88 protein-coding genes, 1 pseudogene and 2 riboswitches (2 of these 91 running past the window's edge) are annotated in these 115081 nt (G+C 74.9%); of the genes and pseudogenes, 42 read left to right on the forward strand and 47 right to left on the reverse strand.

Annotated features, from left to right (window positions below):
- Together LUZ64_RS24370 and LUZ64_RS37575 are read left to right on the forward strand one after the other, a co-directional pair.
- Positions 1-1100 carry the 3' portion of a hypothetical protein gene (locus LUZ64_RS24370; RefSeq protein ID WP_095581834.1) on the forward strand. 37 nt of this gene lie to the left of the window's left edge, so the window shows 1100 of its 1137 coding nt (coding positions 38-1137); its start codon lies off the left edge, out of view; its stop codon occupies positions 1098-1100.
- Positions 1101-1354: 254 nt separating this feature from the next.
- Positions 1355-2578, forward strand: a complete 1224-nt coding sequence (locus tag LUZ64_RS37575; protein ID WP_095581835.1) for a cytochrome P450 — start codon at positions 1355-1357, stop codon at positions 2576-2578.
- Positions 2579-2758: 180 nt separating this feature from the next.
- On the opposite strand, the gene LUZ64_RS24380 is transcribed toward LUZ64_RS37575, so the two are convergent.
- Positions 2759-5692: a class III lanthionine synthetase LanKC N-terminal domain-containing protein gene (locus tag LUZ64_RS24380; protein ID WP_232398741.1), complete on the reverse strand. Its 2934-nt coding sequence runs from the start codon at positions 5690-5692 to the stop codon at positions 2759-2761.
- Between the two features lie 79 nt (positions 5693-5771).
- On the reverse strand, positions 5772-6410 hold the full coding sequence (locus LUZ64_RS24385; protein ID WP_095578953.1) for a hypothetical protein: 639 nt from the start codon (positions 6408-6410) through the stop codon (positions 5772-5774).
- A gap of 84 nt (positions 6411-6494) precedes the next feature.
- Here LUZ64_RS24385 and LUZ64_RS24390 point away from each other — a divergent pair, with 84 nt between their 5' ends.
- From LUZ64_RS24390 to LUZ64_RS24400, 3 genes are all read left to right on the forward strand, one after another.
- Positions 6495-7304 carry a 3-keto-5-aminohexanoate cleavage protein gene (locus tag LUZ64_RS24390; RefSeq protein ID WP_095578952.1) on the forward strand — a complete coding sequence of 270 codons (810 nt, stop codon included), beginning with the start codon at positions 6495-6497 and terminating at the stop codon, positions 7302-7304.
- 74 nt (positions 7305-7378) lie between these two features.
- Entirely contained in the window at positions 7379-7837 is a 459-nt protein-coding gene (locus tag LUZ64_RS24395; protein ID WP_372478736.1) for a winged helix-turn-helix transcriptional regulator, read from the forward strand.
- Positions 7838-8008: 171 nt separating this feature from the next.
- Entirely contained in the window at positions 8009-8215 is a 207-nt protein-coding gene (locus LUZ64_RS24400; RefSeq protein WP_095578951.1) for a hypothetical protein, read from the forward strand.
- Between the two features lie 14 nt (positions 8216-8229).
- Here the strand turns inward: LUZ64_RS24400 and LUZ64_RS24405 are convergent, their stop codons facing one another.
- The 6 genes from LUZ64_RS24405 to LUZ64_RS24430 form a co-directional block, all read right to left on the reverse strand.
- The gene (locus LUZ64_RS24405) at positions 8230-9729 is read right to left on the reverse strand and encodes a hydrogenase large subunit (protein ID WP_095578950.1); all 1500 of its coding nucleotides are present in this window, start codon (positions 9727-9729) and stop codon (positions 8230-8232) included.
- A 2-nt stretch (positions 9730-9731) separates the two neighbouring features.
- Positions 9732-11711, reverse strand: coding sequence for a proton-conducting transporter transmembrane domain-containing protein (locus LUZ64_RS24410; RefSeq protein ID WP_232398743.1), 1980 nt, complete (start codon positions 11709-11711; stop codon positions 9732-9734).
- Positions 11708-12406 carry a hypothetical protein gene (locus LUZ64_RS24415; RefSeq protein WP_095585173.1) on the reverse strand — a complete coding sequence of 233 codons (699 nt, stop codon included), beginning with the start codon at positions 12404-12406 and terminating at the stop codon, positions 11708-11710. Before LUZ64_RS24415 ends, LUZ64_RS24410 begins: the two co-directional genes overlap by 4 nt.
- Positions 12407-12410: 4 nt before the next feature.
- On the reverse strand, positions 12411-13364 hold the full coding sequence (locus LUZ64_RS24420) for a respiratory chain complex I subunit 1 family protein (RefSeq protein WP_095585174.1): 954 nt from the start codon (positions 13362-13364) through the stop codon (positions 12411-12413).
- 70 nt (positions 13365-13434) lie between these two features.
- Positions 13435-15468 (reverse strand): proton-conducting transporter transmembrane domain-containing protein, encoded by a 2034-nt coding sequence (locus tag LUZ64_RS24425; RefSeq protein ID WP_095585175.1) that lies wholly within the window; start codon positions 15466-15468, stop codon positions 13435-13437.
- A gap of 22 nt (positions 15469-15490) precedes the next feature.
- On the reverse strand, positions 15491-15973 hold the full coding sequence (locus LUZ64_RS24430) for an NADH-quinone oxidoreductase subunit B family protein (protein WP_095585176.1): 483 nt from the start codon (positions 15971-15973) through the stop codon (positions 15491-15493).
- A gap of 332 nt (positions 15974-16305) precedes the next feature.
- Between LUZ64_RS24430 and LUZ64_RS24435 the strand changes: the two genes are divergently transcribed.
- Entirely contained in the window at positions 16306-16752 is a 447-nt protein-coding gene (locus tag LUZ64_RS24435) for a nucleoside deaminase (RefSeq protein WP_095585177.1), read from the forward strand.
- A 5-nt stretch (positions 16753-16757) separates the two neighbouring features.
- Here the strand turns inward: LUZ64_RS24435 and LUZ64_RS24440 are convergent, their stop codons facing one another.
- Both LUZ64_RS24440 and LUZ64_RS24445 read right to left on the reverse strand, forming a co-directional pair.
- Positions 16758-17591, reverse strand: coding sequence for an ATP-grasp domain-containing protein (locus LUZ64_RS24440; protein ID WP_095585183.1), 834 nt, complete (start codon positions 17589-17591; stop codon positions 16758-16760).
- Between the two features lie 20 nt (positions 17592-17611).
- Positions 17612-18508, reverse strand: coding sequence for an ATP-grasp domain-containing protein (locus LUZ64_RS24445; protein WP_095585178.1), 897 nt, complete (start codon positions 18506-18508; stop codon positions 17612-17614).
- A 310-nt stretch (positions 18509-18818) separates the two neighbouring features.
- On the opposite strand from LUZ64_RS24445, the gene LUZ64_RS24450 reads away from it, so the two are divergent.
- Positions 18819-19307, forward strand: a complete 489-nt coding sequence (locus LUZ64_RS24450; RefSeq protein ID WP_095585179.1) for a glutathione peroxidase — start codon at positions 18819-18821, stop codon at positions 19305-19307.
- A gap of 199 nt (positions 19308-19506) precedes the next feature.
- Positions 19507-22005, forward strand: a complete 2499-nt coding sequence (locus LUZ64_RS24455; protein WP_095585180.1) for a SpoIIE family protein phosphatase — start codon at positions 19507-19509, stop codon at positions 22003-22005.
- Between the two features lie 74 nt (positions 22006-22079).
- Here the strand turns inward: LUZ64_RS24455 and LUZ64_RS24460 are convergent, their stop codons facing one another.
- From LUZ64_RS24460 to LUZ64_RS24480, 5 genes are all read right to left on the reverse strand, one after another.
- A complete protein-coding gene (locus tag LUZ64_RS24460) occupies positions 22080-23708 on the reverse strand; it encodes an alpha/beta hydrolase (protein WP_095585181.1) in 1629 nt (542 codons plus the stop codon).
- Between the two features lie 22 nt (positions 23709-23730).
- The gene (locus LUZ64_RS24465) at positions 23731-25179 is read right to left on the reverse strand and encodes an MFS transporter (protein ID WP_095585184.1); all 1449 of its coding nucleotides are present in this window, start codon (positions 25177-25179) and stop codon (positions 23731-23733) included.
- A 742-nt stretch (positions 25180-25921) separates the two neighbouring features.
- Positions 25922-27205 (reverse strand): ATP-binding protein, encoded by a 1284-nt coding sequence (locus tag LUZ64_RS24470; RefSeq protein ID WP_372478737.1) that lies wholly within the window; start codon positions 27203-27205, stop codon positions 25922-25924.
- Positions 27202-27942, reverse strand: coding sequence for a hypothetical protein (locus tag LUZ64_RS24475; protein WP_232398745.1), 741 nt, complete (start codon positions 27940-27942; stop codon positions 27202-27204). Before LUZ64_RS24475 ends, LUZ64_RS24470 begins: the two co-directional genes overlap by 4 nt.
- Positions 27943-28286: 344 nt before the next feature.
- Positions 28287-28649 carry a DUF937 domain-containing protein gene (locus tag LUZ64_RS24480; protein ID WP_095579483.1) on the reverse strand — a complete coding sequence of 121 codons (363 nt, stop codon included), beginning with the start codon at positions 28647-28649 and terminating at the stop codon, positions 28287-28289.
- Between the two features lie 205 nt (positions 28650-28854).
- Here LUZ64_RS24480 and LUZ64_RS24485 point away from each other — a divergent pair, with 205 nt between their 5' ends.
- Positions 28855-31137, forward strand: coding sequence for a terpene synthase family protein (locus LUZ64_RS24485; RefSeq protein ID WP_211304948.1), 2283 nt, complete (start codon positions 28855-28857; stop codon positions 31135-31137).
- 137 nt (positions 31138-31274) lie between these two features.
- Complete coding sequence (locus tag LUZ64_RS24490; protein ID WP_095579484.1) at positions 31275-32384, forward strand: DNA polymerase III subunit beta family protein; 1110 nt, start codon at positions 31275-31277, stop codon at positions 32382-32384.
- Positions 32385-32503: 119 nt separating this feature from the next.
- Here the strand turns inward: LUZ64_RS24490 and LUZ64_RS24495 are convergent, their stop codons facing one another.
- Together LUZ64_RS24495 and LUZ64_RS24500 are read right to left on the reverse strand one after the other, a co-directional pair.
- Positions 32504-32971 carry a MarR family winged helix-turn-helix transcriptional regulator gene (locus LUZ64_RS24495; RefSeq protein WP_095579485.1) on the reverse strand — a complete coding sequence of 156 codons (468 nt, stop codon included), beginning with the start codon at positions 32969-32971 and terminating at the stop codon, positions 32504-32506.
- A 136-nt stretch (positions 32972-33107) separates the two neighbouring features.
- Positions 33108-33674 (reverse strand): CGNR zinc finger domain-containing protein, encoded by a 567-nt coding sequence (locus tag LUZ64_RS24500; RefSeq protein WP_095581019.1) that lies wholly within the window; start codon positions 33672-33674, stop codon positions 33108-33110.
- A 96-nt stretch (positions 33675-33770) separates the two neighbouring features.
- Here LUZ64_RS24500 and LUZ64_RS24505 point away from each other — a divergent pair, with 96 nt between their 5' ends.
- On the forward strand, positions 33771-34706 hold the full coding sequence (locus tag LUZ64_RS24505; RefSeq protein WP_095581020.1) for a phosphotriesterase family protein: 936 nt from the start codon (positions 33771-33773) through the stop codon (positions 34704-34706).
- A gap of 120 nt (positions 34707-34826) precedes the next feature.
- On the opposite strand, the gene LUZ64_RS37240 is transcribed toward LUZ64_RS24505, so the two are convergent.
- From LUZ64_RS37240 to LUZ64_RS24535, 5 genes are read right to left on the reverse strand one after another with little or no spacing between them, the layout of a single operon-like run.
- A complete protein-coding gene (locus LUZ64_RS37240; protein ID WP_095581021.1) occupies positions 34827-37358 on the reverse strand; it encodes an aldehyde dehydrogenase family protein in 2532 nt (843 codons plus the stop codon).
- Complete coding sequence (locus LUZ64_RS24520; protein WP_095581022.1) at positions 37355-38512, reverse strand: LuxE/PaaK family acyltransferase; 1158 nt, start codon at positions 38510-38512, stop codon at positions 37355-37357. The genes LUZ64_RS37240 and LUZ64_RS24520 overlap by 4 nt, the downstream gene beginning before the upstream one ends.
- Positions 38509-39645, reverse strand: a complete 1137-nt coding sequence (locus LUZ64_RS24525; protein WP_095581023.1) for a GNAT family N-acetyltransferase — start codon at positions 39643-39645, stop codon at positions 38509-38511. Before LUZ64_RS24525 ends, LUZ64_RS24520 begins: the two co-directional genes overlap by 4 nt.
- Positions 39642-40934, reverse strand: coding sequence for an MFS transporter (locus LUZ64_RS24530; protein ID WP_095581024.1), 1293 nt, complete (start codon positions 40932-40934; stop codon positions 39642-39644). The genes LUZ64_RS24525 and LUZ64_RS24530 overlap by 4 nt, the downstream gene beginning before the upstream one ends.
- On the reverse strand, positions 40931-42202 hold the full coding sequence (locus tag LUZ64_RS24535) for a phenylacetate--CoA ligase family protein (RefSeq protein WP_095581025.1): 1272 nt from the start codon (positions 42200-42202) through the stop codon (positions 40931-40933). Before LUZ64_RS24535 ends, LUZ64_RS24530 begins: the two co-directional genes overlap by 4 nt.
- Positions 42203-42876: 674 nt before the next feature.
- Between LUZ64_RS24535 and LUZ64_RS24540 the strand changes: the two genes are divergently transcribed.
- The gene (locus LUZ64_RS24540) at positions 42877-46776 is read left to right on the forward strand and encodes a type I polyketide synthase (RefSeq protein ID WP_095581026.1); all 3900 of its coding nucleotides are present in this window, start codon (positions 42877-42879) and stop codon (positions 46774-46776) included.
- Between the two features lie 236 nt (positions 46777-47012).
- Here the strand turns inward: LUZ64_RS24540 and LUZ64_RS24545 are convergent, their stop codons facing one another.
- Positions 47013-47378: a DUF6233 domain-containing protein gene (locus LUZ64_RS24545; RefSeq protein ID WP_143593089.1), complete on the reverse strand. Its 366-nt coding sequence runs from the start codon at positions 47376-47378 to the stop codon at positions 47013-47015.
- Between the two features lie 313 nt (positions 47379-47691).
- Between LUZ64_RS24545 and LUZ64_RS24550 the strand changes: the two genes are divergently transcribed.
- Positions 47692-48393, forward strand: a complete 702-nt coding sequence (locus tag LUZ64_RS24550) for an SAM-dependent methyltransferase (protein WP_170116726.1) — start codon at positions 47692-47694, stop codon at positions 48391-48393.
- A gap of 5 nt (positions 48394-48398) precedes the next feature.
- A complete protein-coding gene (locus tag LUZ64_RS24555) occupies positions 48399-49139 on the forward strand; it encodes a class I SAM-dependent methyltransferase (RefSeq protein WP_232398748.1) in 741 nt (246 codons plus the stop codon).
- 97 nt (positions 49140-49236) lie between these two features.
- Here LUZ64_RS24555 and LUZ64_RS24560 read toward each other — a convergent pair whose 3' ends face one another.
- Positions 49237-49839 carry an NAD(P)H-dependent oxidoreductase gene (locus LUZ64_RS24560; RefSeq protein ID WP_095581029.1) on the reverse strand — a complete coding sequence of 201 codons (603 nt, stop codon included), beginning with the start codon at positions 49837-49839 and terminating at the stop codon, positions 49237-49239.
- 113 nt (positions 49840-49952) lie between these two features.
- Positions 49953-51428 (reverse strand): MFS transporter, encoded by a 1476-nt coding sequence (locus tag LUZ64_RS24565; RefSeq protein WP_232398750.1) that lies wholly within the window; start codon positions 51426-51428, stop codon positions 49953-49955.
- A gap of 109 nt (positions 51429-51537) precedes the next feature.
- Here LUZ64_RS24565 and LUZ64_RS24570 point away from each other — a divergent pair, with 109 nt between their 5' ends.
- Positions 51538-52194 carry a TetR/AcrR family transcriptional regulator gene (locus tag LUZ64_RS24570; RefSeq protein ID WP_095581030.1) on the forward strand — a complete coding sequence of 219 codons (657 nt, stop codon included), beginning with the start codon at positions 51538-51540 and terminating at the stop codon, positions 52192-52194.
- 267 nt (positions 52195-52461) lie between these two features.
- Complete coding sequence (locus LUZ64_RS24575) at positions 52462-53739, forward strand: wax ester/triacylglycerol synthase domain-containing protein (RefSeq protein WP_170116727.1); 1278 nt, start codon at positions 52462-52464, stop codon at positions 53737-53739.
- A gap of 33 nt (positions 53740-53772) precedes the next feature.
- On the opposite strand, the gene LUZ64_RS24580 is transcribed toward LUZ64_RS24575, so the two are convergent.
- Both LUZ64_RS24580 and LUZ64_RS24585 read right to left on the reverse strand, forming a co-directional pair.
- On the reverse strand, positions 53773-54738 hold the full coding sequence (locus tag LUZ64_RS24580) for an isopenicillin N synthase family dioxygenase (protein ID WP_095581032.1): 966 nt from the start codon (positions 54736-54738) through the stop codon (positions 53773-53775).
- Between the two features lie 7 nt (positions 54739-54745).
- The gene (locus tag LUZ64_RS24585; RefSeq protein WP_095581033.1) at positions 54746-55465 is read right to left on the reverse strand and encodes an oxygen-binding di-iron domain-containing protein; all 720 of its coding nucleotides are present in this window, start codon (positions 55463-55465) and stop codon (positions 54746-54748) included.
- Between the two features lie 429 nt (positions 55466-55894).
- Between LUZ64_RS24585 and LUZ64_RS24590 the strand changes: the two genes are divergently transcribed.
- From LUZ64_RS24590 to LUZ64_RS24605, 4 genes are all read left to right on the forward strand, one after another.
- The gene (locus LUZ64_RS24590; RefSeq protein WP_095581034.1) at positions 55895-56278 is read left to right on the forward strand and encodes a roadblock/LC7 domain-containing protein; all 384 of its coding nucleotides are present in this window, start codon (positions 55895-55897) and stop codon (positions 56276-56278) included.
- The gene (locus tag LUZ64_RS24595; protein WP_095581035.1) at positions 56275-57144 is read left to right on the forward strand and encodes a hypothetical protein; all 870 of its coding nucleotides are present in this window, start codon (positions 56275-56277) and stop codon (positions 57142-57144) included. Before LUZ64_RS24590 ends, LUZ64_RS24595 begins: the two co-directional genes overlap by 4 nt.
- Positions 57145-57193: 49 nt before the next feature.
- A complete protein-coding gene (locus tag LUZ64_RS24600; protein ID WP_095581040.1) occupies positions 57194-57628 on the forward strand; it encodes a roadblock/LC7 domain-containing protein in 435 nt (144 codons plus the stop codon).
- Positions 57629-57728: 100 nt separating this feature from the next.
- Positions 57729-58103 carry a hypothetical protein gene (locus LUZ64_RS24605; RefSeq protein WP_095581036.1) on the forward strand — a complete coding sequence of 125 codons (375 nt, stop codon included), beginning with the start codon at positions 57729-57731 and terminating at the stop codon, positions 58101-58103.
- A gap of 41 nt (positions 58104-58144) precedes the next feature.
- Here LUZ64_RS24605 and LUZ64_RS24610 read toward each other — a convergent pair whose 3' ends face one another.
- The 4 genes from LUZ64_RS24610 to LUZ64_RS24625 form a co-directional block, all read right to left on the reverse strand.
- Positions 58145-59992, reverse strand: coding sequence for an ABC transporter ATP-binding protein (locus LUZ64_RS24610; RefSeq protein WP_232398752.1), 1848 nt, complete (start codon positions 59990-59992; stop codon positions 58145-58147).
- A gap of 246 nt (positions 59993-60238) precedes the next feature.
- Positions 60239-61099, reverse strand: a complete 861-nt coding sequence (locus LUZ64_RS24615; RefSeq protein ID WP_095585317.1) for a hypothetical protein — start codon at positions 61097-61099, stop codon at positions 60239-60241.
- 32 nt (positions 61100-61131) lie between these two features.
- A complete protein-coding gene (locus LUZ64_RS24620; protein ID WP_095585318.1) occupies positions 61132-65730 on the reverse strand; it encodes a tetratricopeptide repeat protein in 4599 nt (1532 codons plus the stop codon).
- Positions 65731-65736: 6 nt separating this feature from the next.
- Positions 65737-66060, reverse strand: coding sequence for a CU044_2847 family protein (locus LUZ64_RS24625; protein ID WP_232398754.1), 324 nt, complete (start codon positions 66058-66060; stop codon positions 65737-65739).
- Between the two features lie 147 nt (positions 66061-66207).
- Here LUZ64_RS24625 and LUZ64_RS24630 point away from each other — a divergent pair, with 147 nt between their 5' ends.
- Together LUZ64_RS24630 and LUZ64_RS24635 are read left to right on the forward strand one after the other, a co-directional pair.
- On the forward strand, positions 66208-67437 hold the full coding sequence (locus tag LUZ64_RS24630) for a hypothetical protein (protein ID WP_143593482.1): 1230 nt from the start codon (positions 66208-66210) through the stop codon (positions 67435-67437).
- Positions 67438-67473: 36 nt separating this feature from the next.
- Positions 67474-68760, forward strand: coding sequence for a hypothetical protein (locus LUZ64_RS24635; protein ID WP_095585320.1), 1287 nt, complete (start codon positions 67474-67476; stop codon positions 68758-68760).
- Positions 68761-69037: 277 nt separating this feature from the next.
- Here the strand turns inward: LUZ64_RS24635 and LUZ64_RS24640 are convergent, their stop codons facing one another.
- The 6 genes from LUZ64_RS24640 to LUZ64_RS24665 are packed head-to-tail and all read right to left on the reverse strand — an operon-like array spanning position 69038 to position 78472.
- Positions 69038-70990, reverse strand: a complete 1953-nt coding sequence (locus LUZ64_RS24640) for an Hsp70 family protein (RefSeq protein ID WP_143593483.1) — start codon at positions 70988-70990, stop codon at positions 69038-69040.
- Positions 70983-71807, reverse strand: a complete 825-nt coding sequence (locus LUZ64_RS24645) for a hypothetical protein (protein WP_095585322.1) — start codon at positions 71805-71807, stop codon at positions 70983-70985. The genes LUZ64_RS24640 and LUZ64_RS24645 overlap by 8 nt, the downstream gene beginning before the upstream one ends.
- Positions 71808-71867: 60 nt before the next feature.
- On the reverse strand, positions 71868-73835 hold the full coding sequence (locus LUZ64_RS24650; protein WP_232398756.1) for a WD40 repeat domain-containing protein: 1968 nt from the start codon (positions 73833-73835) through the stop codon (positions 71868-71870).
- A complete protein-coding gene (locus tag LUZ64_RS24655) occupies positions 73822-76383 on the reverse strand; it encodes an AAA family ATPase (protein ID WP_095581686.1) in 2562 nt (853 codons plus the stop codon). Before LUZ64_RS24655 ends, LUZ64_RS24650 begins: the two co-directional genes overlap by 14 nt.
- A 17-nt stretch (positions 76384-76400) precedes the next feature.
- The gene (locus LUZ64_RS24660) at positions 76401-77780 is read right to left on the reverse strand and encodes a coiled-coil domain-containing protein (RefSeq protein ID WP_095581685.1); all 1380 of its coding nucleotides are present in this window, start codon (positions 77778-77780) and stop codon (positions 76401-76403) included.
- Positions 77777-78472, reverse strand: coding sequence for a 4Fe-4S single cluster domain-containing protein (locus tag LUZ64_RS24665; protein ID WP_372478738.1), 696 nt, complete (start codon positions 78470-78472; stop codon positions 77777-77779). Before LUZ64_RS24665 ends, LUZ64_RS24660 begins: the two co-directional genes overlap by 4 nt.
- 574 nt (positions 78473-79046) lie before the next feature.
- Between LUZ64_RS24665 and LUZ64_RS24670 the strand changes: the two genes are divergently transcribed.
- From LUZ64_RS24670 to LUZ64_RS38100, 4 genes are all read left to right on the forward strand, one after another.
- Positions 79047-80354, forward strand: coding sequence for a carboxyvinyltransferase (locus LUZ64_RS24670; protein ID WP_095582754.1), 1308 nt, complete (start codon positions 79047-79049; stop codon positions 80352-80354).
- A gap of 271 nt (positions 80355-80625) precedes the next feature.
- The gene (locus tag LUZ64_RS24675) at positions 80626-82905 is read left to right on the forward strand and encodes a HelD family protein (RefSeq protein WP_232398779.1); all 2280 of its coding nucleotides are present in this window, start codon (positions 80626-80628) and stop codon (positions 82903-82905) included.
- 208 nt (positions 82906-83113) lie between these two features.
- Positions 83114-84472, forward strand: a complete 1359-nt coding sequence (locus LUZ64_RS24680) for an OFA family MFS transporter (RefSeq protein WP_095581999.1) — start codon at positions 83114-83116, stop codon at positions 84470-84472.
- Positions 84469-84582, forward strand: coding sequence for an MFS transporter small subunit (locus LUZ64_RS38100; RefSeq protein ID WP_420877552.1), 114 nt, complete (start codon positions 84469-84471; stop codon positions 84580-84582). Before LUZ64_RS24680 ends, LUZ64_RS38100 begins: the two co-directional genes overlap by 4 nt.
- A 212-nt stretch (positions 84583-84794) precedes the next feature.
- Here the strand turns inward: LUZ64_RS38100 and LUZ64_RS24685 are convergent, their stop codons facing one another.
- The 5 genes and pseudogenes from LUZ64_RS24685 to LUZ64_RS24705 form a co-directional block, all read right to left on the reverse strand.
- On the reverse strand, positions 84795-85568 hold the full coding sequence (locus LUZ64_RS24685) for an enoyl-CoA hydratase (protein WP_095582000.1): 774 nt from the start codon (positions 85566-85568) through the stop codon (positions 84795-84797).
- The gene (gene mmsB / locus LUZ64_RS24690) at positions 85565-86506 is read right to left on the reverse strand and encodes a 3-hydroxyisobutyrate dehydrogenase (RefSeq protein ID WP_170116781.1); all 942 of its coding nucleotides are present in this window, start codon (positions 86504-86506) and stop codon (positions 85565-85567) included. Before mmsB ends, LUZ64_RS24685 begins: the two co-directional genes overlap by 4 nt.
- Complete coding sequence (locus LUZ64_RS24695) at positions 86503-87621, reverse strand: enoyl-CoA hydratase/isomerase family protein (RefSeq protein WP_095582001.1); 1119 nt, start codon at positions 87619-87621, stop codon at positions 86503-86505. Before LUZ64_RS24695 ends, mmsB begins: the two co-directional genes overlap by 4 nt.
- On the reverse strand, positions 87618-88766 hold the full coding sequence (locus tag LUZ64_RS24700; protein WP_095582002.1) for an acyl-CoA dehydrogenase family protein: 1149 nt from the start codon (positions 88764-88766) through the stop codon (positions 87618-87620). The genes LUZ64_RS24695 and LUZ64_RS24700 overlap by 4 nt, the downstream gene beginning before the upstream one ends.
- Positions 88767-88777: 11 nt before the next feature.
- Positions 88778-88981 (reverse strand): annotated as a pseudogene (locus LUZ64_RS24705) (CoA-acylating methylmalonate-semialdehyde dehydrogenase); the annotation flags it as partial.
- 224 nt (positions 88982-89205) lie between these two features.
- Positions 89206-89391, reverse strand: a riboswitch (cobalamin riboswitch).
- 252 nt (positions 89392-89643) lie between these two features.
- Here LUZ64_RS24705 and aceA point away from each other — a divergent pair.
- The 4 genes from aceA to metE all read left to right on the forward strand — a co-directional run bounded on the left by aceA (position 89644) and on the right by metE (position 95360).
- Positions 89644-90927 (forward strand): isocitrate lyase, encoded by a 1284-nt coding sequence (gene aceA, locus LUZ64_RS24710; protein WP_095582003.1) that lies wholly within the window; start codon positions 89644-89646, stop codon positions 90925-90927.
- Positions 90928-91186: 259 nt separating this feature from the next.
- Positions 91187-91633, forward strand: coding sequence for a hypothetical protein (locus LUZ64_RS24715; RefSeq protein WP_095582004.1), 447 nt, complete (start codon positions 91187-91189; stop codon positions 91631-91633).
- Positions 91630-92499, forward strand: coding sequence for a 3-hydroxybutyryl-CoA dehydrogenase (locus tag LUZ64_RS24720; RefSeq protein WP_095582005.1), 870 nt, complete (start codon positions 91630-91632; stop codon positions 92497-92499). Before LUZ64_RS24715 ends, LUZ64_RS24720 begins: the two co-directional genes overlap by 4 nt.
- 168 nt (positions 92500-92667) lie before the next feature.
- Positions 92668-92852: riboswitch (cobalamin riboswitch) on the forward strand.
- Between the two features lie 186 nt (positions 92853-93038).
- Positions 93039-95360 carry a 5-methyltetrahydropteroyltriglutamate--homocysteine S-methyltransferase gene (metE, locus tag LUZ64_RS24725; protein WP_095582006.1) on the forward strand — a complete coding sequence of 774 codons (2322 nt, stop codon included), beginning with the start codon at positions 93039-93041 and terminating at the stop codon, positions 95358-95360.
- 282 nt (positions 95361-95642) lie between these two features.
- Here the strand turns inward: metE and LUZ64_RS24730 are convergent, their stop codons facing one another.
- From LUZ64_RS24730 to LUZ64_RS24740, 3 genes are all read right to left on the reverse strand, one after another.
- A complete protein-coding gene (locus tag LUZ64_RS24730) occupies positions 95643-96500 on the reverse strand; it encodes a GNAT family N-acetyltransferase (RefSeq protein WP_232398758.1) in 858 nt (285 codons plus the stop codon).
- 86 nt (positions 96501-96586) lie between these two features.
- A complete protein-coding gene (locus LUZ64_RS24735) occupies positions 96587-98038 on the reverse strand; it encodes an amino acid permease (protein WP_095578911.1) in 1452 nt (483 codons plus the stop codon).
- Positions 98039-98276: 238 nt separating this feature from the next.
- Positions 98277-99233, reverse strand: coding sequence for a hypothetical protein (locus LUZ64_RS24740; protein ID WP_211304917.1), 957 nt, complete (start codon positions 99231-99233; stop codon positions 98277-98279).
- A 383-nt stretch (positions 99234-99616) separates the two neighbouring features.
- Between LUZ64_RS24740 and LUZ64_RS24745 the strand changes: the two genes are divergently transcribed.
- The 11 genes from LUZ64_RS24745 (at position 99617) to LUZ64_RS24795 (ending at position 109907) form a co-directional block, all read left to right on the forward strand.
- On the forward strand, positions 99617-99823 hold the full coding sequence (locus tag LUZ64_RS24745; RefSeq protein ID WP_095578907.1) for a type II toxin-antitoxin system VapB family antitoxin: 207 nt from the start codon (positions 99617-99619) through the stop codon (positions 99821-99823).
- Between the two features lie 49 nt (positions 99824-99872).
- Positions 99873-100856 (forward strand): endonuclease/exonuclease/phosphatase family protein, encoded by a 984-nt coding sequence (locus LUZ64_RS24750; RefSeq protein ID WP_095578906.1) that lies wholly within the window; start codon positions 99873-99875, stop codon positions 100854-100856.
- 873 nt (positions 100857-101729) lie between these two features.
- Positions 101730-101933, forward strand: a complete 204-nt coding sequence (locus tag LUZ64_RS24755) for a hypothetical protein (protein WP_143593015.1) — start codon at positions 101730-101732, stop codon at positions 101931-101933.
- Positions 101934-102147: 214 nt separating this feature from the next.
- Positions 102148-102714 carry a MauE/DoxX family redox-associated membrane protein gene (locus LUZ64_RS24760; protein WP_095578904.1) on the forward strand — a complete coding sequence of 189 codons (567 nt, stop codon included), beginning with the start codon at positions 102148-102150 and terminating at the stop codon, positions 102712-102714.
- 76 nt (positions 102715-102790) lie between these two features.
- Positions 102791-103342 (forward strand): TlpA family protein disulfide reductase, encoded by a 552-nt coding sequence (locus LUZ64_RS24765; RefSeq protein ID WP_095578903.1) that lies wholly within the window; start codon positions 102791-102793, stop codon positions 103340-103342.
- Complete coding sequence (locus LUZ64_RS24770; protein WP_095578902.1) at positions 103339-105327, forward strand: ABC transporter ATP-binding protein; 1989 nt, start codon at positions 103339-103341, stop codon at positions 105325-105327. The genes LUZ64_RS24765 and LUZ64_RS24770 overlap by 4 nt, the downstream gene beginning before the upstream one ends.
- A complete protein-coding gene (locus LUZ64_RS24775; RefSeq protein WP_232398760.1) occupies positions 105324-105821 on the forward strand; it encodes a S26 family signal peptidase in 498 nt (165 codons plus the stop codon). The genes LUZ64_RS24770 and LUZ64_RS24775 overlap by 4 nt, the downstream gene beginning before the upstream one ends.
- A 48-nt stretch (positions 105822-105869) precedes the next feature.
- Positions 105870-106631 (forward strand): class I SAM-dependent methyltransferase, encoded by a 762-nt coding sequence (locus LUZ64_RS24780; RefSeq protein WP_095578901.1) that lies wholly within the window; start codon positions 105870-105872, stop codon positions 106629-106631.
- A 131-nt stretch (positions 106632-106762) separates the two neighbouring features.
- A complete protein-coding gene (locus tag LUZ64_RS24785) occupies positions 106763-107602 on the forward strand; it encodes a hypothetical protein (RefSeq protein ID WP_095578900.1) in 840 nt (279 codons plus the stop codon).
- Positions 107603-107629: 27 nt separating this feature from the next.
- Positions 107630-109507 carry an AbeC-like domain-containing protein gene (locus LUZ64_RS24790; protein ID WP_232398762.1) on the forward strand — a complete coding sequence of 626 codons (1878 nt, stop codon included), beginning with the start codon at positions 107630-107632 and terminating at the stop codon, positions 109505-109507.
- 4 nt (positions 109508-109511) lie between these two features.
- Positions 109512-109907 (forward strand): DUF5955 family protein, encoded by a 396-nt coding sequence (locus tag LUZ64_RS24795; protein WP_095579408.1) that lies wholly within the window; start codon positions 109512-109514, stop codon positions 109905-109907.
- Between the two features lie 515 nt (positions 109908-110422).
- Here the strand turns inward: LUZ64_RS24795 and LUZ64_RS24800 are convergent.
- Together LUZ64_RS24800 and LUZ64_RS24805 are read right to left on the reverse strand one after the other, a co-directional pair.
- Positions 110423-112267: an ABC transporter ATP-binding protein gene (locus LUZ64_RS24800; protein ID WP_372478739.1), complete on the reverse strand. Its 1845-nt coding sequence runs from the start codon at positions 112265-112267 to the stop codon at positions 110423-110425.
- Positions 112264-113961, reverse strand: coding sequence for an ABC transporter ATP-binding protein (locus tag LUZ64_RS24805; protein ID WP_095579409.1), 1698 nt, complete (start codon positions 113959-113961; stop codon positions 112264-112266). The genes LUZ64_RS24800 and LUZ64_RS24805 overlap by 4 nt, the downstream gene beginning before the upstream one ends.
- A 215-nt stretch (positions 113962-114176) precedes the next feature.
- Here LUZ64_RS24805 and LUZ64_RS24810 point away from each other — a divergent pair, with 215 nt between their 5' ends.
- Positions 114177-115081, forward strand: the 5' portion of a protein-coding gene (locus tag LUZ64_RS24810; RefSeq protein ID WP_372478740.1) for a FecCD family ABC transporter permease. The gene runs 160 nt beyond the window's last position; only the first 905 of its 1065 coding nucleotides appear in the window; it begins with the start codon at positions 114177-114179; its stop codon lies beyond the right edge, outside the window.

Genomic DNA, 115081 nt, shown 5'->3' on the forward strand with positions numbered 1-115081 from the left:
CCGGCCCGGGCACCCTGGCCGAGGTGGAGCTGGACGCGGAGGTGACCGGGCCCGCCGAGCTGTGGTCGCCGGAGGTGACCGTGCGCGACGAGCGCGGCGGCACGTTCTTCGACGACTCCGGCGGTACGGACCTGGCCGCCGAACCGGCGGCGGGCGGGGGCCCGCTGGCGGAGGCAGGGGCCGAGCGGCGGGCGCGCGCCTTCGGCGTCGGCAACACCGCCTACCGGGCGCAGCGGCTGCTGCGGTCGGCCGCGCGGCTGCTGGGCCGGCCGCTGCCGCACCTGACCGTACGGATCGGCGCGCACGACACGCCCGTCCGCTGGGGCGGCGGGCACTACCGGCTGCCCGGTGAGACGGAACCGGCCGAGCCGTACCGGATCTCGTGGGCGGGCGAGGTCCACCTCGGCGGTGGCGACAGCTATCTTCCGGGGCCGTCGGGCGGTTCGTACTTCCACGCGCCGGCGCATGACGCCGCGGTCGTCTGCCATGAGGTGGGGCACCACATCTGCCGTCACACCGCCGACTTCAAGGTCAACAGGCTGCGGCCGCCGGACGGGCAGCACAGCGGGAAGAACGCGCTGGACGAGGGCACCGCGGACTTCCTGACAGCGACGCAGCTGGGCACCCCGGACATCCACGGCTGGCACCGCGGGCACGTACCGCCGTGGGACCAGCGCCGGCGCGGCCTCGACCGGTGCTGGACCATGGCCCATCTGCGGCCCGGGCGAGGCGGGCAGGCGCACGCCAACGGCACCGTCTGGGCGTCGGCCCTGTGGTCGGCGCACCGGGCCGTGCTGGAGGGCGGCGGCGAGAGCGACCGGTTCGTCGGCATGCTGCTGCGCGGGCTGGTGCGCCTCGGCTCGGGTATGGGAGCGGAGGCGGCCGGGCAGGTCACGGCCGCCGCGCTGGCCGCCGAGCGGAAGCGGCGCAACCAGTTCTCGTCGCTGCTGCGGGAGATGACCGAGGCGGACCCCGCGCTCGCCCCGGTGGTACTGGCGGCCATGGCGCGGCACGGTATCCATCCGGAAGGGAGCAACCGGGCGCTGCGGGAACGGGCCGTGGCCGCCGCCCTGCCCGAGGTCGCGCCGCTGCCCGGATGAGCGGAGGGCTCCGCGATCGGGGGCGCCCGTCTCGCGGATCCGCGAGACGGGCGCGGCCGTCGCCCTCTCGAAGTGCGACCCGAACAGGTGTGGTCGCCGGTGACGGGGTGAACGAGGCGGGTGTGACAAGGCCGTCGGCACCCTCCCGACAGACCTCCGGTAGCGATGTGTAACCACTCGGACACCCTGGGTAGGCTTGCGGGGCGCCGCGCCGCTGACGACCCGCCCTGCTCACTCGTTCGAGGAGGATCGCTGTGTCACCCGACCGGATCGTCGCACCACCGCCCGAGATCTTCACCCCGGCCTTCTTCCAGGACGCCCACCCCGTGCTCGACGCGCTGCGCGCCCAGGCGCCGGCCACTCTGGTCACGGGCGTGAGCGGCAGCCGCCTGTGGCTCGTCCCGCGCTACGAGGCGGCCCGTACGCTGCTGGCCTCACCCCATGTCCGCAAGGACGAGTGGAAGCGGCCCGACCGCCGCGAGCGACATACCGGGCGCTCGGAACGGCGGCGCGAGACGAGCGCCCGGATCCGGGCCAACATGATCGGCGCGGACGCGCCGGATCCCCAGCGCCTGCGCCACAGCACCCAGCAGGCGCTCAGCAGAGGCCCGGTGGAGGCGATGCGCCGGCGCGTCGAGGTCTTCGCGGACGACACGCTCGGCGCCCTCCGCGGCTCCGGGCCCGTGGAGTTCCGCGCGCGGATCGCCTATCCCTTCGCCATCGCCGTGATCGGCGAGCTGCTCGGCCTGCGCGACGACGAACAGGCGGCGTTCCCGGCCTGGTTCGAGCCCCTGATGTGCCGCCGGAGCTCGCCGGGCGACCAGAAGTCCTCCCAGTTCATCGCCGACTTCGGCGAACGGCTGGTGGAGCGGGGCCGCGCCCAGCCGGTCCGGGGCCTGCTGTCCACGCTGGGGTCGCGGCGCGCGGGCCGGCGGGCACTGAGCCGCCACGAGCTCGCCTCGGCCGCGTTCCTCCTGCTCATCGCGGGCGTGGAGACGGCCAACGCCCTCACCAACGGTGTGTACGCCCTCCTGCGCCACCCCGATCAGTACGACGCGCTGCTCGCGGACCGCGGCCTGCTGCGGGGCGCGGTCGAGGAATGCCTGCGCTACGAGGGCCCGTTCCGGGCGGTCGGCCCGCGCCACACCGCCGAACCGGTGGATCTGGGCGAGGGCGTCACCATCCCGGCCGGGGAGTTCCTGCTGATCTCCGTGGGCGCGGCCAACCGCGACCCGCGCCGCTTCCCCGACCCGCACCGCTTCGACATCACCCGCACCGACCACCAGCACCTGGCCATGGGCCACGGCACGCACCGCTGCATCGGATCGCTGCTCGCGTACGCGCAGATGGAGGTCCTCTTCGGGCGGATGCTGGACCGCTTCCCCAGGATGCGGCTGGCGGTGCCGGCGGAGAAGGTGCGGCGGCAGCAGAGCATGACGATGAACTGGCTGGAGGACCTGCCCGTTCTGCTGCGCTGAGGAAACGGTGCTCCCGGCCGGGAACGCACCGCCCGGGACAGCGGCGGCGCCCGGTCACGGTTCCGTACGGCCCGGTCGCCGCGGCCGTACGGAACCCTTCGGACGCCGTCAGGGCGACGGCGTCACGAGTCCTGGCACCGCGGTCCGACGTCCGTGCACTGACCGCTCGTCCAGTCGGTGTCACAGCACATCACCGGTTCGAGCGTCCGTTCGTCCGTCTCCGGCAGCTCTTGCAGCTCCAGAACCTCGCTCTCCATGGTCCTCACCTCCTTTCAGGGTGTCGGAAGTACGCCCGGCGGTGTCGAGCAGCCAGGGCCGGTCGCCGCCGTGGGCGAGACGCAGGAGGAAGTCCAGGGCGCCCGCGAGACCCACGTGGTAACTCGCGTGGACCTCGCGGAGGGTCTCGTCCGGGACCAGCAGCCGGCCGTCGCGCCGGGCCGCCCGCAGATACAGGCAGTCGGCGGCCTCGGCCGCCCACGCGCGATAGCGCTCCCGGCCCGTCGCGCCGGCCAGGTCGAGCAGCAGGTGGGCGTTGCCCGCGACGCCGTGGCAGGTGCCGGGGCCGAGCCGCCAGCGGTCCCGGTGGACGGCGACGGCGGCGCGTTCGGCGTACTCGCGGAAGGCCGGCTCACCGGTCGCCCGCCACAGCCGGACCAGGAGCGTGCCGATGCCGGACGCGCCGTGGCACCAGAAGTCGAGACCCATGCGCTCGGTCCGGCCCGGCCCCTTGGGCCAGCGCGCCGCGTCCCCCTCCCGCTCGGCCACGGCGCACAGGGCGTGACCGCCGGCCGCCGCGATGTCGACGAGCTCGGGCCGTCCGAGGTCGCGGCCCACGGCGAGCAGGAAAGCGGCGTGACCGGCGACGCCGTGCCCGAAGCCGTACGAGGCGGAGCCCGCGAGTTCGGCGCGGTGGCCGGGGCCCAGCGGCCAGTCCACGCCGCGGACGCCGGGCCGGGTGGTGAGGCGCAGCACCCGGTCGGCGCACTCCGACGCGCGGTCGGCGAAGCGCGGGTCGCCCGTGGTGCGCCACAGGCGGAGCTGGGCGAGACCGGCCCCGGCCAGGCCGTGGCAGATGTCGGGGTCGTGCCAGTCGAGGGGGATCCGCAGGGCGTACTCCCGGGCGCGCCCGGCCAGCGCGCGGTCGCCGAGCGTGCGGGCGGCGTCGTGGAGCGCCCAAACGGCCCCGGAGCGCCCGAAGTAGAGGCCGGGCAGGATCCGGCTGGGCAGGGTGAGCCGCTCGTCCAGCCAGTGGGCGGCGGTCCGCAGCACGGGCGCCGCCTCGGGGTACGCGCCGGAGCGTACCGCCCGGTCGAGCACGGCCAGCACGCCGGCCGCGCCCAGTTGGACGTTGCAGGGGTCGCCGTACGGGAGGGAGCGGGGCGGCGGCCACAGGTATTCGCCGGAGGGGGTGAGGGTCGCGGCGAGGTGGGCGAGGCCGTCGTGGAGCAGACGGTGGAGCCGGTGGGAGGGGAAGGCGGGACCGCGGAGGGTGTCGTGGGCGGGTGGCGCCTCCGCGCCTGCGTCGCCTGCGTCCGGTTCGGCCCTCAGGAAAGCCGCCGCCTTCTCCAGTGGCCAGCGGGCCGGGCCGTCCGCGGTGAGGCCGAGGACGAGGGGCGCGAGCGTGCGCAGGGCGGGACAGTCCCGCGCGGCGGCCTCGACGAGCGCGGCGAGCCGTTCGCCGGCCGGGCGGCCGGGGGGCGTGTCCGCGGCGAGGACCGGATTGATGCCGGAGGTGGCGTGGAGAAGGGTGGCTCCGAGGCTGAAGCAGTCGGCTTCGGGGCCGGGCGCGGGAGGTGGGGGACCGCTGTCGCGGCCGGGGGCGCGGAGGGGTGGTTCGGGCACGGGTGGGACGCCGGGGCGGCCGGCCGCCGTGATGCCGCCGAGGTCCTCGGACACGGCCGCACCGGCCGGATGCTCCGGCGCCGCACCGGCGTCGGGATCCCCGGGCACGACGACGTCCTGAAGGTGTTCCGGCGCCGTGAAGCCCGGGGTGCCCGCCGCGTGTGCCCGTCCGCCGAAGCGGACCGCGCATTCCAGGTCGACGAGTACGGGCGCGTCGTCGGGGGTCATCATCACGTTGCCCGGTTTGAGGTCGCGCACCACGAAGCCCGCCGCGTGCACCTCGCCGAGGAGGCGGGCGAGGTCGCGGGCCAGCCGCCGGGCCACGGGCACCGGCAGCCGGCCGCCGTGGCGGGCCGCCCGCCCGGCGGCCCAGGCGTGCAGGGGCGCGCCGTCGATCAGCTCCTCCACCAGGAAGACGTGCCCGGCCGACTCGAACACCCCGTGGACGGCCGGGGTGACGCCGAGCGGCGCGAGCCGGGCCATGACGTCCGCCTCGTGGCGCAGCGCGTCCCGGGCGTCGCCGCCCCGGCCCGCGGCGATGTGCGGGCGCGCCTCCTTGAGCAGGACGTCGGTGGCGGTCAGCCGGTCGTGCGCCCGGTAGACGCCGCCGCGGTTGGAGTGCCGTACCGCCTCGCGGACGAGGTAGCGGCCGGCGAGGAGCACGGGGTCGCCGCGGCGCCGGGAAGGGGACGGGCGTACGGGCGGGGGGAAGGGCGGGGGCGCCCAGGCGGGCGGCGAGAACCAGGGGTTGCGCTCGTCGGTGACGTACGTCCCGTCCGGGGCTCTCAGCCGGCCCGCGTAGAAGCCCTCGTCGTCGAGTTCGCGCGGCCGGGCGAAGCAGCCGTAGCGGTAGTGGACGAGGCTGTCCGGCCGGTAGCGCCGGTCGGAGAGGATGGCGGGGCCGGTGAGGCCCAGGGTGGCGCGGTGGAGGGTGGCGGCGAGCGCGCGCAGGGTGTCGTCGTCATCGGGGTAGGCGGTGAGGAACTTCCCCGACTGGGCGCGTGGGGCGCGTACGGAGGTGAGTTCGGCGAGGACCCGGGGTGAGACGGCGAACTTGAACGCGCAGGCGTGGGCCACGAGGACGGGGACGGCGCGCTCCAGCACGTGAGGGGCGGAGTCGGGCGTCGCGGAGAGGTGGAGCTTCCAGCCCTGCTGCCGGCGCTCGTGGTGCGGCGGGGTGACCGCGCACCAGGTGTCACCGACCCGGAGCGTCCATGGCGGCTCCTCACCCTCGATGCTCCGCTGAGCGATCGACCGATAACTCGTTGCCACCGTTGCAGCATGGCACCGCCGCGCACCGGGCGGGAGGGCTGGTGTCGGACAGCCGCCGCCGTGGGGGCGTCCTCACGAACTACGAGGGCTGACGCCGCGTCCGGTGTGTGCGGAGGCGAACGAGATCCAGCGCACGTCCGGGGGAGACGTGTTCCACCCGGAGGCGACGGCGCGTCGCCCGCGCCGGTGCCGCAGCCCTCCACCGCCGCCTTCTCCAGGTGGTACCCCTCCGCGCGGTGAACCCGCTCCGGCAGTTCAGGTGGAGGAACCGCTGCTGGTAGAGGCCGTGCCGGGAGGCCGCGTCATTGGTCTCGACGGCGATGCCGGTGCCGATGAGCACCTTGCTGCGGGTGGCCCTGATCCGGCCGTGTTCCTTGATCTCCGCCGGTTGGGCGGCCTTCTCCCGGTTCTGGAAGGCGGCCATGTCGTGGACGGTGTCGAGCCGGACCAGACCGTGGGCGCGGTGGGCGCCGCCGGGCTCGCCGCAGATGCCGCGCTCGCGGACGCCCCATGCCTTGTGGTCGCCCTCGACGGCGGGGAGGCAGTCGATGGAGCGGATGGCCACGGTCTCGGGGTCGGTGGTGAAGCGCGAGCAGTCGACGCTGTGCTCGACGAGCTTCCTGAGGCCGGCGAGGCTGCCGGCGGAGGGCAGGCGAGGCTCGCGCCCGGCGCGCGGTCGGCCTTGGGCCGCGCCGACTCGCCGCGCTCGCCCTCGCACGCCGTGAGGGTGGCGAGCGCCGTAAGTACCGGCGCCCGGGCCACCGGTCGGCGGTTGTCAGTCCCACCTGCCACCATGATCATCATGTTGCAGGTTTGCCTGAACGGCTCCCGAAACCGGGTCGACCACCCGGCCCTCCCCGTCACGGCCGCCGAGCTCGCCACCGCGGCGCGCGCCGCGGTGGCCGCCGGCGCGGAGGACATCCATCTGCACCCCCGGTCGCCCGACGGCGCCGTGACCCTCGACCCCGGCGCCGTCGCCGAAGCGCTGACGGCCGTACGCGCCGCGGTGCCCGGCGTGCCCGTAGGGGTCACCACCTCCGCCCGGTCCGCGCCCGACGCCCGGCGGCGGGCCGAGCTGGTGCGCGCCTGGACGGTCCTGCCCGACCACGCGTCGGTCGACTGGCACGCGGACGGCGCCGATCTGGTGGCCCGCGCCCTGTGGGAGCGGGGCGTCGGCACCGAGGCCGTCATCCGCTCCGGCACGGACGCCGTGGACCGCTTCCGGACCTCCCTCTTCGCCGGCCGGGTGCCGCGCGTCCGGGCCGTGGTCGCCGACACCGAGCCGCTGACGGCCCTCGCGTCGGCCACCGCCCTGCTGCGCGCGCTCCGGCCGGGCCTCAAGGCGCCCGTGCTGCTGCACGGCGAGGACGGCGGCGCCTGGCCGGTGCTGCGCAGGGCGACCGCTCTCGGGCTCGCGCGGCGGATCGGCATGGAGGACGTCACACGCACGCCGGACGGCCGCCCCGCCCCGGACAACGCCGCGCTCGTCCGGGCCGCGCTCGCCGTTCCCGGTGCGACCAGGACCTACCCGCGGGCCGCCCGGCCGCCGGCGTGGTCCGCGCCGCAGGCCACGCGCTTCGCCTGGGACGCCGGACGGAAGTGCGGCGTGTAGCCGGAAGCCATCGGTTGGAATCCTGGATTCACCTTGTCCCCAAGGGTTGGGGACGCGAAACGGGCTGCCTTACGATGGGGGCCATGACGACATCGCGCCCCTGTTCGATCGCCGACGCGCTCGGCGTGGTCGGCGAGAAGTACTCCCTGCTGGTGCTGCGCGAAGTCTTCTTCGGCGTCCGGCGCTTCGACGCCATCGCGCGGAACACCGGAGCCCCCCGCGACATCCTCGCCTCCCGGCTGCGCCGCCTGGTGGAGGCGGGCGTGCTGGAGAAGGTGCCGTACAACGAACGCCCGGCGCGCTTCGAGTACTGCCCGACGCCCTCCGGGTACGACCTGCGGCCGGTCCTCCTCATGCTGATGCGCTGGGGCGACCGTCATCTCGCGGAGCTGGCGCCGACCGTCTTCGAGCACTCCTGCGGCTCCGACCTCGACCCCGCCGTCGTCTGCCGGTGCTGCGGCGAGGAGATCGACAGCGCCTCCATCACGCCCCGCTTCCAGGTGCCGGGCTGGACGGTCGAGGGCGCGGCCTGAGCCCCTCCCCCTGCCACCGCCCGACACCCCGTCACCAGCCGCCGCCACGGCCACTCCGGCCCCGCCGCCCGGTGCGAACGGCGCGGAAGACGGGCCTCCCGGCCGGGGCCGACCGGCCGGATCTCCCCTAGACTTGAGGCATTCCGTGCGCCAGGTCATCCGGGGGCTGTCGTGAGCGTGTTCGCCGAGGCGATGCGGCAGCGGGTACGTGACGCGCGGGCCGCGCTGGCCCTGGCGCGCGCGGAGGGTGACGCCTACGGCACGGCCGTGGCGGCGGACGAGCTGGACGACGCCCTGCGGACGGCGCACCGGCACGGCGTGGACCCCGACGCCCCGGATCCTCCCGACGGCGAGGAGCCTCCGGCCGGGCGCGCGTAGCCCCGCGCGGCCGCTCAGAGGTCGTTGCCCGCGTAGGAGAGATTGAAGCTCTTGTTGGCCAGCGGGAAGTCGGGCACGATCGTGTCCGCCAGCGCCACCGGCAGGGCGGGCCAGTTGAAGAACGACGGATCGGCCACCTTCACCCGGGTCAGCCGCCCGTCGACGCCCAGCTCCACCCGGGTGGTGAGGGTGCCGCGCCACCCCTCCACGATGCCGGAGCCCGCCGTGGGGGCGTAGCAGGGCAGCGGGTCCACGGCGTTCCGGCCGGGCGCGAGGCCGTCCGCGAGCAGGTCGACGAGACCGAGCGAGACGTCGATCTCCTCCGCCCGTACGAGAAAGCGGGCCAGTACGTCCCCGGTGGTGTGGACGGGCACGGTGAGGGCGTCGCCGAGGTCGTGGAAGGGGTGGCCGGCCCGGGCGTCGGCGGGGATTCCGCTGGCCCGCGCCACATAGCCCAGGCAGCCCAGGTCGCGGGCGGCGGGCGTGCCGAGCCTGGCCGTCCCGGTGAAGCGGTCGCGGACGGTCGTGTGGCCGAGGGCGAGGGTGACGAGGTCGCGGATCTCCCCGCCGAGCGCGCGCATACGGGCCGGGCCGGGCACCTCGCGCAGCTCCGCGCCGCCGAGGAGGACGCCACCGCGCAGCAGCCGGTGCCCGGTGACCTCGTGGTTGAGGCGCAGCAGCTGTTCGCGGACGTGCTGGGCCCGCGCGTGGAGGACGCCGTGGCCGACGTCGTTGCAGAGGGCGCCGAGGTCGGCCACGTGGTTGTGGAGGCGCTCGAGTTCGAGGAGCAGCGCGCGGGCGCGGCGGGCGTCCTCGGGCACCGGTGTGCCGGTGGCCTCCTCGACCGCCAGGCAGTAGGCGAGGGCGTGGCCGACGGCGGTGTCGCCGCTGACGCGCTCGGCGAGCGGCAGTCCCCGCTCCGGGGCGCGGCCCTCGAAGAGCTTCTCGACGCCCTTGTGGACGAACCACAGCCGCGCCTTGAGCTTGATGATCGTCTCGCCGACGACGGAGAAGCGGAAGTGCCCGGGTTCGATGAGCCCGGCGTGCACCGGTCCGACGGGGATCTCGTAGACGCCCTCGCCCTCGACCTCCAGGAAGGGGTACGGGCCTTCGGGTTCGGCGAAGGGCGGTGGCGGCCCGGCGTCGGGGTGCATCGGATACCAGCCGCGCGGCCAGTGGAAGTGGCGGACGAGGCGGTGCGGCAGCGGGTGGTCGAGGGGGACGATGCCGTGCAGGTCGCGCATCTCGCGCTCGAAGCGGCCCGCGGGGAAGGAGAGGTGGGCGAGGGTGGGGATCCCGGGGGCCTTGGCGTCCAGGCGGACGTGCAGTTCGGCGCGGGTGTCGGGCGGCCCGGAGACGAAGAGGTAGACCACCCGGACGGCGCGTCCGGCCGGGGTGCCGGCGCCGTCGTGGTGGGCGGCGACGAGCGCGAGCCGGTGGCCGGAGGCGAGCAGGTCGGCGGCCCTGCCGGGCAGTTCGCCGGGGTCGATGTCGTCGACGGTGCGGGTCCGCATGGTCAGCGGCCTCCCAGGAGCTCGCCGGCGGCGGTGAGCAGGCGGGTGAGCGGTCCGGCGGTGACGCCGAGCACCGCGCAGGCCAGCAGACCGGCGGCCAGCGGCAGGACGACGGCCGGGCCGAGGCGTACGGGCGTACCGGCGGGGTCTCCGTGCGGTGGCGGGGGCGGGGGTCCGAGCAGCATCCGGGCCGTGCGGGCGGCCAGGGCGGCGAACGCCATGAGCGTCAGGACCAGGGCGGCGGCCGCGTAGCCGCCCGCTCCGGCGGCGAAGGCGGCCCGGACGATGCCCAGTTCGGAGGCGAAGAGGCTGAACGGTGGCAGGCCCAGCAGGGCGAGGACGGCCAGGCCGAAGGCGGTGCCGAGGGCCGGGGCGCGGGCCAGCAGGCCCCGTACCCGTCCGACGCGGGTGGTGTGCAGCAGCCGCAGGACGTGGCCGGAGGCGCAGAAGGCCACGGCCTTGGCGAGGCCGTGGCCGGCCATGTGGAGCAGGGCGGCGGCGAGGGCGAGCGGGGTGCCGACGGCGGCGGCGAGCGCGATCAGGCTCATGTGCTCCATGCTCGAATAGGCGAGCATCCGCTTGTAGTCGCGCTGGCCGAGCAGGAGTGCCGTGGCGAGGGCGAGGGTGAGCAGGGCGCACCCGGCCAGCAGGCCGCGGGTGTAGCCCGGGCCGAGCGCCGCGTCCGCGACGGTCTTGTAGCGGAGGAGGCCGGCGAAGGCGACGGAGAGCAGGACGCCGGACATCAGGGCGGAGACGGGGGCGGGCGCCTGGCTGTGGGCGTCGGGCAGCCAGGCGTGCAGCGGGGCGAGGCCGGCCTTGGCGCCGAAGCCGAGGACGACGAGGCCGACGGCGAGGCGGGTGACGTCCGGGTCGAGGCGGTCGGCGTGGGCGGCGAGGACCGTCCAGTCCAGGGCGGCCGCCTCGGGGACGCCGGCCTGGCGGGCGGCGTAGTAGATCAGCACGGTGCCGAGGAGGGCCAGGGCGATGCCCGCGGAGCAGATGACCATGTACTTCCACGCCGCCTCGACGGAGGCGCGGGTCCGGCGGTGGCCGACGAGGAAGGCGGTGACGAGGGTGGTCGCCTCGACGGCCACCCACAGGACGCCGAGGTCGGCGGCCAGGACGGCGGCGCTCATGGCGGCGAGGAAGGCGTGCACGAGGAGGTGGTAGCGGCGGGCGGCGGGCGCGTCGGGGCGCTCGTGGGCGAGGTGCGCGGGGGTGGCGGCACAGGCGACGGTGGCGACGGCGCCGACGACGAGCAGCATCCACGCCGTCAGGGCGTCCGCCCTCAGCAGCCGCCCGCAGGCGGTCAGGGGCGCCGCCCCGGGGAGCTCCGCGGCGAGGACGGCTCCGCAGGCCAGGATCGCGAGCGGCGAGGCGAGGCCGAGCCAGGGGACGAGGGACGGGCGGCGGGGGGCGTCCTCCGCCGTACCGCCGGTGCGGGGGCCGGGGTCCGGCGCCGGGTCGTCGGCGGTGGGGGCGGGCGGGCCTGACGCCGGGTCGGTGGGTGGCGGTACGGGCGCGTCGGCGGCGTCGCGGCCGGTGCGAGGGGTCCCGCTGCGACCGCGCGCGCCGGGACTCCCGCCCGCTCCGTCAGCGTGGAGGGGGCGGCTCCGATCGCCCGCGCGAGCGAGCCCGTCCTCCCCTGCCGGGAGCCCGCCTCCACCGCGCGCGCCGGGGTCCCCGCCCGCGCCGACCGCGCGCGGGGGCCCTTTCTTCCCCGCGGCCGGAGCGCCGCCCCCGCCCTCGGCCCCTTCCCCCGGTGCCGCGGTGAGCAGCGCCCCTCCCCCGCCCGCCGTACGGCCGGGCGCGGGTGCGGGTGCCGGGGCGGCGGCCCGGGGCGCCGGCGGGCGGGGGCCATGGACACGGTCCGGGCGGAGGGCGGTACGTGGCCGCGCGCCCGCGACGGCGTGGGCGGCGCAGGCCGCCAGGGGTACCGCGACGGGAGCGGTCAGCAGGAGTGCGGTGGTGGCGTGCGTCATCGGTCGCGGAGCTCCCGCAGGTCGTCGATGCCGGTGCCGCCGAAGGCGGCCCGCATCCGGGTGGTGAGGATCCCCAGGACGAGGACGGCGAGCAGGACGTCGAAGGAGACGCCGAGTTCGACGATCGGCGGCACCCCGGAGGCGGCCAGGAAGGCCGTGGCCGTGATGCCGTTGTCCAGGAGCAGGAAGCCGACGATCTGGGCCAGGGCGCGGCGCCGGGTGACCAGGGTGAAGAAGCCGATCAGGACGACGGCGAGGGCGACCGGCAGGGCCCGGGTGACGGGGGTGGGGTCGAGGGCGACGAGGGGCCGGGCGACGGCGTAGGCGAGGAAGGTGAGGAGCGCGGCGCTCAGCAGGGAGGCCGCGACGTTGACGAGGGGGCGGGTCTCGCGCGCCTCGCTGACGTCCTCCTGGTAGCGGCCGTCGCCGCCGGGGGCACCCGCGGCGAGGGCGCGCCGCATCAGGTGCGGCAGGGCGCCGGCGCGCAGCAGGCCGATCCCGGCGGCGACGGCGAGGAGCTCCCCGCGTCCCTCGCGCAGTCCGAGCAGGGCGGCGACGGCGGCCAGGGCCACGCCCTGGAGCGCGAAGGCCCGGACGATCGAGGTCAGCTGGCGCAGCCACAGGACCGCCACGGCGGCGAGGAGGAACGCGCCGCAGGCCAGGTCGAGGAGTTCGGTGAAGACGCCGTCGTTCATGTCCTCACGCTCCGGTGAGGAAGTACGAGGCGGTGACCGCGAGCACGGCGAGCAGGAAGGATCCGGCGAGCAGTTCGGGGACGCGGAACAGCCGGAGTTTGGCCCAGAACACCTCGGCCGCGGCGAGGGCGGTGCCCAGCAGGGCGACCTTGGCGGTGAGGACGGCCAGGGCGAGGGCGAGGGCCAGGGGGGTCGTGGTGGTGGCGATGCCCCAGGGCGCGGCCAGCGAGGCCAGCAGCCCCAGGAGCACGGTCAGCCGCATCTGGGTGCCGAGTTCGACGAGCGCGAGGTCGGGGCCCGCGAACTCCAGGGCCGTCGCTTCGTGGACCATGGTCAGTTCCAGGTGGGTCGCGGGGTTGTCGACGGGCAGGCGGCCGGTCTCGGCGAGGACGGCCACGGCCAGCGCGGCGGTGGCGAGCAGGCCGGCCGGGGAGACGAGGCGGACGGGGTCGTGGAGGCCACCGGAGACGATCGCGGACAGGTTGGTGGACCCGGCCGGCATCGAGAGGGCGAACACCGCGAGGAGGATGGTCGGTTCGACGAGGGCGGCGACGGTCATCTGACGGGAGGCGCCCATGCCGCCGAAGGCGGTTCCGGTGTCCAGACCGGCCAGGGCGACGGCGACGGTGCCGAGGCCGAGGAGGGCGACCACCAGGATGAGGTCGGCCCGGCGGCCGACCGGGGTGGCGGTGGACACCAGGGGGACGAGCGCGGCGACGACGGCCGTGGTGGCCACGAGCAGCGGGGGCGCCGCACGGAAGGCCGGGCCGGTGCCGACGGGGGTGATGGCCTCCTTGCGGAGCAGTTTGCGCAGGTCGCGCCAGGGCTGGGTGACGGCCGCCCCGGCGCGGCCCTCCAGCCGGGCGCGCACCTTGCGCATCACTCCGGTGAGCAGGGGGGCGCCGACGACGACCAGGGTGACCTGGGCGGCCACGGCCGCGGTGCCGATGCCGTTCACGGTTTCCCGGTGTCCTCTCGTACTCGTCGTACTCGTCGTACTCGTCGCGCCCGTCGCGCGTGGTGCCCGTTCACCGGCTCACCGCCAGGGTCAGCAGGAGGGCGACGAGGCCGCAGAAGCCGTAGCCGAGGTAGCGGTGCGCGCTGCCGGGGGCCAGCCCGCGCGCGGCCTCGCCGAGCCGGTCCACGGCGGCGATCAGGGGCCGGTAGAGGCGGTGTTCGATCCGGTCGGGGACGCGCCGCCGGAAGCGCACCCGTTCGACGAGGTAGGTGGACGCGCGGACGGGCGTGACGTCGACGTCCTGCTCGGGGGCGAGGACGTCGTCGAAGACGCGCTGGAGGGGCTCGGCGAAGGAGGTCGCGGTGTACGACATCCGGGCCGTGGGGGCGCCGCCCCCGCAGTCCCACAGTTTGACGTGGGAGCGTCGGCCCCGGCGGGCGGTGACGCGGACGAGGGCGAGGGCCGCGAGGAGCCCCGCGGTGAGGGCTCCGGCCGCCCACAGCGGGGAGAGGGAGGCGGCGAGGTGTTCCAGCCGGAGTTCGAGGCCGTCGCCCGCGAGGGGCGGTCCGCCGCCGAACCCGGCCACGGCCACGGCCCGTGACAGCCCGTCGCCCAGCATGCCGGGCACCAGGGCCAGGCCCGTGCAGCCGAGGCCGAGCAGCCCCATGCCTGCCAGCATCCCGGGCGGGCTCTCGGTGGCCGCGGCGGCCCGCTCGCTGCGCGGCCGGGCGAAGAAGCCGACGCCGAGGGCCTTGACGAACACGGCGGCGGACAGCCCGGCGGACAGCGCGATCACGGCGACGGCGAGGGGCAGGACGACGGCGGTGGACAGGCCGGGCACGGTGAGGCCCTCGATGAGGGACTGGAGCAGCAGCCACTCGCTGATGAATCCGTTGCCGGGCGGCAGGGCGACGGCGCCGAGGGCGGCGACGGCGAAGAAGCCGGCGGTGGCGGGCATCCGGGCCCGCAGGCCGCCCATCCGGTCGAGGTCGCGCAGGCCGGTGGCGCGGGCCACCGAGCCGGCGGCGCAGAACAGCAGGGCCTTGAACACCGCGTGGTTGACCACGTGCAGGAACGCCGCGGCGAGGGCCAGGGCGGCCGGGAGGGGGTGCCCGGCGGAGGCGAAGAGGCCGGCCGCGCCGACGCCGACGAGGACCAGGCCGAGGTTCTCGGAGGTGGAGTGGGCGAGCAGCCGCTTGAGGTCCGAGGCCATGGCGGCCTGGAGGATGCCGTGGACGGCCGAGAGGGCGCCGGTGCCGAGGACGAGCAGCCAGCCCCAGCGCGGGCCGCCGCCCAGCAGGTCGAAGGCGACGCGGACGATGCCGTAGGCCCCGAGGTTGACCATGGCGGCGCTCATCAGGGCCGAGACGTTGCTGGGGGCCTCGGGGTGGGCGCGCGGCAGCCAGGGGTGCAAGGGCACCATGCCGGCCTTGGACGCGAACGCGGCGGCCATGAGGACGAAGACGGTGCCGCGGGCGGCGGGCGACAGGGCGGGGGCGCCGGCGCGCAGCGCGGTGAAGGTCTCGCCGCCCGCCCCGGCGGCGAAGAGCGCCAGCCCGGCGAGCAGCAGGACGAACCCCAGCTGGGTCATGACGGCGTACCAGACGCCGGCCTCGCGGACGGAGGCCCGGCCGCGCTGTTCGGCGAGGACGAGCACTAGCGAGGTGAGGGCCATCGTCTCCCACAGCAGGAGGAAGGTGGAGACGGAGGCCGCGGCGGGCACCAGCACGAGGGTGAGGGCGAAGACCGGCAGGGCCGCCTGCACCCCGCGCGAGGCGACACCGTGCGGGCCGCGCCCGGCGGCGTAGCCGATGCCGTAGACGGCGACGGCGAGCACCACCGCGCCCGCCACGGCCATGAACAGCCCGGAGAGGGCGTCCACGGCGAGGTGGACCCCGGCCGGCGGCAGCAGGCCGGGGAGGCGGGCGGACCAGCGGGCGCCGTCCAGCGCGGCCGCGCCCGCCACCAGGCCGGCCGTGCCGAGGCCCGCCGTGCACAGCCCGACGGCCGGCACCCGGGCCCGGCCGGGCAGCAGGGCGCCGGCCGCCGCTCCGGCGGCGGCGAGCCCGGCCGCGAGGGCCACGGCGGTCCCGGCGGGGTTCATGTGCCGGTCCCGGTGGCCGGCCTCATCGGCCGGTCACGGCGCGCAGCGCCGCCACGATCTTCTCGGGCGGCGGCGGGCACCCGGCGACCTGGACGTCGACGGCCACGATGTCGGCGACGGCGCCCTCGACGCCGTACGCGCCCGCGAACTCGCCGCAGTTCATGGCACAGTCGCCGACCGCCATCACCAGGCGGGGGCGCGGCATGGCGGCCACCGTGCGCCGCAGCGGCTCGGCCATGTTCCGGGTCACCGGCCCGGTGACGAGGGCGACGTCCGCGTGGCGTGGTGAGGCGACGAGCCGGGCGCCGTACCGCTCGGCGTCGTGGACGGGGCCGAAGGCGGCGGCGATCTCGATCTCGCAGCCGTTGCACGAGCCGGCGTCCACGCACCGGACCTGCACCGAGCCGCCGAGCGCGGCGGCCGCGCGCGAGCGTCCCCCGGCCGGGCGCGGCGGCGCGTCCTCCGCCACCCGGCCGGTGTCACGGATCTTGCGCAGCAGGTTCACACGGTCTCCTCCGCTCGGCGTCGTGCGGGCCTCACGAAGGTGCGGCGGCCGTCTCCCGCCGTCACAGCGCGGCATCGCGCCGGGAGACGGCCGCCGGTCGGTGCAGACCTGTCGTCGAGGACCGATCTGCGTGGTGAACGGGCGGCCGGGGCGACGGGTTACGCGAAGATCCCTTTAGCGTGACATGGCGGACTTGTGTGGCTGCTGGGTCGAATTCAGGTGCCGCGTACGGTCGCCCCTGCGAGCGGCTCCGGGCCGTCCGTAGCCCGGGGCGGCGCGCGCCGGCCGGTTCCCGACGGGCGGGACGGCCCGGGAAGGGGCAGCATCTCCCCATGACGGATGCCGCGCGAGAGATGCTGGGGATCGCCCTGGAGCAGGCCCGCACCGGGCTCGCCGAAGGGGGGATCCCGATCGGCGCCGCCCTGTTCACGCTGGACGGGAGGCTGCTCGGCGCCGGGCGCAACAGGAGGGTGCAGGACGACGATCCCGCCACGCACGCCGAGACCGCCGCGTTCCGGGCGGCGGGACGGCGGGCGGGCTACGCCGACACCGTGATGGTGACGACGCTGGCACCGTGCTGGTACTGCTCCGGGCTGATCCGCCAGTTCGGCATCGGCCATGTGGTGATCGGCGAGGCCACGACGTTCCCCGGCGCCCATGAGTGGCTGGCGGACGCCGGGGTCCATCTGCTGGTCCTCGACGACGGGGAGTGCGCGGAGCTGATGCGCGGGTTCGTCCGCGACCACCCCGCGCTGTGGCGGGAGGACATCGGCGCCTGAGCGGCTCAGACCGTGGCCGGGACGCGCGGGGCGTGCGCGCCCTCGGCCGTGCGCAGGGCGAGCCCGGCCAGCGCCTCGGGCGCGCCTTCCCTGCCGCGGATGCCGGGGAAGGCGTTGACGTCGACGATCAGCGGGCGGCCGGCCACCTCGAGGAGGTCGACGCCGTACACGTCCAGGGCGAAGACCTCGCCGACGCTCCGCACGGCGTCCAGCCAGGATGCGGGCAGGTCGTCGGCGGTGAGCGGCCGGGTACCGCCGGGTACGGGGGTGGCCAGCTCGGAGCGGCGGAGGCCAGCGAAGACGCGGTCGCCGACGACCCAGAGCTTGTGGTCCCAGCCGCTGTTGGCGGAGAACGGCTGGACGACCACCGGCTCGTCGGCCCAGCGGCCGGCCAGTGCCCGCAGCGCGGCCGCGTCGTCGGCGCGGGCCACCAGGTCGTGGCGGCGGCTGTGGCGGCTCTTGACGACCACGGGGTACGCCGGGGGTCCCTGGGCCAGGAGGTGGGCGAGCGTGGGGGCCGTGTCGGTCGCGACGAAGGGGAGCCCGGCCCGCAGGGCGGTCTCCGCCATGGCGGTGCGGTCCTGGACGAGCTCGGTGGCGGCCGCCGAGTTCAGCACGGGCGCGCCGAGCTCCTCCAGGCGCCGGGCGTGGGCGAGGGCCCTCGGGGTGCGGGTCTTGAGCAGGTAGACGTCGGCGGGGCCGCCGGGCGCGAGCGCCGGGTCCGGTGTCCCCGGATCGTCGGGGTCCTGCCACTCCACCTGGTGGCGGGGGGTCAGCAGGGCGGTGGCGGCGGCCAGCAGCGGGTGGTCCGGAGCGGGCGTCAGCAGACAGATCCTCATGCGCTTCTCCACGCGGTCGCTCACGCGGCGCCGCCGACCGGGGCGGCCGTCCGGCCCGGCGCGAAGGGGCCCGGCCCCGGCGCGGTCGCGGCCGTTCCGGCGCGGTTGGGGCCGGCGTCGGCCAGCCGCAGGATCGCCCAGGCCACCCGGGCCACCGCGTCGGGCACCTGACGGAAGCTCGGGAAGTCGTTGACGTCCACGAGCACGGGCCCGTCCGGGCCGAGGACGATGTCCAGGCCGTACAGGTCGAGGCCGAAGACGGCGCCGACCTCGGTGGCGATGGCCGCCACCTCGGCGGTGAGCGGCACCTGGCGTTCGCGGACCGGCTGCCCGGGGTGCAGCGGGGAGCACCGCTCGGTCGCGTAGAGCTCGCCGTCGACGCAGTACACCTTGAGGTCGACGCCCGAGTTGGGCACGTACGGCTGGGCTATCAGCATGCCGCCCATGCCCTCCTCGCCCGCGGTGGGCAGCCGGTCCGGGGACGGCACCAGCCGCACGGCCCGTCCGGAGCTGCCGTCGGCGGGCTTGACCACCAGCGGGTACGCGGCGGCGGGTATCTCCGCGAACTCCTCGGGCCGGGCGGCGGCGTAGGTGACGGGCACCGGCAGGCCGTGGTGTTCCGCGATGACCGCGGCCAGCGCCTTGTCGCGCACCCCGCGGATCGACCTGGCGTCGTTGACCGTGGTCAGGCCGACGTTCGCGGCGGCTTCCAGGAGGGTGAGGCCGGGGCCGCCGGACACCGTCTTGAGCACCCAGGCGTCGTGCTCGCCCGCCCGCACGGTCTCCGAGAGCTTCAGGAGGGAGCCGCCGGGCCGGAGGACGTCCACCCGGTGACCCCAGGCGGAGAGTTGGCGGATGACGTCCACCGGCATGCCGTCGCGCCGGTACTGCTCCTCCACCAGGAAGCAGATTCTCATTGGTGCATCCTCGTAATCCCCGGACGTCCGCCGATCCCGTCCGGCAGAACTCTGACGGCTCAGGATGTCATGGGCTCCGGGGCCGGATCGCCCATGACTGTCTCAATTCCGTAGCAACTCGATCGTAAGCAGTTGGAATTTCTCCGTATCCGACCGTCTGGTGCCGGTGTCAGGGGATCTGCGGTACGGCTCATTCACGAGGGTGGCAGCGCCGGAAACGCGCGGGAAGAGCGAGCCCACCGGGACGGTTGACGAGAACGCACACGCGTCATGAGCACGCGTCATCCGATTTCCGCCCGAGGAGTTCCCCATGAGTCTGTACGACATTCCGCTGCGCACCCTCTCCGGCGAGCCCGCCTCCCTGGCCGACCACCGGGGCAAGGCGCTGCTGGTGGTGAACGTCGCGTCCAAGTGCGGGCTCACCCCGCAGTACGAGGGGCTGGAGCGGCTCCAGCAGCGCTACGCCGCGCGCGGCTTCAGCGTGCTCGGCGTCCCCAGCAACCAGTTCGCGGGACAGGAGCCCGGCTCGGCCGAGCAGATCGCGGCGTTCTGCTCCGCGACCTACGGCGTCAGCTTCCCGCTGCTCGAGAAGACGGACGTCAACGGCGAGGGCCGCCACCCGCTGTACACGGAGCTGACGCGGACCCCGGACGCGGCGGGCGAGGCCGGCGACGTCCAGTGGAACTTCGAGAAGTTCCTGCTCTCCCCGGAGGGCGAGGTCGTGGGCCGGTTCCGCCCGCGTGTGGAGCCCGAGGCGGACGAGGTCGTCCGGGCGATCGAGGCCCAGCTCCCCGCCTGACCTGGTACGGAACGCCCTGTGGCGCGCATCGCCGGTGGTCGTTCGCGCCACGGGGCCGCCTCGGCGGACGGCCGTTCCGGCTGCCGACGCATGGGCGGTCATACCGGTGGGAAAGATAATGAAGGGGATGAAGGAGACAGCCGGACGGAGACGGCGGCGGACGGTCCGCCGCGCGCGCCGAGAACCGAGATGAGCGCCGATGGACGCCTATGCCGACCCCCCTGCCCGTGCGGCGGCGGTCCCGGTCGCCGCCGTCGACGCGGCCGGCGCGGTCACGCTCTGGAGCCCCGCCGCCCGGCAGTGGCTCGGCTGGTCCCCCGACGAGATCGTCGGCCGCCCCGCCGCGGGCCTGCTGGCCGCCCCGCTGCCCTCTCCGGCCCGTACGGCCCTGCTGCGCCACCAGGAGTGGAGCGGCACCGTCCGGGCCCGCCACCGGGGCGGTGACACCGTACGGATCCCCGTGCGCGCCTGCCCCTGCCGAAGCGGCCCGGACACCGTGCTCTGGCTGCTCCTGGCCCCCTCGCCGAACGGCCGCGACCCCCGCGCGGAACCGGCCGACCCGCTCAGGGAATGGGCGTACACCCAGTCCCCCATCGCGGCGTCCGTCTACGACCACGAGAATCGGCTGGCGGGCGCCAACGACGAAATGGTCCGCATCTCCGGCCGCCCGGAGAGGGAGATTCTGGGGCTGCGCCTCGCGGAGATCCACCCCGGCCCGCCGTTCGAGGAATTCGGCCGGATGATGGACGAGGTCCTGCGCACGGGCGAGCCCCTCCGCACGGACGCCTATTTCCGGGCACCCGGCGAATCCCGCGAACGCGCCTGGGCCTCCTTCTTCACCCCGCTCAAGGACGCCGCCGGCACCGTGCGGGGGGTGTCCCTCGCGGCCCTCGACCGCACCGAGCAGTACTGGGCCCGCAAGCGGCTGGCGCTGGTGAACGACGCGGGGGCGCGGATCGGCACCACCCTGGACGTGACCCGCACCGCCGAGGAGCTGGCCGAGGTCACCACCGGCGGCTTCGCCGACTTCGCCGGAGTCGACCTCCTCGAATCCGTCGCCCAGGGCGACGAACCCCGGCACGACGACGAACCGGGCACCGCCGCACTGCGCCGCGCCGCCGCCCGCCGCGCCTCCGGCGCCCCCGTGACGGGCCCGGCCGGCCCGGGCACCGCGCACGCCTACCCCCCGCACTCGCCGCCGGCCCGCGCCCTGGCCTCCGGCCTGCCCTGCCTGCGCCACGCCGACGACCCGGCCCTGCGCGCCTGGCTGGCGGGCACCCCCGCGCTCCCCGGCGACGTCCTGGCCCGGGGCGTCTGGTCCGTCCTCGCCGTGCCGCTGAGCGCCCGCGGCACCGTGCTCGGGGTGGTCACGTTCGTCCTCCACCGGGGCCCCGGCGCGGTCGGCGCGTTCGATCCCGCCGAGGGCGCCGACGCGGGCTTCGACGCCGACGACGTGCTGCTCGCCGAGGAGATCGCCGCCCGGGCCGGCACCTGCCTCGACAACGCCCGGCGGTACGCCCTGGAGCGCGAGGTGGCGCTCACCCTCCAGCGCAACCTGCTGCCCAGCAGGCTGCCCGAACAGGGCGCCGTCGAGGTCACCTCCCGGTACCTGCCCGCCGGCTCCCAGGCGGGCATCGGCGGCGACTGGTTCGACGTGATCCCGCTGTCCGGGGCCCGCGTCGCGCTCGTCGTCGGCGACGTGGTGGGCCACGGCCTCCAGGCCTCCGCCGTCATGGGACGGCTGCGCGCCGCCCTGCGCACCCTCGCCGATCTCGACCTGCCGCCCGACGAGCTCCTCACCCATCTGGACGACCTGGTGATCCAGCTGGCGCAGGACCAGGCGGTGGAGGCCGCCCGACCGGGCGCGCACGCCGTCCGGGAGACGGGCGCGACCTGCCTGTACGTGGTGTACGACCCGGTGTCCCGGCGGTGCGTCATGGCCCGCGCGGGCCATCCGGCGCCCCTGCTGGTCACCCCAGACGGCGCCGCCCGCTACCTGGACATCCCCAGCGGCCCGCCGCTCGGCCTGGGCGGGCTGCCCTTCGAGTCCGCCGACCTGGAGCTGCCGGAGGGCAGCCTGCTGGCGCTCTACACCGACGGGCTCGTCGAAGGGCGCGACCACGACATCGGCGCCGGTCTGGAGACGCTGCGCGGGGCCCTGTCCGGGCCGGCCGCGCCGCTGGAGTCCACCTGTGACGCCGTGCTCGCCGCGCTGCTGCCCGACCGCGCCGAGCGGCCGGCCGACGACATCGCGCTGCTGCTCGCCCGCACCCGCTCCCTGGGCCCCGCGCGCGTCCGCGACTGGGAGCTGCCGGCCGACCGGGCCGCCGTCGCCGACGCCCGCAAACGCGCCGCGGAACAGCTGGCCGCGTGGGGCCTGGAGGAGCTGTCCTTCACCACCGAACTGGTCGTCAGCGAACTGGTGACCAATGCCGTGCGGTACGCGTACGCGCCCATCCGGCTGCGGCTGATCCGCGACGTCACCGCGCTGATCTGCGAGGTGTCGGACGCCAGCAGCACCTCGCCGCGGATGCGGCGGGCCCGGGTGTTCGACGAGGGGGGCCGGGGCCTGCTGCTGGTCGCCCAGCTCACCGAGCGCTGGGGCACCCGGTTCACCGCCGACGGCAAGACCATCTGGGCCGAGCAGGCGCTGCCGGCCGCCCCGGAGCGGCCGGACCGACCAGGCTCACCGGGCTGACCGGGCTCACCGGGCTCACCGGGCTCACCGGGCTCACCGGGCTCACCGGCGGGTCTACCGGTCGGCGCCTTGCGTCACGTGCACCGGGTGCCGTCCCGCGGCAGGGTTCCGTCCAGCAGGAACGCGTCGATCCGCTCGTTGACGCAGGCGGCGTCCGCGGAGCCGTAGACACCGTGCCCGCCGCCCGGGTCCGTCATGGTGACCGCGGACGGGCCGACCGCCCGGGCCATCCGGGGCAGCCAGCCGACCGGGGTGGCCGGGTCGTACTCGCTCGTGTGCATGAGGATCTTCGGGGCGCCGGGGGCGCCGACGTCACGGGCCGCGTCGTCACCGGCCCCGGGCCAGCCGGTGCACAGGGCCATGCCCGCGGCCATGGACGGACCGAACACCGGTGAGGCCCGGACGAAGTCGTCGTAGGCGTCGAGTACGTCCTCGGCGCGGTACCGGCCCGCGGTGTCGGCGCAGTTGACGGCGGTCAGCGCGTCGTCGGAGTTGTCGTACCTGCCGTCCGTCCCCTTGCCGTCGGCGCGCTCGGCGGCCGCGCGCGCCATCGTCGCGGACTCGCCGGGGCGCACGTGGTGGACGAGGGCCGCCAGCAGGTTCGGCACCTCGGGCAGTCCGGCCCGGGAGCGCAGCAGGCCCATGGTCTCGGCGACGGCGGTGTCGCGGTCGAGGCGCCGGCCGTCGGGCCAGTCGCGCGGCTCCTCGTCGAGTTCGTCGAACGCCTCCTCGATCTCCTCCATGGCGTCGTCCGTGTCGGAGCCGAGCACACAGTCCTCGTCGCCCTTGCGGGTGCAGGTGTCGACGGCGTGGCGCAGCGCCTTGTGGTAGGCGGCCGTCTGGGCGAGCGTCGTCTCCTTCATGTCGGGGGCCGGTTCGTCGACGCCGTCCATGACCATCCGGCCGACCTTGCCGGGGAAGTGGTGGGCGTAGACCGCGCCGAGCCTGCTCCCGTAGGAGTAGCCGAGGTAGTGCAGCCGGTCCTCGCCCAGGGCGGCGCGCAGCACGTCCATGTCGCGGGCGGTGTTGACGGTGCCGACGTGGCGCAGGACGCCGCCGGGCTCGGTCCGGCAGCGCTTGAGTGCCTTCTCCTGGGCGGCGAGGTAGTCGGCCATGCCGGCGCGGCTGGTGCCGTCCTCGCCGGTGCGGCGCGGATCGCGGTCCTCGTCGCAGCGCACCGGGGAGCTGGCGCCGACACCGCGCGGGTCGAAGGTGACCAGGTCGTAGCGGGTCCCGGCCTTGCTGATGCCGTCGGGGCCGTAGGCGGTGAGCTGTTTGAGGCCGGACTCGCCGGGGCCGCCGAAGTTCACCACGAGGGAGCCGGCCCGGTGGTCCTGGTCCCGGGTGCGGTAGCGCATGACCGCGAGCCGCAGTTCGCCCTTGCGGGGGTCGGCGTAGGTGTACGGGACCTTGAGCCAGCCGCACTCGGCCCGGGTGTCGGACGTGTCCGTCTCCCGGTCGACCTCCCGGTCCCGCTCCTGGGCGCACGGCTTCCAGGAGACGCTCTGCTCGTAGTACGAGCCGGTGTCCGGCCCGCCGGCCGCCTTGCCGGGCCCGGCGCAGCCGGCGAGGCCGTGGGCCAGCACGGTGGCGGCGGCGAGCGGCAGGGAGACCGTGGCGACGCGGGGCAGGCGCGCGAAGGGGGCGCGGGGCGCGAGGGAGGACAGCAGGGGGATCCGGGGCCGGCGGTGTACGGACGTCATGTCGCGGACGGTAGTTCGCCGTTCAGCGCCCGGCTTTCCGGGAAGGGCGTCCGGGTGACGGCGCGCGGCGGAGGGGTGGCCGGGCCGCGGCCAGGACGAGGAGGGCGACGCCCAGCAGCGCCGCGAGCGTCAGGCGGGGGCCGCCGGTGCCGGAATGGTGGAGCGTCAGGGTGACGAGCGCGATGCCCAGGGCGGTGCCCAGGCCCCGGACCATGTTGACGAGGCCGCCGCCGGTACCGGCCGAGCGCGCCGGGAAGGCCCGCATGATCAGGGCGTTGTTGGCGGGGGTGTAGGTGCCCAGGCCCAGGCCCAGCAGGAGCAGCAGCGGCACCAGGGCGGGGGCCCGCAGGGGCAGGACGAGCATCGCGGCCAGGGCGCAGACGGCGGTGGCCGCGCCCAGGGCGCAGCGCGACCGGTCGGAGAGGCGGGCGGGGAGCACCCGCTCGGCGCAGGTGGCGGCCAGGGCGAAGCCGGTGGGCAGGGCCGTGAGCACGAGTCCGGCGTGGAGCTCGGAGGCTCCGGCGTCGGTGAGCACGAGGGGGACGAGGACCAGGGGGCCGAAGAGCACCAGGTAGTCGCCGAGGGCGCCGGCGAGGCCGGTGGCGACGGCCGGTTCGCGCAGCGGCGCCGGGTCGACCAGGGGGTGCGCGGCGTGCCGCTGCCGCCGGACGAATCCCCAGCCGGCGGCCACGGCGACGGCGAAGAGCGCGATCGTGACGCCGGTGGGCGCGCCGAGGCCGGAGAGGGCGGACAGGCCCAGCAGGAAGCCGGTCGTGGCGGTGGCGAGGAGGACGGGGCCGACCGGATCCAGGCCGGTGGCCCGGCTGCGGCCGCGGGTGCGCGGGAGCAGATACTGGCCGGCGATCAGGGCGGCGATCCCGACGGGGACGTTGATGGCGAAGACCCAGCGCCAGCCGAGCGAGGCCACGATGACACCGCCGAGGGTGGGGCCGAGGGCGAGTCCGAGTGCCTGCGCGGCGGCCTGCACGCCGAGCGCGGCGCGCAGGTGGCCCCTGGGCGCGCTGGTGGTGACGAGGGCGACGCTGTTGGCCTGGAGCATGGCGGCGCCGACGGCTTGCGCCACCCGGCAGCCGACGAGGGCGGCGAGCGAGGTGGCGAGACCGCAGGCGGCGGAGGCGGCGGTGAAGACGAGGAAGCCGTAGAGGTAGCAGAGCTTGCGGCCGTGGGCGTCGGAGAGCCGTCCCACGGGTACGAGCAGGGCCACGAGAGTGAGCAGGTAGGCGAGCGAGACCCATTCGACGGCGGCCAGTGTGGCGTGGAACTCGGTGCGGAGGCTGCCGTACGTCAGGGTGACGATGCTGGCGTCCAGCTGGCCCATGAAGGCGCCGAAGCAGACCGTGCCGACGGCCAGTTTCCAGCCGCCCCCGCTCCGCCGTATCCGCTCCGGTCTGGCCCGCTCCTCCACCAGGGCCGCGGGCCAGGGGCGGTGCCGTCGCGAAAGCGGTGACATGGGGCGGGCCGTCTCCGTCCTGACGTCGGCTGCGGACACCGCGAGGCTACCCCGGCGGCCGTCGCGTTTCTCGCGGTGCTCGGGTTCCACGGCGTTCCGGCGCCCGTCTTTTCGCCGGTGGGCCGGTGGACGCGCGGGGCGGCGGCGGGCCCGCCGGTTCGAACACGCCGACGAGCACGGTGAGGAGGGCCGCGCCCGGCGGGCCGCCCTCCCCCGACGGCGGCCCGCACGGCCGCCACCACCGGAAGGCCGGGCGCGGGGCCGTACCGGACGGAGGCGCGCGACGGGCCGTCGGCGAGGCCCTGTCCGCCCTCGTCGGCCCCGTCCGTCGCGACGACGGTGAGCGGGCCGGGGAGGGGGAGGGACAGGGGAGTTCGGCCGTCCGCCGGACTGGCGTTCCCGGCGCGTGCCGGGCAACGCGCTTCCACCGGACCCGGTCCGGGCCCCCCGCATCCCTTCGTCCGAAGGCCGTTCGCCCTAGGCTCGTCGTCGCCCCGGTCCGAGGCTTTGGGAGGAAGGCGTGCCCGTGCGCCGGTACGACGGAAAGTGGTTCGGGCCCGTGCTGGGCTGGATCGAACGGCACCCGGTGCTGGTCGGGTTGATCGCCGTGGTCATGGCCGTCCTGGCGAAGTAGCGCGGCGGGTCCCCGGCCGGACGACCGGCCGGGGCGGCCGGACGGGCACGCGTCGCTCCGGGAGGAGCCGGCGTCCCGGCGAGCCCGAGCGGGCCCGCCGGGCGGGCTCTAGCGGCCCTCGGTGTCCTCCGGCAGGACGAGCGTCGTGACGGCGCCCCCGTCCGGCGCGTTGGCGAACGTCAGCCGCGCGTCGATCGTCCGGGCCTGGCCGATCGCGATCGTCAGGCCCAGGCCGTGGCCCTTGCCGCCGGACGTGGGTTCCGTGCGGAACCTCTGCGGGCCGTGTTCGAGGAGGTAGCAGGGGTAGCCGGGGCCGTGGTCCCGGACGGTGATCACGGGCCCGTCGACGGTGAGGGTGACGGGCGGGCGGCCGTGCCGGTGGGCGTTGGCGAGGAGGTTGCTCAGCACCCGCTCCAGCCGCCGCCGGTCGGTGACCACGCACGCGTCCCGGACGATCCGCACCTGCGCCTCCAGGCCGGAGGCGCGCACGGCCCGCTCGGCCAGCCGTCCCAGCCGGTGGGCGTCGAGGTCGGGCCGTTCCGTGAGCGAGTCCAGCCGGGAGATCTCCAGGAGGTCCTCGGTGAGCCGGCGCAGGGCCTGCACCCGGTCGCGGACCAGCTCCGTGGGCCGGCCGGGCGGCAGCAGGTCGGCGGAGGCCTGGAGACCGGCGAGCGGGGTGCGCAGCTCATGGGCGACGTCGGCGGTGAACCGCTGCTCGCTCTGGAGTCTGGCCTGGAGGGTGCCCGCCATCGCGTCGAGCGCCTCGGCGACGGCGGCCACCTCGTCCTGCGCCTTGGAGGGGTCGGTGGTGCGCGGGTCGGCGACGCGGGCGTCGAGGTCGCCCGCGCTGATCCGGCGCGCCACGTCGGCGGTGCGGTGCAGACGGCGGGTGACGCGTGAGACGGCGAAGACGCCCACGAGCAGGGTGCCGCCGATGGCCAGGGCCGAGGAGCCGACGATGGCGCGGTCCAGGCCCTCGATGGTGCCCGCGCTGTGCCGGTAGTCGAACCGGGCGGCGAGCACCCCGCCGTCGGCGGGACCGGCCGCCCACATGGTGGCGATGCCGTGGTCGTCGCCGAGCGCGGTGCCGCGCTTGCCGCCGAGCGCCATCGTCCGCAGCTTCTCGGGGAGCTCCGGCGGGTTCAGCGCGGCCTGGTGGCGGTTCGGCTCGCCCGCGGCGTAGGCGCGGGCCGCGGAGTCGAGCCGCGAGAGGGCCTCGGTGCGCGCCTGGTGGACGGTCTGCCGGGTGACGATGACGTGCACCAGGACGCCGAGCACCGCGGCGACGACGCAGCACATCACGGCCAGGAAGAGCGTGAACTTCCCGTACAGCGAGCCGAACCGGGAGATCCTGCGCAGCCGGGGCCGTACCGGGCGCGGGCGTGCGGTCACCGGTGGCGCTCCGGGGTGCGGGGCGGCGGGGTGGCGCCGACGCGGCGGATCTCGTCGCTCTTGAACTCCATGTAGCGGCGGTGCGCGTCCCACGCGTAGACCGAGCGCACGGCGTAGTGCGGGGTGCCCGCGGGCTCCCAGACGATCAGGTCCCGGCCGGCGATCTCGATGGACGTGGGCTGCACCACGGTGGCCATGACGCGGGTGAGCCGGCCGCCGGTCACGGTGTAGCAGCGCAGTCCGACGAGGTGGTCGGCCATCTCGATGCCCATGATCAGCTCGTCGTGGCCGTCGCCCGTGAGGTCCCGGTAGACGGGCGAGCGCAGCGGGCAGTCCCGTGTGCGGCCGTCGCAGGCGGCGAGCTTCGCGGCGGTGGCCTCGTCGAGGCCGTCGGCTCCGGTGACGTCGTGCCGGTGCGCGGCGACCTCCGCCTTGATCACGGCGTACGGGTCCACCTTGCGGATGTCACCGGAGGGGACGGCGGGAAGGCCGGGGACGCTGGTGGCGCTGTCGTCCTCGTGCTGCTCGCCCGTGGGCGTCGGGGCCGGGGGCCGGTCGGGCCACAGCCGGGAGGGGGCGGCCACCGGGGCGGTCGTACCGGCGCTGACCGGCTCCCCGACGCTCGCGCACCCGGTCGCCGCCACCGCCGCCACCACGAGCAGCGCGGCCGCCGCGAGCGCCCGGGCGGGGCGGCGGGCGGGTGCGGCGGTACGGCGGGGCCGGGCGGATCGGGGCACTGCGGTGGTCCAATGTCGTGGCCGGGCAGGTGTCCGGCGGCGGGCCCCGTGCGGGGTCGGCGTGCACGACCGATGGTAAGGGAGTGGCGGACGACAACCTCGGGGCCGGGTGGACGGGCGGTCCCGGTGGGGTTTCCCACGGCCCCGCCCCCGCCCGGGGAGCCCGCCCCTCTCCGGCCCCCGCCCCTTCCGGCCCGGGACTCCGCCGCCCGGCCCCTGCCGCTGCCCCCTCCGGCTTGAGGCTCCGCCGCCCGGCCCTTGCGCTGCCCCCCTTCCGCGCCACCTCACGGTGCCCTCGGACGCCGGACGGGCCACGGACCGGCCCTCCCGGCACCCGGCCGCGGCTACCGCCGCCTGCGCTTCGCGATCGTCGTCATCACCACCGGCAGCAGCAGCTCCAGCGCCCGCGCCACCGACGCCTCCGGCAGCCCCGTCTTCTTCGCCACCGCCTTGGCCACCGGGCCCGTGATCTTGCCGAGCACACCGGACAGCAGACCGCCGCCGAGCCCGCCCCCCAGGCCGCCGAGGCCCACGGCCCCGGCCGGGGCGGCCGCCGCGCCGGTGAGGTCCTCGGGCAGGGCGTCGACGGTGGCTTCCACGACCTGTTTGGCGCCGTCGCTGTCGGTGCCGAGCTCGCCCGCGAGCTCCTGGATGCGGTCCTCGCCGAGTTCGTCGAGTACGTCCTTGCGCAGCGCTTCATCACCCATGCGCCCGACCCTAGCCCCGGGAACCGGGTCTCGGTACTCAAGGTGATCCCCTGGTCACCTCCGGGAACCGGGGCCGGGGCCGCGCCGTGCCTGGCAGACGGCCCGCAAGATCCTTAAGCCGGGCGGCCGGTGCTTTCACCACATCGAGCGGAAGTACGACTTCACGATCTATGCGCGGCGCTCGTACGTCCTAGCGTGGTCGTCCATGTCGCAGCCCTTCGAGCTCCCCCGCTTCTACATGCCGTACCCGGCACGCCTGAACCCCCACCTGGAGAGCGCCCGCACGCATTCCAAGGCGTGGGCCCGCGAGATGCAGATGATCGAAGGATCGGGCATCTGGGACGAAGCGGCGTACGACTCCCATGACTACGCACTGTTGTGCGCCTATACCCATCCCGACGCCTCGGCCACGGAGCTCTCCCTGGTGACCGACTGGTACGTCTGGGTGTTCTTCTTCGACGACCACTTCCTGGACATCTTCAAGCGCTCCGGCGACACCCCCGGCGCCAAGGCGTATCTGGACCGGCTGCCGGACTTCATGCCGATCCGCCTGGAGGACGGGTTCCCGGAGCCCACCAATCAGGTGGAGGCGGGCCTGGCGGATCTGTGGGCCCGTACGGTCCCGGTGATGTCGGAGGACTGGCGGCGGCGCTTCAAGGAGAGCACCCGGCACCTCCTGGAGGAGTCGCTGTGGGAGCTCGCCAACATCACCGAGGGCCGGGTCTCCAACCCCGTCGAGTACATCGAGATGCGCCGCAAGGTGGGCGGCGCCCCTTGGTCGGCGAACCTCGTCGAGCACGCGGTGGGTGCCGAGGTGCCCGCGGCGATCGCGGCGACGCGGCCGATGCGGGTCCTGAAGGACACGTTCGCCGACGGGGTGCACCTGCGCAACGACCTCTTCTCGTACCAGCGCGAGACCGAGAGCGAGGGCGAGCTGGCCAACGCCGTCCTGGTGCTGGAGAAGTTCCTCGGCTGCGACACCCAGCAGGCGGCCGACTCCGTCAACGAACTGCTGACCTCCCGGCTCCAGCAGTTCGAGCACACGGCGCTCACCGAGGTGGGGCCGCTGCTGCGGGAGCACGGCATGGACCTCGCGGCCCACGCCGACGTCCTCGCCTATGTGAAGGGGCTCCAGGACTGGCAGTCCGGCGGGCACGAGTGGCACATGCGCTCCAGCCGGTACATGAACGGCGCCCCGGCGAGGGACACCGCGGACACCGGTGCGGCGGCCGTCGTCGCGGCGGCGGGGGAGCCACTGGGCGTCCCGTCGGGCCTCGGCACGTCGACGGCGCGGCTGGTGGACTCGCTGGTGGCCTCGTCCCCCGCCCGGCTGCGCCGCTATTCCCACGTCCCCTTCGAGGCCGTCGGGCCGCTCCCGCACCCGGACTTCCGGATGCCGTACCCGACGCGGCTGAGCCCGCACCTGGAGGCGAACCGCCGCCACAACCTCGAGTGGAGCCGGCGCACGGGCATCCTCGACGCCGTGCCGGGCATCCCCGGCTCCGGCGTCTGGGACGAGGCGAAGCTCAAGGACTACGACCTCCCGCTGTGCTCCGCGGGCATCCACCCCGACGCCGACGCCGCGCAGCTGGAGCTGACGACCGACTGGCTCACCTGGGGCACATACGCGGACGACTACTACCCGATGCTCTACGGCCGCACGCCCGACATGGCCACCGCCTGGGCCGGTCACCAGCGGCTGCTGGCGCTCATGCCGCTGGACCTCTCCCCCACGGCCCCACCGCTCGGCCCGCTGGAGCGCGGCCTCGCCGACCTGTGGCCGCGTACGGCCGGCGGTCTGGACCCGGAGGGGCGCCGGGTCTTCCGCGCCACGGTCGAGGCCATGCTGGAGAGCTGGCTGTGGGAGCTGTCCAACCAGAAGCAGAACCGGATCCCCGACCCGGTCGACTACGTCGAGATGCGGCGCCAGACCTTCGGTTCGGACATGACCAAGGCCCTCTCCCGGCTCGGGCACGGCAACACCGTGCCGCCCGAGATCTACGCGGCACGGCCGGTCACGGCCATGGAGAACGCCGCCATGGACTACGCCTGCCTGATGAACGACGTCTTCTCGTACCAGAAGGAGGTCGAGTTCGAGGGCGAGTTCCACAACGCCGTAGTGGTGGTGCGGAACTTCTTCGACTGCGGGGTCACCGAGGCTCTCGGGATCGTCGCCGACCTGATGAACTCCCGGATGCGGGAGTTCCAGCACGTCGTCGGCGTCCAGCTGCCCGCCTTCTACGAGGACTTCGGGCTCGGCCAGGCCGTGCGGGACACCCTGGACGGTTACGCCGAGGAGCTCAAGAACTGGATGTCCGGGATCCTCCACTGGCACGACGGCTGCCGCCGCTACGCCGAGGAGGACCTGCTGCGGCACGCCGCCCCGCCGGCACCGCCCGTGGGGGCGCCGGCCGGTCCGGGGACCTCGGCCGCCCGGCTCACGGAGCTGCTGCGGGCAACGGCGGCCGGGGTGCGCGCACTCGCCTGACCCGCCCGCGGCCGGTGCCCGACCGGATCGCGCGCGTGAACCCGGCCGCCGCCCGCGCCTCCCCGGCCGTGGGCGGCGGCCGGACCCACCGGCGGTCGTTTGACCTTCAAGCCGCCTGAACGTCCAGAATCACGGCCATGAACGACACCACCGAACTGCTCGGCATCAGCGCCTTCGCGCGCCGGGTCGGCCTCGCGCCGTCCGCCCTCCGCTTCTACGACGACTGCCGGGTCCTGACCCCCGCACGGGTCGACGGCACCACCGGCTACCGCTTCTACAGTCCGGACCAGGAGGACCGCGCGCGGCTGCTGCGGCGGCTCCGGGAGGCCGGGCTCCCGCTGGCCGGGATCGCCGTGGTGCTGGACGGCCCCGAGGAGGTGGGCCGGGAGCTGCTGGAGCGGCACCTGGGCACGGTGCGGGAGCAGTCGGAGGCCGCGCGGGCCGCGATAGCCGCGGTGCTGCGCCGGTGGGACGAGGCGGCGGCCGGTAAGGCCGGCGGCTGCCGGGTGCGGCTCGGGGGCGCCGAACTGGCCAGCGCCGTGCGGCAGGTGGTGCCGGCGGCGGCCACCGACCCGGAGTACCCGGAGCTGGGCCGCGTCCTCGTCGAGGTCGACGCGGGCGAGGTGCGGCTGGTGGCGACCGACCGGTTCCGGCTGTCGGTGCGGGTGCTGCGGCCGCTGGAGGCGGAGGGCGGTTCCGGCAGTGTGCTGGTGCCGGCCGCCGAGCTGGTCGGGCTCGGGCAGTGGGCCGCGCGGGCGGTCGAGGTGACGCTGGAGTTCGGCCCGGAGGGGGCCCGGGTCCGCACCGGCACCGGCGAGGAGCGGGAACTGCCCACGGAGGAGGGTCACTTCCCCATGTACCGGGGGGTGCTGGACGCCATGGCCCCGCCCGCGCACCGCGTGGTCGTGAGCCGTACGGCCCTGCGCGACGCGGTCGAGAGCTTCGGCGAGGCGGCGGCCGTGGCGCTGGACTGGAAGCGGGACGAGGTGACCGTCTCCCTCCGCGACGAGGGCGCCGGTCCCGGCGGCGGTACGCGGACACTGCCCGTGATCTGTCAGGACGCGCCGCCGCCGCGGCTCTTCTTCGACCCGGCCGTGCTGGTGCCCGCGCTGGAGACGAGCGTGGGGCCGGACGTGCTGCTGGAGGTGGCGACGGTGGCCACACCGGTGATCGTCCGCTCGGCGGATCAGGGGAGTTTCACGACGTTGGTGATGCCGGTGGCGCCGGAGCCGGTGGCGAACGACTGAGACGGCGGGGGCCGGGGCGGGGCGACCGCTCGGGCGGCCGCCCGAGCCGAACGGCCTTTGCCTCCGGGTGGCCCCTCCGCTCACGGAACGGAGGGGCCACCCGGACGCGTGACGAGTCATCAGGGCATGTCGCTACCGACGTTCCGCATCATCTGCCGGAGGACCTTCAGGGCGACCACGTAGTCGCTGTCGTCGATGCCCTGGTGGATGTGGTCGCGGATCGCCGGGATGCGCGGGTGGAGGGCGGCGCGGGCCTCGTCCCCCTCATCGGTGATCCACAGCCGCCCCTCGTCGTCGCGAGTGAGCCAGCCGCGTCCGAGCAGGACCTCCGAATCGGCCTCCAGGTCGTCCTCGGGCCTGATGTACGAGCTCATCGCCTGCTGGAGCTCGGGGACGGTCATACCGTGACCGTCGGGCGAGATGTCATGCTTCGACAGATTGCGCAGCAGCCAGTACTGGGGCTGGGACATGCCGAGTTCGACCAGCTGGGCTCGGGTGAACCCGATGAGGGCCTCGTAGGCCATTCCGGTCCAGTACGCGGCCGGCTGCGCGGCGAGCTGTGCGTCGGACATGTGCTCGGTGGTCATGTGCGGTGTCCCCCTACGAATGATCATTTACATGGACACCGTAGAACCTGAAGCCCGGTCGAGGTCAAGGCGGAGGGGCCGGGCCGGCCGGGCGGGAAGAGCCGCCCGCGAGGCTCGCCCCGGCGGCGCCCCGCCCTCACTCACCCGCCCGCCGTCGCTCCCGCAGCGCCCGCACCCGCCCCCGGCTCGCGCAGGCCGGTGACGGGCACCACCTGCGCCGCCCCCCGGCGTTGACGAAGACGCCCCGGCAGTCGTGCTCCGGGCAGACGGCCAACGCGTGGCGGTCGGGCCCGGTGAGGTGGTCGACGGCCTGACGGGCGATGCGGGCTAGCGCGGCGGCGGTCGTGGGCGGGGGTTCACGCCGCAGGCGGTCGCCGGCGACGAGGCGCACGGGGTCGGGGGTGGCGGAGAGGAAGCGTTCGAGCGCGGCGAGGGCCTCGGTGGGCGGCGGGTCCTCGGCGACGGTCGCCAGGGCGAGCGGGCGCAGGGTCTCCCGCAGTTCGCGGGCCCGCCGGAGGTCGGCCTCGCCGGGCGGCCGGACAGGGGAGAGCTCGCTGCGCTCCAGCCACTCCCCCAGCCGTTCGGGGGTGGCGACGCGCTCGACGGGCCGGGCCCCGAACGCCTGGCCACGAGTGGCGAGGAGATTGAGCCAGGTGGCACCGCAGTCGAAGCGGAAGGCCTGCCGCGCGTCGTCGTCCGTCATGGGATCAGCGTAACGCTTCACCCGTTACAGTGAATGCGTAACGGGTGAAGCGTTACATCCATGCCCCGCCCCGGGGGACGAGTGAGAGGGAACGGCATGAATCCGCAGGAAGCACCCCTGGCCGGACCGGCCGGGGGACCGGTCGTCCGCACGGTGCTCGGCGATGTCCCGCCCGGCGGACTGGGGGTCTGCGACGCCCACGACCACCTCTTCCTCCGCAGTCCGCTGCTGCCCGGCCAGGAGCTCGCCGACCCGGTGGCCGCCGGCGCGGAGCTGCGGGCGTTCCGGGAGGCGGGCGGCGGGGCCGTCGTGCAGTGGACGCCGCGCGGGATGGGGCGCCGGCGCGGGGAACTCGCCGCTCTGGCACGGGCCACGGGCGTGCGCCTGGTCGCGGCGACGGGGCTGCACCAGGCGGTGCACTACGACCCTGAGCTGCTCGGCCGCATACGCACGGAACTGGCCGGGCTGTTCGTCGAGGACCTGACCACCGCGCCGGTCCGGGCGGGTCTGATCAAGGTGGCGGGAGGGTTCCACGGGCTGGACGCCCACGCCCGGTGGGTGATGGCGGCCGCCGCCGAGGCGCACCACGCGACCGGCGCGCCCGTGGCCGTCCACCTCGAACTGGGTACGGGCGCCCCGGCGGTGCTGGACGTGCTCTGCGGCGAGGGCGAGGTGCCGCCGGACCGGGTGATCCTCGGTCATCCGGGCCGGTCCGCCGATGTGCGGGCGCAGCTGTCGGCGGCGCGCTCGGGCGCGTACCTCGCCTTCGACGGCCCTTCGCGGGCCCACCATCCCACGGACTGGCGGCTCTTCGACTCGCTTGCCGCGCTCGCGGAGGCCGGGCACGCCGACCGGATCCTGCTCGGTGGTGACACGACCACGGCGGCCGCCCGCGCGGTCGGCGGCGGGCCGGGGATGCCGTATCTGCTGAGCACCCTGCGGCCGGCGCTGGCGGCCGAGCTGGGCGAGGAGTTCGCCGCGCGGGTGTTCGTCGGGAATCCGGCCCGCGCGTTCGCGGCGCACTGGCACTGAGGAGCGGCAGGGAGCGCGGCACGGACCGCGCACCGGCCGGACCGCCGTCCGGCTTCCGACGCGCGTGTGGGGCCCGGCGGCCTCTTCGGGCCGCCGGGCCCCACACGTCAGCGGTCGTGGCTAGCGCCGGGTGTCGACCACCGACCGCAGCTTGCCGCTGGTCGCGGTGCGCTCCAGGTCGGCGCCGTCGACCACCTCGACGCCGAGGTCGAGCAGGCGCTCGTCCACCGCGGACCGCAGCTCGGGGTAGTCCGCCAGGAAGGCGTCCCGCGCCTCGTCCGGGCCGACGGCCAGGGTGCGCTCCACGCGGACCGTGAGGGACTCGCGGTTCCCGCTGCCGGCCAGCAGGATCTGGAGCTCGCCGCTGTAGCGGAGGCGCTCCTCCGCGATGGCCGTGAACCGGCGGTGGTTGAGGAAGTACGTCGCCACCCGCATCACGTCGCCGAGCCTGCCCAGCAGCTCGAAGCGCGGTGCGTGGCTGCCGCAGGGGCAGCGGCCGGGCAGTTCCCGGCCGAGGTCGCCGATGACGTAGCGGCCGAGGTGCTGGCCGCGCCGGGCGTGGGTGGTGAACACCAGCCGGCCGGTCTCCCCCGGTGCCACGGGCCGGTCGGCGTCGGTGTCGAGGATCTCCAGGGTGTGCAGGTCGGCGTGCAGGTGGTGGACGCTGCCCGTGCTCTCGGTGCACTGATAGCCGAGCGGGCCGAGGTCGGTGCTGCCGTAGGTGATGGAGTGGACGACCTCGACGCCGAACTCCTCGGTGAGGGTGCGGCGCTGTTCCGCCGTGAAGTGCTCACCGCCGTAGAAGATCTTGCGGATGCCGCCGTACGCGCGCAGCAGGCCGGCCTGTTCGTGCAGCAGCTGCCACAGGTAGGACGGCATGCCGAAGAGCGTGTCGACCTCGTACGCGACGAGCATCTCCGCGGTGGCCCGGTGGTCGGGGCCGGCGGCCATCGGCATCTGGGTGCCGCCCAGCCGCTCCAGGATGGAGAAGAAGCTGATGAAGCCGCCGTACATGCCGCCGCAGTAGAAGAGGTTGGCGGTGCGGTCGCGGGCCGGGTCGTAGCCCGCGGCGAGCAGGCCGCGGGCGGCGGCGCGCATCTGGGTGTCGTAGTCGTCGTAGGTGAAGAGCGACAGGGCGGGGGTGCCGGTGCTGCCGCCGCTGCGGAAGTACAGCTCCGCGTCGCGCCGGTCGACGCCGTCGTTGAGCTCCTGGACCGCGGCCTTGTCCAGCAGGGGCCCGGAGGGCGGCGGGAAGGCGGCCGGGCGGGCCAGGTCGTCGAGGCAGGCGGTGGTGGCGAAGCGCTCGTCGGCCTGGACTGCGACGCGGCGGCTGTAGCGCTGGAGGGCGTAGACGCCGTCGTGCGGCTCGCCGGAGTAGCCGGCGGTCATGGCGCCGACGGGGGTGACGCGGGTGGCGCCGGCGGCCAGGACCGTCGCGGCGAGCTCGGCGACGTCCGCGCGGCCGCCCGCGAGGCCCGCGGTCTGGAGGTAGCGGCGCATGGGGCGCAGGGTCGCGATGAGGTTCTTGCGGGGCAGCGGCTTGACCCAGACGCTGCGGTGCAGCGGGGAGGCGGTGAGCGCCGGGCGGACGTCGGCCATGACGCGCCAGGTGCCGTCGGGGGCGGCGATCACCTTGGTGAGACCGAGGTGCTCCTCCAGGCGGGCGAGGTGCTCGGTGGTGGTGAGCTCGGCGTACTCGGCGGGGTCGAGGTCCTCCTCGGCGGGTGCCGGGCAGGCGGCGAGCGCCCGCGCGAGGCGGCCGGCGAAGGCGTGGAGCTCGTCGGTGTCCTCGGTGTCGAGGTAGACGACCTGCGGGCTGGAGCACGCCTGCTGTTCGAAGAGGCAGACGTCCTGGGCCAGGGCGGTCAGGGTGGCCTCGTCCGCCCAGGCGTCGCGGGTGAGGTAGGCGAAGGAGATCTTGTGTCCCCACTCCACCAGACGGCAGCCGGCCGGGACGTGGGCGGCGACGCCCTCGACGGCGGCCTCGCCGCCCCACACCGCGACGGCGTCGGCGGGGGCGCACATCTGCCGCAGCCAGTCCTGCCGGGAGGAGGGGAAGCGCAGTACGACGACGCGCTCGGCGACGGCGCCGGTCGGGTCGAGGGCGGCGAGCTCGGCGAGCAGGTGCTGGGCGAGGAGGGTGTCGGCGCTGCTGGTCTTGAGGATGTTGACGTTGCCGGCGAGCAGTCCCTCGATCAGGCTGAGGGGGGCGACGGTGGCGGCGTTGCCGGGGGCTATGTGGGCGACGAGGCCGACCGGTGCCCAGGCCTCGTAGACGGTCTCCTTGGCGTCGGGCCGGGTCAGCCGCTCGGGTGCGGTGCCGCCCAGCTCGCGGCGGAGCTTGCGGGTCAGCGCGCCGCGCTCCAGGAAGGCGGCGAGCTCGGCGAGCACGTCCCCGTCCTCGTCGGCGGGCAGGTGCGGGGCGAGCCGTGCCCGGACGGCGCCGTCGGGGTCGCGCAGGGCGGCGGCGAGGGCGTCGCAGGCGGCGAGGAGGGTCTCGGTGTCCAGCGGTGCGGCGAGGGCGGCCTCGACGGCGGCGGGCAGCGTGGCCAGGCGGCGGGCGGCCTCGTCGTCACCGATGAAGGCGCCCTGCCAGTAGTGGTGGTGAGGCGTCGAGGACGCCCCGGACGTCGGAAGCGCTGCGTCGGTCATGACATTCCCTTCATCAGTTCGGCGGCGGCCACGGCACAGCTGCGGTTGCGGCTGACTCCGGCCCGGCCGTGGATCGTGAACCACGGGGTGGTCAGCTCGCAGCCGCACTCCTCGCCCGGGTGGAGCGAGGCGAGGTCGCCCATGACGACGCTCTGCGCCGGTACGGAGGTGATGTACGGCGACACCAGGTGCAGGTAGCCCTTCTCGCCGTACGGGAGGGGTTCGAGGGTCCGTGTGCACCGGATGAACACGCGGGACCAGACGGGCGCGTGGAGGTTGTGGTGCGCGCACTCGATGTAGGGGACGCAGTGCTCGACGGAGCCGAAGGTGTCGCGGATCCGCTCGGAGGGGACGCCCAGCTGCTCGGTGACGCGGGCGTACAGCTCGTGCTTGCCGATCTGCCGGTCGGTGTGGCCCTTCCAGCCGCCGCCGAGGATGATCAGGGAGCCCTCGGGCAGCCGCAGGGGCGGCAGGCCCATGGCGCTCATCCGCTCCAGGGTGAACCAGAGGAAGGCGGGGAAGCCGAGGATGCGGACGGGGACGTCGTCCTCGGCGAAGCGGCGCAGCGCGGCGATGGAGCCGAAGGGGTCGAACTCATGTCCGTTGCCGGTGTTGCGGAGGGCGTACTCGACCTGCCGGGCGGGGGCGAAGTCGCACAGGTAGTTGTCGGTGAACGAGGTGCCCAGCTTGAGGTCGCGGGCGGGCTCGTAGCTGTAGAGGAGGTAGTTGACCTCCTGGTCCGGGGTGATCCAGCCGTTGTGGTCGAAGATCCGGGCGACCATGCGCTGCGCGGAGCGGATGGTCCACCGGTCGAAGAACATCTGTGACTTCTGTCCGGTGGTGCCGGAGGAGGTCAGGTGCAGGTCGACGTCGTCCATGGGGATGGACAGCACTTCGTGGCGCTTGAAGAAGTTCGCGTGGATCAGCGGGGCGTCGTACGGGGTGTCCGGCCGCTCGCTGTCGTACAGGCCGCGGAAGAACGGCGACCGGTCGCGGTGCCAGGCGTTGGTCTCCGCCATGGCGGCGGCGAACAGCTCGTCCTCGGCGGGGCCGGAGACGTAGGGCTCGGTCAGGTCGCACAGTTGCTGCACCCGGGCGAGCGCGGCCGCGTCGGGGACGTCGACAGGGGCGAGATGGGGGTTCGAGGGGGTCATGAGGCAACCTCACGTGAGGGCAGGTACGTCGACGCCCAGGCCGACACATAGGAATCGAGGAAGGGCTGGAGTGGCGCGTCGACGACCACGCCGTGGAAGTCGATGTGTTCGGTGGTGCGGGACATCACGACGTAGTCGTGGAAGCCGTCGCCGTCGCGGCGCATGGCCGGGTAGAGGGCGCCGGCGATGAAGCCCTGGGCGGCGAAGGCGGAGAGCCCGCCGTGGTGGTCGAGCGGGACGAGCGCCTCGACGTAGCCCGCGCCGGCGCGGGTCAGGGTGCGGGTGACGGGCTCCAGCCAGCCGGCGGCGACCGCCGGGTCGGGGTGGGCGGTGACCAGGGCGCAGTAGCCGCCGACGCGGTTGAGGTAGGCGTAGACCTCGAAGCCGCCGTCGTCGGGCGTCAGCAGGATGTTGGGGGTGTGCAGGGGGTAGAACCAGCGGTCCGCGTCGGGGAAGCGCTCCTGGAAGCGGCGGCGCACGAAGGCCGGTGCCTCGATCATTTCCAGCCGGGCCGTCGTGGGGCCGGGGGGAGCGGGCTTCGGCGCGGTGGCGCGGGTGCCGGCGTAGCTGATGCCGAGGCTGCCCTCGACGGTGCGCAGCAGCGGGGTCAGGGAGGCGGGCACCTCGGGCACGGGGACGCGCCGGTCGAGGACGCCCTCGGCGTGACGCGCGTAGAGCGCGAGGCTCTCGCGGCAGTTGAGGTCCACGGCGTTGGGCAGGATGCCGAGCGGCCGGAAGCCGTGCCGCGAGACGACCCGCTGGGGGCCGGCGCTGACGGTGCGGACGGTGGCGTAGACCGAGTCGAGACGGTCGGTGGCGAACATCCGGGCGCACAGGGCCTCGGTGAGCGCTCCGGCCAGCCCCGAGCCGCGCTGGTCCGGGTGGACGGCGAGGCCTTCGAGGCGGCCGAGGCGGCTGCCGGGCTCGCTGTGGATGGCGGCCGAGCCGGCGAGGGCGTCCCCGGGGCCGCCGCGGGCGACTAGCCAGAGGGTGTCCGGGTCCTGGATGAGGCGGGACATCTCGGCGGGGTCGGTGCCCAGCGCGGTGGGGTAGTGCGGGCCGTAGACGGCGTAGTAGAGCTGGCGCAGGTCGGCGATGTCGGCGGTGGTGGCGCGCTCGACGGTGAAGGTCATCGCGCGCCTCCCGCGGCGTCGGCGACGAGCTCCGGCTCGGCCGGGGCCTCCTCCGGTGACCCGTGCTCCGGCGCGTTCTCGCGCAGCAGGGCCAGCGCGAGGGCGGCGGGGACCAGCCCGGCGGCCTGGAGCAGGCAGAGGGTCTGTACGGGCAGGTGGTCGCCCAGCAGGCCGAACAGCAGGGAGGCGACGGGGAAGGTCGCGCCGAGGACGGCCTGCATCACGGCGAAGAAGGCGGGCTTGTCGCCGGCGGGCACGAGGCGCTGGAAGAGCGCCACGAAGCGGACGCCGATGACGCCGACGCACCAGCCGGCGACGGCCAGGCAGCCGGCGATGACGGGCCGCTCGCCGACGAGGCCGGGGAGGCCGAGCGCGACGGCCATCGTGGCCAGGGCGCAGGCGCCGACGACGGTGGGCCGCCCGGGCACGCGGGCGCCGGTGAAGGAGCCGATCAGGGTTCCCGCGCCGAGGGACGCCTCCAGCAGGGCGACGGTGCCGCCTCCGCCGTGCAGCACGGACTTGGTGTAGAGCGGGATGACGACGAAGACGGCGGTGGTGAAGAGGTTGGCGGCGGTGAAGCTGATCAGGATCTTCCGGACGAAGGGCAGTCCGGACAGGACCTGACGCAGCGTCCGCGGCTCGGGGGCGGCGCCGTCGCCGTCGCCCGCGCCCTGTCCGGGGGTGCGGAAGCGTACGGTCGCGAGGAGCGCGGCGGCCGTCACATAGGCGGCCGCGCAGCCGACCGCGAGGCCGGCCACTCCGGCGCGGTCGACGATCAGGGCGCCGAGGAGCGCGCCGCCCAGGCTCGCCAGCGACTGGGTGGACAGCTCGAAGCCGGTCGCGGCCTCGATGTCCTCGTCGTCGACGAGTTCGGGCACGGAGGTGGTCAGGCAGGGGTCGAAGAACGCCTGGCAGGTGGCCAGGGCGAGGGTGGCGGCGTAGGCGGCGGCGATCGGCAGGTCGCTCGCGCAGGCCCAGACGGCGAGGGCCGTGGCGGCGGCGCCCGCGCAGGCGGCCGCGCCGCGCAGCAGCGAGCGGTGGGCGACGCGGGCGACGGCGCGGGCGACGACGGGCGCCAGGGCCACGGCGGGCAGGGTGCTGACGGCCATGAAGAGCCCGGAGGCGAGGCCGTTGCCGCCGCTGACGGCGTAGGCCACCAGCCACCAGGAGATGCCGACCTGGAACATGCGCACGGCGGCCTGGGTGAGGACCTGGCCGAGCCATACGGTGCCGAAGGCGCGGTTGCGCAGGACCAGGGGCAGTCCGCGGTCCGCTGTGGGCGCGGTCATGCCGTCGGCCTCTCGTCGAGCACACGGATCAGCTTGCCGGAGCGGGGGTTGACGGCGAGGTCGCGGTGGCGCGCCCACTCCACCTCCAGCGGGTGCACATAGCCGGCGGCCATGCTGTCGGGGTAGAGCGGCCGGGCGGTGTACAGGCCCTCGACGATCTCCTTGGCGAGGACGTCCAGGCCGGCGGGGTCGTCGTCGCCGGGGGCCGTCGCCAGGCGGAGGACGAGGCCGTCCTTGCCGTCCCAGCGGCGCACCACGAGCTGGGTGCCCATGACGCGGCCGGCGGTGTCGGCCTCCTCGACGGCGGCCTGCGCGTCCTGCGAGTAGAGCGAGACGGGGCCGACGCGGACGCCTTCCTCGGCGCGGCCGAGGATGCGGAAGTGGCCGGCCTCGGTGTCGGTCCACTCGGCGCGGTCGCCCGCGGGGTAGCGGATGATCGGCATCAGGGTGCGGAACAGCATGGTCACCACGACCCGGCCGGGGCGGCCGGGCTCGGTGACCGGCTCGCCGGTCGTCTCGTCGAGGATCTCGACGATCGAGTGCGGGGTGAAGGCGCGGTGCACACGGGCGTCGGGGCCGGGGACGGGGCGGCCGAGGAGGCCGGCGTCGACGCTGGCGTAGCCCAGGGAGCGCGCCTCGGCGTTGGGGAAGGCCCGGGCGAGCAGCCGGCGCTGGTCGGGGAAGAGCGCCTCGCCGCCGAAGAACAGCAGTTCCACGGCGGGCAGCTGCCGGTCCTGGGCGACCAGGTGCTCGGCGAGGCGGCAGAGGGTGGTCGGGGTGCCGGCGACGACCTGGGCGGCGAAGTCCTCCAGGGTGGGGACCGTCGACTCCAGCGGGGCACCGCCGCCGATGGGCAGACGGACGTTGTCCACGGGGGCGTGGGCCAGGGAGTCCAGGATGAAGAGGAAGCTGGCGTACAGCTCGCCCGCGTAGAACAGGTCGGCCACCCGGTGACCGGGCTTCAGGCCCGCGTCGACGAGTCCGGCACCGAAGGCGGTGACGAATTCCCGCCATTCCTCGCGGGTGTAGCAGGAGAATTTCGGGGCGCCGGTGGTGCCGCCCGTCTTGTAGACGGCGGCCTCGGCGAGCGGTGCGGTCAGCACCTGGTTGTCGTGCAGGGTATTGGCTGCCCAGAACTCTCCCTGATCCACCACGGGAAGGTCTGTGAGGCAGTCCACATCGGGTGTCAGGGATGCGTAGAGATTCGCGTAGAACGGCGAGTTCTCACGGGCGAAACGTATGAGGTCCGAAAGTTGATGGACGGGCATGATGCCTTGCCTAGATACGGGAAGAGGGTGTTCAGGCCCGGCGAGGGGTCGGCACTCGCCTTGACCTGTTGAATACTCAATGAGCCAAGTGCAGTGGGCTCGTGTCACTTGGGCGCTTCAACTGACGCACGATCACCCATCATGGAACACGTCGGAACGTACCGCCAAATCGGGGAGCCGTACGGGGCGGCGATTGGCCGGAAAGCAGCGGTGATACAAATGAGGTGACCGCGGCCCGCGCGGCGGCCCTCCGGCGACGGGGCGCCACCGCCGCACCCGCCGCCCGACCGCACCCCCGGCCTGCGGACCGGCCTGACGCGGAAGCGCGTGGGCCGGGCCCGCGCACCACTCGCGGAGCCTCCGCGGACCTCCCCGCCGCGCCGGTCCGGTCCGGCCCCGGCCCAACCCCGAGTTGACAATTTCCCCCGACCCGCTTGGACCGCGGGCGAACGGTGTGTGAACGTGGCAATCACCCGCTCCGCCCTTCAACGAACACTTTCCCGGCGGAAGTTGCCGGGCGCTCCGCGGCGCCGGCCCCCACGGTTCTCCCGGCGCACCGCAATCGCGTAGGAACGCACCCCGGCGCCCGCTCCGCCGCGCACTCCCGTACCCCCGCCTCTTCGCCTCTTCCGTCATTGCACGAATCCCTTCCGAGACGAACGGAATTGACAGGCATGCAGAATCAAGAATCAGTTGCCCTCGTCGGCATCGGGTGCCGGTTCCCGGGCGGAATCGACTCGCCCGAGGCGTTCTGGGACTTCCTGTCCGGCGGCAAGGTGTCCGTCGAACCGACACCGGAGGACCGGTGGCGCCCGTACACGAAGATCAGTCCCGAGTTCTCCGAGGCCCTGCGGCGGGCCGACCGGCCCGGGAATTTCCTCGGCGACGTCGACGGTTTCGACGCGGAGTTCTTCGGCATCACCCCGCGCGAGGTCGAGCTGATGGACCCCCAGCAGCGGCTGGTCCTGGAGGTCGCCTGGGAGGCTCTGGAGCACGCCGGCCTGGCACCCCGGTCGGTGGCCGGCTCCGACGCCGGGGTCTACATCGGCACCTGCTCGGACGACTACGGCCGGCGGCTGCTGGAGGACCTGCCCCGCATCGAGCCGTGGACCGGCATCGGCGCCCAGCTCACCGGGATCGCCAACCGGGTCTCGCACGTCCTGGACCTGCACGGCCCGAGCTTCGTCCTCGACTCCGCGTGCTCCGCCTCGCTGGTGGCCGTGCACCTGGCCTGCCAGAGCCTGCTCACCGGCGAGACCTCCCTCGCCCTGGCGGGCGGCGTGAACATCATCCTCTCCCCCGCCTACACCCTGACCCTGGAGGCGGCGGGCGCCCTCTCCCCCGACGGCCGCAGCAAGCCCTTCGACGCCGAGGGCGACGGCTACGGCCGGGCCGAGGGCTGCGGCGTGCTGGTCCTCAAGCGGCTGTCGGACGCGCGCCGCGACGGCGACCGCGTCCTCGCCGTGATCAAGGGCACCGCCGTGGCCCAGGACGGCCGGACCAGCGGCATCATGGCCCCGAACCCCGACGCCCAGCGCGACCTGCTGAGGCTGGCCTGGCAGGTGGCGGGCCTGGACCCGGCCACCGCCGGCTACATCGAGGCGCACGGCACGGGCACCCGGCTCGGCGACCCCGTCGAGGCCTCCGGCCTGCACGCCGTCTTCGGTGCCGGCCGCCCCGCCGACAAGCCCTGCTGGATAGGGTCCGTGAAGTCCAACATCGGCCACGCCGAGCCGGCCTCCGGCGTCGCGGGCATCATCAAGGCCACGCTGATGCTGCGGCACGCCGAGATGGCCGCGACGGTCCTCACCAGCGAACCCAGCCCGGACATCCCCTGGGAGGACTGGGGGCTGCGGCTGGTCACCGAACACCAGGTCTGGCCCAAGGGCGACACCCCGCGCCGTGCGGGCGTCTCGGGATACGGCTACGGCGGCACCATCGGCCACGTCGTCCTGGAGGAGGCCCCCACCGCGGACGCCGGCAAGGGCGCGACGAGCCGCGGCCCCGAGGAGCCGCACCCGGCCGTGCCCGAGGTCTTCCCGCTCTCCTACCGCTCCCGGCCGGGCGTCGTCCGGTACGCGGGCCGGCTCGCCGACTGGCTGGAACGCCACCCCGACACCCCGCTGTGCTCGGTCGGCAACACCCTGGCCCTGCGCCGCAGCCACCTCGACCACCGCGCCGCCGTGGTCGCCCGCGGCCGCGCCGAACTGGTGACGGCCCTGCGCGCGCTCGCCGAGGACGGCACCGAGGACCTGGAGGCGTTCGGCGTGGCGGAGGGCGCCGTACGGCCCGGCGCGGACACCGGCACCGTATGGGTGTTCTCCGGACACGGCTCCCAGTGGGCCGGCATGGCGTCCGAACTCCTCGCCACCCGGCCCGAGTTCGGGGACGTCATCGACCGGCTGGAGCCCGTCTTCCGCGCCGAGCTGGGGTTCTCGCCCCGGCAGGCCGTCGTCTCCGGGGACTTCGCGTCCACCGACCGCGCCCAGTCCATGATCTTCGCGGTGCAGGTCGGCCTCGCCGAGGTCTGGCGCGCCCTCGGGCACCGGCCCTCCGCCGTCATCGGGCACTCCGTCGGCGAGATAGCCGCCGCCGTGGTCTCCGGGGCCCTCGGCCTGGAGGACGGCGCCCGGCTCAGCGCCCGCCGCTCCGCGCTGCTGCGCCAGGTGACGGGCAAGGGCGCCATGGCCATGGTCGGGCTGCCCTTCGAGGAGACGGCGGCCCGGCTCGCGGACGACGGCGCGGTCTGCGCGGCGATCGCGTCCTCACCGGCCACCTCCGTGGTGTCCGGGGACGCCGCCGCCGTCGCCGCACTGGTCCGCGACTGGGCCGCCGAAGGGGTGCCCGTACGCTCCGTCAACTCCGACGTCGCCTTCCACAGCCCCCACATGGACCCGCTCACCGAGGCGCTGCGCGAGGCACTGGCGGACCTCACGCCCCGTACGCCCGAGGTGCCCCTGTACAGCACGGCGCTGGACGACCCCCGGGCGCGCACCGGGCACGGCGCCGACTACTGGGCGGCCAACCTGCGCAACCCCGTGCGCCTCGCCCAGGCCGTGACCGCCGCGGCCGAGGACGGGCACCGGCGGTTCCTGGAGGTCTCCCCGCACCCGGTGGTCGCCCACTCGGTCACCGAGACCCTGGACCACCTCGGCGTCACGGGCGCGCACGTCGGGCACACCCTGCGCCGCGAACGGCCCGAGCTGCGCACGCTGCTGCTCAACCTGGGCGCGCTGCACAGCCACGGCGCCGACATCGACTGGTCCCGGCACCACGCGGCCGCCCCGACCCTCGCCGAACTGCCGCCGATCGCCTGGCAGCACCGCCGCTACTGGCGGGACGCGGTGCTGCCCGCCGGCGCCGTCCTCGCCCACCGGCACGACGTCACCGGACACACCCTGCTCGGGCCGCCCGTCGACGTCGCCACGGAAGGCCGGCTGCGGCTGTGGAACACCTTCCTCGACGACGCGAGCCGCCCCTTCCCCGGCGGTCACGCCCTGCACGGCGCGTCGATAGTCCCCGCCTCCTCGATCATCCACACCTTCCTGGAGGCCGCGCCCGGACAAGGCGGCAGCAAGGCGCTGTTCGACGTCTCCCTGAAGTTCCCCATCGCGCTCGCGAGCCCGCGCGAGGTCCAGGTCGTCCAGGAGGGCCTGACGCTTCGACTGAGCACCCGGCCGGCGGCCACCGCGGACACGGCCCGGGGTCCGGGCAACTGGCTGACGCACACCACCTCCTCGACGATGGACGAGAACGCCGCGCCGTTCCCCGCCGGACTCGTCTCCGTACCGGTGCCCGAGGGCCTCACGCCCGCCGACCCCTCGATCGTGATCGGGCGGCTGGACGCGATCGGCGTGGAGGGCATCGCCTGGCCGTGGACGGTCGAGGAGCTGCTGACCGGCGACGGCGTCATCCGCGCCCGGGTGCACGCCCCGGCCGTACCCGGCGACCAGGTGACCTGGGCGCCGCTGCTGGACGCCGCGCTCGGCATCGTCCCGATCATCTACGGGGGCCCGCCCATGGTCCGGATGCCCGCGCAGATCCGCGAGGTGCGGGTGGTGGGCGAGGCGCCCGAGACGGGCATCGTCGACATCCGCCTCGTGGACCGGGCCACGGACACCGTGGACATCACCGTCAGCGACGACGCCGGGCGGCTGCTCGCGTGGCTGCCGGGGACCCGGTTCGGGGCGCTGCACGCGGACGGGACGGCGGAGACCGCCGCCGGCACGCCGGTGACGGAGGCCGTGGCGGAGACCGGTGCGGACGCCGGGGCCGCCGCACCGGAGGACTGGAGCGCCCTCCCCGGGGACGAACTCGCCGCGCGCGTCCGCGCGGAGATCCTCGGGCGGCTGGCCCGCGAGATGAAGATGCCCGTCGACGACCTCGACCCCGAACGGCCGCTCACGGACCTCGGCCTCGACTCGGTGATGTCGATGCGGGTGTGCGCGCAGCTGGAGAAGCGGATGGGCGTGCGGCTGCCGGTGACGGTGCTGTGGAACTATCCGACGGCGGCGGGGCTGGCGGGGCACGTGGTATCGCTGCTGACGCGGGAAGAGGTGGGGGTCGCGGTGTGAGGTAGCGGCCCGGGGTGGCCCGTGCGGGGATGCGTGGTCCCGTCCTCGGGCGGGTCACGCCTGCGGCGGGCCCGTTCCCCGCCCCGCCCTTCACGGCCCCTTCACGCCGCGTCCGATGTGCGGCTCCGCCGCGTGGCGGGGCTCCGCCCCGGACCCCGGTCCTCAAGCGCCGGGCGGGCTGAAAATCAGCCCGCCCGGCGCTTGAGGACACCGTGCGTCAGCGCGGAACCCCACGCCTACACCGCCGGAGTAAGGAACCGTTCCGGCAGGCACGCGTCGCACGCCCCCGCCTCCCCCGCCAGCAGCGCCTGCCGCGCCTGCGCCGTCGTCATCGTCTTCTCGTCGCCCTTCGGCACCCAGCACCCCGCGTGGTGCAGCTCGAGCAGCGGGCGGCCCGACCGGCAGTGCTCGGTCGTCGGCCAGCGGGCGTGCTCCAGGTCGGGCCGGTACGGGGCGCCCGTGGGGGCCGGTTCGTCCTCGTAGAGGTCCTCCGTGAGGTATTGGAGGACGGCGCCGCGGACCCAGTCGCGCGGAGCCATGCCCGCTTCCTCGGCTGCCGCCGTGATGAGGGCGAGTTCGTCGTGGCTGAAGAGCTGCTCCATGTCGCGGGACGGTAGCAGCGGCACGAGGCCGGTGGGGCGGGGTCGCTCGGCTTGCCCCGACCCGGCATATGCCCCCGCTCGACGGGCCCGCCGGGGCACCGGGAGTCCGCCCCACGCACGGGCCACCCGGACCGGTTCCCGGCCGCCGCCGGGTTCCCCCGAAAGAGGGTCACCGCCCGGTTAATCAGGTGGAGTTGACGACCTCTTCCCCGGCCCCGGGGAGCGGCTCCCCACCCGCCCTACGATGCCGGGAACCGGCCCTTCACCCCTCGCGCCGGCCCGTCCGCGTCCTCTCCCCGACAGGAGGCCCAGCATGGACACCAGCCACCCGATAGCCGACCGGTACACGGTCGGACGCACCCGGGCGACCCCCTTCGACGAGGCCGGCTACGACGCCGTCCTGCGCCGCGACTTCCACGACCACTACGCCGACGGCCGCGACCTGTGGACCGGCGAGGAGGCGATGCGCCGCGCCCCCGGGCTGCTGATGGACGCCCTCGGCGGGCCGGGCGGCGCGCGGGTGCTCGACCTCGGCACCGGGCACGGCCGGGACGCCGAGCTCCTGCTGGCCGGCGGGCACCGGGTGACCGGTGTCGACATCGTCGCCTCGCCCGCCTGGGAGATCATCTCCGTCGAGTGGCCCGGCCGCGCCCGCTTCCTGGCCACGGCCGTGCTCGACCTGCCGGGCGCCGCGGAGTACGAGGCGGTGCTGGACAACGGCTGCTTCCACCACCAGCACCCCGGCGCCTACGGCCCGTACCTGCGCAGGATCCGTGAACTGCTCCGCCCCGACGGGCTGTTCGCCGTCTCGGTCTTCCACGCCGCGGACGGCGCCGGCGGCCTGTACGCCAACGAAGGCGACCGGCTGTACCGGGAGTTCACGGTGGAGGAGCTCACCACCCTCGTCCGCGCCCACGGCTTCGCGCCCGTCGCGACCCACCGGGTGCCCCGCGCGGTGGAGGGCCTCGCCTACCTCGTCGGGATCTTCCGCCGGGTGGCGGGGGACGACCGGTGACGGGGGTGGCCGCAACGACGCAGTACGACGGCATAGGAGAGGCGTACGAGGGCTTCAAGGCACTGCCCCTGGCCCGCTACCCCGAGCGGGGCGGTTTCCTCGGCATGCTCGGTGACGTGCGTGGCGCCTCGGTCCTGGACCTGGCCTGCGGCACCGGCTTCTACACCCGGCAGGTCCGCCGGCTCGGCGCCGCGGACGTCCTCGGAGTCGACGTCTCGACCGAGATGGTGACGGTCGCGCGGGCGATCGAGGAGCGGGCCCCGCTCGGCGTGCGGTACGCGGTCGCCGACGCGGCCCGGCTGCCCGCCTTCGACCGCCCCTTCGACGCCGCGACCGCCGTCTACCTCCTCAACTACGCGCGGGACGCGGCGGAGATGACGCGCATGTGCCGCGCGGCGCACCGCGCCCTGCGGCCCGGCGGGGCCTTCCACGTCCTCACCCAGGCTCCCGGCTTCCGCTTCGACGGCCCCCCGACCGCGAAGTACGGTTTCCGCTACGAGGCGGTCGGGCACGGCCCGATCGGCCCCCGGGCCCGCATCACGGCCCTTCTCGACCCGCCCGTCTCCTTCGTCACCCACTACCCGCGGCGCGAGGTGTACGAGGAGGCGCTGGCGGCGGCCGGCTTCGGCGAGGTGACATGGGTGCCGATGTCCGTACCGGAGGAAGGGGTGCGGGCGTTCGGGGCGGAGTTCTGGGCGGACTTCCTTGCGAACCCGCCGGTGGCGATGGTGCGTTGCCGCGCGTAGCGCGACGCCGCTCGTACGCCCGCTCACCGGCGTGGCTCCGTCCCGGTGCGCGAAGGGGCGGGGCCGGGGAACACACCCGGTCCCGCCCCCGTGCCGCTCAGAGCAGCCACGGACGGTCCCCGCCCGCCGGGGGCGCCCCCGCGCCACGGCGGACCTCCGCCGCCGTCCGGTGGAGGTGGAACAGCGACCGCACCGCCACCCCCGGGTCGTCGATGGACACCCGCCCGTCCTCCGTCCCGCGCAGCGCCCGGTCCGCCCGCCCGACCACGGTGCGCGGCCCGATCACCGTGGCACCCGCGCTGAAGAGCATCCGCTCCACCTCGCAGTACGGGTCCGTGGACGTACCGGCGTCGCGAGTGGTGGTCATGACGGCCACCGGCTTGCCGGTCAGCGGCGAGCTGTCGGCCGGCCAGCTCAGCCAGTCCAGCAGGGTGCGCAGCGAAGCGGGCGGCACGGCGTCCGACTCGGGTGCGGCGATCACCAGCCCGTCGGCGAGCGACGCCATCCGCCGCAGCGCGTGGGCCACGGGGTGCGAGGCGACGGAAGCGGTGGCGCCGGCCCGCGACAGTACGGACGGTGTCGCGCTGACGACCAGCCTCACGCCCGAGGCGCCGGGCACCGAGAGGGCACGGAGCAGCGGGTCGCCGAAAGGGTCGTCCCCGGCCGGCGCGCTCAGTCCGAGCAGCAGCACGTTCTCCACGGCGGATGTCCCTTCCTGTTCCGGCGACGGCCCCGGCGAGGCTTCCGGGAGTGGTCCCGGTACCGGCCCTTCGGACCGGTAGGGTCCCGGCTCCGCTCCCGTCCCCCCGCCCGTCACCGCGTCGGCGCCGGGCGCAGCCGCCGCGAGAGGAGGACGCCGGCGAGGGCCAGCGCGGCGGTGAGGACGAAGGTGCACACGAGGGCGACCTCGGTCGTCGAACCGTGGTGGTGCGCCATGGCGATGGCCGCGCCGCCGAGGCCGGCGATCAGGCCGGTGGCGAGGGTCTGGGCGAGCTGGAGCGAGCCGCTGACGAGTCCCTGCTGCTCGGCGGGCGCCTGCTCCAGGGTGTCGGTGGTGGCGGCGTTGAACGCGATGCCCATGCCGATGCCGCCGACCGCCCAGCCGGCCACCGCGACGAGGGCGGGGATCGCCGTGACGAGGACGGCCAGGGCCATGATCACCACGCCGGCCAGGAGGATGGTGAAGCCGAGGATGACGCTGCCGGTCCGGCCGCGGGCCCGGCCGTCGGTCCTCGCCTGGTAGGCGGAGCCGATCACCCAGGTGATGGCTCCGGCCGAGAGGCCGAGGCCGGCCATGGCGGGGCTCACGTCGCGCAGTTCCTGGAGGCCGAGCGGGAGGAACGCCTCGCTGCCGAAGTAGACGGCGCACAGCAGGAACCTGATGCCGATGCCGGCGCCGACGCCCGCGCGGAGGCCGAGCGTCCCGGCCGGGGTGACCTGACGCAGCGTCGGCACCGCGACGGCCAGGCCGAGGACGGCGAGCGGGATCAGCAGGGCGAGGTTCTTCAGCAGCAGCGCCTGGAGGAGCAGGGCGGTGCCGGCGGTGAGGAGGACGCCGGCGGCGAGGGGGCCCTTCCACCAGGGTCCGGCGGCCGGGGCGGCGCCCGCCGCCCCCTGGCCGCGGCTCATCCGGCGCAGGCCCGGCAGGGTGAGCGCGGCGGCCACGGCGATCAGCGGCAGCATGAGCAGGAAGACGCCGCGCCAGCTGGTGTGTTCGGCGAGGGTGCCGGCGATGACGGGGCCGACCAGCGAGGGGACGGTCCAGGCGGAGGAGAGCAGGGCGAACATCCGTGCCCGCAGGTGTTCGGGGTAGGCGAGGCCGATGACGGTGTAGGCCATGCTCATCACCGCGCCGACGCCGAGGCCCTGGAGGGCCCGGCCGAGCAGGAAGAGCGGCCAGGACGCGGCCGCTCCGGCCACGGCGCAGCCCACCGCGAAGACGGCCATGCCGACCGCCATGGACCTCTTGGGGCCGTGCCGGTCGGCGGAGCGGCCGGCGACCACGGTGCCGACGATGTTGGCGAGCATCAGGGCGGACAGGCCCCAGCCGTAGGCGCCGAGGCCGTCCAGGTGCCGGGCGATGCCGGGGAGCACGGTGGCCACGCCGAGCGATTCGAAGGCGACCATGCTCACGGAGAGGATCACCCCGACGGTCAGGGCGCGGTAGGCCCCCGAGAAGACGCTCTCCGGTGCCGCGGGCGGGCCGGCGGCGGGTGGCGCGGCGGGCCGTGCCTCCATGACCTGGTTGACATCCTGCTCCACGACGACCTCCTGGGACTGCGCTTCCACGGGCGTATTCGCGAGGTTTCCCCCGGCGTTCCCTCTCAGGGTTCCCACCTCGGGAGATTTTCATTCCGTTCCGGAACGGAATGAATCTCAGCGTACCTATACTGGGCGCATGGTGAACACCCCGAACGGCGCCCTGGCCGAATCACGCGAGTCCGGCCGGCAGCGCGCCGGCAGGCCCCGGGACGGGCGCATCGACGCGGCGGTGCCCGCCGCCGTGATGGAGATCCTGGGCGAGTCGGGCTACGGCGGTCTCACACTGGAGGCGGTCGCCGCGCGGGCGGGCACCAGCAAGCCCGCCCTGCGCCGCCGCTGGCGCTCCCTCCAGCACCTCGTCGTGGACGCCCTCGTCACCACGGTGGGCACCACGCCGACCCCCGACACCGGCTGCACGCACTGCGACCTCGTCGCCGGGATCAGCACGCTCAGCCACTCGTTCGGCAACCCCCTGGGCCGGCGGGTGCTGCCCGCGCTGATCGCCGATCTGGCCGACACCCCGGACCTGGAGAGCGCGTTCCTGGAGAAGTTCTTCCACACCCGCCGGGCCTCGACCGCCGAGGCGCTGCGGCGCGGCATCGAGCGGGGCGACGTCCGGGCCGACGCCGACATCGACCTGCTCCTCGACATGCTGGCCTCCACCACCTACTACCGGGTCCTGTTCGGGCACCTGCCGGTCACCGGGACGCTGGCCGAGGACGTCGTCGGGGTGGTGCTGAGAGGCGTGGCCACGGCCGAGTGGCGGTGCCGTCACGACGACGGCCCGAACTGACCGCTCGTCAATAGACGTACGGGCGAAGGGGGCCGGGGGCGGCGGCCGTCACCGCCGCCGGGCACACCTCCGCACGCGTGCCGGTGAGCCGCGCGCACGCCCGGCGACTCCGCCCGTACCGACCGGAATCGATCTGTCGACGGCATGCGCGGAGCACTACCTTCCGGGCATGTCACTCCCCCGCGCACACCACGCCCCCGAGGCGGTCGAACGGCCGTGCGAAACCGGCCCCGCGTCCGCCCCGGACCACTGATGAACGTTCCCTCCGTGCCTCCGTCCCACCTGGCCGCCCCCTCCCTCACCGACCGGGCCATGCGCGCCTTCCCCGCGCACCACCCCGACTCCCGGCTGCGCATAGGGGCCCTGCTCCAGATGCTCGGCACCGCACCCCGACGCGAACACCTGCGCGATCACGTATGCGAACGGCTGACCGCGCTTCCGGCACTGACCCACTTCCTGGCCGGCGCCGGCACCCGCTGGGAGACGGCCCGGTACCCCGATCCGGCCACCCATGTGGTCGACCACCCGCTGCCGCCCGGCGCCGGGGAACTCGACCGCGCCGTCCAGTTCCTCCTGCGCGAACCGCTGCCCGAAGGCGTACCGCCGTGGCGGATCTGGCTGCTGCACGGCCACGCCCCGGGCACCTACGCCGTGCTCTACCTCGTGCACCACACCGTGCAGGACGGCGCTGGCATGCTGCACACGCTGGAGACCCTCTTCACCCCGCACGGCGTTCCCGACGACCGCTCGTCCGCGGTCTTCCCCGGACTGCGCGACGCCCCGGCCCCGACGCCGCGCGACCGCCTCCGCGCCCTGGCGGCCACGGTGCGCGCGACCCGCCGGACGGAGGTGTGGACCTCCGCCCGGCATCCGCTGTCCGCCCGGCGCACCTTCCGCTGGGCGCGGGTCCCGGCCGCGTCCCTGCGCACGGTCGCCCGTACGGGCGGGGGCAGTTCCAACGACGCCTATCTCGCCACCGTGGCCCACGCGGTGCAGGGCTGGTCGGCGGAGCACTGGCCCGCCGCGCACCGTTCGCCGGAGCTGGTCCTGACCATGCCGGCCAATATCCGCCGCCCGGAGGAGGCGAGCGCGCCGGGAAACCGGACGGTGATGGTCCAGGTCGCGCTGCCGGGCGGCGACGTCCCCCTGGCCACTCGTCTGGAAGGCGCCGTACGGGAGACCGCGCCGCTGAGGTCGCACCGGTACCGCGAGGCCCTGCGCCGCGCCGCCGCCGGGCCCCGGCTCCCCTCCTGGGTGCTGCGCCGCGTGACGCGGACCCTCGCCGCGGACCCGGCCCACGCGGCGGTCGGCGTCTCGGGGATCACCGTCCGGCACTCCCTCCAGCTCGGCGCGGATCCCGTGGTCTCGGTGCGGCCGGTCGGCTGTCTGCCCGAGGGCAGCCCCCTGGGCGTCCTCATGCTCACCTACCGGGGCACCTCGACGGCCTGCTTCATGGCGGACCGCGCGCTGCCCGGCCTGGACGCCCTGCACCTGCGCTGGCAGCGGGCGGTACGGTGCCACGCCACGGGCGCGCCGGACGGCTGACGGCCGGGCCCGCGCGAGGCCTCCCGCCCGCGGTCAGCCGACGCTGATGGCGCGGAGCTTCTCCCGCAGGTACGCGTGGGAGTCGACCGGCTCGTGCGCGACGCGCCCGACCGGGGCGGGCAGCGAGGCGACCCGCGTGCCCGGGTCGCACTCGTAGAAGTACACCAGGGAGAGCAGTTCCTCGGTGGGCGCGTCGGCCGGCGGCGGGAGCACCCGGTGCCGGCCGGAGCGCCAGCGGTCGCCGGTCCAGCGGGCCATCAGGTCACCGATGTTCACGGTGAGGGCGTCCGGGTCGTAGGGGGCGTCCTGCCAGCCGCCCTCGTCGGTGTGGACCTGGAGCCCGCCCTTGCCCCGCTGGCGGTCGAGCAGGGTGACCGTGCCGAAGTCGGTGTGCGGCCCGATGCGGAACTGCCCGGGCAGCGGGGCTCCCACGACCTCGGTGCCGGGGTACCAGTTGAGGTTGAACCCCCAGGTGGGGTGGGACGTGTGACGGGTGAAGAGGTCCGGGGGCTGCCGGAGGGCGGTGGCGAGGAGGACGAGCAGTTCGTCGGCGAGGGCGCGTGACCGGGCGAGGTACTCCGTCACCAGCGGTTCCAGGTCCGGCACTTCGGCGGGCCATACGTTCGGCCGGAACCACTCGGCGTCCACCGCGGCGTCCCCGGTGGGCTCCTCGGCGGCGCAGGACCATGATTCCTTGAGGTCGGGCGGGCTCTCGGCGCCCTCCGCGTAGGCGTTGGCCTCCGCCCCGGGCCCCAGCCAGCCGCGGCCGCCGACGGCGACCGCGTAGGGCCGCTTGACGGCGGCCGGCAGCCGGAAGAAGGCGCGGGCGGCCTCCCGGACCGCCGACCGCAGCGCGGGGTCGATGCCATGGCCCGTGACGAGCAGGAAGCCCGCCGCCTTCAGAGCCTCGTCGACCTCCGCGGCGACGCGCGCGCGTACCGCCGGGTCCCCGGACCGCCAGGGTCCGAGGTCGACCACGGGAATCCGGACACCGGTCATATCGGCCTCACTTCCGCTGCGACGCGGTGAACCGTACCGCGTAGGCGTCCGCGAGGTCGCGCAGCGCCCGCGGGCAGTCCCCGGTGTAGGCCGGGCCGTGCATCAGGCCGAGGGCGGCCGGTTCGAGGGCGGCGAGCCGGCGCATGGTGGGGGCGGTGTCGGCGGTGAGGCAGGAGGCGCCGAAGACGTCCTCGGCGGCCAGCGCCGGGCCGACGATCTCCGACTCCGTGAGGGCGGGGGCGTCACCGATCCGGGTGAAGAGGTCGCCGCACAGGAGGGTGCCCGTCGTCTCCTCGAACAGCAGCCCGGCGTCCCAGCCGTGCGGCACGTGCGGGGTCGCGAGGTAACGCACCCGCTTCCCGCCGAGGTCGATCACCTCCCCGTCGTCGAGCGGGCGCGGCGTCCGGTCGGCCATGTCGTCGACGGACACCAGGCAGCCCATCGCGCCGTGCGCGACCTGGGCGCGCGGGGCGGTGGCCAGCCAGGAGTTCATCGCGCCGCACTCGTCGGCCTCGACGTGCCCGAACGTGAGCCAGCGCAGGTCCGCCACCCGGGTTACCCGGGCGACCGCGTCGGACACCAGCGGGAACAGCGAGCGCAGCCCGCAGTGGAAGAGCAGCGGCTCCTCGGCGTCGACGAGGAACTGGTTGAACAGGAAGTCCGCGTCGCTGACGTACGTGGACAGCCGGTAGATGTCCGGCGCGATCTCGGTGACCGTCGTCTCCATGGGGCACCCCTTCCTCCGTGGCGCCCAGTGTGGGGCGGTCGGCGCCGCGTACACGGGGACCGGCGCCCGGGGTTCCGGATTCCGGGGCGCGCCACCGCCGGTTTTCCCTCCGACGGGCTAGGGGGTGCCCCGTGGGGCACGGTACGCCGGACGGCGGTCGCGGTCCGCTCGGGCCGCGGCTCGCGGACGGGGGCGGAGCGGGCCGTGGACGCCCCCTAGCCCCCTGGCCGGTGGCGCATGATCCCACACGCGTTCCTATGCCGAATGAATTTGCCAAAAATCGCCCCGGCCGGTTCCGCTTTCGATTACCTTCCGTCGCAGCCGACACGCCGTTGGTAGCCACCGAGGCGGCTCGTGTCCGCAGCAGAGTCCGCAACAGTCATGAGCAGCCACGACGGTATGCGCCGGCGTGGGGCTGGAGAGGTCCGAGTGTCCGGTATAGACGCGTGCTTATCCGAGGCCATGGCGATCCCCGGGGCCCGGGGGGCGAGCCTGGTGGACTGGACCAGTGGGCTGACCCTGGGCGCGGCGGGCGACGGGCCGGACCGCGACCACGAGACCGCGGCGGCGGAGACGTCCGAACTGGCCCGGCTCGCCTTCGAGAACAGCGCGTTCACACGGGCGACGGAGGACGCCGGGCCCGTGGAGGACCTCATCGTCACCGCGCGCGGCAGCTACCACCTGATCCGCTTCGTGGAGACGTCCTTCGACAGCAGCGTCTTCCTCTACCTCTGGCTCGACCGCGCCGAGGCCAATCTCGCGATGGCCCGCTTCCGGCTCCAGGGGCTCACCGCCGGACTGGTCCTGCCGTGACCGCGGCCACCGGAACGGCGACCCCGCGCCGGGCGTCACCGGAATCTCCCGCCCCGCCCACCGCCGCCACCCTGGTCCGGCTGGCGGACGAGCGGGCCACCGGCGCGCTGCACGGCCCCGTCGGCGCGCTCTACCTGGCCGACGGCGCGGTGGTGCACGCGGAGAGCCCGGCCGCCCCCGACGTGGGCCGGCGGCTCACCGCCGGCGGCAGGCTGTCACCGGAGACCTGGGAGGAGGCCGTCTCCCGGGGAGGTCCGGGGTACCGGGCCGGGGGCTTCCTCGTCGAGCACGGCCGGCTGAGCCGCGGCGAGCTCGAACTGTGCCACCTCAGCGCCCTGTTCGACGCCGCCTACTTCGTCCTCTGCCCGCTGGAGACGGACCGGCGCCCGCCGGAGCGGTTCCTGCGCGAGGCGCGGCACTGGCTCGGCCCGGTTCGCCCCGTCCCGGTGGCCGCGGTCCAGCGCGAGGTGTGCCGCCGCCGCGAGCTCCTCGAACGGGCCTGGCCGTGCCCGGCGGTGGACGCCGCGCCGGTCGTGCCCGTACCGGACGCCGCCCGGCGGTGGGGATCCGGCGCCGCCCCGGCCTGCGGGCGCCGGGCGGTGCTGGAGGCCGCGGACGGGAGGCGCACCCCGGTGCAGATCGCCCGGGTGCTCGGGCGGTCCGCCTTCGCCACGCTCCTGGACGTACGGCGCCTGGCGGCACAGGGCCTGATCCGCACACCGGCGGGCCCCGGCGCGTCCGGGACCTCCCCGGAGAACCCGGACCCCGCGGTCCCCGCGAAGGCGGGAGCGGCGGCACGGCAGGGCGCCGGTGCCCCGGAGGTCTCCCTGCTCTACAGGATCCGCGACGCCTTGGAGGCGCTGTGACCGTGCCCTACCGCCGCCGGAACTCCCGGCAGGTCCCCCCGATCCCATGATGAGACGCGCCTTGAGACAGTTCACCGGAAGGAGACAGCCGATGACGGCCGTGCCCGAAGTGCTCACCGAGCTCCAGGGGTTGCGCGTACGCGTCCCGCACCTGACCGGGGCGCTGGTGGCGAGCACCGACGGTCTGGTGATCGCCCACCATGTCTCCGACATGGAGCCCGACGGGGTGGCCGCCCTGACGGCCGCCGCGCTGGGCGTCGGCTCACGGCTGACCGACGCCGTGGGCCACGGCGGCTTCCGCGAACTGCTCGTACGCGGCGAGCGGGGCTACGTGGCCACGTACGCGGCCGGTGCCTCCTGCGTCCTCACCCTCCTGGCGTCGGCGGACGCCAACGTCGGCCGGCTGAACCTGGAGGCCCGCAGGGCCGGCGCGCGGGTGGCGGAACTCGTGGAGAACGCGCTGGAGCGCCGGCGCGAGACCTGACGCGGCGCGCGGCGACCGTGCGGCACGGACACACCTCCCTTGTTCTTCCCCTCCTCACTTCTCTTCTTGACTCTCACCTCTCTACGAAAGCGGGATTCCCATGGCGAACACCGAAGCCGCCCTCCAGGACGCGATGACGTCGATCGAGGGCGCCATCGGGGCGGCCCTCGTCGACTACGGCAGCGGCATGGCGCTCGGCACCCTGGGCGGGGCCCAGGGGCTCGACCTGAACGTCGCGGCGGCCGGGAACACCGATGTGGTGCGGGCCAAGCTGCGGGCGATGGAGATGCTCAACATCCAGGACAGCATCGAGGACATCCTCATCACCCTCGGATCGCAGTACCACCTGATACGGCTGCTGGCGGGCCGGGGCGGGAAGGGTCTCTTCCTCTACCTCGTCCTGGACTCCAAGCGGGCCAACCTGGCGATGGCACGCCACCAGCTCAAGCGGATCGAGACGGACCTGGAGGTCTGACGGAGCCTCCGGCGGCCGCCGGGGACCGTCCCGGGGATCTCTCAGGGGCCTCCGCGGTGGGGCGTTCCGGCCGGCCGCGCCGGAACGCCCCGGTCGTTCTGGAGCTCCCACAGCTCCCGGAAGAGCCCTTCGGCGACGACGAGTTCGGCGAAGGTCCCCTGCTGGATGACCCGGCCGTGGTCGAGGACGATGATACGGTCCGCGACCGCGACGTTCGCCAGCCGGTGGGTGACCAGGACGACCGCGCGGTCCCGCGCGACCTCGCGCAGCCCGGTGAAGATGCGGTGCTCCGCGCGGGCGTCGAGGGCGCTGGTCGGCTCGTCCATCACGAGGAGACCGGCCCGCCGGTAGAAGGCGCGGGCGATGGCGACGCGCTGCCACTGCCCTCCGGAGAGGTCCACGCCTCCGAACCACTCACGGGCCAGCAGGGTGTCGAGGCCGCTGCGGAGGCCGTGGACGACCTCGTCGGCGCCCGCGTGCGAGGCGGCCAGCAGGACGGTGTCGTCACCGCCGCCGCCGTGCGGCTGGCCGAGGGTGATGTTCTCGCGGGCGGACATGGGCCAGCGCGCGTAGTCCTGCGGCACCACGGCGGTACGCCGCCACAGCGCTTGCGGCTCGAAGACGCTGATGTCCGCGTCGTCCCAGGTGACGGTGCCCTCGGTGGGCAGGTAGAGGCCGGCGAGGAGCTTGCTGAGCGTGGTCTTCCCCGAGCCGTTCTCCCCTACTAGGGCCAGCACTTCACCGCGCCGCACCTCCAGGCCGACCTTCTCCAGGGCCGGGCGGTCCGTACCGGGGTAGCAGTACGTCAGCCCCTCGGCCCGGACGGCCAGCGGGCTCGCGGGGGCCTCGCCGCCGCGCCGCATCCGGTGGCCGCCGGCCTCCTCGATGAACTCGGCCCAGTCGTCGAGGTACAGCCCGGTGCGGAACAGCCGTGTGCCGTAGCCGACCATCCCGCGCAGCGACGAACCCACCGTCCGCAGGGCGAAGACCGCCGTCCCGGCCGACGCGACGGACATGTGCCCGGTGCCGAGGAGCAGCGCGAGCGCCACCCATACGAGCCCGGAGGCCACCCCGCCCGCGAGCGAGCCCAGGAGGGCGTACCGCGCGCCCTGGTGCACGGCCTTGTCGGTCGCGCTGTCGATGCGGTCGCCGATCGCGCGGTAGCGGCCCAGCAGGAAGGCGGCCATGGTGCCGGAGCGCAGCTGGTCGGCGAACTGCTTGTCGGTCGCGTACCAGCGCAGGTGGCTGAGCACCCGGCGGTCGGCGCTCAGCGCCCGCGAGGTGAGGTAGTGGACGCGGGCGCCCTTCACGCTCGCGATGCCCTGCGGGAGGGTGGCCAGCACGAGCAGCGGGAGCAGCGCCGGGTGCAGGAGCGTCACCACGCCGGCGGCGGCGACCAGGGAGGCGACGCAGGCGATGAGGTCCTGCGACTCGGTGAGCAGGTCCTGGGCGACGTCCGCGCCCCGGTCGGCGGCCTCGCGCTTGTCGTTGAAGCCGGGGTGGTCGTAGGCGGCGAGCTCGGCGTTGATCGCCGCGTCGAGCATCTGCATCTCCGCCTCGCGCGAGATGCGCGGGGCCAGCCGGCTGGAGATGTTCTGCACGGCGATGCCGAGCAGGGCGCGGGTCCCCGCCGCGGCGGCGAGCGTCACCAGCGAGGGCAGTGCCTCCATCAGCCGGTCCTGGATGTGGCCCGAGGTGATCAGCGCCGTGATCGTCCGGGTGGTGGCCAGCAGCCCGAACGCCTCGAAGACCCCGGAGAGGACCTGGCAGCTCAGCAGCGCGACCACGGCGCGCCGGTCCACGCGCCAGGCCAGGGACAGCGCCTTGCGGACGAGCCGGGGCAGGCGCCGGCTCATCGACCGGGCGGTCAGCGGGGTCTTCTCGAACACCGCGAGTGTGGGGGAACGGAACCGTAATTCCTCTGCGGGCGTTCCGGTGGCGTCGGCGGCCAAGTTGTCCCTCCCGGTGGCTGGGCGAGCGGCGGCATGAGCGGTTGCACGATGCCGCACGGCTCGCCGGGACCGGGTATGAAAAGCAGCAATCCACCCGGACGTGGGTCTTCCGTGTAAAGCGGTGGGAAGGGGGACCATGCCGGTGGAGGGGTGGGACGACGAGGCCGCCGGGGGCGGGGGTTTCTATGGGGCGGGGCGGTCGTCGATGACGATCCGGATGGCCTCCGGCCAGGGTTCGTCCGCCGCGGGCTCCGGTGGGGCCGCCTCCACGGGTGCCGGCCCGTCGCCCGGGTCGGCGTCCGGGTCGGAGCCCGGCCCGGTGCCGGGACCCGGGTGAGGCCGGGCCTTGCGCAGTTCCTCGGCGATGCGCTCGTACAACTGCCAGGCGAGTGCTCGGCTTCCGGAGTCGGCGGACTCCTCGTCCCTGATCCGGGCCAGCACCGTGACCGTGGCGATCAGGCTCGGGCCCGAGACGGACACCTCCACCATGCCCTCGTCCTTCCCCTCCCCCGCCCGCACCCGTCCGGGGACCCTGAAGTGGGTTTCCTGTCCGGCCTGTTCGACGAGGAAGGCCCAGGTGTCACGGTGGCAGACGAGGGTCGCGGCACTGACGCCGGCGGCGCTGCGCAGCAGGCCGAGGTGGACGGCCTCGTCGGCCTCGGCGTTCTCCCCGGCCGCTCGGGGTGCCGGTCCCTCCTCCGGCGCCTGGACGAGCACCACGTTCTCGAAGGGCGGCAGCGGCTCGGGCGGACGCGCGAGGCGTGCTTCCCGCGCCTCCCGTGCCTCCTCCAGGCGGTGCGCGCGGTCGTCGGCCGCTTCCCTGAAGGCACCGTCCGCCTTCGCCCTCAGCTCGGTGAGTTCTAAGCGGAGCGCCTGGACCTCCTCGCGTGCCTTGCCGATCAGGCCGCGGAGTTCCTGGAGCTCCCCGCGGAGCGAAGCCTGGTGCTGGTTGAGCGTCTTGGTGGATTGCGCGTCCGATTCGCGGTGCAGGACCCGGATGAAGTCCCGCAACGCCTCGTCGTCCCTCTTCCCCCCACCGAACATCCCGTCCCCTTTCTGACGTGACCATGGCCGTGTCAGGAGGGTTCCTCCCCGTGCTCCTGACCCGTGATGCGATCGCGGGAGGGCGTGCGGGGGCGATTCGACGCCTCCGTCAGTTCCTCCAGGAGCGCCCCGGCGGCCGGGTCCGGCACGTGCCCGGCCTCGCGCGCCGCCCGCTCGGCCCTCTCCAGCCAGTGACGTGCCTCGCCGGGCTGTCCTTCGCCGTACGCGACCTGGGCCAGCAGGACGAGCAGGGAGGCGGACGGGCCGGGCCCTCCTGGCACCGGGGGCAGGGGCGACAGCGGGGGCCGTGGGGCGGAGGGCGCCTCGACGACCGGCGTCGGCCCGGCCACGGGCTCCGGCTCCGGCTCCGGCTCCGGCTCCGGCTCCAACACCGGTATCCGCACAGGCTCCGGCTCCGGCGCCGAGGACCCCGGGCCCTCCCCCAGGGCCGCACGCGCCGCCGCCACCACGGTCGCGTCGTCCGTCCCCGCGGCCCGGCCGAACCACGCGCGCGCCTCGGCGTACGCGCCCTCGATTTCCGCCAGGCGGCCCAGGAGCAGCAGCGCCTGCGGCCGGTCCTCCCGGTCCGTGGAGCGCGCGAGCGGCACCAGCACCGCCTTCGCCTCCTCGTACCTCTCCAGCCGGGCGAGCGCGCTGCCGAGGTAGCGCCGCGTCAGGCACTCGGCCGGTTCGTCGCCGGCCGCCGTGGCCTCGCGCAGGGCGCTCTCCAGCAGCGGCAGGGCTTCGGCGAACTCGCGGTGGGCGAGCCTCGCCATGCCGAGACCGGCCAGCGCCCGCGGGGTGACCTCCGCGTCGCCCATGTCGAGGGCGCGGCCGAGGTACTGCTCGGCGGCCCAGATCTCGCCGGCGTCCAGGAGTTCCATGCCGCAGCCCAGGAGTACGACCGGCAGGTCGTCGGCCTCCTCGGGGGTCAGCGGCTCGTCGAACATCGCCAGTGCCGCTCCGGTGTCCCCACGGCTCAGCCGGACCGCCCCCAGGTGGGCCTTGGCCAAGGGGGCCAGGTCGGCGGCGACCGCGCTGCCGGAGCCGAGGACGGCCTCGAAGAGGCTCTCGGCCACGGCCAGGTCGGGAACGTCGGCCGCCATCTTTCCCAGCTGGAGCCGGGCGATGTCCACGGCCTCCGGCGAGTCCGAGGCGGCGGCCGACTCCAGCAGTTCGCGGCCGGCCGCCGGGGCTCCCTGGTGCACGCGGAGCTGGCCGAGGAAGCAGCGGGCGAGCGGGGAGAGGAAGGACTCCGCCTCCACCTCCGTGACCAGCAGGGCCTCCGCTTCGTCGATCTTCTCGGGGTCGTCGCTGTCCAGCAGCATCAGCGCGAGGTCGATCCGCGCCACCCGCGACCAGTGCGGATGCCCGGAGCCGACGGCCCGCCCGTACGCGGCTTCCGCGCCGGCGTGGTCGCCGCGGCGGGCCAGGAGGTCGCCGAGCAGGTCCGCCGCGTGCGGGCCGTGGTCCGTCTCGTCCGAGTCCGCGATCTCCTGGAGCGCTCCGCGCGCCCGCTCGTCCCCGCGCGCCACGAGCATCATCGCCAGGTCGAGCCGGGCGACCGGGGCCCACACCGGGTGCCGCGAGCCGATCGCCCGGCGGTACGCCCTCTCCGCCCGGGCCCACTCGCCCTGTGCCGTGAGGGCGTCGCCGAGCAGATCGGCGGCGCGCGCCGACTGTTCGGGGTGGCCGGATCCGGCGACCTCGGTCAGCACGCGCACCGCGCGCTCGTGGTCGCCGTCCGCCGTCCAGAGGGCCCCCAGGTCCACCCGGGCGAGCAGGGCCCAGCTCTCGTGCCCGGAGCCGGCCACCCGCAGGAGCTCGGCGGCGGCGCCCGCCCGGTCCCCGTCCGTCGCGAGGAGCAGGGCCAGTTGGTGCCGGGCGCGCAGGGACTGCGCCAGGTCGCTGTGGCCTGCGACCTGTTCCAGGGCGGCCCGCCCCTGTTCCTTGTCGCCCTGGACCCACAGCATCCAGCCGGCGGTGATCTGGGCGTTCTGCGCGGCGAACACGAACGGGGAGGCGGCCGCCGCCTCGACCAGGGGGCGCGCGAGGTCGAACTCCCCCTGCTGGGCGAGCAGCCGGCCGAGGCCGTCCTGGGCCAGGGGCAGGACCAACGGGTTCCCGGAGGCCAGCGCCGACTCCAGGAGCGTACGGGCGCGGTCCAGCTCGCCCCGGTCGAGGAGCAGCGCGCTGAGGTTCACCTGGGCCAGCGGCACGGCCTGGGCGAGCGCCGAGTCGCGCACCGCCCGGGGCAGGGTGATCGGCCCGGGCGGCTCGCCCCGCGGCCGCGAGGCGGGGTCGGCCGTACGGGGCGGTGTCGCGTCGGTCGTACGGAAGAGCGCCGCGTCGGCCGGGCCGGGCGGCGGGGGGTGGCCCTCGGGGACCGTCCCCGGCTTGCCCTTGGCGGGCGCGCGCGGCGCGGACATCTCGCCCTGGCGGAGCAGCAGTCCGCCGAGGTTCGCCTCGGCCAGCGGCACGCTCTGCGGGTCGCCGGAGGCCAGGGCGCTCTCCAGCAGCCCGCGGGCACGCTCCGGTTCGCCCTGCGCGATGAGCAGGCCGCCGAGCCCGGCCTGGGCCAGCGGCACCGCCTGGGGGTGGTGGGAGGCGAGGGCCAGCTCCAGCTGGCGGCAGGCCTCCTCGCAGCGGCCGAGCAGGTTCAGCACGGCGGCGAGGTCGACCTGGGCGAGCGGGACGACGTCGGCGCGGCCGGAACCGGCGGCCTCCTCCAGCAGCGCTCGGGCCCGTACGACGTCCTGCGCGTTCAGCGCGACCTCGCCCAGCAGGAGCGACGCCCAGGCCACGACGTCCCCGCCGCCGCTGTCGTGGGCGCGTTCCAGGGCGAGGACCGCGATGTCGCCCTGTTCGCGGGTGAAGGCGGCGAAGGCCACGCCGAGGAGGTCGCCCGTCGGCACGGTGGCGACGGCGTGGCGCCAGGCGTGGTCCGGGACGGCGGTCGGCTCGGGGACGGACCGCTGGTCCAGGTAGCCGGGCAGATAGGCGAACGCGCGGTAGGAGGGCTCCGTACCGCCCGGGAACTGGTCCAGGAGGGTGATGCTCCCGGCGACGGGCCGCATCGCCCAGGCCAGACCCGTCCGGAACGCCTCGTCCGTCAGGACCCGGTGCGGGGGGACGGCGGCCCGGTAGCCGGTGGCGAGCTCGCGGAGCGTGCTCTCGGCGAGGGGCGCCCCGCAGCCCATCCGCTGCCAGTCGACGGCGGCGCGGACGACCGCCCAGCCCTCGGGGCAGCCGTCCCGGCCGCCGTTGTAGGTCTCCTCCAGGAGCGGGGCGGCGACCATGCGCTCGCCGATGCCGCGGTCGGTGAAGTCCTCCTCCTGGTAGAGGCGGCGGGCCTCCGCGAGGTCCTCCTCGTGGAAGAGCCGGGAGAGCTCGATCGTGGTGGCGCGGCCGAGGACGGTGCGGGCGGTGCGGCTGACCTCGTCGGTCGTCGAGCGGACCCGGGCGAGCCGCTCGGAGGTGAGGGTGGCGACCACCGTCACGGGCGGGTCGAGCCGGGCGAAGCCTCCCAGGACCTTGAGGTCGACGCCGCCGGGCTGGAGGTAGTCGTCGAGGTCGTCCAGCCAGAGCACGGCGCGGTCCCCGCCGGTCGGCAGCCGCAGCCGGGCCAGCGCGCCGGGCGCGGACGGGGTGCGGTGGGGCACCACTAGCCGGGCCTCCGGCAGGCGGCGGCGCAGCAGCTCGATCAGGGTGCGGGACTTGCCCGCCTTGGAGTCCCCGGTGACCAGGATGAAGGGGGCGGAGGCCAGCGCCCGGTCGAGCAGGGCGTCCTCGCGCCGCCGGGGGGCGTACGGCGGGTCGGGGTCGCGGTCGAGGTCCTTGGAGGGAGTGACGCCGATGTCGTAGAAACGGATCTCGCGGACCTTCGGGAGCTGGCCGTCGGCGCGGAGCGGGAGTTCCAGGAGGCTTTCCAGGCGGTCCCGCCGGTCCCGCTCCTCCTGCCTCTCCCGGCGTTCGGCCGCCGCCGGCCGGCGGATCAGTCCGGCGAGGGGCGGCCAGTAGTGGGCGAGCCGCTCGACCGGGATCGCGTAGCCGGTCCTCACGTCTCTTTTCTCACCGGGTTTGTCCCGGGTGACAACGATGCCGATGACCCCTTCGAGCGTCGTGTCCCATACCGGTGATCCGGAGAATCCGGGGGCGATTCCATGGCCGAGGACGGACCCGGCCTGAAGCTGTATCCATTCCGTTTCCGCGGGGCCGACGCACCGTCCTTCCGTCGACACCCCGCCCCATTTGTGGACGCCTTCGGGATATCCGTAGGCGTGGAACTCGTGGCCCCGGATGCCGCCCTCGGTGGAGACCAGGGGCGCGGGGCGCGCCTCGGGCGGCAGGGGGCCGCGCAGTTCGAGGACGGCCACGTCGCCCGTCCGGCTCCGGCTGTCCTGGGGGTGCCAGCCGCCCTCGGCGACGACCGCGGGGACGGGGTCCGCCGCGGTGTGCTGGAAGCGGACGTAGACGGGCCCGTCAGGGGGTTCCTCACGGCCCTGGGGCACGGTGACGTGGGCGCAGGTGAGCACGTGCCGGTCCGTGACCAGCACGCCCACGCCGTTCGGGGCGCCGTCGCGGGTGCGCCGGACGCCCACGACCCAGGGCAGCCGCTCCCACGGCAGCACGGCCGGTCACCCGGCGCCGGCGGCGCGCCGCCAGCCGAGCCTGACGTTGAAGTGGCCCTCCGTGGCGGACTTGGCGACCACGACGCCCGCCTCGGCGTTGAGCTTGATGCCGAATTCGATGTCGTACTCGTCGGGGGCCAGCTGGCGCAGCAGGCCGAGCAGCGCCTCGATCGCGGGCTTGCTGCCGGAGAGGATCTGGTCCAGGCGTCTGCCCGCCGTCAGCAGCCCGTCGTCGTCGCGGGCGACATTCTCCAGGCCCGGTGCGCTGTCCTCGACCTCGACAATCATGGAGGAGCCGTCCTGTGCCTCGAAGCGCACGAGATCGCTCATCGCCGTTCCCCCGTTTCGCCGTTTCACCGTTTCCCCCGTCGAACGGAACGGGATCGATTCTAGGGCTCTCCGCCCGATATTCCTCCGGGTGTGCCGTCATCTCCCGGGAAACTTACGGAAGATGAGGGTCCGGGTTAACCTGGGCGCGTGTTCCTGGGAATGGACGTCGGGACGGGAACGGTCGCGGTACGCGACGCGGACGGCGCGCGTTTCTCGGAATGCGCCCCCTATGGCATGGCGGCATACGTCCGCGAGCTCACGGGAACGGAAAGAGGGGCGGGCGGGGTGACCGGCGCCGTGGTCGCCGTGCCGGAGGACTGGTGCGCGGAAAGCGGCTGCGCGCGGCGGGAGGCGCTTTTCGCCGAACTCCGCGCCGTGTCCGCCCCGGTGCCGCGGTTCGTCCCCGCCGCCGTCGCCGTCCTGGCCGGCACGGCCGCGGCGGCTCCCGTGGACGGGCCGGCCGAGCGGCTGGTCTGCGACATCGGGCCGGAGCGGGTCGGCGTCACGCTCTGCCGCGTCTCCGGTGTGCCGGGGGCTCCGGGCCCCGTCGTCGAGTTCGTCGACTCGGCGGCCGCCGGCACGGCCGGGGTGCCGCGCGAGGCGGGCCCGGCCGCCCACGCCCTGGCGCACCGGACGGCGGGAGGCGATCTCGCGCGGCGGGCCGAGATCCTGCTGGCGCGGGCCGTGGCCTTCCCGCGCTACCGGGAGGCTCCCCTGCACCCGGCCGGCGGTCCCGGCACCTCGGCCGTGACGGCCGGGGAGGCCATCGACGCCTTCGCGCCCGTGGCGGACGCCGTACGGGCCGCCGGTGCCGCCCTCAGGGCCCGGTGCTCACCCGGCCCAGGCACCCCGGACCGGGTCGTCGTCACCGGAGCGCTGGCCGCGCACCCGCTGGTCCCGCACACCATGGCCCGGTGCCTGCCGGTCCCGTGGGCCGCGGCCACGCCGGGGGTACCGGAGCCCGGCGCGGCGGCGGCCGGGGCACTGCTGATCGCCGAGGGGGCCGCCCGGGCCCCCGAACCGGCACCGCACACGCTCGGTCTGCCGGCTCATGAGATCCGGCGGGGCCGGCTGGTGGCCCGCCGGATCCCGCTCGCCGAGGCCGGCTCACCGCCGCCCTTGACGGTGACGGCCGACGGGGCCCCGGTGGTCGTGGAGATCCCGCCGGGCGAGGCGTTCCGGCTCCTCGTCGAGGTCCAGGAGTACGGGCACGGGGCCCGCCGCGCGCTGGCCCCGCCGCGCGCCGCCGCGCCGCCTGCGGGGAGGTACCACGTCGGACTGCACCCGGTGCGGCGCGGGTTCGGGGTGCTCGTCCTCCGTCCGGTAGGCGGGGGCGAGGCGGCGCTGGTCCCGCTGGGCGCGCCGGCCGGCGGCTGAGTCGCGAGAACGAGAAGGAGCGAGGGAGGGGATCCCGTGCCGGACCGGGCGGACGAAGCGAAGGAAGGGCTCGCCACGGCGCTGGCCCAGGACGGTGACCTCGGGGCGCTGCACGCCCTGCGCTGGGCGCTGGTCTGGTCGGCGCGGGTGATGGGCCGGCTGCCGGACGGGGTCCCGGCGGAGGGGCCGGACGCGGCCGAGGAGGCGGAACGCGGGGAGCGGGGAGGCGGGTTGCCGGTGCGGGCGGGCCGACCGCACACGACGGCTCCGCGAGAGGCCGAAGGCTCGGCGGACCCCCGTGCGAGCCGGCTGCCGGAGGGCCCGGGGAAGGCCGGGGAGCCGACCGGGCCCCGTGGGCGCCCGCGCCGCTCGGCAGCCCCCACGGCGCCGGAGGCGGGGCCGGCGTCGTGCCGCTCCTCGACGGAGACCTCGGACGCCCCCGGGGAGCCCGCCCGGCCCGCAAGGCAGTCCGCGCGTTGTCTCGAAGCCGTGTTCCTGCTCGACGACGCGCTCACCGAGGCCGGGGGCGTGTCGCGGGCGGCCGGGCGGCTGCTGGCGGCGGCCCGGCCGGGGCCGGCCGCCGAGGCGTACCTGCGGGAGAGGGAGGCCGAGCTCGACGAGGTGAAGGGGCGTACGGCCGCCGCCCGCGCTGACTTCGACAGCCTCGCCGAGGCCGAGGAGGAGCTCCGCCGCCGGCTTGCGGAGCACGCGGCGCTGCGGGAGCGCGTCGCCGAACTCCGCCGCTTGGAGCGGCTGGTCGAGGCCCTCGACGCGCTCGACGGTCAGCACGCCGCTGTCGAGGAACGGCTGGCCTTCCTGCGGGCCCGCGTCGACGGGGCGGAGGAGACGATGGCGGAGGACAGCGCGGAACTGCTGCGGCTCACCCGGGACCAGCTGACGCTCCTCTCCCCCCGGGCCCGTACGGCACTGGAGCGCGCCGCGGCCGCTCAGGCGGAACTCGCCTCCGCGGAGGGCGAGCTGGCGGGGTCGGAGAAGCGGCTCGCCGCGGTGTCCGCCCGCCTGGCGGAGGTGGGCGTCCTGCGCCGGGAGCGGCTGTCCTCCCTGTCCGCCCGTACACGGGCCGACAGGGAGCTGGCAGACGCGCTGGCGTCGCTGCCGGAGCTCTGGAAGGGCTCGTCCGGGGGTGGGGACGGCACGGCTCCGGATCGGGCCCGCGCGCTCCTCGACGGGATCGAGGAGCGGCTGCGGGACGTGGAGGCGGCGCTGCGGCGGACGCTGGACGAGGAGGAGAGCGCGCCGGTGCCCGGCCGGACGGTCCTCGACTGGCGCGACGGGGGGCCGGCCGGGGCCGCGGCGCGGTGACGTCGCGGACGGAACGCCCGGCCGGGGCGGCGGCGCGGAGGGCTCCCGGACAGAACGCCCGACCGAAGCCACGACGCGGGGGCTCCCGGACGGAACGTCCAACCGAAACCACGACGCGGGGGCTCCCGGACGGAACGTCCAACCGAAACCACGACGCGGGAACCGCTCGGACGGAACGCCCGACCGGGGCCACCGCGCAGTGGGCTCATCAGACGCAACGTCCGGCCGAGACTACGACGCGGTGGACTCCCGGACGGGCACACCCGGCCGCCGCACCTCAGCGCACGAGCAGTTCCGCCTCGTCCGCCAGGGCCTCCAGGTCCTCGGCGATGCCCTTCGAGATCTCCTGGGCGAGCCGCTGCCCGCCGTCCTCCAGGAACCGCTCCCCGAACGCGCGGGCCAGCGCGGCCTCCTGGGCGGCGGCCTCCCGCTGGAGTTTCGCGACCATCCTGGCCTCGCCGCCGACCTTGCGCGCCATCGGCGGGATGTTCGCCTCCCTCGCCTTGGCGAGCGCCCGCTCCTTGCCCTCGCTGAGGCCCGCCCACAGCAGGGCGAAGGCTACGATCACGGCGAACGGCCCGGTCGCGGCGATGATGGCGGTACCGGCGCCGAAGAGCGTCGTCGCGACGATGCCCGCGACCACCACGTTGACGACCGAGGCGATGTTGTCCAGCACCTCGGTGGCGGCCGCGGCGTCGACGGGGACGTCCAGCCTCCCCTCGCTCACCCGCACGGCGGGCAGGGCCATGGCCGACGGTTCGAGGTGCCGGCGGCGGCAGATGGGCCGGGTCAGCTCCTCGAGGTCCGGGCGCAGGGCGTTCTGCCAGGTGGCGATCGCCTCCTGGAGCCGGGTGTTGGCCGGGTCGGTGAGCTCGGCGTGCAGCGCCCGGGAGATCCCGGCGGCCATCTCGTCCAGCGTGGTGATCTGCCCGGCGCGCCAGCGCCTGAAGGCCGGGATCACATGCCGTTCCGTCATCCCGTCGGCGACCGCCTCGCCCAGCTTCTCGGCGAGCCCCGGCAGCCGGTCCGCCACCAGGGAGCCGACGCGGTCGCTGTCCAGGAGGCCGCGGATGTCCGCGCGGAACCCCGCCGCCCGGATGCTCATACGGCCCGCCAGGGCGAGCCCGCGGGCGATGGCCACCTCCGGCTCCGTGCCCAGGAACACCCGGTCCGCGCCGAAGGCCTCGCGGGTCTGTTCCAGGACGAAGTGCATCCGGGAGGCGCCTCCGGTGAGCAGTACGGCGTCCGGCGGACCGGCGAGTCCCGCCGCCGCGCCACCGAGGGCGTCCCCGTACGCCTGCCGCCAGGAGCGGCCGTCGAGGCTGGGCTGCGGGGTGTCCAGCACGGCGGCCATGTCCCCGGCCGTCAGCTCGATATGGAAGTAGAGGCTTCCGCCGCGGGCCTTGACCGGGTATACGGTGCCGACCGTCGCCTCGGGGTCGGTGGCGAACTTGCCGCGATCGGTGCGGAAGAAGGTCTCCTTCACCTCCCTGCACTTCAGTTCGAGTACGAGCCGGATGGAGCGGTCCTCCTGGAGCAGTTCCCGCAGCGCCTCGCCCTGCGGGTTGCGGTCCAGCTGCTGTTCCAGGATCGTGCGGTCGATCAGCCCGGCGCCCAGCGGGAGTCCGGTGTCGAGGGGCGGGCCCGTGCGGTGGCCCAGGACGGTGGTGAAGTCGGTGGTCGACGAGCCCAGGTCCACGACCAGCACCGCGCCGGCGAGCCGCCCCGGATCGATCTCCACCTCGCCCGACTCACGGGCGTAGAGCAGGGCGGCCCTCGACTCGGGGACCACGTCCACGCCCGGGAGCCCCGCCGCCCGCAGCAGTTCCGCGTACTCCCCGCGCAGTTCCCTGTTCCAGCCGGAGGGCGCCCCGAAGACCCAGCGCACCGGGCGGCGGCCGCCCTTCAGGTCCTGGTCCCGCTCGACGGCGTCCTCGGAGACCTTCCGTACGAAGAGGGTCGTCGGCCGGCGCACCTCCTCGCGGGTGAGCTCGGGCGACTTGAAGGCCAGTTGGAGCCCGGTGGCCCCGTTGTCCATGGCCGCCCGGCCGACCAGCACGCCCCGCGTGGGGTGTTCGGCGACCATGGTGACGTGCTGCCTGCCGCCGCCGGTGGCGCCGAGGTCCATGACGGCGGGCTCCGAGTCCTTGTCGGCGTACGCCTTCGCGAGCGCGGTCTCGCCGTGCCCGAGGTCGAATCCGACGATCACGGTTCCTGAGCTGTCAGTCATCGTCCCGTTCCGTTCCTTGCTCGTGTCCCCCGGCGGGGAACGGTTTCCTTGCGGGCCCCCTCACCTCCCCCGGACGCAGCACCCGGCCGTCGGCGGCCACCAGGGCGGGCCGGGACGTCACGAAGTTCCGCTCCTCGGGGTCCGGGTGGACGACGAAGGAGAACAGGGAGTCGTTCGTGCCGTCGAAGTCGACGACCGCGATGTCGTGCCGGAGCGCGAGGTCCTTGCGGAGCCTGTCGATGTGGCGCAGGGCCAGTTCGCCGTCCCGCTCGGCGTGCGCGGACAGCAGGTCGCGCAGCAGGTCGAGCACGTCGCGGTCCTCCGACCAGCGCAGCGGTACGCGCTCGGGCGCGGGCGGCTCGGCCTCCGCGAGCAGCCGGTCGGCCGCTTCCGCGGCGGCCTGGAGCTGGTCGAGGAGCGTGGGGGTGTGCACGGTGGGCCGGGGCGGCCGGGTCCGTTCCTCCCGGTGGTCCTCGTCGCCGAGGCCCAGCGGGAGCAGGCGCAGCAGCGGGGTGAGCGGGGACGAGGACCGCTGGGGCGGCCGGGCCCCGGTGGTGGTGGCGGCGGGCGCGCGGACGGCGGCGAGGGTGCCCAGGGACACGGCGCGCAGGAGGTCCACGGCGGCGGCGAGCTGGCGCCGCGAGTTCGGTGTGCCCTCCCGGTCCTCGCCGGGCGCGGCCGCCGAGGCCGGGTCGAGGCGCTCCAGGGCGGCGCGCAGGGCGGCGGTGGCGTGCTCGGTCGTGGCGTGGTCCTCCAGGCGTATGTCGAGCTGCGGCCGCTGCCGCTTGAAGGCCGTCGCCAGGATGTCTCGGCTCACGGCGCCCTCCTTGTGGATACCGGTGTGCGGGTCGTGGACGAGGTGGTGGGTGAGGTGGCGTCAGAGGGGTTCGGGAAGCCGCCAGGCCCGTACGAGCCCGTCGGCGGAGGCGCTCAGCAGGTGGCCGGCGGGGGTGACGGACAGTCCGCGCACGGCGGCGGTGTGGAGGCCGACGGCCGTGCCGCGCGACCCCGGCCGTGCCGCCGCCCGGCCGGCCGGCCAGACGCGGATCGCACCCGACTCGTCGCAGGCGGCGAGCAGGCCGCGCGGGCCGAACGTCAGGCGCCGCACGGCGCCGGTGTGTCCGGGGAGTTCGTCGGGGGCGGTGCGGCGGCGCAGGTCGTGGACGTGGACGCGGCCGTCGGCGCAGCCGACGGCGAGGAGCCGGTCGTCGGCGTCGAGGGCGAGTCCGGTGACGGAGGATCCGGTGGTCAGGCGGCCGAGGCGGTGGCCGGAGACGGCGTCCCTCAGTTCCACCCCGGCGGCGCCGCCGACGGCCAGGATCCGCCCGTCCGAGGTGACTTCGAGGGCGGTGGCGGCCGACCAGCCGACCTTCAGCGGGTAGACCGTGCCGTCGGGGGCGCCCAGCAGGCGGGAGGGGTCCGAGCGGCGCAGCAGCCCGTCGTCGCCGAGGCTGAACACCGCGCCCGCGCGGAGGCGTACGGCGTTGACCCAGCCCTCGTGCCAGGCGAGGGCGCGGGACCGCCCGGACCCGCCGAACGACCAGAGCCGGACCGCGCCGTCACTGCCGCCCGTCACCAGCGCCCTGAGGCCGGGCGCGAGGTCCAGGGCGGTGACCCGGCCGGTGTGCAGGGCGCGGGCGGCGAGCGGTTCGGCGGCGCCCGGGGCCCAGACCGCGGCCGAGCCGTCGGGGCAGCCCACGGCGAGGTGTGTGACCGCCGGTTCCGGGCCGGGGCCGCAGGCGAGGGCGGAGAGTCCGGGCGCGTGGCGCAGCACCTGCCGCGGGGGCCGGGCGGGGTCCGGCGGGATCCGTACGGCCACGGCGTCCGGGTACCGGCGGCGAAGCGCGCCGAGGGCACGCTCGGGTACGGGCCAGCCGGGCAGCCCGCACGCCAGGACGGCCGGCGCGGGGCCGGGGGACGGAGGGCCGGCCGGGGCCGAGGCGGGGTACGGCGCGTCGGGCGAGGACGCTCCGGGGGGCGGAGGGTCGGGCGGGGACCCTTCGGGGCGCGGCGCGCCGGGGTGTCGCCCGTCGGGCGGCTCATCCGGGCACAGCGCGTCCGGCAGCATCACGTCGGGGCGTCGCGGATCCGTCAGGGCCCGTTCGGGTGCGTGGGTGGCGCCGGTGGCCGGGGGTGGCCGGTCGGCGATGCCGCCGGCGAGGAGGAAGCGTGCGGCGTCCGGGTCCGTGGGCAGGGCGGGCAGCAGCGACGTCCAGGGCCAGGAGGTGGTCTCCGCCCGCTCGTACAGGTCGCCGTCGTCGGCGCGGGTGAATCCGACGGTGGTGAGGCCGTCGGCCGTGATCTCGACGGCCAGGGCCTCGGCGGCCTCACGCGGGTGGGGCTCGCGGAGGTGGGCCTCGACCGCCTCCCGGAGGGTGCGGGCGGGTGCCTCCTCCCGCCAGGGGCCGCGCAGCGCCTCCGCCGCCTCGCCGGGGCGCGGCGGCCCGTTCCTGACGAGGCGCTGGAGGCGGGCGTACAGCGCGGCGTCGCCGTGCCACGGGTGGCCGGCCGCGCGGGCGGCCGCGGTGAGGTCGTACCGCCGCCGGGCGGTGGCGAGCCGGTTATCGAAGGCGCGCAGGAGCTCCTCGGTGAGGGGGCCGAGCACGGGGTCCGCGCGCAGGGGCCAGCGGCAGTCGGGGCACGCGGCGGGCCCGTCCTCCTCGGCGACGGCGGCGCCGCACACCGGGCAGCCGGTGCCGGTGGACGCGTCGACGGCGGGGGCGGCGGGCGGTGCGCCGTTGCCCGCGCCGGCACACCTGGCGGCGGCGGAGGCTCCGGCGTGCCGCCCGTGCCCCTCCGCGGCGGGCGCGTCGGCACGCGCGGGCGCCCGGTCAGCCGTCGGCATCGGGAACGTCCTCCGGGGCGAAGGCGAGCGTCTCGCCGGGTGCCGCCGGGGTGTGCCCGAGGCGGCGGGCGAGGCGTGCCTCCATGTGTTCCAGCAGGACGCGTACGGCCCTGCCGTTGCCGAAGTCGGCGGGGTGCGCGGCGCGTTCGCGCTCCAGCCGCCCCAGGGCCCGGCCGGCGGCGGGGCCGGGCAGTGCGTAGCCCTGCTCGGCGGCCGCGCGGCGGAGGATCTCCACCAGTTCCGGCCCGGTGTAGGCGGGGAAGGTGACACGCTCGGTGAACCGGGAGCGCAGGCCGGGGTTGCGGGCGAGGAAGCCGTCCATCTCGGCGGGGTAGCCGGCGGCCACGACGACGAGGCGGCCGCGGTGCTCGTCCATCTCCCGGGTCAGGGTGTCGACGGCCTCGGTGCCGAAGTCGCCGCCGGGCCCGCCCCGGGAGAGGCTGTACGCCTCGTCGACGAAGAGGACGCCGTCGAGCGCCGACCGTACGGCCCGCTGGGTCCGGGTGGCGGTCTGGCCCTGGTACCCGGCCACGAGCTCGGCCCGGGTGACCTCGATCAGGTGGCCGCGCGCGAGCAGGCCGAGCGTGTGCAGGACGCGGCCCGTCAGCCGGGCGACGGTCGTCTTGCCCGTGCCGGGCGGGCCGACGAAGAGCATGTGGGGCGGCGGGAAGCCGCCGGTGCCCTGGTGCCGCCGGAGCCGGAGCCGGTCCACGAGGTCGCGGATCAGTTCCTTGACGGGGACGAGGCCGATGAGTCCGTCGAGCTCGGCGAGGGCCTCCTCGACGGTGGCCACGGGCCGCCCCGGGTGGGCGCGGCAGCGTTCGGGCACGTCCTCGGGCGTGAGGGGTTCGCCGACGACGGCCCGTACCCGCCGGGCCCAGCGGGACTTCATCTCGTCGGCGAGGTCGCGCATGGCCCGGCCGTTGCCGAAGTCGGCGCCGCGCGTGGCGTGCATGCCCTCGGTGACGTCCCGGAGCGTGTCCTCCAGCGCGGGGGGCCAGCGCAGCCCGAGGGCGCCCAGCCGGCCGAGCAGGATGGCGTGGAGCTCGGACGGCGTGTAGTCGGGGAAGTGGATGACGTTGGCGGCGGGGAAGCGGCCGCGCAGCCCGGGGTTGGAGGCCAGGAACTCCTCCATCCGGGCGGGGTAGCCGGCGACGATCAGGACGAACCGGCCGCGGTCGTTCTCCATGCGGCTCAGCAGGGCGTCGATCGCCTCCTGGCCGTAGCCCCGTTCCCGGTCGCTCAGCCGGTACGCCTCGTCGACGAAGAGGACGCCGTCGAGGGCGCGGTCCACGGCCTCGTTGGTCCTGATCGCCGTCTGGCCCATGAACCCGCCCACCAGGTCGGGGACCTCGGCCTCGATCAGGTGCCCGCGGCGGAGGAGGCCCTGGTCGCGGTAGATCTCGCCGACCAGGCGGGCGACGGTGGTCTTGCCCGTGCCGGGGTTTCCGGTGAAGACCAGGTGCGGGGAGGACGGTTCGGCGTCCCCGAGGTGTCCCAGGGCCCGCAGCCCGGCGTCCGCCGCGACGGTCCACCGCAGCCGTTCCAGGTGTTCCTTGACGGGCCCGAGGCCCACCATCGCGGCGAGGCGCTCGGACACCCCGCGGGTGTCCTCGCGGCCGCCGGCGATCCATTCCCGGCGGCGGAGCTCGGCGAGGCTCAGCGGCACGGCTCGCGGGGGCCGCGCCAGGCCGCGGAGCCGGGCCTGCCAGCCGCTGAGGGCCACGGGCATCGCGGCCATGGCCCGGACGAGGGAGGGCAGTTCGCCCCAGTCCTCGACGCGCAGCCCCTCCCGGACGCGCAGCAGGTGCACGAGGCGCTCCACCTCGGCCGCGTGCGGGTGGCCGACGCGGGCCGTGCTGCGGCCGGTGGGGCGCCGCATCTGGTCGTGCAGATAGCTCTCCAGGCGGGGCACGCTGCGCAGGTCGGCGACGAAGTCGGCCACCTCCTGGAGGCTGTGCTTGCGGAACACCAGGACGCAGAGGTTGCGGTCGTCGCCCTGCTCGACCCAGTCGGCGAGGGCTCCGGCGAGGCGGCGGCCGGCGCGGTCGTAGCGCAGGGACTCCTCGGCGTGGCCGAGGACCACCGCCGTCCGGTGGTCCGTCTGCCGCATGAAGTGGTCGAGCATCATGACCCGGTGCTCGTCGGTCAGCGTGGCGGGCGCGGCGGTCCTGGGGTCCTCGGACGCACCCGGGCCGCCGGGGTCCGGGGCGCGCAGGATCCGGTCTCCCAGCGGGCCGCGGAGCTCGGGGCGCATCCGGCCCGCCGGTACGGGCGGGCGCCGGCGCGGCCGGGACAGGTCACGGGAGACGGGGTCCCTGAAGTACAGCGGCCGGGAGAGGGAGCTGAAGACGACGCGGGCGTACCCGGCGTCGCGCAGCAGGGTCCACAGCAGTTCCTCGACGCCGCGGCGCCGGTGGTCGTGGCCGACGAAGACGTCGTCGAGGCCCTGTCCGTGCAGGATGAACAGGGGGTCGCCGGCGGGCATCGCCAGCCCGGCCAGCCGTTCGGCCGAGGGGCCGTACCGGGACGACCGCGGTGGTGCCATGGCGGGCCTCCGCCGGCTCAGGTGTCGGTGGCGGCGCGGGGCAGCGCCCGCCGGAGGGCGTCGAAGTCGCGGTAGGCCGGGTCGGGTTCGCCGTCCTCGGCCTCGGGGTCGGAGGCGGCGATGCCCCGGTCCCGCAGCCCCCGCGCCACCTCGTGGCCGCGGGTGGTCAGCTCGTCCCGGGCGGTGGTGTCCCGGTCGTAGGACAGGACGCGCAGGACGGCGGTGCCGCCGCCGGTGCCCGCCGGGGCGACCTCGACGACGATCTCGTTGCCGTTCCGGTGGACGAGCTTGGCGAAGAACGCCTCCCGCTGGTCGTCCCCGGAGTACGTGCCGTCCGTCAGCTCGTACCCGGTGATCTCCTCCAGTGTGCCGACGACGGAGCCGGCGAGGTTGACCCTCATCTGGGACTCCTGCCGGCGCCGCCCGGCCCGCTCCACGGTCTCCGCGAGCCGCTGTTCGAGCTCGGGGACGCGGTGCTCCAGGATGTCGCGGAGCTCACCGGTGTCCGGGGGCCGTTCCTCGTCGCCGACGCGCTCCTGGAGCCGGGCGGTCTCCGCGCGGAGCCGGGTCAGTTCGCCGCCGGACCAGTACTCGACGTCGAGCACGGCGTCGGTGGGCTCCTCGCCCTCGGCTTCCCGCACGTCCTGGACGGCGTTGACCTTGATCAGGTGCTGTACGTGGAGGAGGAGTTCGCCCGCGCGGACCCGGTCGCGGCGGCGCTCGCGGTCGTGCCGCTCCAGCTCCTGGAGGAGGTCGCTCAGCCCCTGGTAGACGCTCTGGGCGGTGGCGAGGGCGGCGTCGGAGCGGCCTCGCCCGAGGGTTTCCGCGGCCCGGTCCAGTTGCTCGGCCAGGCTGTCCGTGCGGCGGGCGTGGGGGTGTACGTCCGCGGGGAAGGCCGTGTGGACGAGCAGGTGCATGGCCCGGGCGTCGGATATCGCCTCGTGGGCGAGGGCGGCCGCGCGCTCGCGGTCCAGGACCAGTTCGCCGACCTCCTCGGCCAGCCGTCCCACCTCCCGGCGGCGCTCCCGGCGCTCGGCGGCGATCTCCTCCTGGAGCCGGTGTTCCTGCTCCGCGAGGTCCTCGGCGGTCTCCCGGCGGAGCTCGCCGGCGGTGGCGCGGAGCTCCTCGGCCATGCGCCGGGCCTGCGCGCGCAGCCGTTCCTGGGTCCGGCTCTCCAGTTCGCGGGCCCGGTCGCTCAGTCCCTGGACGGCCTGTTCGACGGTGCGCTGCCGTTCCTCGACGACGCCGAACACCCGCTCCAGGTCGGCGTGCGTCCGGCGGCGGATGTCGTCCAGCATGCCGGGCAGGGCGCGCTGGACGTCCTTCAGCCGGGCCGCCTGGCGGCGCGTCCGGAACCACTCGGACTCGTCGACCTGGATGCGCTTCCGGCCGCTCACGGGGTGCTCCAGGCCGTGGCCCGGCCGGACCGGTCGACGGCGGTGTCGAAGACGGTGAGGAGGTCCGGGGGCGGGACGCCGATGAGGAACGCCTCGCGGCCGCCGACGGCGATCTCGGCGGTGCGGTGCCGGTTCTCGAAGTCGTAGCCGCTGCCGGAGAGCCGGCCGGTGAGGTGGTGCACCCGCTGGTTGGCGCTGCCGCGCAGCCCCCGGCCGTCGTCGCGCCCCTGGACGTAGGGGCCGTCGACGAGGACGTCCACCTCGGCGAGCAGCCGGGGGACGCCGGGCGTGGGCGGGTGCGCCCGGAGCCGCTCCAGCCGGTGGCCGGTGAAGCAGACGACGGAGAGGCCGGGGCGCGCCCGTCGCGCGAGGCGGGCCACCTCCGCCAGGCCGCCGGCCTGTTGCATGGGTTCGCCGCCGGAGAAGGTGAGACCGTCGACCGCCGGGTCGGCGAGGAGTTCCGCGCTCAGTTCGGCGGGGGTGGCGGGGCGGGCCGGCGCGGTGGGGATCCAGTCCGGGGACATGCAGCCGGGGCAGCTGAAGGGGCAGCCCTGGACCCAGACGACGGACCGCCAGCCGGGCCCGAGGTCGGCGGTGCCGACCCAGGTCGCCGCGACGTTGAGCGGTGCGTCCACCGGGAGCGGCGCGCCCACCGGGAGCGGGACGTCCACCGGAAGCGGGACGTCCGCCACGAGCGTGGTGTCCGCCGAGGTCCTACGCCCGGGCGCGCGCCGTCGCCGCACAGCGGAGTCGACCGTTTCTCGTACCCTGTCCACTGAGTCCCCCGTAAATGAGCCCCGGCTCGTTCGACGAGCATTTTCGGGCTCCTCAGAATCCACCTGGCCAGAGGGGCGGTCAAGGGGCGCGGAGCAGAATGGTGCACGCCCCTTGAAATCCTTTCACGCCTGTCGCCACCCACCCCTGGGCCCCCAGGGGAATACGGGGTCGGGGACGGGACCGTACGCCCCCGCCGACCCCTCCCCCACAGGCCACCGGCTTTCCCCCACAAGGGATTTGCGGCATCCGCGCCGGAGCCCCGTCCGGAAAGCGCGTCACCGTCGGCGGAATCCTCATTACCGATTTCCCGCGGCACTTCCGGAACGCTCATCGCATCAGCAGTTCAGATGGCGGTAATTGCCTCTTGAACCCAATTGTCCCCGCGTGCTTCACTGAACCGCCTCGTGTCCCTAAGGCGCCCAAGGTGAGACCAGAGCGGCACGGCCGACGGCCGGGCCGCACAGCTGCGGACGCGGAGCCGGTGAGCGGATGGCGGGCATTCGGGTGGAGCACGACGGAGCACCGCTGCACGGCACGGTGCGGCTCGACGGCGGGAGGCACGCGTTCGCGCACTCGCTGGCGTGCGCGGCGCTGTGCGACCGGGGCAGGCTGACCGAGGCGCCCGACCATGTGGACGCGCGGGCGCTGCGGGCCGCGCTGGCCCTGGTCTTCTCCCATGTGCGGTACGACCGCGTGGCCCGCGAGCTGACGTTCTCGGGGCCGGCGCGCCGGGACCGGGTGGTCGTCTCCAGGGCCCTGGCCGAGCGTTCCCGCAATCTCTTCTGCCTGCTGCCCGCCCTGCTCGCGCGGGCGGCGGAGGTGGTCGTGGAGGGGGCGCCGCAGGGCTGCTGGGCCGGGGCGCGCCCGGCCGACCGCCTTCTCCCGGTGCTCGCCCGGTTCGGGGTGCGGGCCCGGTTCGCCGGGACCACGACGGTCCTCTCCTGGCCCCGCCGGGTGCCCGCGCGGGTGGAGTTCGGGCGTCCGACGGCGGCGGGCACCGTCCTCGCGCTCGCCGCCGCGGCCGCGACGCCCGGGCGCAGCACCGTCCTCGGCGCCTCGGTGGAGCCGTCCTGCGGGGAGCAGCTGGCCTGTCTGCGGGCCATGGGAGGGCGCGTCGTGGGCGAGCCGCCCGGTGTGGAGGTCGAGGGGGCCGACGGGTACGCGCGGGTCGGCTGGGCGATCGCGCCCGACCGGGTGCACGCGGTCACGTATCTGACGGCGGGCCTCCTCACCCGGGGCGAGGTGACGGTGACCGGCTCCGGCCCGTTGCGCGTCCCCCGCTTCGTGGAGTTCCTCCGGGACGCCGGTGCCCGGGTCACCGAGCGGTCGCACAGCCTGACGGCCGGGTTCCCGGCGGCCGGGTCCCTGCGCCCGGTCCGGGTGACGGCGGGCCCCGAGCCGGGGTTCAGCGCCGGCTGGGCGGGTTTCGCGGCGCTGCTGCTGGCGATGCGGGCGAGCGGCGGGAGCGTGGTCGGCGGTGAGGTGCCGGCCCGGCGGTTCGACTACGCCGGGAACCTCGCGCCGCTCGGGCTGGACGGGCTGCGGCTGCGGACGGAGGAGCGGGACGGGCGGCCGGTGGCCTTCGCCGACATCCGGCCGAACAGCAGGGCGGCTCTGCGGGGTGGCGACCTGGGCGCGTGCGCGGACATCCGGGGCAGCGCGGCGCTGCTGCTCGCGGCCCTGACGGCGGAGGGGCCGTGCGTCCTGCGGGACGACTTCCCGCTGCGGCGCGGCTACACCGATCTTCCGCGCGGCCTGACCGCGCTGGGCGTGAAGTGGATCGGGGACGCGACATGAGAGGGGGCGCGACACGGGGCGGCGGCATGAACGGAGCCGTGGATACCGATGACCGCTGAACGGACGGTGCGCGCCCCGGAACTCCCGCGGAACGCCCCGGAACTCCCGTAAAACAAAGAAAACCCCGGACCGCGTTGACGGTCGGGGTATTTCCTTGTGTACATTGGATGTTTCCATGTCTTGCGTGAACACAGGCCATGGAGAAGCTTTATGGGGCCATCATATCCGGGCGGGAGTCGAATTGTCAAACACCGAGGTATCCAACAAGGAAATGCGGCAGGAGCAGGAATTCATCGACCTGCTCCACGAACGCCTCGACGAACTGCGCGCGGGGGCCGAGGCCGCGGTGCGGGCCGCCCTCGCACCGGGCGGTACCACCTTCCAGGCCCGGCTGGAGCGCGATGTGCTGGTGGCCGAGCAGTCCGGGCTGCTCGCCGCGTTCGACGCCGGGGAGAACGGGCTCTGCTTCGGCCGGCTGGCCTTCCGGGACGGCCGCGACCACCACATCGGCCGCATCGGCATCCGGTGTGACGACGCCGACCGCACCCCGCTGGTCCTGGACTGGCGGGCCGAGGTCGCGCGCCCCTTCTACCTCGCCACCGGGCACACTCCCATGGGGCTGCGCCGCAGGCGTCACATCAGCACCGAGGGCCGCAGGGTCACGGCGCTGCACGACGAGATCCTGGACCTCACCGACAGCGACCGCACCGGGCACGAGGGCGCCGACGCCGACGCCGTGCTGCTCGCCGCGCTGGACTCGGCCCGCACCGGCCGCATGCACGACATCGTGCGGACCATCCAGGCCGAGCAGGACCGGATCATCCGCGCCCCGCACCACGGCGTGCTCGTCGTGGAGGGCGGGCCCGGCACCGGGAAGACCGTCGTCGCCCTGCACCGGGCCGCGTATCTGCTGTACGCGCACCGGGAGCAGCTGGCCCGGCGGGCCGTGCTGATCGTCGGGCCCAACCCCGCGTTCCTCGGCTACATCGGCGAGGTGCTGCCCTCGCTCGGCGAGACGGGTGTCCTGCTCGCCACGCCCGGCGAACTGTTCCCCGGTGTGACGGCCACGGGGACCGACACCCCCTCGGCCGCGGCCGTCAAGGGCGGCACGGCGATGGCCGCGGCCCTGGCCCGCTTCGTCGAGGACCGGCAGACCCTCCCGGAGCCCGCGCGCGTCATCGACCACGAGGACGGCGAGCTGCTGCTGGACGCGCCCATGGCGGCCGAGGCGCGCCGCCGGGCCCGGGACACCCGGCTCCCGCACAACCTCGCCCGCCCCTACTTCGCCTTCCACGTCATCGACGCCCTCACCGCCCAGCTGGCCGACCGGCTCGGCGCGGACCCGTACGGCGGGCCGAACTTCCTCGGCCCCGACGACCTCGCCCAGCTCGGCAAGGCGGTCGCGGTGAGCCGGGAGGTACACGCCGCGATCGACGAGCTGTGGCCCGCCCTCACCCCGCAGCGGCTGGTCGCGGACTTCCTCGCCGAGCCCGTCCACCTCCCGGAGGCCGACGCGGCCGCGATCCGGCGCGCGGGCGGCGCGTGGACGCCGGCCGACGTGCCGCTGCTGGACGAGGCCGCCGAACTGCTCGGCGAGGACGACTTGGCGGCCCGCGCCAGGGCCGAGGCCGAGCGGCAGGAGCGGATCCGGTACGCGCAGGGCGTACTGGACCTCTCCTACGGGTCCCGCACCCAGGAGTTCGAGGACAAGGAGGACGACGACTCGGAGGTGCTGGCCGCGCACGACCTGGTCGACGCGGAGCGGCTCGCCGACCGGCACGAGGAGGCCGACCACCGCAGCGCCGCCGAGCGCGCCGCGGCCGACCGCACCTGGGCCTTCGGGCACATCATCGTGGACGAGGCGCAGGAGCTGTCCCCGATGGCGTGGCGGCTGCTGATGCGCCGCTGCCCGACGCGGTCGATGACGCTGGTCGGCGACCCGGCGCAGACCTCCGAGCCGGGCGGCTGCGGCGCCTGGGGCCCGGTCCTGGAGCCGTACGTCGGCGACCGCTGGGAACACATCAGGCTCGGCGTCAACTACCGCACACCGGCCCGGATCATGGAGCTCGCGGCGGGGGTGCTCCGGTCGGCGGACCCCTCGTTCGTACCGCCGCGCTCGGTGCGCGAGACGGACGCCCTCCCCTGGACGGAGCGCGCGGAGGACCTGCCGCGCGCGGTCGCCGGCGCGGTCGCGCGCGAGCTCCACGCGGAGGGCCGCCTCGCGGTGATCGCCCCCGGCGCCCTCCACCCCGCCCTCGTCCCCGCCCTCCCCGCCGCCTCCACCGGCCCGGTCCCCGATCTGACCAGCCCGGTCGTCCTGCTCGACCCCCGGCAGGCGAAGGGCCTGGAGTTCGACACGGTGATCGTGGTGGAACCGGCGGAGTTCGGCCTGAGCGACCTCTACGTCGCGCTGACGCGGGCGACCCAGCGGCTGGGGGTCGTGCACACGGGGACACTGCCCCCGGGGCTGGACGAGTCCGCGGGCGCGCCGTCGGCGGGCGGGGGCGCGCCCCTGGGGCAGGCTTCCGCCGGAGGGACGCGGGCGGTGTGACGTCCGGCCCCTTCGGCGAAGATCCGGCCCGTCCTACCGGCAGAAGGCCGGGCTCGGCGTCCCTCCGTGAGAGGAGCGTGGCCCGGCTCTTTCCGGGGCAGGGGCCGCCCCTCCGGACCCCGGCCCGCCGGCGACGGAAGACCCCGGGAAAGGGCTGAGTGGCGGCGAACCCCCCTCCGCGCCCCGCCGGTCGTTGTACGTTCCCTCCATGCTCGCGCGTCCCGGAACCGTCGCGCCGCCCGGATGGAGCCGCTGGCTCGTCCCGCCCGCCGCGCTGTCCATCCACCTCGCCATCGGCCAGGCGTACGCCTGGAGCGTGTTCAAGCCGCCGCTGGAGTCGGCGCTGGGCCTGTCGGGCACGGCGTCGGCGCTGCCGTTCCAGGTGGCGATCGTGATGCTCGGGCTCTCGGCGGCGTTCGGCGGCACGCTGGTGGAGCGGAACGGGCCGCGGTGGGCGATGGCCGTGTCGGCGGTCTGCTTCTCCTCCGGGTTCCTGGTGGCCGCGCTCGGGGCGGCGACGCGTCAGTACTGGCTCGTCGTCCTCGGGTACGGCTTCATCGGGGGCGTCGGCCTGGGCATCGGGTACATCTCGCCGGTGTCCACACTCATCAAGTGGTTCCCCGACCGCCCGGGCATGGCGACCGGCATCGCCATCATGGGCTTCGGCGGCGGCGCCCTCATCGCGTCACCGTGGTCGGCCGGGCTGCTCGACGCGTTCGGCCGGGGCACGCCGGGCATCGCGCGGACGTTCCTGGTCATGGGTGCCGCGTACGCGGTCTTCATGACGCCGGGCGTCCTGCTCGTCCGGGTGCCGCCCGACGGCCGTCGGGTGGACGGCGGCGGGGCGGACGGGCCGCGCCCGCCCGTCGCCGGCGCGCGGGTGTCGGCCCGAAGCGCCCTGCGCACCTCGCAGTTCTGGTGCCTGTGGGTGGTCCTGTGCACGAACGTCACGGCGGGCATCGGTATCCTGGAGAAGGCCGCGCCGATGATCACGGACTTCTTCGCCGGCACCTCCTCGCCCGTCGGTGCCGCGGCGGCCGCGGGGTTCGTCGGCATGCTCTCGCTGGCCAACATGCTGGGCCGGATCGTCTGGTCCTCCGCCTCCGACCTGGCCGGGCGGAAGAACGTCTACCGCCTCTACCTCGGCGCCGGCGCGCTGATGTATCTGGTGATCGCCCTGGTCGGCGACGCCTCCAAGGCCGTGTTCATCACCTGCGCGGCCGTCATCCTCTCCTTCTACGGTGGCGGTTTCGCCACCGTCCCGGCCTATCTCAAGGACCTCTTCGGTACGTACCAGGTGGGCGCCGTCCACGGGCGGCTGCTGACCGCGTGGTCGACCGCGGGGATCCTCGGGCCGCTGATCGTCAACGCCGTCGCCGACGCGGGGAAGTCCGCGGGCCGGAGCGGCGCGGACCTGTACACCACGTCGTTCTTCGTCATGATCGGGCTGCTGACCGTGGGCTTCGTCGCCAACGAGCTGGTGCGGCCCGTGCACCCGCGCCACCACGAACCGCCACCGCCGGAGGAGGAACCGGCCGCCGTGCCGGAGAAGGGGGCGGCGCCGTGAGGGGCTCGCGCAAGGCGCTGCTGGTGTTCTGCTGGCTGTGGGTGGGGGCGCCCTTCGGGTACGGCGTGTACGAGCTCGTCCTCAGGCTGAGGCAGTTGTTCACCGGCTGAGCCCCCGCGCGCCACCCGGTCACACCGCCGCGGGCACCGGCCGGTACTCGGGGAGGAGTGAGGACGGCCCGGGGCTCCGCGCGGGGCTCGGTCGGCTCCCTTCCGGGTTGCCGGCCGGTGTCGAGCGCCTGGACGGGCCGCGTTCAGCCCGTCCGGCGCTTGAGGACGAATTCGGGAAGGGGCGGGGTGGGGAAGAAAGCCCCCCGGCCCCCCTACCGGTGCCCGAACACCGGCGGCCGCTTCTCGACGAAGGCCCCCATCCCCTCCTTCTGGTCCGCGACGGCGAACACCGCGTGGAACAGCCGCCTCTCGAACCGCACGCCCTCCGCCAGCGTCGTCTCGAAGGCCCGGTTCACGGCCTCCTTCGCCATCATCGCGACCGGCGCCGACATCCCGGCCACGGTCTCCGCGACCGCGAGGGCCTCTCCGAGGAGTTCGGCGGCCGGGACGACGCGGGAGACGAGCCCGGCGCGTTCGGCCTCGGCCGCGTCCATCGTGCGGCCGGTCAGACAGAGCTCCATCGCCTTGGCCTTGCCGACGGCGCGGGTCAGCCTCTGCGAGCCGCCGATGCCCGGGATGACGCCCAGCTTGATCTCCGGCTGACCGAAGACCGCGGTGTCGGAGGCCAGCAGGATGTCGCAGAGCATCGCGAGTTCGCAGCCGCCGCCCAGGGCGTAGCCGGAGACGGCGGCGACGGTCGGGGTGCGGAGCGCGCCCAGCCGGTCCCAGGCGGTGAACCAGTCGGTGAGGTACATGTCCATGTAGCTCCGCGGCCGCATCTCCTTGATGTCGGCGCCGGCCGCGAAGGCCTTCTCCGAGCCGGTGAGGACGATACAGCCGATCCCGGGGTCCCGGTCGAGCTCCTCCGTCGCCGCGACGACCTCGTTCATGACCTGGAGGTTGAGGGCGTTGAGGGCCTTGGGGCGGTTGAGGGTGACAAGAGCCGTGCGGCCCTTGCGTTCGACGAGGACGGTCTCGTACGTCATGGCGTGCTGGTTCCGTTCTGCTCGGCGGTCGGTGCCGACCGTTCCCTGATGGCCCGGACGATCCCGGAGAAGTCCTGCGCGGCGCCCGCGCCCTCGGCGAACGCCGCGTACATCTCGGCGGCCCGCAGGCCGAGTTCCGCGTCGACGCCGCCGGCCCGGGCCGCGGCGGCGGCGAGGCCGAGGTCCTTGGCCATCAGCGGGGCCGCGAAGCCGGGCCGGTAGTCGCGGCCGGCGGGGCTGCCCGGTACGGGGCCGGGGACGGGGCAGTTGACGGAGAGGGCCCAGCACTGCCCGGAGGAGGTGGCGGCCACGTCGTACAGGGCCTGGTGGGACAGGCCGAGGCTCTCGCCGAGGACGAACGCCTCGCTGACCGCGATCATCGAGATGCCGAGGATCATGTTGTTGCAGATCTTCGCGGCCTGTCCGGCGCCCGGCGCCCCGCAGTGCACGGCCTTCCCGCCCATCGCGGACAGCAGCGGCGCGGCCCGGGCGAACTCGGCCTCGCCGCCGCCCGCCATGAAGGTCAGGGTGGCGGCCTCGGCGCCCGTCACACCGCCGGAGACGGGCGCGTCCAGGGCCTGGTGGCCGGCCGCGGCGGCGGCTTCGTGCGCGGCGCGGGCGTCGGCGACGTCGATGGTGGAGCAGTCGACGAAGAGCGTGCCGGGCCGGGCCGCCGCGAGCAGCCCCTCGTCCCGGTAGAGGGCGAGGACGTGCCGCCCGGCGGGCAGCATGGTGATCACCACGTCGGCCCCGGCGGCGGTGGCGGCCGCCGAGGCGGCGGGCTCGACCCCGGTGCGGGCGGCCGCCGCGAGGGACCCGGCCGACAGGTCGTACCCGAGGACGCGGTGGCCCGCCGCGACGAGGTGGGCGGCCATCGGGCCGCCCATGCGCCCGAGGCCGACGAACCCGACGGTGAGGGTCTCCGGGGCCGGGCTCACCACGGCGCCTCCTGCCCGGATCCGTCGGCGGCGAGGGAGAGTTCCCGCGCGCCGAGCGGGGCGAAGAAGCGTGCCACGTCCGCGTCCGTGACCCCGGCGAGGGTGGCGGGCGACCAGCGGGGGTCGCGGTCCTTGTCGACGACCTGGGCGCGGATGCCCTCGACCAGGTCGGGCGAGGACAGGGCCGCGCAGGAGACGCGGTACTCCTGCTCCAGGACGCGCTCCAGCGGGCCGAGGTCGCGGGCCCGGCGCAGGGCGGCCAGGGTGACCTTCAGCGAGGTGGGGGACTTGGCGAGGATCGTGCCGGCGGCCTCCTTCGCGGCGGTCGCGCCGTGGTCGAGGAGCCGCTCGACGATCTCCTCGACCGTGTCGGCCGCGTAGCAGTGGTCGATCCACTCCCGGTGCCCGTCCAGTTCGCCCTCCGGTGCCTCGCGGACGTAGCGGGACAGGACGTCGGGCACGGGCTCGGTGGCGAGGGCGGCGAGGAGTCCGGGGAGTCCGTCCGAGGGGACGAAGTGGTCGGCCAGCCCGCACAGCAGGGCGTCCCGGGCGCCGACCGACGCCCCGGTGAGGCCCAGGTGGGTGCCGAGCTCGCCGGGCGCGAGGGTGAGCAGATAGGTGCCGCCGACGTCCGGGACGAAGCCGATGCCGGTCTCGGGCATGGCGACCTTGGAGCGCTCGGTGACGATCCGGACGCTGCCGTGGGCCGAGACGCCCACTCCCCCGCCCATCACGATGCCGTCCATGGCGGCGACGTACGGCTTGGGGTAGCGGGCGATACGGGCGTTGAGGCGGTACTCGTCGTACCAGAAGGCCGCCGTCGCCGTGCCGTCGCCGTCCCGCGCGTCCGCGTGGATGGAGCGGATGTCGCCGCCGGCGCACAGGCCCCGTTCGCCCGCGCCGCTGATGACCACGGTCTCGACGGCGGGGTCGTGCTCCCAGGCGGTGAGGGCCTCGTCGACGCGGCGCACCATGTCGTGGCTGAGGGCGTTGAGGGCCTTGGGGCGGTTGAGGGTGAGGTAGCCGGTGTGCCCCTCAGTGCGCACGAGGACGGGATCGTCCCCCGTTCCCGACGTGATCGGCGTGGCCGGTGTGATCGGCGTGGTCGGGGTCATCGGCGGGCTCCGGTCAGTCCTCGGGCCACGATCAGACGCATGATCTCGTTGGTTCCTTCCAGGATCTGATGGACCCGGAGGTCCCGGACGATCTTCTCGATACCGTATTCGCTGAGGTAGCCGTAGCCGCCGTGGAGTTGGAGGGCGCGGTCGGCTACGGAGTAGCCGGTGTCGGTGGCGAAGTGCTTGGCCATGGCGCACAGCTGGGCGGCCTGGGGGTCGTCCCGGTCCAGGGCCTCCGCGGCCTGGCGGACGAGCGCGCGGGCGGCGGCCAGTTCGGTCGCCATGTCGGCGAGCCGGAACCGGAGCGCCTGCGCGTCGAGGAGCGGGGCGCCGAACGCCTCCCGGTCCGCGAGATGGGTCAGGCTGCGCTGCAGGGCGCTCTGGGCGCCGCCGAGGGAGCAGGCGGCGATGCCGAGCCGGCCGCCGTCGAGGCCGCTCATGGCGATGCGGAAGCCGTCGCCCTCGGCGCCGAGCCGGCGGTCGGCCGGGACGCGCACGCCGTCCAGGATCACCTGGCGGGTGGGCTGGGCGTTCCAGCCCATCTTCTTCTCGTCGGGGCCGAAGGACAGGCCGGGGTCGTCCCGTTCGACGACGAAGGCGGAGATCCCGCCGGGCCCGTCACGGCCGGTACGGGCCATGACGACGTACACCCGGGAGGTGCCGGCACCGGAGATGAACTGTTTGACGCCGGTGAGGACGTAGTGGTCGCCGACGCGCTCGGCGCGGGTGCGCAGGGCGGCGGCGTCGGAGCCGGCCCCGGGCTCGGTGAGGCAGTAGCTGCCCAGGGACTCCATCGAGCACAGGCCGGGCAGCCAGCGGGCGCGCTGGGCGGCGTCGCCGTACCGGTCGATCATCCAGGCGACCATGTTGTGGATGGAGAAGTAGCCGGCGAGGGAGGGGCAGCCGGTGGCGAGGGCGGCGAAGACGAGGACGCCGTCGGAGCGGGTCAGCCCGGAGCCGCCCTCGTCCTCCCGTACGTAGACGCCGCCCAGGCCGAGCCCGGCGCCCTTGCGCAGGACGTCGAGGGGGAAGTGCTTCTGCTGGTCCCAGGCCACGGCGTACGGGGCGAGGTGTTCCCGGGCGAAGCCGAGCGTGGTCTCGACGAGCGCGGTCTGGTCCTCGGTGAGCGAGGTGGTGGTCACGGCCGTCGTCCCATCGTCGGAAGAGTGAAGCTCGCGCCCTCCTTGACCCCGGAGGGCCGGCGCGGCGAGTGGACGTCGATGCCGCCGCCCGCGTTGTCGGTGAACTCCCCCTTCAGCAGGTGCGGGATCCCGGCGGCGAATTCCACGACCTCCGGGCCGCGCTGGAGGTCGCCGAGCGCGCCGGGGACCGTCTTGACGTGCCTTGCGCCGATGAGATGAGTCGGTTCACGGACCATGGAAGCCTGCTCTCGTCAGGGGTATTCCGGGGATGGCCGGCCGGACGGCGACGGGCGCGCGGGTGCGCCGGGGCGCCGGAAGAAGACCTGTGGGCGCGGAGGACCGCGAACCGTCAGGGCGCGGGCGGGGCCGCTCGCCGGTCCGGATCACATGGGCCGTGGGAACATACGGGTGCCATGCGTGTCAGCTCCATCCTCGTGGACAACACGGAACACCCACGGCCGGTATCCTGACTCCCGGATCATCGCGCGCCGCCCGCCTTCCCGACATCTCGCTCGTCAGTGGCGTGTGTACGGCGACGCACTCCCCGGTCACAGTGGCGGGACCGTGCCGGATTCGCACCGGCTTCCCTGCACCGCGGGCTCTGGCCACGAACATATAGTTGGACGTCCTACTAAGTCCAGGGCCTCCCGGCCACACCCCGACTCCGGCCCGGCCCCGAGCCGTCCGCACATCGCGGTCGAAGCCTTCGCAAGGCGCGCGGCGGGACCTTCGCAACATTGGCGGAACGGGCGGCGAAGTTTCGCGGAACTTGGCAAGGATCCACGGTTGTTGGCACTCAGTGCCGCTGTCAGAGTCGTTGTGCGGCCCGCAGTGTCGGCGCCGAGCAGAGTCCTCACACGCGGAACCGGGAGACGTCATGACGCGGTCAGGGAAGACGACGGCCGAGGAACTCACACGGCGGTGGACGACGGACCCCCGCTGGGCGGGCGTCGAGCGGACGTACGGCGCCGAGGAGGTCGTCCGGCTCTCCGGCAGCGTCCGCGAGGAGCACACCCTCGCCCGGCGCGGCGCCGAGCGGCTGTGGCGGCAGTTGCACGAGCGGGACTACGTCCACGCGCTGGGCGCGCTCACCGGCGGCCAGGCCGTCCAGCAGGTCAGGGCCGGGCTCCAGGCGATCTACCTCTCCGGCTGGCAGGTCGCCGCCGACGCCAACCAGGCCGGGCACACCTACCCCGACCAGAGCCTCTATCCGGTCAACTCGGTGCCCACCGTGGTCCGCCGGATCAACAACGCCCTGCTGCGCGCCGACCAGATAGCCACCGCCGAGGGCGGCACGGACACCACCGACTGGCTCGCGCCGATCGTCGCCGACGCCGAGGCCGGCTTCGGCGGGCCGCTCAACGTCTTCGAGCTCACCAAGGCGATGATCGCCGCCGGCGCCGCGGGCATCCACTACGAGGACCAGCTCGCCTCCGAGAAGAAGTGCGGCCACCTCGGCGGCAAGGTCCTCGTCCCCACCGCACAGCACGTCCGAACCCTCAACGCCGCCCGCCTCGCCGCCGACATCGCCGACGTCCCCACGATCATCGTGGCCCGTACCGACGCGCTCGCGGCCAGCCTCCTGACCAGCGACGTCGACGAGCGCGACGCCCGCTTCTGCACCGGCGAGCGCACCGCCGAGGGCTTCTACCGGGTCGAGAACGGCATGGCCCCGGTCATCGCCCGCGGCCTCGCCTACGCTCCCTACGCCGACCTCATCTGGGTGGAGACCGGCACCCCCGACCTGGCACAGGCCCGCGAGTTCGCCGAGGCGATCCACGCCGAGCACCCCGGCAAGATGCTGGCCTACAACTGCTCGCCGTCCTTCAACTGGCGCGCCGCGCTCGACGACGACCGGATCGCCAAGTTCCAGCGCGAACTGGGCGCGATGGGCTACCGCTTCCAGTTCATCACCCTGGCCGGCTTCCACTCCCTCAACCACGCGATGTTCGACCTGGCACGCGGGTACGCCGAGCACGGCATGACCGCGTACGTCGACCTCCAGGAGCGGGAGTTCGCGGCGCAGGAGCACGGCTTCAGCGCCGTCAAGCACCAGCGCGAGGTGGGGACGGGCTACTTCGACCTGGTGTCGACGGCCCTGAACCCGGCGGCGGAGACGGTGGCGCTGCGCGGCTCGACGGAGGAGGAACAGTTCCACTAGGGCCCGCGTGACGGCTCCCGGCCCGTCGCCGGGCAGGCCACCCCTGGCACGCGGCGCGGCCGACGAGCCGCCGGCCGCCTCACGGGCGGCGGCCGCACCTGCGAGGCGGCGGCCTCAAGAGCCGTCGGACACCGCCCGGCCCCCGGGCACCACCGGCGTGCGGGCCCGAGGCCCGGCCGCGTCGGTCCGGGGCTCCCTCGCTCTGACCCGGGGCTTCCCCGCGCGGCGGGGACTCCGCACCGCTCCCCCAGGAGACAGCATGACCACAGCCACCCACCACATCCAGGTGCCGGCCCCCCGAGAACCCCGCTTCGACGAGGTCCTCACCCCCGCCGCCCTCGACTTCCTCGCCGCCCTCGACACCGCCTTCGCCGGCCGCCGCGCCGACCTGCTCGCCTACTTCGGTGCCTGGCCGCGTGGCAGCGGCGCGGTCGCGCTGTACGGGCTGGTGGAGGACGCGGCCACCGCGGAGATCGCCCGCTGTCAGATCCGGCAGTGGCCGCGGCACGGCGTGATCGACCGCGCGGAGGTGCTCGCGGCGCTCGACGAGGAGACGGCCGCGCTGGCGGCGGAGGACCCCCGGGCACCGGCCGGTCGGGCACGCGACGTCTTCGTCCGTGCGGCCCTCTCCGGGGAACTGCCCGGGTTCTTCACCACCGACGCCTACACCCGTCACCTGGTGCGCCGCCCGGCGGTGCGCTCATGAGCGCGCGCTTCGGCAGGGTCGGGGTGGTGGGCGGCGGTCAGATGGGCGCCGGGATCGCCGAGGTGTGCGCGCGGGCCGGTCTCGACACCGTGCTCTGCGAGACCGACGGCGCCGCGGCCCTGCGGGCGCGCGAGCGCGTCACCCGGTCCCTGGAACGGGCCGTCGAACGCGGCAAGACCGACCGGGCCGCCGCCGAGGACGCGCTGGCCCGGACGGTCTTCACCGGGGACCTCGACGACCTGGCCGACCGTCAGCTCGTCGTGGAGGCCGTCGTCGAGGACGCGGAGACCAAGATCCGTGTCTTCGGCGCCCTCGACAAGATCGTCGAGGATCCGGCGGCGGTGCTCGCCTCCAACACCTCCTCGATCCCCGTGATGCGGCTCGGCATGGCGACCCGGCGCGCCGACCGGGTGCTGGGCCTGCACTTCTTCAACCCGGTGCCCGTGCTGCCGCTCGTGGAGATCGTCACCTCGCTCCACACCGGTGCCGAGGCGGCGGCCCTGGCCGAGGAGTTCGCCACGGCGGCCCTGGGCAAGACGGCGATCCGCTCCCAGGACCGGGCCGGGTTCGTCGTCAACGCGCTGCTCATCCCGTATCTCCTCGCGGCCGTCCGGATGGCGGAGTCCGGCTTCGCCTCCGCCACGGACGTCGACGAGGGCATGGAGCTGGGCTGCGCGCACCCCATGGGGCCGCTCCGGCTGGCCGACCTCATCGGCCTCGACACGGTCGCCGCCATCGCCCAGTCCCTCTACGACGAGTTCAAGGAGCCCCTGTACGCCCCGCCGCCGCTGCTCCGGCGGATGGTCGAGGCCGGGCTGCTCGGACGGAAGTCGGGCCGGGGGTTCCACCGGTACGACAGAGACTGACCGGGGCTGAGGGGCCCCGGTCACCTCCGGGAGGCGGCGGCGCCGAGTCGGCGGCCGCCGCCGCCTTCCGGACCGGCGCCGACGGACCGTCACGTGTCCCAGATCACCATCCGTTGGGTGGACGGGCCTGTCAGGGGCGGGGCCCAGCGCCTAGGCTGACGGTGCAGCTGGTTCGCCCTGCTCGCCAGGCAGGCGCGTCGTAAGAGGGAACCCGGTGGGAATCCGGGACTGCCCCGCAGCGGTGAGCGGGAACGACCGCCGTCATCAGCACTGGCCCGACGAGGGCCGGGAAGCGACGGCCAGTAGGAGCCTCGTGTCCCACGAGACGTGCCCGCGAGTCCGAAGACCTGCCACTGCCCGCGTGCACGGACGCGCGCGGAGATCCCGGTGACCTCGAGGGCGGGTCGGCGTACATATCAGGCGGTCGCACACGGCGGTTCGATCCGGACCCGCTCCGTGGCCCGCCCGGTTCGCCGTCCCTTCGCGCCCTCGACCCGTCCCCGGGGTCGTATCGGAAGAAGCTCGCGAAGGAGAGTTCCGTGACCAGCAAGTCCGCAGCCGCGGCAGCACGGGCCACCGTGTACGGCTACCCCCGCCAGGGCCAGAACCGGGAACTGAAGAAGGCCGTCGAAGGCTACTGGAAGGGCGGCGTGGGTGCCGGTGAACTCCGGCGGACAGCGGCCGAGTTGCGCGCCACCGCCTGGCGCCGGCTCGCCGAGGCCGGCATCGACGAGGTGCCCACCGGCGATTTCTCGTACTACGACCACGTCCTCGACACCAGCGTCATGGTCGGCGCCGTCCCGGCCCGGCACCGCGCCGCCGTCGAGGCGGACGCCCTGGACGGCTACTTCGCGATGGCCCGCGGCACCCAGGACGTGGCGCCGCTGGAGATGACCAAGTGGTTCGACACCAACTACCACTACCTCGTGCCCGAGCTGGGCCCGGACACCGTCTTCACGGCCGACTCCACCCGGCAGGTCACCGAGTTCGCGGAGGCCGCGGCCCTCGGCCTGACCGCGCGCCCCGTCCTCGTCGGGCCGGTCACCTACCTCCTGCTGGCCAAGCCCGCGCCGGGCGTCGCGGCCGGCTTCGACCCGCTGACGCTCCTGGACCGGCTGCTGCCCGTCTACGCCGAGGTCCTCGCCGACCTGCGGGCCGCGGGGGCGGAGTGGGTCCAGCTGGACGAGCCGGCGCTCGTCCAGGACCGCACCCCGGCCGAGCTCAACGCCACCGCGCGTGCCTACCGGGACCTGGGCGGGCTGACCGACCGGCCGAAGCTCCTGGTCGCCTCCTACTTCGACCGGCTCGGCGCGGCCCTGCCCGTACTGGCCAAGGCGCCGGTCGAGGGGCTCGCCCTCGACTTCACCGGCCCCGCCGCCGCCAACCTCGACGCCCTCGCGGCGGTCGGCGGCCTGCCCGGCAAGCGGCTCGTCGCGGGCGTCGTCGACGGCCGCAACGTCTGGATCAACGACCTCACGGCGTCGCTCACCACCCTCGCCACGCTCCTCGGCCTCGCCGGCCGGGTGGACGTCGCGGCCTCCTGCTCGCTGCTGCACGTCCCCCTGGACGCCACCGCCGAGCGCGACATCGATCCCCAGATCGCCCGGTGGCTGGCCTTCGCCCGGCAGAAGACCGCGGAGATCGTCACCCTGGCCCGGGGGCTGGCCAAGGGCACCGGCGCCATCGCGGCGGAACTCGCCGCCAACCGCGCCGACCTGGCCTCCCGGGCCGGTTCCGCGCTCACCCACGACCCGGTCGTGCGGGCCCGTACCACCGCGGTGACCGACGCCGACGCCCGGCGCCCCCAGCCGTACACCGAGCGTGCCGCCGCCCAGCGGGCCCGCCTCGGACTGCCGCTGCTGCCCACGACCACGATCGGCTCCTTCCCGCAGACGGGCGAGCTGCGCGCCGCCCGCGCCGGTCTGCGGGCCGGCCGGATCGACACGGCGGCGTACGAACGCCGCATCGAGGAGGAGATCCGTGAGGTCGTCTCCTTCCAGGAGAAGGCCGGGATCGACGTCCTGGTGCACGGCGAGCCCGAGCGCAACGACATGGTGCAGTACTTCGCCGAGCAGCTCACGGGCTACCTCGCCACCCAGCACGGCTGGGTCCAGTCGTACGGCACCCGCTACGTCCGGCCGCCGATCCTCGCGGGCGACATCTCCCGCCCTGAGCCGATGACGGTGCGCTGGACGTCCTTCGCCCAGTCGCTGACCGACCGTCCCGTGAAGGGCATGCTCACCGGACCCGTCACCATGCTCGCCTGGTCCTTCGTCCGCGACGACCAGCCGCTCGGCGAGACCGCCCGCCAGGTCGCACTCGCCCTGCGCGACGAGGTCGGCGACCTCGCGGCGGCGGGCAGCTCGGTGATCCAGGTCGACGAGCCCGCGCTGCGCGAGACGCTGCCGCTGCGGTCCGCGGACCACGCCGCGTATCTCGCGTGGGCCACGGAGGCGTTCCGGCTGAGCACCTCCGGCGTCGCTCCGGACGTCCAGATCCACACCCATATGTGCTACGCCGAGTTCGGCGACGTCCTCCAGGCCATCGACGACCTCGACGCCGACGTCATCAGTCTGGAGGCCGCCCGCTCCCACATGCGGGTCGCCGGTGAGCTCGCCACGGCCGGCTACCCGCGCGAGATCGGACCGGGCGTCTACGACATCCACTCGCCCCGCGTCCCCTCCACGGCGGAGGCCGCGGCGCTGCTGCGCACGGGGCTGGAGGCGATTCCGGCGGAGCGGTTGTGGGTGAATCCGGACTGCGGGCTGAAGACGCGGGGGTGGGGCGAGGTGCGGGAGTCGTTGGAGAACCTGGTGGCGGCGGCGCGGGAGGTTCGTGACGGGCTGTCACAGACGTCCTGACCTTCCGGTCCGGGTCTGAAGCGGGGCGGCCCGGGGCGTGGCCAGGGGGACGGTGCCGCTGCGCGGGGCTTTGTCCCCTGCCCGCCCCTTCCCGTAACCGGGGGCTTCGCCCCCGGGCCCCCGGCCGCGCTGACGCGCGGTGTCCTCAAGCGCCGGACGGGCTGAAATCAGCCCGTCCGGCGTTTGAGGACCGGGGTCCGGGGCGGAGCCCCGGGTCGGGAAGGGGCGGGGCTGGGGAAAGGCCCCGCGCAGCGGCAACCCCCACCCGCGCCCCGCCCGCCCTTACCCCAGCTCCAGACTCGTCACCCCGAACCCCCGCTCCGCCCGAACCTCCGGCACAGCCCCCGTATACATCCGCACCGTGTGCGAACTCGCCTTCAACCCCCGCCCCGTCACCACCGCATGCCCGGCACGGTGCGGCTCCGGCACGTCCACACACACCTCCTCGTCCTCCCCCACCGACCCGACGAGCGCGTCGAGCAGCGCCTCCGCCCCCTCCTCCGTGTCGGCGAACAGCGGGCCGACGCGCTGCCCGCTGCGCGCGGGGCGGATCACGCCGTATCCGGCGATCTCGCCGTCGCGCAGGTGGGCGTAGGCCGTGTGGCCGGGCGCGGTGAGCCAGCGGGTGAGGAAGGCGCGCCGGTCGGCGGGGAAGCACTCCTGGTCGTAGGCGGCGATCGCGTCGAGGTGGGCGGGGGTGACGGGTACGACGCCGGGCGCCGTCGGGGCGCCGCTCCGGTCCGGGCGGCCGGTGTAGCGGATGGTGTCGTGGGCGGTGACGAAGCCGGAGCGCTCGTACGTGGCCCGCTGCGCGGGCACCGCGTCCAGGCCGACGGTGCGGTCCCCGGCGTGCGGGAAGGCCGCGCGCCAGGTGGCCAGGCCCAGGCCCTGGCGCCGGAGTTCGGGGTGGACGAGGTAGTAGCCGAGGAACGCGTACCGCGGCGAGTAGGTGACGATCGAGAGCGCCGAGACCGGGCGTCCGTCGATGCGGCCGAGGAAGAACCCGGCGGGGTCGGTGGGGTGGAAGCAGGCCGTGTCGCCGGAGCCGGGGTTCCACCCCTCGTCGGCGGCCCACTGCGCCACGTGGTGCCAGTCGTCCAGCGAGGCGCGGGTGACGGTGAGCGCGTCGAGGGGGTTCATAGTGTTCCGTTCGTCCCTTCACAGGGGTTTCTGGGATGCGGTGAGGAGAGGTGAGGCCGCGCCGGGCGGGCGGCCTCCGCCAGGGGTCAGATGAGGTCCATGGCGGCCACTTCGTCGGGACGCCCGTAGCTGACGGGCCCCTGGAAGCGGTGCCGGGCGCTGGCGAACCACCACACCGTGGCGATGAGCAGGACGACGCCCAGGGCGATCGGCGCGTAGTTGAAGGAGGTCGCGGTGATCGGGGACGCCTGGGGCAGCATGAACAGCACGTTGCTGATGACGATCCAGGTCACGGCGATGGCGGCGACGAGCTTGCCGTAGCGACCGAGGTTCCAGGGGCCGGGCTGGAAGTCGTCCAGCCGCAGGCGCAGGAAGATGGGCACGCCGTAGGCGAGGAAGAGCCCGACGACGTTGACGCTGACGACGGCGGTGAAGGCGGTGTGGGACCACCAGCCGGGCAGGACCAGCACCAGGGGGCAGGCGGCGGCGAGCCAGACGGCCTTGACGGGGGTGCGGGTGCGCGGGGACACCGAGTGCCACCAGCGGGAGCCGGGCATGGCGCCGTCCCGGGAGAAGGCGAAGATCTGCCGGGTGTTGCTGGTCATGTTGGCCAGGCCGCAGAACAGCATGGCGCCGATCACGATCAGCAGGAGCAGTTTGGCGGTGCCGGCGCCGAGCGCGTCGATGAGGATCTGCACCGGCGGCGCCGAGGCGGCCGCCTCCTGGGCGTAGTCGCGGATGGCGTAGACGAGGGCGAGCATGAGGATCAGGCCGGCGAGCGCGGAGTAGGCGATGGCCCGCATGATGCCCTTGGGGGCGTTGACGGTCGCCTTGACGGTCTCCTCGGACATATGGAAGCTGCCGTCGAAGCCGGTGAAGGTCCAGCTGGTGACGAGCAGGCCGAGCATTCCGCCGTAGATGCCGTTGGTGAAGCCGGTGTTGTTGGCGAAATGGGTGACGAAGGACGCCGACTGGTGCTGGTCGGGTATCACGGTCAGGGCGGCGACGATCACCACCATGCCGATCAGCAGCCACCACACGGATATCCGGTTCACTACGGCGACCAGTTGCACCGTATAGGTGTTGGCCAGTGCCTGGAGGACGAGGATCACCGCGGTGATGCCGACGGCGTGCCGGGGGTCCGGGTGGTAGGAGGGCCACTGCATGGCGACGAACGCCTGGATGAAGGTGGCGGCGGCGTAGTTGGTCGCGGCCGTGCCGCCGACCTGGCCGACGAAGTTCAGCCAGCCCGTGTACCAGGACCAGGCGCCGCGGTGCCGCTTGGCGAGCTTGCCGGCGGAGAAGTAGAGGGCGCCGCTGGTCGGGTAGGCGGAGGCGATCTCGGCCATCGCGGCGCCGACGAAGAGCACCATCACCGAGACGCCGATCCAGCCGAAGACCAGGACGCGCGGGCCGCCGGCGCCCATTCCGAAGCCGAACGAGGAGAAGATGCCGGAGATGATGTTGATGATGGTGAAGGAAATCGCGAAATTGTCGAAGGCCCGGAAGCGGCGGGTGAGTTTTCGCGGGTAACCCATGGCGTGGAGCGTGGCGTCGTCGTCGAGGACGACGGGGACCGCGGGCGAGTGACGGGCTCTCGTGCGGGCGAGAAATCCGGGACCGGGCACAACCGCGACCTTTCCTGGGAGACAGAAGGAGGGGACAGAAGAAGGAGGGGACAGAAGGAGGGGACGGAGAGAAGACACAGAAGGAGGGACAGGGCAATGAACTGAAGAAACAAGAAAAGGGACAAAAAGCAGGAGCGTGGAGTGTCCGTCAGGCGGCCCCGGGCACCGGAAGTCCGCACATGCGCCGGACCTTGGTCAGCTGTTCCTCCGGGTCGCCGAACATGCTCCACGGCATTCTGGAGGCGTACGGGCCCATGGCCGTGAGGACGGCCCGCGCCTCGAATTCGCACTGCGCCATGAACAGCGCGTGCGCGAGATAGGCGAGGTCCAGCACGGGCGTGAAGCGGTATTCGGCCACGTGGGGCAGCCAGTCCCGGTAGACGCCCAGGGCGGTCGCCCGCCAAGGGGGCTGTTCCCAGGTGTGGTTCACCAGCGGGGAGGCCGGGTTGTAGTCCTCGACCAGGGTGACCAGCGGGAGGAGCCGCAGGGGCGAGGAGGCCGGGGCGCGCTGGCCGAGGAAGGCGGCGACGTCCCACGCCGCGTTCGCCGAACCGCCGTGGCGGGCGAAGAAGAAGGACAGGAAGCGGTGGTGGGCCTCGCGGTGCCAGGGGTCGAGCCGGAGGATGTGGGAGAACAGCGACCAGGGGCCGGGCGGTGCGGTGAGCAGTCCGCGCGGGGCGGGGTCGCGCGGCCGGTGGATGCGGGCCAGGGTCAGCTTCGCCACCCACGGTGTGGGGTCCTCGGGCGCCAGCTCGGCGGCCCGGTCGCAGGCGGCGACGGCGATGCGGCCAAGCGGCAGGGCCCGCTGGTCCTCGGTGTCGGCCGCGCGGACGGCGCGGAGCACCGCGACCCGGGCCCAGAGCAGCGCGGACCCGGCCCCCGGCTCCTCGGCGAGCCAGCGTTCGGCCAGGTCGGAGTCGGCCGCCTCCGACGCGAGGACGGACGATCTGTGGGCGCGCAGCCCGAAATCGCCCCGGGCCTCCTCCAGGGCGTCGTGCGCGCTCAGGTAGCGTCCCGCGCGGACGTCGACGCACGCCCGCGCGAGCCGGCGGTCATCGGCCGCCGGATGCCACACGTACTGCCCCTCGAATAAGTCAGCGGTCATGTTCTCCTGCCGATCCTGCCGACGACTCTGCCCCGCCCATGTCGAATTGAGCCGGATTCCCTCCCCAGCACCACGGCGGCAGGCCATACCCTACTGAGCATCAACTCGAAACGGAACTGGCCATCCGAAATACCTGGTTCCACATCATTTCCCGTCCGTGGCAAGGAAGACGGGCCTCCTCCCATTCCCTCGGCCGGCTCCGCGCAGCGCATTGGTACGGAGTAACCGCGCGGCGTCCGCACCCTATTCGACCGGCTCCGGGCGGGTACCGCCAGGGCCGGGTCCGGGGTTCCGCGCGGGAGCGGACCGGGGCGGGTGCCGGGCGTCCGTACCCTTGCTAGAGTCCGGCTCCGACGCAGCCGTCCCGGGAAGGGGGCCCGCCGATGGCGAAGGCCAAGGTCACTGTCAGCCTCGACGCCGAACTCGTGGTGGAGGTCATGGTCCTGGCGGGGGTGAGCTCGCCCCAGGACGCCGTCGAGGCGGTGGTGCGCGACTACATCGCGCGCGGCCACCGCACGGAGGCCCGTACGGGCAGCCGGGACCTCACCCCGCGGGAGCCGGTGAACGAGCCACGGGAACAGCAGGGCTGAGAGCGGCGACCGTCTCCGGCCAGGAGACCCAGGAGTCCCAGGAGGCACCGTGTCCGCATCCGTTCCACCGCGCACGTCACTTCTTCCGCCGGGGGCTCCGCTGAGCCGGCGTACCGCGCTGCGCGCGACCGCGGCGGCGACGGTCACCGGCGCCACGGCCGCCGCCGTCGCCCCCGCCGAAGCGGCCGGTGTCGCCGTTCCCGTCCCGGACACCCGAACGGCCCCGGCCGGCGGCGGGCCGGCCCCGGAGGCCGCGCGCGGTCTCCGGGTGATGTCCTTCAACCTCCGCTACGCCTCCGAGACCGGTCCGCACCCCTGGTCGGAGCGCCGCCCCGTCATGCGCCGCCTGCTGCGCCGCGAACGCCCGCACCTGCTGGGCACCCAGGAGGGTCTGCACGGTCAGCTGCGCGACCTCGCCGAGGACCTCGGGCCCCGCTACGGATGCGTCGGGCTCGGCCGGTTGGGCGGCAGTCACGACGAGTTCGCGGCCGTGCTCTACGACACCGAGCGGCTCGTCCCCGAGGAGTACGACCACTTCTGGCTGTCCGGCACCCCCTCCCTTATCGGCTCGGCCACCTGGGGCAACACGGTGGTGCGCATGGCGACGTGGGTCCGCTTCACCGACCGGCGCACGGGATCCGGGTTCTACGCCCTCAACACCCATCTCGACCACGCCCACCAGTACGCCCGGGAGCGCTCCGCGGCCCTGGTCACCGAACGGCTGCGGGCCCTGGACCCGGCCCTGCCCCGCGTCGTGACGGGCGACTTCAACGTGCCCGCCCACCGCAATCCCGTGTACGACGCCATGCTCGACCACGGCTCGCTGGCCGACACCTGGGACGCCGCGGCCGAACGCGGCCCGCAGTACGCCACGTTCCACGGCTACCGCCCGCTCGTCCCCGGCGGCGACCGCATCGACTGGATCCTCGCCTCTCCGTCGGTGCGCGTGTCCAGGGCGGACATCAACACCTTCTCCGAGCAGGGCCGTTTCCCCAGTGACCACCTGCCGGTGCAGGCGCTGCTGGAACCGTGACCGAGGCGCGCCGGCCGCCGGCGCCGGTCCGGACCGCCTTCCGCGCCCCTTCGCGTCGCCTTCGGGTATCCGCCCGGCTCCCATCTGATGATCGAAGGGCGACGCCGGGCGCGCAGGACGCGGGTCGACCGTCCAGAACCGGCCTCCGGCGGCCGGAACGCGCCCGTCCGCCGGACGCCTCTCCCCCGCCGCCGAACCCCACGTCACCGCCGCCCTGACGCCCGTACCGCGCTCCCGGCCCGGTACGGCGACCGGCCGCCACCGACACGGACGCGAGCCCTCCGTGGGCCGATTGCGCGAAAGCCGGAGCCGGCGTGGTGGGCCGCGCGTCTACGCGGCGCCCGGGAACCGGCGCGCTCCCCCTGTTCCCGCCCTCTTCACGCCCGCCGGGCCCGTTCCCGCGACGCCCCGCGGGGCCACGGCGATGTCCTGAACCCGCCCTGGCGTCCCGCGGCCTTCCGTGGAACGAACGGCTTCCGGGGGCGCGCGACGCGCCACCGGCGCTCCGGCCGGAAAGCACCGTCCCGGTGCCGCGTGATCGCCCGGCGGCGTGGCGGAGAACCGTGGCACGGACGGCTCTGGCCATGGGTTCGCCTTCCCATCGGTACGGAGGCGAAGGTTCACCTTCGGAGAGGAATGTGCCGGTCCGGGGGCTGCCGGACACGACCGGCCCGCCCGGCCCCGCCGCCGGGGCCGGGGCCGGCACCACCGCCCCGCGCACCCGGCAAGGGTCGTTTCCGGTTGCCCGCCGGTCGTGCGGCCCGGCCCGCGCGCTCCCCGCGCACGGCTGGAAACGGCACTTCCCGCCCTGCCGCAACGTCGTGAAACTCAAGCGTCGTAAGCACGGGACACCAGCCCGATCAAGAGAGGTGTGTGTCAATGTACGAAAGGCTCACGGCACTGGGCAGTCGCCTTCTCGGTAAGTTCGTTCCCGAGATCGACGCGGCCGCGGCGGAGATCCTGGCCTGCCGCAACTACGGGGCCTGCTGGCAATGCGCCGGCAAGTGCGGCTACAACGCGCCCTGTTACGCGTGCTGCAACTCGTCCGGCTGCCCGACGGTCATCTGTCACTGCTGACCCGGCACGGCAAGGCGCAGGACGGTACGAACCGTCCGAACGGCCGACCGGGGGCGCCGCCCCCCACCGGACACGGGTCGTGGCACGGCTCCTTCCCGCCCGACCCCCCGCTCCGGGACCGGACCCCCGGTCGGCGCGCGCGGCCCGTCCCCGGCGGTCCGCGCGACCGCACCGCTCACCCGCCCCGCACCGCCCGCAGAAGGAGGAATTCCAGGTGGGTTATCTGGCACTCGGGATCCGCTGTCTGATCGGAGCGGTGTTCCTCGCCTCCGCCGTCAGCAAGGTGGGCGGGCGAGGGGCGTTCGGCCGCTTCGTGTCCTCGGTGCGCGACCTGAGGCTCGTCCCGCCGCGTTCGGCCGCCCCGGTGGCGCTGTGCGTGGTGGCCGCCGAGGCCGCCGTCTGCCTGCTGCTCGCGGCGCCCGGACCGGGTGCCGTCGCGGTGGCGGGCTTCGCGGTGGCGGGTGTGCTGCTGGGCGGCTTCGCGGCCGCCGTCACGCTGTCCGTACGGCGGGGGGTACGGACCCCCTGCCGGTGTTTCGGCGCGTCGACGAGGCCGCTCGGCCTCAGGCACGTCGTCCGGAACCTCGCTCTCACGGCCGCGGCGAGCGCCGGCGCGGCCGCCGTGCTCGTATCCGGCGCCGTCCGCCCGGACGCCCCGGGCGGTGTGGTCGTGGCGGTCACCGGCGGCCTGCTCCTGGGCGGGCTGGTGGTGACCCTCGACGACATCCTCGACCTGTTCCGGCCCGTCGGCCCGGCACCGGGCCTCGCCCGCGGCCGGTGACCGCGCACGGACACGACGACCGAGGCCCCGCACCCCGGACGGCCTCGGAAAATGGACCCCAGAGGAGAGGACTCCGATGCCCGTCCTGATCGCGGCGGTGGTACTGGTGGGATCGCTCTGCACGCTCGACCTGCTGCTCACGCTCGGTGTGGTCAAGCGGCTGCGGGAGCACACCGAACTGCTGGCCAAGGTGTCCGAGAACATGCCGGGCATGCCGCCCGTCATCGGTGTCGGCGAGGAGGTCGGCGAGTTCACGGCCGTCGGCGTCGACGGCGAGGCGCTGACCCGTGAATCGCTGCGCGGGGACACCCTGGTGGCGTTCTTCTCGCCCAACTGCGAACCCTGCCACGAGATGCTGCCGCGCTTCGTGGCGTACGCCCGGGCCAGGAGCGGCGACCGGGAGCGGGCGCTGGCCGTGGTGGTCGGCGCCGCCGACCTGGCCGCGGAGCAGGTCGAGGCCCTCCGCCCGGTGGCGCGGGTCGTCGTCGAGGGCAGCGACACCGCCCTGACCACCGCGTTCCGGATCAAGGGCTTCCCCACGGTGCTCAGGGTCGCCCAGGACGGCCACGGCCACGCCGTGGTCGCGCAGAACAGGGTGAACCTGGACTCCCCCGCCGTCGCGGCATGAGCGAGCGGGACCACGGCGGGCCCGGACCCGGGGGACCCGCGCCGCGCCCCGCCGGCCGGGGTGCGGACGAGGCCGACCGGGAGCCCGTGGGCTCCGCCGGCCCCGCGGCCGTGCTGCGCCGGACCGCCGCGGCCGCCGCCCTGGTGGCCCGCGCGGCGCCCGGCGCGCTGGCCCTCCATCTCGCGCTCACCCTGGCGGTGGGCGCGCTCCCCGTGGTCACGGCCTGGCTGACCAAGCTGCTGCTGGACGCCCTGGCCACCGGCGCCCCCTCGGGCCGGGTGATCGGCCTGGGGGCGGGACTCGCCGCGTCCGGGGTGGTCCTCGGGGTGGTGCCCCAGATCGGCCAGTACCTGCGCGCGGAGCTGGACCGGAAGGTGGGGCTGCTGGCGGAGGACCGGCTGTACACGGCGGTGGAGGGCTTCGCGGGCCTGGGCCGGTTCGAGAACCCCCTCTTCCTCGACCGGCTGCGGCTGGCGCAGGGCGCCGGTGGCGGCAGCCCCAACCAGGCCGTCGACGGAGCCGTGGGCATCGCCCGGGCCGCCCTCACCATCGGCGGGTTCCTCGGGTCGCTGGCCCTGCTCAGCCCGTTGATGACCGGGCTGGTGCTGGCGGCCGCGGTGCCCACCCTGCTGTCCGAGATCGCGATGGCCCGGCGGAAGGCGCGGACCCTCTGGGAGGTCGGGCCGGTCGAGCGCAGGCAGATGTTCTACGGCGAGCTGCTGTCCAGCGTGGAGGCGGCCAAGGAGATCCGGCTCTTCGGCATCGGCGCCTTCCTGCGCGGCCGGATGCTCGCGGACCGGCGGACCGCCGACGCCGCGAAACGGGCGGTGGACCTGCGGGAGGCGTGGATCCAGTCGGGACTCGGGCTGCTGGCCGCGGGCGTGTCCGGCGGCGGGCTGCTGTGGGCGGTGGGCGCCGCGCGCTCCGGGGCGCTGTCACCCGGCGACGTCGTGATGTTCGTGGCCGCGGTGGCCGGGACGCAGGGCGCGCTGGCCGGTCTGGCGGGCGAGGTGGCCCGCGCCCACCGGGCGCTGCTGATGTTCGACCACTACCTCGCGGTGGAGCGGGCCGGGCCCGACCTGCCCGTGCCCGTACGGCCCGTGCCGCTGCCGGCCCTGGACCGGGGCATCGAGCTGCGCGACGTCTGGTTCCGGTACTCGCCCGAGCACCCCTGGGTGCTGCGGGGGGCGAGTCTGCGCATCCGGCACGGCGAGGTGCTGGCGCTGGTCGGGCTGAACGGCGCGGGCAAGTCCACGCTGGTCAAGCTGGTCTGCCGGTTCTACGACCCGGACCGCGGGGAGATCCTCTGGGACGGCGTGGACATCCGCGCGGTCGACGTGGCGGAGCTGCGGCGGCGGATCGGCGCGGTGTTCCAGGACTACATGCACTACGACATGACGGCCGCGGAGAACATCGCCCTCGGCGATCTGACGGCCCTCGGCGACCGCCCCCGGGTGCGGGCGGCGGCGGAGCGCGCCGGGATACACGCCAGGCTGGCCGGCCTGCCCCACGGGTACGACACGCTGCTGTCGCGGAGGTTCTTCATGGAGTCCGACAAGGACGACCCGGAGACCGGTGTGGTGCTCTCCGGCGGTCAGCGGCAGCGGCTCGCGCTCGCCCGCGCGTTCCTCCGGGACCGGCGGGACCTGATGATCCTCGACGAGCCCTCGGCGGGCCTCGACGCCGAGGCGGAGCACGAGATCCACACGGCGCTGCGGCGGCACCGCGCCGGGCGGACGAGCCTGCTCATCTCGCACCGTCTCGGTGCGGTGCGCGACGCCGACGTCATCGCCGTACTGGAGGACGGGCGCGTCGTGGAGCGGGGCCCGCACGCCGAGCTGATCGGGTCCGGCGGGCGGTACGCGCGGCTGTTCGCCCTCCAGGCGGCGGGGTACCGCGCGGAGCCCGGGGGCGAGGACGGGCCCCCGTTCACCGGGGAGTCCCCGGTGGGCCGGGGACACCCGACGGCCGGAGGTGCCAGGTGACCGCGGAGCTCGCCTGGTGGACGGCGCTGGGCTGCGCGGCCGTCGTCGCGGCCGTGCTGGGACTGGTCGTCCTGCTCTCCCTGGCGCGCGGTCTGGTCGTGGTCACCGTGCGCGGGGCGAGCATGGCGCCGGCGTTCCGGGACGGCGACAGGGTCCTGGTGCGGCGCGGCCCGCGGCCGGCGGTGGGCCAGGTGGTGGTGGCGGAGCGGCCGGCCGGCGGTGGTACGTGGGACGGCCCGCCGGTGCGGTCCGCGGCCGGTGCCGCCGAGGTGCGCGGCCGGGAGTGGCTGATCAAGCGGGTGGCCGCGGTGGCCGGCGACCCGGTGCCGCGCGACCGGGTCCGGTCCCTGGCGGAGGTGCCCGAGGAGCGGGTACCGGCGGGCCGCGTCGTCCTGCTGGGAGACAATCGGAAGGTCAGCTTCGATTCCGGGGAGGTGGGGTACTTCCCGGCCGACCGGGTGCTGGGCACGGTGCTGCGCCGGCATACGCCCTGACGAAGAAATGCCTTTGCGTTTCTTCCTCTCCGCCGTAAAGATCCAGGTATGTCACGTACTTTCGACGAACTCGTGGCCGAGGCGGAAGCCGCCCCGGTGGAGGGCTGGGACTTCTCCTGGCTGACGGGCCGGGCCACCGAGCAGCGGCCGTCGTGGGGCTATCAGCGCACGATGAGCGAGCACCTGGCCCGCGCGTCGGCCGCCCTCGACATCCAGACCGGCGGCGGGGAGGTCCTCGCCGGCGCGGCGAAGCTGCCCCCGCTGATGGTGGCCACGGAGTCCTGGCCGCCCAATGTCGCCAAGGCGACCCGGCTGCTGCACCCGCTGGGAGCGGTCGTGGTGGCCGACCCCGACGAGCCGCCGCTGCCGTTCGGCGACGAGGCGTTCGACCTGGTGACGAGCCGTCACCCGGCGACCGTGTGGTGGGCGGAGATCGCCCGTGTCCTGCGGCCCGGCGGCACCTATCTGGCCCAGCACGTCGGCCCGGCCAGCGTCTTCGAGCTCGTCGAGTACTTCCTCGGGCCGCAGAGCGAGGAGGTCCGCCGCAGGCGCCACCCCGACGACGAGTGCCGGGACGCCGAGGCCGCCGGCCTCACCATCGCCGACCTGCGGTTCGAGCGGCTGCGGACGGAGTTCTCCGACATCGGCGCGGTGGTCTACTTCCTGCGCAAGGTGATCTGGATGGTGCCGGGGTTCACCGTCGACGGGTACCGCGACCGGCTCCGGGAACTGCACGAGAGGATCGGGCGCGAGGGTCCGTTCGTCGCCCACTCGACCCGCTTCCTCGTCGAGGCCCGCAAGCCCGCCTGACCTCGGGGCGGCACCCGGAACGGGGCCCCGGACCCCGAGGCAACAGGAACATCAACTTCCCTGTCATCCCCAGGAGTTGACAACGCGCACGGGAAGGATGACAGTGCGCTGAAGCGACCGGGGGATGTCGGATGGCCGAGGACGACGGCGACGCGCCGATACGCTGGGACAGCACGGCACGTGGGGGCGCGGGCGGCTGGGTGACCGCGTCCGGCGGCACCTCGCGGGCCGGGCCGCGGGCAGGGACCGGGCGCGGGGCGCCTCCGGGGCCGGACACCGGGGGTGGCGGATTCTCCGTGCGGCCGAGGGTTCTCCTGTTCGCGGTCGGCGGTGCCCTGGTACTCGCCGCGGCCGTCCTGCTCGTCGCCGGGTTCCTCTTCTCCGGTTCCACCGGAGACGCCGGCCCGGCCGACGCGGCGACCGGCGGCCACACCTCCGCCGGACCGCCGGCCTCACCCGCCGCACCCGGCGGCGAACCGTCCCGGGCGCCGACCTCGCCCTCGGCCCCGTCCGGCGCGGCCGACACCCAGGCCGCCGCCCTCGACGCGCTGCTGACGAGGAGCGCGGCGGACCGCGAGAAGGTCACCGCCGCGGTGTCCGCCGTCGACTCCTGTGCCTCCCCCGCCTCCGTCGCCGCGGCGGAAGAGGCCCTGGACGCCGCGGCGATCCGCCGTGACGGCCTGGTCTCCGACCTCTCCCGGCTCCCGCTGGACGCCCTCCCGGACGCCCGGTCCGCCGCGGCGGACCTCCGCGCGGCCTGGCGGCACTCGGCGGACGCCGACCGGGCGTTCGCCCGCTGGGCCGCCGATGCCGCCGGCTGCTCGCCCGGTGACGTCCCGCGCGGGTCCGCCTTCACCCGGGCCGCCGGCAGCAGCGAGCTCGCCACCGCGGCCAAGAAGGAATTCCTGCGGAAGTGGACGCCGATCGCCACGCGGTACGGACTGCCGGCCCGTGACGACACCCGGATCTGACGACCCGACGGAAGGGCCCGCGCCACGATGACCCGACCCCCCGGCCCGCAACCGCCCCCGGACCCCCGGCCGCCCGGCACCCGGCCGCCGGGCCCCGTGCCCCGCGATCCGGACAGCGCCCTGTGGCAGCTCGTCAAGGCGCAGGCGGGCAGCAGGCCCGGAGACGCCACCGCCTGTCTGCGCGGCGCCGCCCACACCGACCGCGCCTTCCGCGACGCGGTCGTCGCGGAGCTGGCGGAGAACCCGCACCGGGTCCCGCCACCGTCCTACGGGGTGGACCTCGTGGCGGTGCTCAAGGAGTGCTTCTTCGCGCGGCGCCGGGCCGCGCGGCGCGGGGCACTCATGCTCGTACTCCCCTTCCCGCTGCTTCCGCTCGACGTGACCGGGGCGCTGCTGCCGCCGCTGCTGGTGCTGGTCGCCCGGTTCTGGCTGTTCGTGGCCCGCGTGGTGACGGGCGCGGTGGAGCGGGGCGCCGAACGGACGGGGAGCGAGCGCGCCGTGCGGGGCGGCCGGGTATTGACGGCCGTCCTGTGGCTGCTCGTCGTCCTGTTCCTGGCCTCCACGGTGCTGGGCGGTGTCAGCGGCCTGGTGGCGGGCGGCACGGTCCGGCACCTGCTCACCGCCCTGCTCGTCCTCGCGGGCTGGACGGCGGTGGCGGCCGTGGACCAGTACCGCCGGACGTGCCTGCTGCACCTCTTCGCGACGGGACGGGCGCCGGTCCGGCCCGACGGGCACGGCCGCACCGCGGCGCGGTTCCGGCAGCTGGCGCGCCAGCAGGCCGATCCCGACGTCATCTACAGCGACTACGCGCCGTTCGTGGGCGCCGGCATCGAGATGGACTCCTGGTCGTTCGCGATCGAGCTGCTCCCCGACACCGACCGCGCGGACCGTCCGTCGTCGGACGGACGGCTGGGGAAGCGGCTGGGCGAGCCGCTCGCCGAACCCCGGGAGCTGACGGTCCCGGCCGTGCACGCGCGGATCCGGGCCGAACTCCTCCGGCTGGGCGAGGCCGGTTCGTACCCCGGTGACCGGATGCACGGCATCCAGGTGGACGACTGCGTCATGAAGAGCGGTCTGCGGCTGGGCCCGGCCGCGGACTGGAGCGGTACGGTGCCGGGCACGGCGTTCCACCGGATGGCTCCGTTCGCCCGGCGCGCCGCCGCCGTCGAACTCGGTCTGGCGCCGGGCGACCCCGTGCCCGCGACCTGGTGGCCGGACAGCCTGGACGTGGCGGCCGAGGAGCGGTTGCGCCACTACCTGGCGGCCCGGGTTGGCAGTTGGGAGGGCGAGGTGGTGCTCACCGTCTTCAGCCGGGTGCAGTTGCAGGGCGGTCTGCTGTTCCTGGAGTCCCGCGCGTTCCTGCTGCCGCCGATCGCCCGGAAGTACCACGCCATCGACGACGTGATGCCGCCGGCCGACGCGGCGGACTGGGCCGCACTCGTGCGGCGGGCGCTGGGCTCGGCCGTCGTCCTGGCCGGGGAGGCCCCGCGCGACCTGCTGCGCGGACCGCGGACCGCCGCGCTGACGACGCGCAACGAGGACTGGTACGCGCGGATGTGCCGGACCGACCGCGTGGTCGACCACGGGCCCAGGTACTCGGTGCGGGAGCTGGCCGCGGAGCCCCACTACCAGCAGCTGTTCCAGGAGATGGACGTCGACCGCTTCCTGACCGGCATCAGCACCCGTACGGTGACGGCGGTGCGCGGCTGTCTCCACGACGCGGGTTACCGCACCTCGGAGTACGACTCGCGCGCCAATGTCGTCTTCGACAATTCGGTGCACGTCAACGGCACCGTGCACGGCAATGTCCAGACGGGCGACCGGGCACGGGCGAGCTACCGGACGGTCACGCCGCCGCGGCCGCACATCGGGTCCGGCTCCGGACCCTCCTCGTCAGGGAGTTGAGACGGTGTCCACATCTCCAGGCGGCGACCGCCGCGTCCATGTCTCCGGCGAGGTCACCGGCAACATCCAGACCGGTGACCACGCCAGGGCCGGGTTCGTCCGGTACGAGGCCGCGCCGGGTGGCGCGGCGGAGACGGCCGAGGTCCGGCGGCTGCGCGAGGCGGTGGCGGACCTGCGGGAGCGCCTGCGCGCCCTCTCCCCCGACGAACTGCCGTCCCCGGCCGCCGAGGCGGCGGCGGGGGCGCTGGACGAGGTGGACGACGCGCTGCCCGCCGACGGGGAGCCGGGGCTGGGGCGGGTGCGGCGCGCGGTGTTCCTGGTGTCCGGTGCGCTGGTCTCGGTCGCTTCCCTGACGGAGGGCGTGAGGGCGCTGCGGGACGCGGCGGCGCCCTGGTTCTGACGGGCCGGATCCGAGGGACGGGTTCTGGCGGGCTGCTGCCGACGGACCGGTGCCGAGGGGCAGGTGCCGAGGGGCCGGTTCTGACGGACCGGTTCTGACGGGCCGGTGCGCGGAGGGGCGCGTCGGCGAGGTTTGCGCCGGGGGCGCGTGGCAACCCGGTCACGGACCCCGTCCCTCGTGGAAGGAGTTCCGGTGGTCGCCGTCGTCTTCCTGTTGCCTCCCCTCCTGCTGTGCGCGGTGCTCGCCCTGGGGCGCTACGAGGAGCGCATGCTGCCCTCGTCCCGCGCCCGGCACCGCACCCGGCCGCACTGAGCGCGAACCGCTACGAGCGGGCGCGCGGAGCACGGTCCGGCGGCCACCACACACCGGACCGGACCGTCCCGCCCCGCCCCGCCTTCGCCGACCGGCCCCGTACTCCGACGGCCCGGGAACGGCGACGCCCACGCCGAAGGCCCCCGGCACACCGGGGGCCTTCGGAACAAGCGGTCGGGGCGGTCGCGGTGCGCCGCCGGGGGTCAGCCCGTGACGGCCTCCCGGCGGCTCTCCGCCCACGCTCCCCACAGCGCCGCGTACCGTCCGCCCGCCGCCACGAGTTCCTCGTGCGTTCCCGATTCGACGACGCGGCCGCCGTCGAGCACGACGACGCGGTCCGCCGTCGCGGCCTGGGTCAGGCGGTGGGCGACGATCAGGCTCGTACGGCCGGAGAGGGCGCGGGCCGCGGCCGTCTCCAGGGTGCGGGCGCCGGCGCTGCCGGCGTCGGCGGTGGCCTCGTCGAGGATGGCGACCGGCGGGTCGGCGAGGACGAGGCGGGCGAGGGCGAGGTGCTGGGCCTGGGTGACCGTGAGGCGGTGGCCGCCCTCGCCGACGACCGTGGCGAGCCCGTCCGGGAGTTCCTCCACCCAGGACAGGGCGTCGACCTTCTCCAGGGCCGCGCGCAGCTCGTCGTCCGTGGCTTCCGGCCGGGCCAGCCGCAGGTCGTCGGAGAGCGCGCCGGCGAAGACGTGCACCTCCTGGCTGATGAGGGTGACCGCCCGGCGGATGCCCGCGGGGCCCAGCTCCCGGCTGTCGACGCCGCCGAGGGCGACGGAGCCGCCGGACGGCTGGTGGATGCCGGCGATCAGCTTGGCGAGGGTGGTCTTGCCGGCGCCGCTGGCGCCGACCAGGGCGACGCGTTCGCCGTCGCGCACCGTCAGGTCGACGTCGTGCAGCACCGGGCGGCCGGTCACGTACGTGTGGCTGAGCGCGGTCACCCGGACCGAGCCGTCCGCGGGCGCGGCGGGCCGGTCGGGCTCCACCTCGCCGGGCAGGGTCGAGACGCCGACGAGGCGGGCCAGGCTCGCCCCGGCGGACTGCGCGTCGTCGATGAGGACGAGCGCGGCGTTGAGCGGGTTGAAGAGGCTGTGGAAGTACAGGGCGGCGGCGGTCGCCGTGCCGATGCTGACGGAGCCGTTGTCGACCAGGAAGAAGCCGGTGACGAGGACCGACGTGAGGCCGAGGAACTCGGCGATGTTGAGCCGGGAGAAGAAGCCCGTCACCAGCCGGTTGCCGCGCAGCGCCAGGTCGACCGCCGACTGCGACCGCTCTCCGACCAGGTCGACGTGACGGCCGGTCAGGCGGAACGCGCGCACCGTGCGGACGCCGCCGACGCTGTCGAGGAGCTGGTGCTGGAGGGCGCCCGTGGCCACGCGGTGCGCGGCGTAGACAGGGATGGCGCGGCTCATGTACCAGCGCACGGTGAAGTAGTGGACGGGCGCCGCGATCAGGACGACGAGCGCGAACCGCCAGTCCAGCACCGCGAGGCCGACCAGGGTCAGCACGATGGTGAAGACAGAACGGCTGAACTCGGGCAGGGCCTGGCGCACCGTCTGCGCGATGAGGGCCACGTCGCCGGTGACCCGGGAGGTGAGGTCGCCCGAGCCGGCCTTCTCGACGCGTTCGAGAGGCAGCCGCAGCGCGCGCTCGATGAACTGCTCGCGCAGGCTCGCGAGGACGGTCTCGCCGAGCCGGGCGACGAGGGAGCTGCCGACGGCGGTGGCGGCGCCGCGTCCCACGGCGACCGCGACGAGGAGGATCATCGGCCAGGTCAGGGCGTCCGCCCCGCGCCGCTGGACCACCTGGTCGACGATGTGGCCGAGCAGCGGGGCGGTGAGCAGGCCGATGCCCGTGCCGACGAGCAGGACGGTCACCGCCACCACCGCCAGCCCCCGGTGGCGCCGCAGCAGCGGGCCGACGACGGCGAGCGTCTGGGCGCCGGTGGCGGTCGGCAGGAGTGCGCGGTCCGGCGTGCCGGCTGTGCTCATCGTCCGTCCGTTCTCGTTCGTGGTGGCGTCGGGGGCGGCCGGAGCCGACGTGGCGGTCATGCGAGCACCACCGAGCGGTACGCCGCGTCGGCGGCCGCGAGTTCGGTGTGCGGGCCGTCGGCGGTCACGGTGCCCCCGTCGAGGACGACGACCCGGTCGGCCGTCGCGAGCAGGGCGGGACTGGTGGTGACCAGGATCGTGGTGCGGCCCTCGCGGAGCTCCCGGAGCCGGCCGGCGATCCGGGACTCGGTGACCGTGTCCACCGCGGTGGTCGGGTCGTGCACGACCAGGACGGGCGGGTCGGCGGCGAGGGCGCGGGCGAGCGCGACGCGCTGGCGCTGGCCGCCGGAGAGCGAGCGTCCGCGCTCGTCGATCAGGGTGCCGAGGCCGTCGGGCAGGGTGCCGGCGACCTCGTCGGCCGCCGCGGCCCGCAGCGCCGGCGCGGCGCCCGCGGCGTCGCCTTCGCCGCCCGCCAGCACGTTGTCCAGCAGTGTGCCCTCGAACAGGTCGGCGTCGTGGTGGGCGACGAGGATCGCGCGGCGCGTCCCGACGGGGTCCAGCTCGGACAGGCCGACGCCGTCGAGCTCGATCGACCCCTCGTCCGGTACGGCCTCCCGGCCCAGGCAGACCAGCAGGTCGGCCGCGGTCGCGGGGTCCTTCGCGACGACGCCGACGAGGCTGCCGGGGCGGATGTCGAGGTCGACGCCGCGCAGCGCCCCGTGCCGTACGCCTCGCAACCGGAGTGCCCCGGCGACCGGTTCGGCCGGAGCGGCCGCGCCGGCGGGCACGGCGGGCGGTGCCGCGAGCACGGAGGCGATCCGGTCCGCCGACGCGCGGCCCTGGGCGAGCTGGCCGTTGACGTAGGTGAGGAGCTGGAACGGGCCGAGGAGGAACTGCGCGAGGCCCACGGCCGCGACCAGGTCGCCGACGCTGATGTCGCCGCTCATGGCCAGGTGCGCGCCGACGAGCCCGATGATCGCGATGAAGATGCCGGTCAGGGCGAGGATCGCGCCGTCGTGCCAGGCCCGGCTCCCGGCCGCGCGCAGGGCCGCGGCCAGGGAGTCCTGGCTGGTGCGCCGGTAGCGGTCCACGGCGGCCGCCTCCGCGCCGAAGCCCTTCAGCACCCGGAGGCCCGAGACCAGGTCGGTCGCGATGCCGGAGGCCTGGGCGGCGTGTTCCTGCTCGGTTCCGCTGCGCCGTTCGAGGGGCAGGCTGATGCGGTGGCCGAGCCACAGCAGCGGCGGGATGCCGAGCAGGACGAGCAGGCCGAGCGGCACCGATATCCGGAGCAGCGCCACGGCGCTGATGGCCAGTCCGGCGAGCGCCGAGACCCCGTACGGCAGGACGGTCGCGACGCCGCCGACGCGCTTGGCGTCGCTCGTGGCGATGGTGGCGAGCACGCCGGGGAGCCGGTCCTTGTCCGCGCCGCCACGCGGGTCGAGCACCCGGGCGCCGAGGTCGCGGCGGAGCAGATGGGCGGCCTGTTCACCGGCGCGTTCGCCCATCCGCGCGCCGATGCGGTAGCAGCTGGACAGGACGAGGAAGAGGCCGGCGAGCACCAGCAGCCAGCGCAGCAGGGCCCCGGACGAACCGGTCGCCACCGCTTGGTCGATCACCAGGCCGATCACGACCGGGACCATCGCCTCGCACGCTTGGTGCGCCGTGCCCAGGAGCGAAGCCCCGGCCACATGACGACGTTGGCCCGCGATCGCCCTTCGGAGGACGTCGCCCCCCGTCGGTCCTCCATCGAGCATCGCTACCTCCACAGACACAGCAGTAAGTTAGGTAAGGCTACCTTAACTATCTTGGTCGGGGCGGGGTCGCACGTCACCCCGGACCGGCCGCACCCCCACCCGGCAACCGGCGTTGACCTGGGCGAAGTTATTCGATTAGGTTTACCTAAGTTGTCGCGCTGCCGGAGGTCTGTCCTCTCCGGCCCAGCCGTCGTACCGAGCCAGGGAGGCCCTTGTTGTCAGTCGAGGCGCCGGAGGAACCCGGAATCGGTGTCGGCGGCACCCCGGCCACCCGACGGCCCCCGGCCGCGCTCTGGCGCGGTCTCGGGCTGCTCGTCGCCGTCGCCGTACTGCTCCTGCTGTCCCTGGCCGGCATCTGGCTCGGCACCCGGGACATCCCCTTCACCGCGACGTGGAGCCTGCTCTGGCACGACGACGGTTCGAGCGCCGCCGTAGTCATCCATGACTACCGCGTCCCCCGGACCGTGCTGGGCCTCCTCGTCGGCGTGGCCCTGGGCCTCTCCGGCGCGCTGATGCAGGCGCTGACCCGCAATCCGCTCGCCGACCCCGGCCTCCTCGGCGTGAGCCTGGGCGCCTCGACGGGCGTGGTGGTGGGCATCGCCTTCCTCGGCGTCGGCACGGTCCTCGGCTATGTGTGGTTCGCCTTCCTCGGCGCCGCCCTCGCGTCCGTCGCCGTCCACCTCCTCGGCTCCGCCGGGCGGAGACTGGTCACACCCGACAGGCTCGTCGTCGCCGGGGCGGCCGTGACCGCGGTGCTGTACGCCTTCAACTCGGCGGTCCTGCTGCTCCATCCGCGCGCCTTCGACGAGTTCCGGTTCTGGACGGTGGGCTCGCTCGCCGGCCGGAAGTTCGACGTGGTGTACGTGATCCTGCCCTTCGTCGTGGTCGGCGCCCTGATCGCGCTGGCCCTGGCCCGCCCGCTGAACGCCCTGGCCATGGGCGACCAGGTGGGCCGGGCGCTGGGCGTCCACGTCGGCCGCACCCGGCTGTTCGGGGCCGTCGCCGTGATGCTGCTGTGCGGCGCCGCCACCGCCGCCGCGGGGCCCATCGGCTTCGTCGGCCTCGCCGTGCCGCACATCGCCCGCTTCGTGGTCGGCCCCGACCAGCGGTGGGTGATGGC

The organism is Streptomyces albireticuli (assembly GCF_021228125.1).
Taxonomy (GTDB): Bacteria; Actinomycetota; Actinomycetes; order Streptomycetales; family Streptomycetaceae; genus Streptomyces; species Streptomyces albireticuli.

What these genes read in the sequence shown, in the direction of transcription:
- LUZ64_RS24390 (WP_095578952.1), top strand. Translation starts at nt 6,495, where the DNA reads ATGTTGCAGGTTTGCCTGAACGGCTCCCGAAACCGGGTCGACCACCCG.
- LUZ64_RS24395 (WP_372478736.1), top strand. Translation starts at nt 7,379, where the DNA reads ATGGGGGCCATGACGACATCGCGCCCCTGTTCGATCGCCGACGCGCTC.
- LUZ64_RS24405 (WP_095578950.1), bottom strand. Translation starts at nt 9,729, where the DNA reads ATGCGGACCCGCACCGTCGACGACATCGACCCCGGCGAACTGCCCGGC.
- LUZ64_RS24410 (WP_232398743.1), bottom strand. Translation starts at nt 11,711, where the DNA reads ATGACGCACGCCACCACCGCACTCCTGCTGACCGCTCCCGTCGCGGTA.
- LUZ64_RS24415 (WP_095585173.1), bottom strand. Translation starts at nt 12,406, where the DNA reads ATGAACGACGGCGTCTTCACCGAACTCCTCGACCTGGCCTGCGGCGCG.
- LUZ64_RS24425 (WP_095585175.1), bottom strand. Translation starts at nt 15,468, where the DNA reads ATGAACCCCGCCGGGACCGCCGTGGCCCTCGCGGCCGGGCTCGCCGCC.
- LUZ64_RS24435 (WP_095585177.1), top strand. Translation starts at nt 16,306, where the DNA reads ATGACGGATGCCGCGCGAGAGATGCTGGGGATCGCCCTGGAGCAGGCC.
- LUZ64_RS24440 (WP_095585183.1), bottom strand. Translation starts at nt 17,591, where the DNA reads ATGAGGATCTGTCTGCTGACGCCCGCTCCGGACCACCCGCTGCTGGCC.
- LUZ64_RS24445 (WP_095585178.1), bottom strand. Translation starts at nt 18,508, where the DNA reads ATGAGAATCTGCTTCCTGGTGGAGGAGCAGTACCGGCGCGACGGCATG.
- LUZ64_RS24450 (WP_095585179.1), top strand. Translation starts at nt 18,819, where the DNA reads ATGAGTCTGTACGACATTCCGCTGCGCACCCTCTCCGGCGAGCCCGCC.
- LUZ64_RS24455 (WP_095585180.1), top strand. Translation starts at nt 19,507, where the DNA reads ATGGACGCCTATGCCGACCCCCCTGCCCGTGCGGCGGCGGTCCCGGTC.
- LUZ64_RS24460 (WP_095585181.1), bottom strand. Translation starts at nt 23,708, where the DNA reads ATGACGTCCGTACACCGCCGGCCCCGGATCCCCCTGCTGTCCTCCCTC.
- LUZ64_RS24465 (WP_095585184.1), bottom strand. Translation starts at nt 25,179, where the DNA reads ATGTCACCGCTTTCGCGACGGCACCGCCCCTGGCCCGCGGCCCTGGTG.
- LUZ64_RS24480 (WP_095579483.1), bottom strand. Translation starts at nt 28,649, where the DNA reads ATGGGTGATGAAGCGCTGCGCAAGGACGTACTCGACGAACTCGGCGAG.
- LUZ64_RS24485 (WP_211304948.1), top strand. Translation starts at nt 28,855, where the DNA reads ATGTCGCAGCCCTTCGAGCTCCCCCGCTTCTACATGCCGTACCCGGCA.
- LUZ64_RS24490 (WP_095579484.1), top strand. Translation starts at nt 31,275, where the DNA reads ATGAACGACACCACCGAACTGCTCGGCATCAGCGCCTTCGCGCGCCGG.
- LUZ64_RS24495 (WP_095579485.1), bottom strand. Translation starts at nt 32,971, where the DNA reads ATGACCACCGAGCACATGTCCGACGCACAGCTCGCCGCGCAGCCGGCC.
- LUZ64_RS24500 (WP_095581019.1), bottom strand. Translation starts at nt 33,674, where the DNA reads ATGACGGACGACGACGCGCGGCAGGCCTTCCGCTTCGACTGCGGTGCC.
- LUZ64_RS24505 (WP_095581020.1), top strand. Translation starts at nt 33,771, where the DNA reads ATGAATCCGCAGGAAGCACCCCTGGCCGGACCGGCCGGGGGACCGGTC.
- LUZ64_RS37240 (WP_095581021.1), bottom strand. Translation starts at nt 37,358, where the DNA reads ATGACCGACGCAGCGCTTCCGACGTCCGGGGCGTCCTCGACGCCTCAC.
- LUZ64_RS24520 (WP_095581022.1), bottom strand. Translation starts at nt 38,512, where the DNA reads ATGACCCCCTCGAACCCCCATCTCGCCCCTGTCGACGTCCCCGACGCG.
- LUZ64_RS24525 (WP_095581023.1), bottom strand. Translation starts at nt 39,645, where the DNA reads ATGACCTTCACCGTCGAGCGCGCCACCACCGCCGACATCGCCGACCTG.
- LUZ64_RS24530 (WP_095581024.1), bottom strand. Translation starts at nt 40,934, where the DNA reads ATGACCGCGCCCACAGCGGACCGCGGACTGCCCCTGGTCCTGCGCAAC.
- LUZ64_RS24535 (WP_095581025.1), bottom strand. Translation starts at nt 42,202, where the DNA reads ATGCCCGTCCATCAACTTTCGGACCTCATACGTTTCGCCCGTGAGAAC.
- LUZ64_RS24540 (WP_095581026.1), top strand. Translation starts at nt 42,877, where the DNA reads ATGCAGAATCAAGAATCAGTTGCCCTCGTCGGCATCGGGTGCCGGTTC.
- LUZ64_RS24545 (WP_143593089.1), bottom strand. Translation starts at nt 47,378, where the DNA reads ATGGAGCAGCTCTTCAGCCACGACGAACTCGCCCTCATCACGGCGGCA.
- LUZ64_RS24550 (WP_170116726.1), top strand. Translation starts at nt 47,692, where the DNA reads ATGGACACCAGCCACCCGATAGCCGACCGGTACACGGTCGGACGCACC.
- LUZ64_RS24570 (WP_095581030.1), top strand. Translation starts at nt 51,538, where the DNA reads ATGGTGAACACCCCGAACGGCGCCCTGGCCGAATCACGCGAGTCCGGC.
- LUZ64_RS24580 (WP_095581032.1), bottom strand. Translation starts at nt 54,738, where the DNA reads ATGACCGGTGTCCGGATTCCCGTGGTCGACCTCGGACCCTGGCGGTCC.
- LUZ64_RS24585 (WP_095581033.1), bottom strand. Translation starts at nt 55,465, where the DNA reads ATGGAGACGACGGTCACCGAGATCGCGCCGGACATCTACCGGCTGTCC.
- LUZ64_RS24600 (WP_095581040.1), top strand. Translation starts at nt 57,194, where the DNA reads ATGAGACGCGCCTTGAGACAGTTCACCGGAAGGAGACAGCCGATGACG.
- LUZ64_RS24605 (WP_095581036.1), top strand. Translation starts at nt 57,729, where the DNA reads ATGGCGAACACCGAAGCCGCCCTCCAGGACGCGATGACGTCGATCGAG.
- LUZ64_RS24615 (WP_095585317.1), bottom strand. Translation starts at nt 61,099, where the DNA reads ATGTTCGGTGGGGGGAAGAGGGACGACGAGGCGTTGCGGGACTTCATC.
- LUZ64_RS24625 (WP_232398754.1), bottom strand. Translation starts at nt 66,060, where the DNA reads ATGAGCGATCTCGTGCGCTTCGAGGCACAGGACGGCTCCTCCATGATT.
- LUZ64_RS24640 (WP_143593483.1), bottom strand. Translation starts at nt 70,990, where the DNA reads ATGACTGACAGCTCAGGAACCGTGATCGTCGGATTCGACCTCGGGCAC.
- LUZ64_RS24650 (WP_232398756.1), bottom strand. Translation starts at nt 73,835, where the DNA reads ATGCCGACGGCTGACCGGGCGCCCGCGCGTGCCGACGCGCCCGCCGCG.
- LUZ64_RS24655 (WP_095581686.1), bottom strand. Translation starts at nt 76,383, where the DNA reads ATGGCACCACCGCGGTCGTCCCGGTACGGCCCCTCGGCCGAACGGCTG.
- LUZ64_RS24670 (WP_095582754.1), top strand. Translation starts at nt 79,047, where the DNA reads ATGGCGGGCATTCGGGTGGAGCACGACGGAGCACCGCTGCACGGCACG.
- LUZ64_RS24675 (WP_232398779.1), top strand. Translation starts at nt 80,626, where the DNA reads ATGCGGCAGGAGCAGGAATTCATCGACCTGCTCCACGAACGCCTCGAC.
- LUZ64_RS24680 (WP_095581999.1), top strand. Translation starts at nt 83,114, where the DNA reads ATGCTCGCGCGTCCCGGAACCGTCGCGCCGCCCGGATGGAGCCGCTGG.
- LUZ64_RS24685 (WP_095582000.1), bottom strand. Translation starts at nt 85,568, where the DNA reads ATGACGTACGAGACCGTCCTCGTCGAACGCAAGGGCCGCACGGCTCTT.
- LUZ64_RS24695 (WP_095582001.1), bottom strand. Translation starts at nt 87,621, where the DNA reads ATGACCCCGACCACGCCGATCACACCGGCCACGCCGATCACGTCGGGA.
- aceA (WP_095582003.1), top strand. Translation starts at nt 89,644, where the DNA reads ATGACGCGGTCAGGGAAGACGACGGCCGAGGAACTCACACGGCGGTGG.
- LUZ64_RS24715 (WP_095582004.1), top strand. Translation starts at nt 91,187, where the DNA reads ATGACCACAGCCACCCACCACATCCAGGTGCCGGCCCCCCGAGAACCC.
- LUZ64_RS24720 (WP_095582005.1), top strand. Translation starts at nt 91,630, where the DNA reads ATGAGCGCGCGCTTCGGCAGGGTCGGGGTGGTGGGCGGCGGTCAGATG.
- LUZ64_RS24730 (WP_232398758.1), bottom strand. Translation starts at nt 96,500, where the DNA reads ATGAACCCCCTCGACGCGCTCACCGTCACCCGCGCCTCGCTGGACGAC.
- LUZ64_RS24735 (WP_095578911.1), bottom strand. Translation starts at nt 98,038, where the DNA reads ATGGGTTACCCGCGAAAACTCACCCGCCGCTTCCGGGCCTTCGACAAT.
- LUZ64_RS24740 (WP_211304917.1), bottom strand. Translation starts at nt 99,233, where the DNA reads ATGACCGCTGACTTATTCGAGGGGCAGTACGTGTGGCATCCGGCGGCC.
- LUZ64_RS24745 (WP_095578907.1), top strand. Translation starts at nt 99,617, where the DNA reads ATGGCGAAGGCCAAGGTCACTGTCAGCCTCGACGCCGAACTCGTGGTG.
- LUZ64_RS24765 (WP_095578903.1), top strand. Translation starts at nt 102,791, where the DNA reads ATGCCCGTCCTGATCGCGGCGGTGGTACTGGTGGGATCGCTCTGCACG.
- LUZ64_RS24770 (WP_095578902.1), top strand. Translation starts at nt 103,339, where the DNA reads ATGAGCGAGCGGGACCACGGCGGGCCCGGACCCGGGGGACCCGCGCCG.
- LUZ64_RS24780 (WP_095578901.1), top strand. Translation starts at nt 105,870, where the DNA reads ATGTCACGTACTTTCGACGAACTCGTGGCCGAGGCGGAAGCCGCCCCG.
- LUZ64_RS24785 (WP_095578900.1), top strand. Translation starts at nt 106,763, where the DNA reads ATGGCCGAGGACGACGGCGACGCGCCGATACGCTGGGACAGCACGGCA.
- LUZ64_RS24790 (WP_232398762.1), top strand. Translation starts at nt 107,630, where the DNA reads ATGACCCGACCCCCCGGCCCGCAACCGCCCCCGGACCCCCGGCCGCCC.
- LUZ64_RS24800 (WP_372478739.1), bottom strand. Translation starts at nt 112,267, where the DNA reads ATGACCGCCACGTCGGCTCCGGCCGCCCCCGACGCCACCACGAACGAG.
- LUZ64_RS24805 (WP_095579409.1), bottom strand. Translation starts at nt 113,961, where the DNA reads ATGCTCGATGGAGGACCGACGGGGGGCGACGTCCTCCGAAGGGCGATC.